The sequence below is a fragment of the Parasphingorhabdus halotolerans genome (assembly GCF_012516475.1).
GTDB classification, from domain to species: Bacteria; Pseudomonadota; Alphaproteobacteria; order Sphingomonadales; family Sphingomonadaceae; genus Parasphingorhabdus; species Parasphingorhabdus halotolerans.
This window is the reverse complement of sequence record NZ_CP051217.1, coordinates 1,717,128-1,830,639: the sequence shown is the minus strand read 5'-3', so window position 1 is coordinate 1,830,639 and position 113,512 is coordinate 1,717,128. Positions and strand designations below refer to the sequence as shown.

121 protein-coding genes and 1 pseudogene (2 of these 122 only partly in view) are annotated in these 113,512 nt (G+C 54.1%); 70 read left to right on the top strand and 52 right to left on the bottom strand.

Going from position 1 to position 113,512, the window contains the following annotated elements:
- Both HF685_RS08940 and HF685_RS08935 read right to left on the bottom strand, forming a co-directional pair.
- Positions 1 to 141: the 5' portion of a YqaA family protein gene (locus HF685_RS08940; RefSeq protein WP_168819405.1), read on the bottom strand. 441 nt of this gene lie to the left of the window's left edge; only the first 141 of its 582 coding nucleotides appear in the window; its start codon is at positions 139 to 141; its stop codon lies beyond the left edge, outside the window.
- Positions 142 to 408: 267 nt separating this feature from the next.
- Entirely contained in the window at positions 409 to 1,965 is a 1,557-nt protein-coding gene (locus HF685_RS08935) for an alanine/glycine:cation symporter family protein (RefSeq protein WP_168819403.1), read from the bottom strand.
- Between the two features lie 111 nt (positions 1,966 to 2,076).
- Here HF685_RS08935 and HF685_RS08930 point away from each other — a divergent pair, with 111 nt between their 5' ends.
- The 12 genes and pseudogenes from HF685_RS08930 (at position 2,077) to HF685_RS08875 (ending at position 13,775) form a co-directional block, all read left to right on the top strand.
- Positions 2,077 to 3,186: a DUF2855 family protein gene (locus tag HF685_RS08930; RefSeq protein ID WP_246218558.1), complete on the top strand. Its 1,110-nt coding sequence runs from the start codon at positions 2,077 to 2,079 to the stop codon at positions 3,184 to 3,186.
- A 104-nt stretch (positions 3,187 to 3,290) separates the two neighbouring features.
- Positions 3,291 to 5,084 (top strand): patatin-like phospholipase family protein, encoded by a 1,794-nt coding sequence (locus HF685_RS08925; RefSeq protein ID WP_168819401.1) that lies wholly within the window; start codon positions 3,291 to 3,293, stop codon positions 5,082 to 5,084.
- Positions 5,085 to 5,259: 175 nt separating this feature from the next.
- Positions 5,260 to 5,808, top strand: a complete 549-nt coding sequence (locus HF685_RS08920; RefSeq protein WP_168819399.1) for a hypothetical protein — start codon at positions 5,260 to 5,262, stop codon at positions 5,806 to 5,808.
- Positions 5,801 to 7,162: a DNA-packaging protein gene (locus tag HF685_RS08915; protein ID WP_168819397.1), complete on the top strand. Its 1,362-nt coding sequence runs from the start codon at positions 5,801 to 5,803 to the stop codon at positions 7,160 to 7,162. The genes HF685_RS08920 and HF685_RS08915 overlap by 8 nt, the downstream gene beginning before the upstream one ends.
- A gap of 8 nt (positions 7,163 to 7,170) precedes the next feature.
- A complete protein-coding gene (locus tag HF685_RS08910; protein ID WP_168819395.1) occupies positions 7,171 to 8,322 on the top strand; it encodes a phage portal protein in 1,152 nt (383 codons plus the stop codon).
- Positions 8,323 to 8,328: 6 nt separating this feature from the next.
- Positions 8,329 to 8,637 (top strand): DUF6127 family protein, encoded by a 309-nt coding sequence (locus HF685_RS08905; protein ID WP_168819393.1) that lies wholly within the window; start codon positions 8,329 to 8,331, stop codon positions 8,635 to 8,637.
- A complete protein-coding gene (locus tag HF685_RS08900) occupies positions 8,634 to 9,032 on the top strand; it encodes an HK97 family phage prohead protease (protein WP_168819390.1) in 399 nt (132 codons plus the stop codon). Before HF685_RS08905 ends, HF685_RS08900 begins: the two co-directional genes overlap by 4 nt.
- Before the next feature lie 106 nt (positions 9,033 to 9,138).
- Positions 9,139 to 9,966: pseudogene (locus HF685_RS08895) on the top strand (phage major capsid protein); the annotation flags it as partial.
- The gene (locus tag HF685_RS08890; protein ID WP_425500155.1) at positions 9,875 to 11,323 is read left to right on the top strand and encodes a GTA baseplate fiber-binding domain-containing protein; all 1,449 of its coding nucleotides are present in this window, start codon (positions 9,875 to 9,877) and stop codon (positions 11,321 to 11,323) included. The pseudogene HF685_RS08895 and the gene HF685_RS08890, both read left to right, overlap by 92 nt.
- A gap of 24 nt (positions 11,324 to 11,347) precedes the next feature.
- Positions 11,348 to 11,800, top strand: a complete 453-nt coding sequence (locus HF685_RS08885) for a DUF2793 domain-containing protein (RefSeq protein ID WP_168819384.1) — start codon at positions 11,348 to 11,350, stop codon at positions 11,798 to 11,800.
- Positions 11,801 to 11,990: 190 nt separating this feature from the next.
- Entirely contained in the window at positions 11,991 to 13,097 is a 1,107-nt protein-coding gene (locus tag HF685_RS08880; RefSeq protein WP_211051084.1) for an OmpA family protein, read from the top strand.
- 165 nt (positions 13,098 to 13,262) lie between these two features.
- Positions 13,263 to 13,775: an AHH domain-containing protein gene (locus HF685_RS08875; RefSeq protein WP_168819382.1), complete on the top strand. Its 513-nt coding sequence runs from the start codon at positions 13,263 to 13,265 to the stop codon at positions 13,773 to 13,775.
- Here the strand turns inward: HF685_RS08875 and purQ are convergent.
- The 7 genes from purQ to HF685_RS08840 all read right to left on the bottom strand — a co-directional run bounded on the left by purQ (position 13,763) and on the right by HF685_RS08840 (position 19,827).
- Positions 13,763 to 14,431: a phosphoribosylformylglycinamidine synthase subunit PurQ gene (purQ, locus tag HF685_RS08870; protein ID WP_168819380.1), complete on the bottom strand. Its 669-nt coding sequence runs from the start codon at positions 14,429 to 14,431 to the stop codon at positions 13,763 to 13,765. The genes HF685_RS08875 and purQ overlap by 13 nt on opposite strands.
- Before the next feature lie 2 nt (positions 14,432 to 14,433).
- Positions 14,434 to 14,664 carry a phosphoribosylformylglycinamidine synthase subunit PurS gene (purS, locus tag HF685_RS08865; RefSeq protein WP_168819378.1) on the bottom strand — a complete coding sequence of 77 codons (231 nt, stop codon included), beginning with the start codon at positions 14,662 to 14,664 and terminating at the stop codon, positions 14,434 to 14,436.
- 138 nt (positions 14,665 to 14,802) lie between these two features.
- Positions 14,803 to 16,245 (bottom strand): surface lipoprotein assembly modifier, encoded by a 1,443-nt coding sequence (locus tag HF685_RS08860; RefSeq protein WP_168819376.1) that lies wholly within the window; start codon positions 16,243 to 16,245, stop codon positions 14,803 to 14,805.
- Positions 16,246 to 16,258: 13 nt separating this feature from the next.
- Positions 16,259 to 17,470, bottom strand: coding sequence for a HupA family protein (locus HF685_RS08855; protein WP_168819375.1), 1,212 nt, complete (start codon positions 17,468 to 17,470; stop codon positions 16,259 to 16,261).
- A gap of 178 nt (positions 17,471 to 17,648) precedes the next feature.
- On the bottom strand, positions 17,649 to 18,428 hold the full coding sequence (purC, locus tag HF685_RS08850) for a phosphoribosylaminoimidazolesuccinocarboxamide synthase (RefSeq protein ID WP_168819373.1): 780 nt from the start codon (positions 18,426 to 18,428) through the stop codon (positions 17,649 to 17,651).
- 121 nt (positions 18,429 to 18,549) lie between these two features.
- The gene (locus tag HF685_RS08845; protein WP_168819371.1) at positions 18,550 to 19,506 is read right to left on the bottom strand and encodes a DUF4349 domain-containing protein; all 957 of its coding nucleotides are present in this window, start codon (positions 19,504 to 19,506) and stop codon (positions 18,550 to 18,552) included.
- Positions 19,507 to 19,596: 90 nt separating this feature from the next.
- Positions 19,597 to 19,827 (bottom strand): hypothetical protein, encoded by a 231-nt coding sequence (locus HF685_RS08840; protein WP_168819369.1) that lies wholly within the window; start codon positions 19,825 to 19,827, stop codon positions 19,597 to 19,599.
- Between the two features lie 267 nt (positions 19,828 to 20,094).
- Here HF685_RS08840 and HF685_RS08835 point away from each other — a divergent pair, with 267 nt between their 5' ends.
- Both HF685_RS08835 and HF685_RS08830 read left to right on the top strand, forming a co-directional pair.
- Complete coding sequence (locus HF685_RS08835) at positions 20,095 to 20,559, top strand: hypothetical protein (RefSeq protein ID WP_168819368.1); 465 nt, start codon at positions 20,095 to 20,097, stop codon at positions 20,557 to 20,559.
- Positions 20,556 to 21,344, top strand: a complete 789-nt coding sequence (locus HF685_RS08830) for a ceramidase domain-containing protein (protein WP_168819367.1) — start codon at positions 20,556 to 20,558, stop codon at positions 21,342 to 21,344. Before HF685_RS08835 ends, HF685_RS08830 begins: the two co-directional genes overlap by 4 nt.
- A gap of 2 nt (positions 21,345 to 21,346) precedes the next feature.
- Here the strand turns inward: HF685_RS08830 and HF685_RS08825 are convergent, their stop codons facing one another.
- The gene (locus tag HF685_RS08825; RefSeq protein ID WP_168819366.1) at positions 21,347 to 22,060 is read right to left on the bottom strand and encodes a CPBP family intramembrane glutamic endopeptidase, BDIM_20840 family; all 714 of its coding nucleotides are present in this window, start codon (positions 22,058 to 22,060) and stop codon (positions 21,347 to 21,349) included.
- Between the two features lie 144 nt (positions 22,061 to 22,204).
- Here HF685_RS08825 and parC point away from each other — a divergent pair, with 144 nt between their 5' ends.
- Positions 22,205 to 24,478: a DNA topoisomerase IV subunit A gene (gene parC / locus HF685_RS08820; protein ID WP_168819365.1), complete on the top strand. Its 2,274-nt coding sequence runs from the start codon at positions 22,205 to 22,207 to the stop codon at positions 24,476 to 24,478.
- A 9-nt stretch (positions 24,479 to 24,487) separates the two neighbouring features.
- Positions 24,488 to 25,045 (top strand): chloramphenicol phosphotransferase CPT family protein, encoded by a 558-nt coding sequence (locus HF685_RS08815; RefSeq protein ID WP_168819364.1) that lies wholly within the window; start codon positions 24,488 to 24,490, stop codon positions 25,043 to 25,045.
- Between the two features lie 207 nt (positions 25,046 to 25,252).
- On the opposite strand, the gene HF685_RS08810 is transcribed toward HF685_RS08815, so the two are convergent.
- The 4 genes from HF685_RS08810 to HF685_RS08795 all read right to left on the bottom strand — a co-directional run bounded on the left by HF685_RS08810 (position 25,253) and on the right by HF685_RS08795 (position 28,386).
- Entirely contained in the window at positions 25,253 to 26,575 is a 1,323-nt protein-coding gene (locus tag HF685_RS08810) for a CCA tRNA nucleotidyltransferase (RefSeq protein ID WP_168819363.1), read from the bottom strand.
- On the bottom strand, positions 26,572 to 27,171 hold the full coding sequence (locus tag HF685_RS08805; RefSeq protein ID WP_168821434.1) for a CoA pyrophosphatase: 600 nt from the start codon (positions 27,169 to 27,171) through the stop codon (positions 26,572 to 26,574). The genes HF685_RS08810 and HF685_RS08805 overlap by 4 nt, the downstream gene beginning before the upstream one ends.
- An 11-nt stretch (positions 27,172 to 27,182) precedes the next feature.
- On the bottom strand, positions 27,183 to 27,749 hold the full coding sequence (locus HF685_RS08800) for a DUF1285 domain-containing protein (RefSeq protein WP_168819362.1): 567 nt from the start codon (positions 27,747 to 27,749) through the stop codon (positions 27,183 to 27,185).
- A 121-nt stretch (positions 27,750 to 27,870) separates the two neighbouring features.
- Positions 27,871 to 28,386, bottom strand: coding sequence for a GNAT family N-acetyltransferase (locus HF685_RS08795; protein ID WP_168819361.1), 516 nt, complete (start codon positions 28,384 to 28,386; stop codon positions 27,871 to 27,873).
- A gap of 165 nt (positions 28,387 to 28,551) precedes the next feature.
- Here HF685_RS08795 and HF685_RS08790 point away from each other — a divergent pair, with 165 nt between their 5' ends.
- A complete protein-coding gene (locus HF685_RS08790) occupies positions 28,552 to 29,427 on the top strand; it encodes a DUF1499 domain-containing protein (RefSeq protein WP_168819359.1) in 876 nt (291 codons plus the stop codon).
- 60 nt (positions 29,428 to 29,487) lie between these two features.
- Positions 29,488 to 30,210 (top strand): extensin-like domain-containing protein, encoded by a 723-nt coding sequence (locus HF685_RS08785; protein ID WP_425500185.1) that lies wholly within the window; start codon positions 29,488 to 29,490, stop codon positions 30,208 to 30,210.
- A 17-nt stretch (positions 30,211 to 30,227) separates the two neighbouring features.
- Here HF685_RS08785 and HF685_RS08780 read toward each other — a convergent pair whose 3' ends face one another.
- Positions 30,228 to 31,409: a PQQ-dependent sugar dehydrogenase gene (locus HF685_RS08780; protein ID WP_246218557.1), complete on the bottom strand. Its 1,182-nt coding sequence runs from the start codon at positions 31,407 to 31,409 to the stop codon at positions 30,228 to 30,230.
- Between the two features lie 156 nt (positions 31,410 to 31,565).
- On the opposite strand from HF685_RS08780, the gene HF685_RS08775 reads away from it, so the two are divergent.
- Together HF685_RS08775 and HF685_RS08770 are read left to right on the top strand one after the other, a co-directional pair.
- Positions 31,566 to 32,918 carry a methyltransferase family protein gene (locus HF685_RS08775; protein ID WP_168819352.1) on the top strand — a complete coding sequence of 451 codons (1,353 nt, stop codon included), beginning with the start codon at positions 31,566 to 31,568 and terminating at the stop codon, positions 32,916 to 32,918.
- Between the two features lie 129 nt (positions 32,919 to 33,047).
- A complete protein-coding gene (locus HF685_RS08770; protein ID WP_168819350.1) occupies positions 33,048 to 33,623 on the top strand; it encodes a DNA-3-methyladenine glycosylase I in 576 nt (191 codons plus the stop codon).
- Between the two features lie 36 nt (positions 33,624 to 33,659).
- On the opposite strand, the gene HF685_RS08765 is transcribed toward HF685_RS08770, so the two are convergent.
- Positions 33,660 to 34,907, bottom strand: a complete 1,248-nt coding sequence (locus HF685_RS08765; protein WP_168819348.1) for an acyl-CoA dehydrogenase family protein — start codon at positions 34,905 to 34,907, stop codon at positions 33,660 to 33,662.
- A 128-nt stretch (positions 34,908 to 35,035) separates the two neighbouring features.
- On the opposite strand from HF685_RS08765, the gene HF685_RS08760 reads away from it, so the two are divergent.
- Together HF685_RS08760 and HF685_RS08755 are read left to right on the top strand one after the other, a co-directional pair.
- Positions 35,036 to 35,215 (top strand): hypothetical protein, encoded by a 180-nt coding sequence (locus HF685_RS08760; protein ID WP_168821432.1) that lies wholly within the window; start codon positions 35,036 to 35,038, stop codon positions 35,213 to 35,215.
- A 141-nt stretch (positions 35,216 to 35,356) separates the two neighbouring features.
- Positions 35,357 to 36,601 (top strand): alpha/beta hydrolase, encoded by a 1,245-nt coding sequence (locus HF685_RS08755; protein ID WP_211051081.1) that lies wholly within the window; start codon positions 35,357 to 35,359, stop codon positions 36,599 to 36,601.
- A 23-nt stretch (positions 36,602 to 36,624) separates the two neighbouring features.
- On the opposite strand, the gene HF685_RS08750 is transcribed toward HF685_RS08755, so the two are convergent.
- Together HF685_RS08750 and gyrB are read right to left on the bottom strand one after the other, a co-directional pair.
- Entirely contained in the window at positions 36,625 to 37,425 is an 801-nt protein-coding gene (locus HF685_RS08750) for a DUF4238 domain-containing protein (protein ID WP_168819346.1), read from the bottom strand.
- A gap of 49 nt (positions 37,426 to 37,474) precedes the next feature.
- Positions 37,475 to 40,018 carry a DNA topoisomerase (ATP-hydrolyzing) subunit B gene (gene gyrB / locus HF685_RS08745; RefSeq protein ID WP_168819344.1) on the bottom strand — a complete coding sequence of 848 codons (2,544 nt, stop codon included), beginning with the start codon at positions 40,016 to 40,018 and terminating at the stop codon, positions 37,475 to 37,477.
- Positions 40,019 to 40,058: 40 nt separating this feature from the next.
- Between gyrB and HF685_RS08740 the strand changes: the two genes are divergently transcribed.
- The 9 genes from HF685_RS08740 (at position 40,059) to HF685_RS08700 (ending at position 47,597) form a co-directional block, all read left to right on the top strand.
- Positions 40,059 to 40,595 (top strand): GxxExxY protein, encoded by a 537-nt coding sequence (locus HF685_RS08740; RefSeq protein WP_343040039.1) that lies wholly within the window; start codon positions 40,059 to 40,061, stop codon positions 40,593 to 40,595.
- A gap of 25 nt (positions 40,596 to 40,620) precedes the next feature.
- Entirely contained in the window at positions 40,621 to 41,022 is a 402-nt protein-coding gene (locus HF685_RS08735) for a PaaI family thioesterase (RefSeq protein WP_168819342.1), read from the top strand.
- Between the two features lie 70 nt (positions 41,023 to 41,092).
- On the top strand, positions 41,093 to 41,620 hold the full coding sequence (locus HF685_RS08730; protein WP_168819340.1) for a hypothetical protein: 528 nt from the start codon (positions 41,093 to 41,095) through the stop codon (positions 41,618 to 41,620).
- A 162-nt stretch (positions 41,621 to 41,782) separates the two neighbouring features.
- A complete protein-coding gene (locus HF685_RS08725; protein WP_168819338.1) occupies positions 41,783 to 43,195 on the top strand; it encodes a circularly permuted type 2 ATP-grasp protein in 1,413 nt (470 codons plus the stop codon).
- 3 nt (positions 43,196 to 43,198) lie between these two features.
- A complete protein-coding gene (locus HF685_RS08720; protein ID WP_168819337.1) occupies positions 43,199 to 44,140 on the top strand; it encodes an alpha-E domain-containing protein in 942 nt (313 codons plus the stop codon).
- A gap of 2 nt (positions 44,141 to 44,142) precedes the next feature.
- Positions 44,143 to 44,943 (top strand): transglutaminase family protein, encoded by an 801-nt coding sequence (locus HF685_RS08715; protein ID WP_168819335.1) that lies wholly within the window; start codon positions 44,143 to 44,145, stop codon positions 44,941 to 44,943.
- Positions 44,944 to 44,983: 40 nt separating this feature from the next.
- Complete coding sequence (locus HF685_RS08710; protein WP_168819333.1) at positions 44,984 to 45,721, top strand: proteasome-type protease; 738 nt, start codon at positions 44,984 to 44,986, stop codon at positions 45,719 to 45,721.
- A 101-nt stretch (positions 45,722 to 45,822) separates the two neighbouring features.
- Positions 45,823 to 46,005: a hypothetical protein gene (locus HF685_RS08705; protein ID WP_168819331.1), complete on the top strand. Its 183-nt coding sequence runs from the start codon at positions 45,823 to 45,825 to the stop codon at positions 46,003 to 46,005.
- Positions 46,006 to 46,043: 38 nt separating this feature from the next.
- The gene (locus tag HF685_RS08700; protein ID WP_343040038.1) at positions 46,044 to 47,597 is read left to right on the top strand and encodes a class I adenylate-forming enzyme family protein; all 1,554 of its coding nucleotides are present in this window, start codon (positions 46,044 to 46,046) and stop codon (positions 47,595 to 47,597) included.
- A gap of 37 nt (positions 47,598 to 47,634) precedes the next feature.
- On the opposite strand, the gene HF685_RS08695 is transcribed toward HF685_RS08700, so the two are convergent.
- Positions 47,635 to 49,179, bottom strand: a complete 1,545-nt coding sequence (locus HF685_RS08695; protein WP_168819329.1) for an amidohydrolase family protein — start codon at positions 49,177 to 49,179, stop codon at positions 47,635 to 47,637.
- Positions 49,180 to 49,310: 131 nt separating this feature from the next.
- A complete protein-coding gene (locus tag HF685_RS08690) occupies positions 49,311 to 49,847 on the bottom strand; it encodes a PEP-CTERM sorting domain-containing protein (protein WP_168819327.1) in 537 nt (178 codons plus the stop codon).
- 336 nt (positions 49,848 to 50,183) lie between these two features.
- Here HF685_RS08690 and HF685_RS08685 point away from each other — a divergent pair, with 336 nt between their 5' ends.
- Positions 50,184 to 51,749 carry a tetratricopeptide repeat protein gene (locus HF685_RS08685; RefSeq protein WP_168819325.1) on the top strand — a complete coding sequence of 522 codons (1,566 nt, stop codon included), beginning with the start codon at positions 50,184 to 50,186 and terminating at the stop codon, positions 51,747 to 51,749.
- A gap of 41 nt (positions 51,750 to 51,790) precedes the next feature.
- Positions 51,791 to 53,350: a glutamine-hydrolyzing GMP synthase gene (gene guaA, locus HF685_RS08680; protein ID WP_168819323.1), complete on the top strand. Its 1,560-nt coding sequence runs from the start codon at positions 51,791 to 51,793 to the stop codon at positions 53,348 to 53,350.
- A 252-nt stretch (positions 53,351 to 53,602) separates the two neighbouring features.
- Here the strand turns inward: guaA and HF685_RS08675 are convergent, their stop codons facing one another.
- Complete coding sequence (locus HF685_RS08675; protein WP_211051078.1) at positions 53,603 to 54,235, bottom strand: ATPase; 633 nt, start codon at positions 54,233 to 54,235, stop codon at positions 53,603 to 53,605.
- On the bottom strand, positions 54,198 to 54,548 hold the full coding sequence (locus tag HF685_RS08670) for a TA system antitoxin ParD family protein (RefSeq protein WP_168819321.1): 351 nt from the start codon (positions 54,546 to 54,548) through the stop codon (positions 54,198 to 54,200). Before HF685_RS08670 ends, HF685_RS08675 begins: the two co-directional genes overlap by 38 nt.
- Before the next feature lie 160 nt (positions 54,549 to 54,708).
- Here HF685_RS08670 and HF685_RS08665 point away from each other — a divergent pair, with 160 nt between their 5' ends.
- From HF685_RS08665 to HF685_RS08630, 8 genes are all read left to right on the top strand, one after another.
- A complete protein-coding gene (locus HF685_RS08665) occupies positions 54,709 to 55,716 on the top strand; it encodes a zinc-dependent alcohol dehydrogenase family protein (protein ID WP_168819320.1) in 1,008 nt (335 codons plus the stop codon).
- A gap of 3 nt (positions 55,717 to 55,719) precedes the next feature.
- Positions 55,720 to 56,163, top strand: coding sequence for a GNAT family acetyltransferase (locus HF685_RS08660; protein ID WP_168819319.1), 444 nt, complete (start codon positions 55,720 to 55,722; stop codon positions 56,161 to 56,163).
- Positions 56,163 to 56,564 carry a GFA family protein gene (locus tag HF685_RS08655; RefSeq protein ID WP_168819318.1) on the top strand — a complete coding sequence of 134 codons (402 nt, stop codon included), beginning with the start codon at positions 56,163 to 56,165 and terminating at the stop codon, positions 56,562 to 56,564. Before HF685_RS08660 ends, HF685_RS08655 begins: the two co-directional genes overlap by 1 nt.
- Positions 56,565 to 56,738: 174 nt before the next feature.
- A complete protein-coding gene (locus HF685_RS08650; RefSeq protein ID WP_168819317.1) occupies positions 56,739 to 57,137 on the top strand; it encodes a hypothetical protein in 399 nt (132 codons plus the stop codon).
- Between the two features lie 27 nt (positions 57,138 to 57,164).
- The gene (locus HF685_RS08645; RefSeq protein WP_246218556.1) at positions 57,165 to 57,533 is read left to right on the top strand and encodes an ArsC family reductase; all 369 of its coding nucleotides are present in this window, start codon (positions 57,165 to 57,167) and stop codon (positions 57,531 to 57,533) included.
- A gap of 11 nt (positions 57,534 to 57,544) precedes the next feature.
- Positions 57,545 to 58,084 carry a metal-dependent hydrolase gene (locus HF685_RS08640; protein ID WP_211051076.1) on the top strand — a complete coding sequence of 180 codons (540 nt, stop codon included), beginning with the start codon at positions 57,545 to 57,547 and terminating at the stop codon, positions 58,082 to 58,084.
- A complete protein-coding gene (locus tag HF685_RS08635; protein ID WP_168819315.1) occupies positions 58,054 to 58,338 on the top strand; it encodes a DUF427 domain-containing protein in 285 nt (94 codons plus the stop codon). Before HF685_RS08640 ends, HF685_RS08635 begins: the two co-directional genes overlap by 31 nt.
- Complete coding sequence (locus tag HF685_RS08630) at positions 58,335 to 59,417, top strand: glycerophosphodiester phosphodiesterase (RefSeq protein ID WP_168819313.1); 1,083 nt, start codon at positions 58,335 to 58,337, stop codon at positions 59,415 to 59,417. Before HF685_RS08635 ends, HF685_RS08630 begins: the two co-directional genes overlap by 4 nt.
- Here HF685_RS08630 and HF685_RS08625 read toward each other — a convergent pair.
- A complete protein-coding gene (locus tag HF685_RS08625) occupies positions 59,414 to 60,664 on the bottom strand; it encodes a TCR/Tet family MFS transporter (RefSeq protein WP_168819311.1) in 1,251 nt (416 codons plus the stop codon). The genes HF685_RS08630 and HF685_RS08625 overlap by 4 nt on opposite strands.
- A gap of 119 nt (positions 60,665 to 60,783) precedes the next feature.
- Between HF685_RS08625 and panB the strand changes: the two genes are divergently transcribed.
- The 5 genes from panB (at position 60,784) to HF685_RS08600 (ending at position 65,927) form a co-directional block, all read left to right on the top strand.
- The gene (gene panB / locus HF685_RS08620) at positions 60,784 to 61,656 is read left to right on the top strand and encodes a 3-methyl-2-oxobutanoate hydroxymethyltransferase (protein ID WP_168819309.1); all 873 of its coding nucleotides are present in this window, start codon (positions 60,784 to 60,786) and stop codon (positions 61,654 to 61,656) included.
- A gap of 159 nt (positions 61,657 to 61,815) precedes the next feature.
- Entirely contained in the window at positions 61,816 to 62,604 is a 789-nt protein-coding gene (locus HF685_RS08615) for a tetratricopeptide repeat protein (protein ID WP_246218555.1), read from the top strand.
- Positions 62,604 to 63,962 carry an outer membrane protein assembly factor BamB family protein gene (locus tag HF685_RS08610; protein WP_168819307.1) on the top strand — a complete coding sequence of 453 codons (1,359 nt, stop codon included), beginning with the start codon at positions 62,604 to 62,606 and terminating at the stop codon, positions 63,960 to 63,962. The genes HF685_RS08615 and HF685_RS08610 overlap by 1 nt, the downstream gene beginning before the upstream one ends.
- 32 nt (positions 63,963 to 63,994) lie before the next feature.
- The gene (der, locus tag HF685_RS08605) at positions 63,995 to 65,386 is read left to right on the top strand and encodes a ribosome biogenesis GTPase Der (protein ID WP_168819305.1); all 1,392 of its coding nucleotides are present in this window, start codon (positions 63,995 to 63,997) and stop codon (positions 65,384 to 65,386) included.
- A gap of 124 nt (positions 65,387 to 65,510) precedes the next feature.
- Positions 65,511 to 65,927, top strand: coding sequence for an Hpt domain-containing protein (locus HF685_RS08600; RefSeq protein WP_168819303.1), 417 nt, complete (start codon positions 65,511 to 65,513; stop codon positions 65,925 to 65,927).
- A 24-nt stretch (positions 65,928 to 65,951) separates the two neighbouring features.
- Here HF685_RS08600 and bfr read toward each other — a convergent pair whose 3' ends face one another.
- The 4 genes from bfr to HF685_RS08580 form a co-directional block, all read right to left on the bottom strand.
- Complete coding sequence (gene bfr / locus HF685_RS08595) at positions 65,952 to 66,428, bottom strand: bacterioferritin (protein ID WP_168819301.1); 477 nt, start codon at positions 66,426 to 66,428, stop codon at positions 65,952 to 65,954.
- A 119-nt stretch (positions 66,429 to 66,547) separates the two neighbouring features.
- Positions 66,548 to 66,718 (bottom strand): (2Fe-2S)-binding protein, encoded by a 171-nt coding sequence (locus HF685_RS08590; protein ID WP_168819299.1) that lies wholly within the window; start codon positions 66,716 to 66,718, stop codon positions 66,548 to 66,550.
- Between the two features lie 85 nt (positions 66,719 to 66,803).
- The gene (locus HF685_RS08585) at positions 66,804 to 68,048 is read right to left on the bottom strand and encodes a DUF418 domain-containing protein (RefSeq protein ID WP_168819297.1); all 1,245 of its coding nucleotides are present in this window, start codon (positions 68,046 to 68,048) and stop codon (positions 66,804 to 66,806) included.
- A gap of 115 nt (positions 68,049 to 68,163) precedes the next feature.
- Positions 68,164 to 68,838: a nitroreductase family protein gene (locus HF685_RS08580; RefSeq protein WP_168821420.1), complete on the bottom strand. Its 675-nt coding sequence runs from the start codon at positions 68,836 to 68,838 to the stop codon at positions 68,164 to 68,166.
- 163 nt (positions 68,839 to 69,001) lie between these two features.
- Between HF685_RS08580 and HF685_RS08575 the strand changes: the two genes are divergently transcribed.
- Positions 69,002 to 69,799: a Coq4 family protein gene (locus HF685_RS08575; RefSeq protein ID WP_246218554.1), complete on the top strand. Its 798-nt coding sequence runs from the start codon at positions 69,002 to 69,004 to the stop codon at positions 69,797 to 69,799.
- A gap of 90 nt (positions 69,800 to 69,889) precedes the next feature.
- Here HF685_RS08575 and HF685_RS08570 read toward each other — a convergent pair whose 3' ends face one another.
- Together HF685_RS08570 and purL are read right to left on the bottom strand one after the other, a co-directional pair.
- Complete coding sequence (locus tag HF685_RS08570; RefSeq protein ID WP_168819296.1) at positions 69,890 to 70,327, bottom strand: DUF3052 family protein; 438 nt, start codon at positions 70,325 to 70,327, stop codon at positions 69,890 to 69,892.
- 120 nt (positions 70,328 to 70,447) lie between these two features.
- Complete coding sequence (gene purL, locus HF685_RS08565) at positions 70,448 to 72,655, bottom strand: phosphoribosylformylglycinamidine synthase subunit PurL (RefSeq protein WP_168819295.1); 2,208 nt, start codon at positions 72,653 to 72,655, stop codon at positions 70,448 to 70,450.
- Between the two features lie 109 nt (positions 72,656 to 72,764).
- On the opposite strand from purL, the gene HF685_RS08560 reads away from it, so the two are divergent.
- On the top strand, positions 72,765 to 73,487 hold the full coding sequence (locus HF685_RS08560) for an SDR family NAD(P)-dependent oxidoreductase (protein ID WP_168819294.1): 723 nt from the start codon (positions 72,765 to 72,767) through the stop codon (positions 73,485 to 73,487).
- 23 nt (positions 73,488 to 73,510) lie between these two features.
- Complete coding sequence (locus HF685_RS08555; protein WP_168819293.1) at positions 73,511 to 74,110, top strand: 2-hydroxychromene-2-carboxylate isomerase; 600 nt, start codon at positions 73,511 to 73,513, stop codon at positions 74,108 to 74,110.
- A gap of 89 nt (positions 74,111 to 74,199) precedes the next feature.
- Here the strand turns inward: HF685_RS08555 and HF685_RS08550 are convergent, their stop codons facing one another.
- Both HF685_RS08550 and HF685_RS08545 read right to left on the bottom strand, forming a co-directional pair.
- Positions 74,200 to 74,604, bottom strand: a complete 405-nt coding sequence (locus tag HF685_RS08550) for a DUF2177 family protein (protein ID WP_168819292.1) — start codon at positions 74,602 to 74,604, stop codon at positions 74,200 to 74,202.
- A 3-nt stretch (positions 74,605 to 74,607) separates the two neighbouring features.
- Positions 74,608 to 75,267, bottom strand: a complete 660-nt coding sequence (locus HF685_RS08545; RefSeq protein ID WP_168819291.1) for a metal-dependent hydrolase — start codon at positions 75,265 to 75,267, stop codon at positions 74,608 to 74,610.
- A gap of 445 nt (positions 75,268 to 75,712) precedes the next feature.
- On the opposite strand from HF685_RS08545, the gene HF685_RS08540 reads away from it, so the two are divergent.
- The 5 genes from HF685_RS08540 (at position 75,713) to queA (ending at position 79,262) form a co-directional block, all read left to right on the top strand.
- The gene (locus HF685_RS08540) at positions 75,713 to 75,961 is read left to right on the top strand and encodes an exodeoxyribonuclease VII small subunit (RefSeq protein ID WP_168819290.1); all 249 of its coding nucleotides are present in this window, start codon (positions 75,713 to 75,715) and stop codon (positions 75,959 to 75,961) included.
- A gap of 50 nt (positions 75,962 to 76,011) precedes the next feature.
- A complete protein-coding gene (locus HF685_RS08535; RefSeq protein ID WP_168821416.1) occupies positions 76,012 to 76,878 on the top strand; it encodes a polyprenyl synthetase family protein in 867 nt (288 codons plus the stop codon).
- A 51-nt stretch (positions 76,879 to 76,929) separates the two neighbouring features.
- Positions 76,930 to 77,433, top strand: coding sequence for a pantetheine-phosphate adenylyltransferase (gene coaD / locus HF685_RS08530; RefSeq protein ID WP_168819289.1), 504 nt, complete (start codon positions 76,930 to 76,932; stop codon positions 77,431 to 77,433).
- 115 nt (positions 77,434 to 77,548) lie between these two features.
- Positions 77,549 to 78,229, top strand: a complete 681-nt coding sequence (locus HF685_RS08525; protein ID WP_168819287.1) for a peptidylprolyl isomerase — start codon at positions 77,549 to 77,551, stop codon at positions 78,227 to 78,229.
- Positions 78,230 to 78,236: 7 nt separating this feature from the next.
- A complete protein-coding gene (gene queA, locus HF685_RS08520; RefSeq protein WP_168819285.1) occupies positions 78,237 to 79,262 on the top strand; it encodes a tRNA preQ1(34) S-adenosylmethionine ribosyltransferase-isomerase QueA in 1,026 nt (341 codons plus the stop codon).
- Positions 79,263 to 79,275: 13 nt separating this feature from the next.
- On the opposite strand, the gene HF685_RS08515 is transcribed toward queA, so the two are convergent.
- On the bottom strand, positions 79,276 to 79,776 hold the full coding sequence (locus tag HF685_RS08515; RefSeq protein ID WP_168819283.1) for a hypothetical protein: 501 nt from the start codon (positions 79,774 to 79,776) through the stop codon (positions 79,276 to 79,278).
- Between the two features lie 124 nt (positions 79,777 to 79,900).
- The gene (locus HF685_RS08510) at positions 79,901 to 80,257 is read right to left on the bottom strand and encodes a BufA1 family periplasmic bufferin-type metallophore (RefSeq protein ID WP_168819281.1); all 357 of its coding nucleotides are present in this window, start codon (positions 80,255 to 80,257) and stop codon (positions 79,901 to 79,903) included.
- Between the two features lie 179 nt (positions 80,258 to 80,436).
- Here HF685_RS08510 and tgt point away from each other — a divergent pair, with 179 nt between their 5' ends.
- The 10 genes from tgt to HF685_RS08460 all read left to right on the top strand — a co-directional run bounded on the left by tgt (position 80,437) and on the right by HF685_RS08460 (position 88,978).
- Positions 80,437 to 81,576, top strand: coding sequence for a tRNA guanosine(34) transglycosylase Tgt (tgt, locus tag HF685_RS08505; RefSeq protein ID WP_168819279.1), 1,140 nt, complete (start codon positions 80,437 to 80,439; stop codon positions 81,574 to 81,576).
- Positions 81,577 to 81,609: 33 nt separating this feature from the next.
- Positions 81,610 to 81,915: a YdeI/OmpD-associated family protein gene (locus HF685_RS08500; protein WP_168819277.1), complete on the top strand. Its 306-nt coding sequence runs from the start codon at positions 81,610 to 81,612 to the stop codon at positions 81,913 to 81,915.
- Between the two features lie 84 nt (positions 81,916 to 81,999).
- Entirely contained in the window at positions 82,000 to 84,732 is a 2,733-nt protein-coding gene (gene glnE / locus HF685_RS08495) for a bifunctional [glutamate--ammonia ligase]-adenylyl-L-tyrosine phosphorylase/[glutamate--ammonia-ligase] adenylyltransferase (protein WP_211051486.1), read from the top strand.
- Positions 84,729 to 85,190: a peroxiredoxin gene (locus tag HF685_RS08490; RefSeq protein ID WP_168819276.1), complete on the top strand. Its 462-nt coding sequence runs from the start codon at positions 84,729 to 84,731 to the stop codon at positions 85,188 to 85,190. The genes glnE and HF685_RS08490 overlap by 4 nt, the downstream gene beginning before the upstream one ends.
- 89 nt (positions 85,191 to 85,279) lie before the next feature.
- Entirely contained in the window at positions 85,280 to 86,005 is a 726-nt protein-coding gene (locus HF685_RS08485) for a ferritin-like domain-containing protein (RefSeq protein WP_168821412.1), read from the top strand.
- 112 nt (positions 86,006 to 86,117) lie between these two features.
- On the top strand, positions 86,118 to 86,825 hold the full coding sequence (locus HF685_RS08480) for a M23 family metallopeptidase (protein WP_168819275.1): 708 nt from the start codon (positions 86,118 to 86,120) through the stop codon (positions 86,823 to 86,825).
- Positions 86,826 to 86,929: 104 nt separating this feature from the next.
- Positions 86,930 to 87,280: an iron-sulfur cluster insertion protein ErpA gene (gene erpA, locus HF685_RS08475; protein ID WP_168819274.1), complete on the top strand. Its 351-nt coding sequence runs from the start codon at positions 86,930 to 86,932 to the stop codon at positions 87,278 to 87,280.
- Between the two features lie 98 nt (positions 87,281 to 87,378).
- A complete protein-coding gene (gene xth / locus HF685_RS08470) occupies positions 87,379 to 88,167 on the top strand; it encodes an exodeoxyribonuclease III (protein WP_168819273.1) in 789 nt (262 codons plus the stop codon).
- Positions 88,164 to 88,541 carry an alpha/beta hydrolase family protein gene (locus HF685_RS08465; protein WP_168819272.1) on the top strand — a complete coding sequence of 126 codons (378 nt, stop codon included), beginning with the start codon at positions 88,164 to 88,166 and terminating at the stop codon, positions 88,539 to 88,541. The genes xth and HF685_RS08465 overlap by 4 nt, the downstream gene beginning before the upstream one ends.
- 26 nt (positions 88,542 to 88,567) lie before the next feature.
- Positions 88,568 to 88,978: an alpha/beta hydrolase gene (locus HF685_RS08460; RefSeq protein WP_168819271.1), complete on the top strand. Its 411-nt coding sequence runs from the start codon at positions 88,568 to 88,570 to the stop codon at positions 88,976 to 88,978.
- Here HF685_RS08460 and HF685_RS08455 read toward each other — a convergent pair.
- Positions 88,944 to 90,146, bottom strand: coding sequence for an N-acetyltransferase (locus HF685_RS08455; RefSeq protein ID WP_168819270.1), 1,203 nt, complete (start codon positions 90,144 to 90,146; stop codon positions 88,944 to 88,946). The genes HF685_RS08460 and HF685_RS08455 overlap by 35 nt on opposite strands.
- Positions 90,147 to 90,303: 157 nt before the next feature.
- On the opposite strand from HF685_RS08455, the gene HF685_RS08450 reads away from it, so the two are divergent.
- Entirely contained in the window at positions 90,304 to 91,407 is a 1,104-nt protein-coding gene (locus tag HF685_RS08450; protein ID WP_168819269.1) for a fatty acid desaturase family protein, read from the top strand.
- A 132-nt stretch (positions 91,408 to 91,539) separates the two neighbouring features.
- Here the strand turns inward: HF685_RS08450 and lptG are convergent, their stop codons facing one another.
- Both lptG and lptF read right to left on the bottom strand, forming a co-directional pair.
- A complete protein-coding gene (gene lptG, locus HF685_RS08445; RefSeq protein ID WP_168819267.1) occupies positions 91,540 to 92,628 on the bottom strand; it encodes an LPS export ABC transporter permease LptG in 1,089 nt (362 codons plus the stop codon).
- 36 nt (positions 92,629 to 92,664) lie between these two features.
- Positions 92,665 to 93,876, bottom strand: coding sequence for an LPS export ABC transporter permease LptF (gene lptF, locus HF685_RS08440; RefSeq protein ID WP_168819265.1), 1,212 nt, complete (start codon positions 93,874 to 93,876; stop codon positions 92,665 to 92,667).
- A gap of 123 nt (positions 93,877 to 93,999) precedes the next feature.
- Here lptF and HF685_RS08435 point away from each other — a divergent pair, with 123 nt between their 5' ends.
- The 4 genes from HF685_RS08435 to HF685_RS08420 are packed head-to-tail and all read left to right on the top strand — an operon-like array spanning position 94,000 to position 96,847.
- The gene (locus tag HF685_RS08435) at positions 94,000 to 94,482 is read left to right on the top strand and encodes a DUF2141 domain-containing protein (RefSeq protein ID WP_168819263.1); all 483 of its coding nucleotides are present in this window, start codon (positions 94,000 to 94,002) and stop codon (positions 94,480 to 94,482) included.
- Between the two features lie 34 nt (positions 94,483 to 94,516).
- Positions 94,517 to 95,491: a diacylglycerol/lipid kinase family protein gene (locus HF685_RS08430; RefSeq protein WP_168819261.1), complete on the top strand. Its 975-nt coding sequence runs from the start codon at positions 94,517 to 94,519 to the stop codon at positions 95,489 to 95,491.
- Positions 95,492 to 95,506: 15 nt separating this feature from the next.
- Positions 95,507 to 96,424 carry a hypothetical protein gene (locus tag HF685_RS08425; RefSeq protein WP_168819260.1) on the top strand — a complete coding sequence of 306 codons (918 nt, stop codon included), beginning with the start codon at positions 95,507 to 95,509 and terminating at the stop codon, positions 96,422 to 96,424.
- 27 nt (positions 96,425 to 96,451) lie between these two features.
- Complete coding sequence (locus HF685_RS08420; protein ID WP_168819259.1) at positions 96,452 to 96,847, top strand: cupin; 396 nt, start codon at positions 96,452 to 96,454, stop codon at positions 96,845 to 96,847.
- A 94-nt stretch (positions 96,848 to 96,941) separates the two neighbouring features.
- Here the strand turns inward: HF685_RS08420 and HF685_RS08415 are convergent, their stop codons facing one another.
- The 4 genes from HF685_RS08415 to HF685_RS08400 all read right to left on the bottom strand — a co-directional run bounded on the left by HF685_RS08415 (position 96,942) and on the right by HF685_RS08400 (position 100,086).
- Positions 96,942 to 97,736, bottom strand: coding sequence for an enoyl-CoA hydratase/isomerase family protein (locus HF685_RS08415; protein WP_168819258.1), 795 nt, complete (start codon positions 97,734 to 97,736; stop codon positions 96,942 to 96,944).
- Positions 97,737 to 97,740: 4 nt separating this feature from the next.
- Entirely contained in the window at positions 97,741 to 98,502 is a 762-nt protein-coding gene (locus HF685_RS08410; protein WP_168819257.1) for a hypothetical protein, read from the bottom strand.
- A complete protein-coding gene (spt, locus tag HF685_RS08405; protein ID WP_168819256.1) occupies positions 98,503 to 99,702 on the bottom strand; it encodes a serine palmitoyltransferase in 1,200 nt (399 codons plus the stop codon). It lies immediately after the preceding gene.
- Positions 99,703 to 99,840: 138 nt separating this feature from the next.
- Entirely contained in the window at positions 99,841 to 100,086 is a 246-nt protein-coding gene (locus HF685_RS08400) for an acyl carrier protein (RefSeq protein ID WP_168819255.1), read from the bottom strand.
- A 43-nt stretch (positions 100,087 to 100,129) separates the two neighbouring features.
- Here HF685_RS08400 and HF685_RS08395 point away from each other — a divergent pair, with 43 nt between their 5' ends.
- A complete protein-coding gene (locus HF685_RS08395) occupies positions 100,130 to 100,744 on the top strand; it encodes a Pycsar system effector family protein (RefSeq protein ID WP_246218553.1) in 615 nt (204 codons plus the stop codon).
- A gap of 3 nt (positions 100,745 to 100,747) precedes the next feature.
- On the opposite strand, the gene HF685_RS08390 is transcribed toward HF685_RS08395, so the two are convergent.
- The 12 genes from HF685_RS08390 to HF685_RS08335 form a co-directional block, all read right to left on the bottom strand.
- Positions 100,748 to 101,932 carry a cytochrome P450 gene (locus HF685_RS08390; protein ID WP_168819254.1) on the bottom strand — a complete coding sequence of 395 codons (1,185 nt, stop codon included), beginning with the start codon at positions 101,930 to 101,932 and terminating at the stop codon, positions 100,748 to 100,750.
- Positions 101,933 to 102,014: 82 nt separating this feature from the next.
- Positions 102,015 to 102,947: an NAD-dependent epimerase/dehydratase family protein gene (locus tag HF685_RS08385; protein WP_168819253.1), complete on the bottom strand. Its 933-nt coding sequence runs from the start codon at positions 102,945 to 102,947 to the stop codon at positions 102,015 to 102,017.
- 6 nt (positions 102,948 to 102,953) lie between these two features.
- Positions 102,954 to 104,057 carry a glutamate 5-kinase gene (gene proB / locus HF685_RS08380; RefSeq protein ID WP_168819251.1) on the bottom strand — a complete coding sequence of 368 codons (1,104 nt, stop codon included), beginning with the start codon at positions 104,055 to 104,057 and terminating at the stop codon, positions 102,954 to 102,956.
- Positions 104,054 to 105,127, bottom strand: a complete 1,074-nt coding sequence (obgE, locus tag HF685_RS08375) for a GTPase ObgE (protein WP_168819249.1) — start codon at positions 105,125 to 105,127, stop codon at positions 104,054 to 104,056. Before obgE ends, proB begins: the two co-directional genes overlap by 4 nt.
- Positions 105,128 to 105,207: 80 nt before the next feature.
- On the bottom strand, positions 105,208 to 105,963 hold the full coding sequence (locus tag HF685_RS08370; RefSeq protein ID WP_168819247.1) for a glucose 1-dehydrogenase: 756 nt from the start codon (positions 105,961 to 105,963) through the stop codon (positions 105,208 to 105,210).
- Between the two features lie 51 nt (positions 105,964 to 106,014).
- Entirely contained in the window at positions 106,015 to 107,316 is a 1,302-nt protein-coding gene (locus tag HF685_RS08365) for an aromatic ring-hydroxylating oxygenase subunit alpha (protein WP_246218552.1), read from the bottom strand.
- 114 nt (positions 107,317 to 107,430) lie between these two features.
- Entirely contained in the window at positions 107,431 to 107,739 is a 309-nt protein-coding gene (locus HF685_RS08360; RefSeq protein ID WP_168819245.1) for a CcdB family protein, read from the bottom strand.
- Complete coding sequence (locus HF685_RS08355) at positions 107,739 to 108,002, bottom strand: type II toxin-antitoxin system CcdA family antitoxin (protein WP_168819243.1); 264 nt, start codon at positions 108,000 to 108,002, stop codon at positions 107,739 to 107,741. The genes HF685_RS08360 and HF685_RS08355 overlap by 1 nt, the downstream gene beginning before the upstream one ends.
- A gap of 58 nt (positions 108,003 to 108,060) precedes the next feature.
- The gene (locus HF685_RS08350) at positions 108,061 to 109,194 is read right to left on the bottom strand and encodes a serine hydrolase domain-containing protein (protein ID WP_168819241.1); all 1,134 of its coding nucleotides are present in this window, start codon (positions 109,192 to 109,194) and stop codon (positions 108,061 to 108,063) included.
- Positions 109,195 to 109,203: 9 nt separating this feature from the next.
- Positions 109,204 to 111,354 (bottom strand): molybdopterin-containing oxidoreductase family protein, encoded by a 2,151-nt coding sequence (locus tag HF685_RS08345; RefSeq protein WP_168819239.1) that lies wholly within the window; start codon positions 111,352 to 111,354, stop codon positions 109,204 to 109,206.
- Between the two features lie 232 nt (positions 111,355 to 111,586).
- Positions 111,587 to 112,960, bottom strand: coding sequence for a transposase (locus HF685_RS08340; protein ID WP_168819237.1), 1,374 nt, complete (start codon positions 112,958 to 112,960; stop codon positions 111,587 to 111,589).
- A 360-nt stretch (positions 112,961 to 113,320) separates the two neighbouring features.
- Positions 113,321 to 113,512 carry the 3' portion of a DUF2461 domain-containing protein gene (locus HF685_RS08335; protein ID WP_211051073.1) on the bottom strand. Its footprint extends 495 nt past the window's final position, so the window shows 192 of its 687 coding nt (coding positions 496-687); its start codon lies off the right edge, out of view; it ends in the stop codon at positions 113,321 to 113,323.

Genomic DNA, 113,512 nt, shown 5'->3' with positions numbered 1-113,512 from the left:
TGCCAGACACATGGGCGCAAGCATGACGTCCGGCGGGATCGGGAAAAAGCTGGATTCAGCGAAGCTGATACCCGCCAACCATTTGGTTGCCTGGGGATGGCCGGCTTTTTCCAACATCCATTCGTACAGTTTTTTGAGCATTTTTTTTAAACCTCAAGCGCCGGGCGCGGACATCCGTCCGCTTGGCTATCCTCGCATAAGCTCGGGCGGCCAGTCAGCCTTGCCTCGCTTCGCTCGGAATAACATTTCACGATGGCAGAAGGTTTCAGACCGAGTGAATAATCGCGAGGCAAGCGCGACTGCGCGCCGGGCGAGAGCCCGCCCCGTCGGAGGCGTTTGCGCAGCAAACTGCCGCGAGACAAGATAACACCCTGCCCGGCGCTTGAGGTTAAAACAAATAACACCAAATCAATGCCCCGGCGTACCGGCCACCTCTTCCAGCAACTCTTTTGGTGTTTCCCGTCCGTGATCGGTGCCTGCGGCGCGATTGCCCTTCGCCAGTGCGAAGACCACACCGGAGAGCGCGAGCAGCGCGACAATATTGGGCAGCGTCATCACCGCGTTGGAAATATCACCGAGACGCCAGACCAGTTCCAGCGGCGCGAAGCTGCCGAGGAAGATCACCACGCACCACAAGACACGCCAGCCCACATGCAGCGCTTTTTCGCCTTTCAGGGTGGAGCCGGGCAGCAAATCATAGAGATAGGTGATTGCCCGTTCGCCGTAATAGCTCCAGGTCAGCAGGGTGGTGAATACGAACAATATCAGCGCAACCGATGCCACTAATGTTCCAGCCGGAATACCGAATATCTGATAGGGAAATGCTGCGGCATAGGCACCGGATGTCATCGCAAAGCCGGTCAGGTCTGACTGCCAGGCGTGCTTGACAGCCTGCACTGTCCCGTCTGCCGCTGTATGGCTGAAGCTGCCTTCAACCGTGAGCATCACCAGCGCTGTCATGGTGCAGATTACAATGGTATCAATGAACGTGCCCATCATGGCAAAGCGGCCCTGCGCGGCAGGATCGTTGGTTTGCGCAACCGCGTGGGCGATTGGCGTGGAACCCTGGCCTGCCTCATTGGAGAAAAGCCCGCGCGCGACACCGGCGCGGATCGCGATGATGATCGCAGCGCCAAGGAAGCCGCCGCTGGCTGATTGGGCGTTAAATGCGCCGCCAAAAATGCGCGAGAATGTTTCGGGCAGGTCCGGAAAGTTAATCACCAGCGCGATCAACGCCATCAGCAAATAGGCGCCCGCCATCCATGGGACGATGGTTTCTGCCACCCGGCCGATTGATTTAACGCCGCCGATAATGACGATAAACACCGCAAGCGCAGCGACGATGCCGCCGACCCATGCTTCAACTCCAAAGAGTTCGTTCGCGCTATCGCCCAGACTATTGGCCTGAATTCCGTTGCCGGTTACGAGCGCGGAAAACAATGTGCCGAGACAGAACAAGACCGCCAGCCACTTCCATTTCGGGCCAAGACCAATAGTTATGTAGCTCATCGGTCCACCCCGATAGGTGCCGTCTTCGGCTTGTTCGCGGAACCGCACGGCAAGCGAACCCTCGGCAAATGCGAGCGCCATGCCAAACAGCGCGGTTATCCACATCCAGAAAATCGCACCGGGGCCGCCAAGGGTGATTGCGGTCGCAACACCAGCGAGATTACCGGTGCCGACTTGGCCCGATAACGCCGTGGAAAGCGCTGCAAAAGGTGAAATTTCACCCGCGCCTTCGTTTTTGGATTTTTTAAACAATCCTGCCAGTGCTGGAAAAAGGCGCCGCAGCGGATAGGCTTTCAGACCAATCATGAAATAGAGCCCGGCACCTAAAAGAATGATGACCATCGGTGGCAGCGGCAGAACCTCTGCCCCGTCCCAAGTACCTGCCCAGATAAAATCCGATACATTGGTGACGCGGGCAATCGCTGCCTCTGCGCCGGTCATTGGTGCTGTACTCATATTCTACTCCCCGATCACGCATGTTTGGCGCGCTTTTCCCGATTTATGGCGCAAGGATTAGCAGCAGCAAGATTTTTGGCAAATGCTTTTGCTATATTGCCTTGATCGGCTATGTTCGAACTATCGCAATTACCGATTTTATGGAGCCAATGGATGCAAAGCTTGTGGGTCAATAAGACCAATCTTTCCAAAGCCGAATGGCACGAAACGGCACTGCCCGAGCTCGGCGATGGCCAAGTCCTCCTTGAAATCGAGAAATATGCGCTGACCGCCAATAACATCACTTATGCCGTTGTTGGCGATGGCTTTGGTTACTGGAATTTCTTCCCGACCGGCGATGATGCGCACGGCATTGTTCCGGTCTGGGGTTTTGCGAAAGTCGTGCAATCGCGATGCGCCGACATATCGGAAGGCGAGCGGGTTTATGGCTATTTACCGATGGCGAGCCATTTGGTGGTGACGCCCGGCGGTCTCTCGAGCGGGAGTTTCGTGGATGGCGCCGAGCACCGTGCTGGCCTGGCTTTGGTCTATAATCAATATCACCGGCTCGGCACTGATGCTGGTAAGCATGAAGAAGAGCGCGCATTGTTCCAGCCGCTATTCACCACCAGCTTTTTGATCGAAGATATGATGCGGCAGGCTGACTGGTTTGGTGCTGATGCTCTGGTTCTCACCAGCGCATCATCCAAAACCGCGCTTGGTCTGGCTCTGGTGGCGAAAAATCTGAGCCCCGGTATCAAGCGTATCGGTCTCACATCTCCGGGCAATATCGCATTTGTCGAGCAGACAGGGCTTTATGATCAGGTGTTGGCTTATGATGATTTGGGGCAAGCGGAAAGCGGTCAACCCACTGTATCGGTCGATTTTGCAGGCAATAGCAAATTGCTTTCGGCAATCCATTCGCATTGGGGAGATAATCTCAAATATAGCTGTTTGGTTGGTGTTACCCATATCGATGAACGTTCCGGCGCTGGCGACTTGGAAGGGCCAAAGCCTATCATGTTCTTCGCGCCTACTGCCGCGCAAACGCTGATCGAGCAAGTGGGACCAGATCAGTTTCGCGCCAGTGTCGACAAGGAATTTGCCGCGTTTATTGGCGCGATGAAAGACCATCTCGGCGTGGAACATCATTCCGGCACAGGCGCGATTGCAAGTTCCTATCTTGAGATGTTGGGCGGCAAAGTCGCACCAAGTCGCGGAATGATTTGCGCGTTTGCCTGACCATGCTGTTGGTTAACTGCTGGGATTATCAGGGAATAACTTGATTCCTGCGGGAAAGTCTCAATAATGCGCCGAACAGGGTCGCACCTGTTGGGGATATATTTGTGACGGACATACCGCCGAAACCAGATCTTGCGCGCCATGCCCTGTTTGACGGCGTGTCGAGCGCGGCTCTGGATGCGCTTGCGGCGGCCTCGGAGGTGAAACCGGTTTCCGGCGGAGACGCGCTGGTCTCGCAGGGCGATGATGCGGACGCGCTATATTTTGTTGAATCGGGCCGATTTCGGGTCGTCGTCAACAAGGTCCATGTCGTAGCGCATATCGAAGCCGGAGAAGCGGTGGGCGAGCTCGCATTTTTTGCCGGCGGCAAAAGAACTGCAGATGTAATCGCCACTCGCGATTCCAAAGTGTTGAAAGTTTCCCGTTCGGTTTTTGACGCCATCGCTGAGCGCCATCCCGCGCTCACCCAGGCCATGCTCAAGCTGGTTTCGGAGCGGCTGGCTGTTGCAACGGCCAGGACATCTTCCATGTCCACCGACGTTCCTCGCGTCATCGCACTGCTTCCGGCTGGCACAAGCCAGCTTCCCGATGGTTTTCTCGCCCGGTTAGCGACGGCGTTTGAAGAGGTTGTCCGTTCCGATACGCCCGTTATCGCGCTGGATCGGAGCACCAGCGAACATAGTGATGAGGCTTCCTACCAAAGCTGGCTTGCGGAACAGGAGGCAAAGGGCGCCTATATATTGATTGATGGCAGTGGCTCTGAAGAATGGGGGCAACTGGTTTGCCGGAATGCCGATGGACTCGTGATGGTCGGGAGGCCCGGACGTGCGGAACCGGGTGTCAATCCGATGGAGGAAGCTGCAATGCGCTGGATAGATGGCGGCCAGCGCACGGTATTATTGGTGAGAAGCAAATCGGAAAAACCGATCAGCAAAAGTGCAGCCTGGATTGATCCGCGACAATCAAAGCTGCATCATCATATTGCTCTGGATAATGATGCGGACTTTGCCAAAGTCGCGCGCTTTCTGACCGGACGCGCGGTGGGGCTTGTACTGGCTGGCGGTGGCGCTTTGGGCTGCGCGCATCTGGGCGTTATCAAAGCCCTGCGGCAAGCTGAGATTCCGATTGATTTTATTGGCGGCGCGAGCGCGGGTGCAGCAATGGGCGGCGCGATTGCGCGCGGCATGACGGTGGATGAAACTCTCGATCAGATGGAAGCGATGTTCATCAAGGCCAAAGCAATGCGGCGACTTACTCTCCCGTTCTTCTCGCTGCTGGACCCGACGGTGTTTGATCGTGAATTGCGCACCCGTTACGGTGGCAAGGATATTGTCGACCAGCCGATTAACTTCTTCGGCGTGTCGACCAATCTCTCGACCAACGGGCTGCACGTCCACCGGCGCGGGCCTCTTTGGGAATGTGTGCGGGCTTCGGGTTCGCTGCCAACTATCTTGCCGCCCTTTATCGACAGCGACCGCAATATATTGGTCGATGGCGGCGTGCTTGATAATGTGCCGGTTAAAGTCATGCATAATCTTAAAACCGGGCCCAATATCGTAGTCTCGCTCGGCGACCCGAACGAAGTCTGGCGCACGGATGCTGTCTATGATGACATCCGAGGCCGATGGTCGCTGCTCCGCGATTTTATTTTCCGGCGCAAACAAGAGCGGAAATTTCCCTCGATTGTCGAGATTATGTCGCGATCAATGGTTGTCGCCAGCCGGATGGCGTCAAAAGAGATGCTGGAAGACGGCGATATATTGGTCAATCCCCCGATTATCGAAGGTATGCAGATCCTCGACTGGCATCTGGGCCGGGAACTGGCGGAGATTGCCGCAGAATATTTCACCGAGAAGGTGCTGATTAGCAGTGATTTCAAGGACAGTATAACCAATTAGGTTATTATGCTTGACATCGTCACGCTGTTTAGGTACATATAAGGAACATCGAGAAAAAGTGATTCGGGCCGACGGCTTCTGAAACACGGATTGGCGCAAGCGAGCGCCGACCATGGTTCAGTGCTGCGGCCTTTTTTGTGTCTCGCGCCATTGTGGCGCCAGCTCTGGAGACAATATGTCCAGTATAAAACAGTCGCAATCAAATGAGTCCAGTGCTGAAATGCGGCAACAGCATTATCTAAAGCAAAAGGCCGCGTTTCTGGAGCATCTAGCCACCACATCCCATGTTGCAAATTCTGCAAAGGCTGCTGGTATACCGGATTCCACGTTATATAACTGGCGGAAAAATGATCCGGAATTTTGCGGGGCATGGATGGAAGCGCTGGCTGCGGGATATGAGCTACTTGAGCTTGAGCTGTTGCAGCGCGCTCGCGGTGGTGTGAAGAAAAAGATTTTCTACGGCGGCAAAGTCGTTGGCACGGCGCGGGAATATAACGACGGCATGGCCTTCCGGTTGCTGATGGCCCATAAGGAGTCTGTTGCGATGACAAGAGCGGCACAAGCCAGCCTGACTGGCGGAAAAAGCACCAGCGCTCTGCGCGCGGAACTGGACCAGAAGCTGGCTATGATGCGTGAACGGTTGCTGGCGCGCCGTAATGATGAGGCGGCTGTTGGTAACAATGCCCAATCTGAAACAGGACCGCCATGGAACAACAATGCCTAATGTCGCGCTGGCGCAGCGCTACGCGACAATGGAGCCTCACGAGCTAGGCTATTATTTCGATAATCTCAGCGACAAAGAGCTCGAGACGTTCATGCGCCACTGGCCTATCTGGGCGCGACCAGACCAGCTCGCACCAAATGGCAAGTGGCCGGTCTGGCTCATATTGGCGGGGCGCGGCTTTGGCAAAACACGGGCCGGGGCCGAATGGGTGCGCAATATTGCCGAAGATAATGGCGACGCCCGTTTTGCGCTGGTTGGCGCGAATTTTGCCGAAGCTCGGACGGTGATGGTAGAAGGCGAAAGCGGGTTGCTTTCGATCTCCACCGCCGAAAAGCGCCCGACATGGGAACCCTCATTGAAGCGTCTGCGCTGGGACAATGGCGCTGAAGCGCGGCTTTATTCGGCTGCAGAACCGGAAGGATTGCGCGGTCCACAGCACAGCCACGCCTGGTGCGATGAAATCGCCAAATGGATGAACAATGCAGGACAGGCAAAAGCGACATGGGACAATTTGAAGATGGGACTTCGGCTAGGCGAATGCCCGCAAATCGTTGCCACGACCACGCCGCGCCCGGTGCCGCTGGTACGTGCATTGGTCAAGGACAAAGCGGTGGTGATCACCAAAGGGCGGACGCAGGATAATGATCTTAATCTGCCTGTGATTTTCCTGACCGCGATGAAGGCAGACTATGGCGGCACGCGGCTGGGGCGTCAGGAACTGGACGGCGAGCTGATCGAACAACCGGAAGGCGCGCTGTGGACGCGGGATATGATTGAGGTTTGCAGGATTGAGCCAAGTACCGCTGATCCTGAGCCTGTCGAAGGATCGTGTCCGGTCACAGAATACAACAGAATAGTAATCGGCGTAGACCCGCCAGCTTCGGCAACCGGAGACGCATGCGGTATCATCGTTGCGGGGCTGGGCGCGGACGATAAAGCGACCATCCTCGCCGATTGCAGCGTGGAAAAAGCCAGCCCCGAAAAATGGGCTCGCGCTGTGGCGGATGCTGCAGACATCTGGAACGCCGACAAGGTGATTGCCGAGGCCAATCAAGGCGGCGCGATGGTGAAATCCGTGTTGCAGGCGGCAAAAATATCGCTGCCGGTAAAACTGGTCCACGCCTCACGCGGCAAAGTCGCAAGGGCAGAGCCAGTCGCTGCGCTTTATGAAAACAACCGCGTCCACCACGCAGGAACCTTTCCGCGCCTGGAAGACGAACTCTGCGGGCTTCTGATTGGTCGCGCCTATGATGGCCCGGGAAGATCACCGGACCGTGCGGATGCGCTGGTTTACGCGCTGACGGAATTGATGCTGGGCAAAGTAAAGAGGCCCAATGTTCGAAATTTGATTTAGGAAAAAAAATGACATTTTGGGAAAACATCTCGCTCGCCTTCAAGGGCGGGGCGGGGCAAACTCGGCCGCCTTTAGGGCGCAGCTACATCGGCTCATATGGGGGCGCTTCATTTTCGGGTGAGGCGCCTTTTTCTTATGAGGCTAATGTCCGCGAGGCCTATGTCGAGAATGCGATTGCCCAGCGGGCGGTGCGGATTGTCGCCGAGGCGGTGGGCGATGTGCCGCTGGCGCCGGTGGACGAGAGTGTTGCCACCCTCGTCAACACAAGCAGCGCCGCGCAATCGCTGCTGGAAACTGTCGCAGCGCATCTGTTGCTCCACGGCAATGCCTATGTGCAGATTATCTGCGGCGCGGATGATCAGCCGGCAGAACTCTTTGCGTTACGTCCTGACCGGATCACCATTGAACCGGATGCCAAGGGCTGGCCGGTGGCTTATGTCTATCAGGCCGGCGAGCATAAAACCCGCTTTGCCGCGCTCGATGAAATGGCCATGGATGGGCAACGCGATGCGGTGATCCATCTGAAAGCCTTTCACCCGACCGATGATCATTATGGACTGGGTTGTCTCGGTGCGGCGGGCAAGGCGGTGGCTGTTCACAACGCCGCGGCAAAATGGAACAAGGCTTTGCTCGACAATGCGGCGCGGCCGTCTGGCGCGCTGGTTTATGATCCTGGCACAGATGGTTCGGCGCTGTCGGCGGACCAGTTTGATCGGCTGAAAGCAGAAATGGAAGCAAGTTTTGCCGGCTCCGGCAACGCAGGCCGACCAATGTTGCTGGAAGGAGGCCTGAAATGGCAATCGATGAGCATGACCCCAGCGGACATGGATTTTGTCGCGCTGAAAGAAGGAGCGGCGCGGGAGATCGCGCTGGCCTTTGGCGTGCCGCCGATGCTGCTCGGGCTGCCGGGCGACAATAGCTACGCCAATTACCGCGAGGCCAATCGCGCATTGTGGCGGCTGACGATTTTGCCGCTGGCGGGCAAGATACTGGATGGCTTGTCGGTGCCGCTGCGTTCTTGGTGGCCGGAGCTGAAACTGGCGGTGGATCGAGACCAAATCCCCGCCCTGTCGGAAGACCGCGAGCGATTGTGGAAGCAGGTTTGTGAAGCGGATTTTCTGTCGCCGCAAGAGAAACGCACGATGTTGGGTTTGGAGTAAATGATCATGCATAATAACGAAATGCTCGCCCGCCTGATGGCGCAGGCCGAAAGTGATGGCGCGGACCTGAATACGCTCCGCGCGATTGTCGAGGAGGCGACCGATGGCGGCGCGGTGCGCGTGCTGGAGCGGCTTGGTCTGGCCGACCCAAAGGCGCAAAATGATCTTGATGAACTGCGCGAGCTGCTCCGTGCCTGGCGCGATGCCAAGGCGAGCGCGTCGAAAGCGGCCATTTCCTGGCTGGTGCGCGGCACATTGGCGCTGTTGCTGATCGGCATCGCAATGCGGCTGGGCCTCGGGCATTTGGTATCATGAGCGAGCTGCGCTTTGCGGGATATGCCGCGATCTTCAACCGCATCGACAAGGGCGGCGACATTATCCGCCCCGGCGCGTTTGGCGAGTTTCCCGAAGGAAAAGTGCTGACGCTGTTATGGCAACACCGACCCGACCAGCGCATCGGCAGCATCGAATACGCCCGCGAAGACCGGCGCGGCTTGAGGGTTATCGGGAATGTCTCGACTGCAACCAGCGCGGGCCGCGATGCCGCAGCGATGCTGTCTGGCGGAGGAGTCAAAGGCCTAAGCTTTGGTTATCGGGTGAAGCAATCTGCCGGGCACAAACCACGGCAATTGCTGGATCTGGATGTCGCCGAGATTTCGCTGGTGACCTACCCGATGCAGGGACTGGCGACAGTGCATCTTGTCACCTGAATTTAGTCACGCGAAGCCGCGAAGCCGCAAAGAAGAGGAAGCTGTTCGCTTCTCATTCTTCCCGTCTTCGCGTGAAAATATCTAACTTCCACAAGAAAGGAAAAACATGGAACTCTCCCACAAAATTGAAAATCTCGAAACCAAGGATGACCCGCCAAAAAGCGAACTGGAGGCGTCTTTTGACGCTGTCCTTGTGGCAGAAGATACCGCCAGTCAAGGCAAGGCGATTGCCGAATTGCGCACTGATGTTGACGGTCTCAAAAGCCAGATGACGGACATCTCGAAGGCTTCCGCGCGCCCTGCTTTGGCCGGAAATCTCGATGGCGCGAAAGGGATGGTGTCGTCCGCCGCTTCGGAGGATTTTGTCTCCAGATATCTCCGGCGCGGCGATCATAGCGGGATTGAGCTGAAGAGTTTCTCCGGCGCGTCCGGCCCCGAAGGCGGGTTTGCGGTGCCTCGCGAAATTGATGCACTGATTGGCTCGACGCTCAAATCCATTTCGCCGATCCGCGCCATCGCCACGATCGTGCAAACCGGCAGCGCGGGTTATCGCAAGCTTGTGACTGATGGCGGCACGCCCGCTGGCTGGGTTTCCGAAACCGCCAGCCGCCCGGAAACCGACACGCCGAATTTCAACGAAATCGCTCCGCCGACCGGAGAGCTTTATGCTAATCCCGCCGCCTCTCAAGCCATGCTTGATGATGCCGCCTTTGATGTCGAGGCCTGGCTCGCCGATGAAATCGCCCGGGAATTTGCCCAAGCGGAAGGTGCGGCCTTTGTTGGCGGCTCTGGCGTCAATCAGCCGCGTGGCTTTTTGAATGCGGCGGTGACGGACGAGGCCGATGATGTGCGAGCCTTTGGTTCGTTGCAATATGTCCCTTCCGGTTCAAGCGGCAGCTTTGCCAGTGAAGATGCTCTGGTTGATCTCGTTCAACCGAATTCCATCATTGACCTTCGAGGTGATCGCAGATGATGGTTCTGTAACCATCGGGCAGACCATTGCGGACGTTTCAGATATGCAAAATGCTTTTCGCTCCGGTCTTGGGCGCGCGATTATCAATCGCGATTTTCCGGCGGCAATCTCCACCATTCAAGCCAAGTCTATCGCGCACAATATGCTGTTCTCTATTTATCAAGAACGAACCACGGCGCGGCTGGAGGTGATGCAAGCCAGTCAAAATTTGCAGCCCGGTGCTTTGGTCCGGATAGCCGATAGCGCCGGTTTGTGGCGGGTGCGATCAAGTGAAATCAAAAATGGCGTGATTGCGCTCCAGCTGGTTAAGGCAATCCATACAACGACTGACATTAGTGAGGACACTGATCAAGGCCGCGCTGTGTCGCAAGTCGATGCGCTGGCTGGTCCTACCCGATTGATACTGGTTGATTTGCCGTTTGCTATTAATGCGCCCTTTCAGGCGTCCGAGCTTCCCCGCCTATATGCCGTTGCTGCCGGTGGGGCCGGTTGGCGCAAAGCGCAGCTTTTCAACAGCGATGCAAATGGCAACGCTGATCAGCCAATAGCCGAAATATTACCGCCCGCGACCATTGGGACTGCGACGCAAGTTTTGGAACTGGCGAGCGCCAATCTTGTCGATGATAAAAATAGCATTGAGATCAGCCTGCACCATCCGGGAATGCAATTATATGATGCGGACGATGGCCGTCTGTTTGCCGGAGCTAATGCGGCATTGCTGGGACCAGAGCTTATCCAGTTCGGCAGAGCCACACCGCTGGGCAACGGGCGTTACCGTCTTTCCCGTTTGCTCAGAGGGCTAGGGGGAACGGAAAACCAAATGGCCGCCCATGCTATTGGCGAAAATTTTATACTGCTTAATGCCACAGAGATGACCGCAATTGATCCACTTCATTTTTCGCCGTTTATGCCTGCCAGATTCTGGGCATTGGGGCGGGGTGATGAGCAACCGGTACTGGCAAGCCACGCGAGACCGGGCGTTGCGTTAAGGCCGCTTTCGCCAGTGCATCCAAGGGTTTTCTGGCAGATCGACGGTTCTATGGAAATCGGCTGGACCCGCCGGTCGCGCGCGGGCGGTTTATGGCGAGACAATGTCGAAGTGCCGCTGGCCGAAGAATCGGAATTATACCGTCTTAATATTGCCTCTGATGCGGGTGGCGCAGTTACTCCTGTTGATACGGCCAATCCTTATCACGTTGTGGCGTTCACAAATCTGCAAGACTTCCGATCAAACGGGGTTTCCAATTTGCAGGTAGAAATACGGCAAATCGGATCTCATGCCATATCATCTCCGCTTGGCTTCCATATTCCAATCTAGTTTTTAAACCCGAAAGGTTGCATCATGTCATCACTACAAACCGCGCGGTTTTCCCTTCCATTACTGTCTCCGGGGCAGGCCAGCAAAGAGGTCTTTCATAACGAGGCGTTGAGCCTGATCGATTTCTTGCTGCACCCCGTGGTCGAAAATATCGCTAATGATCCGCAGTTGCTATCTCCTGGCGAGGGACAAAGCTGGCTTGTCGGAACATCGCCGCTTGGCGAGTGGCAAGAGCATAGCGGACATATTGCCGGTTGGACTGCTGGTGGGTGGAGATACATCCGCCCACAGGAGAATATGCGGATTGTGGTTTCCGATGAGCGCAAGACCTTGATTTATCGTGATAACTTATGGGTATCAGTGGGTGCGATCCTCCCGCCGGCTGGAGGATCAAATATTGACCCAGAAGCGAGGGTCGCAATCGATTCGATTCTTGATATTTTACAACTCCTTAGAATCGCCCCTGACGGGCTCTGATTGTCCGAGTCATCGGGTCATTTCTGCAATCTGCTGGTATAATGCACCTGTATTCGCGTAACTTTTTTCGCTAAATCACGTAAATGGCGACATTTTCGCAACAGTTATTCTATTTGGCGGCTTGCACTGTTTAAATCGAAAGGTTACAAAGCGCCGTGAAATTAGAACCTAAAAGAGAAGGGGAATTTAAATGCGTAAGCTTGCCATAGGATTGGCGCTTGCCTCCACGGCGCTTGCTTCACCAGCCTTGGCCCGTGATGGCCAATGGTATATTGGTGTTGAAGGCGGCGCGATGCTCGTCGAAGATATTACATCAGATATCGCTGGAATCGCCGGTGCTAGTGAAGTTGACCATAAAGTCGGTTACGATTTTGACGGTATTGTAGGCTATGATTTCGGCGGATTTCGTCTGGAATCAGAAGTTGCCTACAAATCGGCAGCAGCAGAGCGCTTGCAAATTGGCGCGCCTGGTGTTCCACAGACTGTATCCGGTGCAGGACCGAATTTCTTCGGTGTTACGCCAATTAACGGCGAAGTAAATGCATTGAGCTTCATGCTCAATGGTATGCTTGATTTTGGCGACGATGACGGCGTTCAAGCTTTTGCTGGCGGCGGCGTCGGCGTGGCACGGACGGAAATTACCAACGTGTTCGCGGGACCGTATCTTAATGATTCGGATACCGGATTTGCCTGGCAGCTTTTGGCAGGCATTCGCGCTCCGCTGAGCGACAGCTGGGATGTTGGCGTTAAATATCGTTTCTTCAATGCAGACAAAATTGATCTTGTCGATCAAGTTGGCCGTAATGTTTCTACGCGCCTGCGGACCCACTCAATTCTGGGTAGCTTGATTTACAACTTCGGCGGCGAGCCAGATGCTCCACCACCACCAGTGGCGCCTCCACCGCCTCCACCACCACCGCCACCACCACCGCCACCTGCTCAAGTATGTGCGCCTGGACCTTACATCGTATTCTTCGATTGGGATCAGTCTGACATTACACCAGAAGCAGCAACGGTTCTGGACAATGCTGTAACGGCATATGGTGATTGTGGTTCGGCACAGGTTATGCTTGCTGGTCACGCTGATAAATCTGGTTCGGCCAGCTACAACGTCGGCTTGTCACAACGTCGTAACGCTTCGGTTCGGGCTTATCTCGAATCACGCGGTATCGGCGGCGGCTCGATTTCCAGCGAAGCGTTTGGTGAATCGCGCCCTCGCGTTGAAACCGCAGACGGTGTTCGCGAACCTCAAAACCGTCGTGTGGAAATCATGTACGGTCCTGGTTCAGGAATGTAATTGGTTTAGAAATCAATCAGAAATTGGGCTGGTCTTCGGACCGGCCCTTTTTTTTGCGCAATTACTATTTTTGCAATCAACGACGGTTGTTTCATTTTGGACGAAGTTCAAATGGACATTTGAAGGGTTTGACTAACAATTGTCTCCTTTGTGAAAGGGGGCCCGGTGATTCGATTTTCAGATATCAACAGAATTGGTACTTCGGATTATCGTCCTTATTTTCAGCGCCATCACCTAATACCGCTGCAAGTTTCTTCAATTGGACGCCTCTCCCGAACATTGCATCATGCCCACAGTGGCAGCTTTGGATTTAATGACTTTCGGACCAACGGTATCTTGCTTCCATGCGAAGAGAAATGGGCGGTAGCAACAGGATTTCCACTGCATCGTGGCCCACACCGCGAATATAACGAGCTGGTAATTGAGCGATTATCGCGTTTTTTTGCATTGAGCAAAAAAATCAAAGGTTCTCGTGATCAAAGGACGTTTGTTCGTGATCGGGTTGCTCTTCTACAAAACGGGCTGCGAAGAGGCTTAACACATCAAGGCTTTGATAAACTTAGGCTTAACAAGCGCGATCCCGTTCGGTCTCATAGCGATTTTCAAAAACTGGACGACAAGATTGATACATTGTTCTCTGAAACAACAAAAAGCACTGCGTTGGCTTACGCAAACTGATTACTAAAAAGGCTCTCAAAAATTCTGACGCCATCGGTGCCACCATGTTTTTTGTCGATAGCTCTTTCGGGATGCGGCATCATTCCCAGTATATTTCCATCGTCATTGAAGAGTCCTGCAATATTATTCGCAGAGCCGTTTACATTTTCGACATATCGGAATGCAATCCGACCGTCATTTTCAAGCGATTTCAGTGTTTCCGGATCAGCGAAATAGTTACCATCATGATGCGCTACCGGAAGTTTGATGCGTTCATCAGTTGCAAAGCCCGCCGTAAAAGCAGTCGAGGTTTGCTGAACTGTCAGGCTAACATCTCTGCAAATGAAATTCATTCTTTCATTTCGCATCAACGCGCCGGGCAAAAGACCGATCTCTGTCAAAATCTGAAAACCATTGCAGACGCCCAGGATTTTCACTCCGCGCTGAGCCGCTGAAAAAATCGATGGGATTATTTTCGAACGTGAGGCCATTGCTCCGCAGCGCAAATAGTCCCCGTAAGAAAAGCCTCCCGGGATCGCAATTACATCCAGGCCTTCAGGCAGGTCGGTATCGTCATGCCAGACCATATGAGGTTTTTTGCCGGATACAGTTTCCAGTGCAACGGCCATATCTCGATCACAGTTTGAACCGGGAAAAACAATGACTGCTGATTTCATGTTCAGGCTTTTTCTATTTCGTAATTTTCGATCACGGTATTGGCGAGCAGTTTATCGCACATCTTTTCAAGATCAGCATCCGTAACATCATCATCGACGTCGAGCTCGATCAATTTTCCTGCACGCACATCATTTACACCAGAAAACTGCATATTTTCCAAGGCGTGGTGAATGGCTTTGCCTTGTGGATCAAGGACACCATTTTTAAGCGTCACAAAAATTTTTATCTTCATAGAACTCGCTTCTCGAATGCGCTCTTGCGTGCGTTTATCCCTATAGCGCGATGGTCAAACGGAGCAAGTCCGGCTTTTATATTCCGTAGATTTCGGAACCCGTGAAACGCCACGGAAACAGTCGGGAGACGTCATTTTTCAAAAATATTTGGCAAGCCTGAAATTCACCCGATGGCGACTCATTTCATAGAGCTCATAATTGCTGTCGACGCGCGAATAATTGTAATCCACCGAAGGTGAGAAACCCAGAAATTTGATTTGGCGACTTCCGATGTAGGCTCGGCCATAGCTGCGCCAATCGTTTCGTTTATCCAGTGAATATAGCGCTATGGCTTCATCAAACTGGGCTCGGCTTATGCTCCCGGATACGCCCGCGTTAAGACCGAACGGCAGCTCACCGCCAATTCCGAGATTGATACCATAGTTGAGGCTGGAATATCCTTTTGATTCCAGTAGATCGCGTCTTGCGAACAAACTGGCCGAAGCGATGAGCGACTTTCCAATCAATTGCTCATAGGTGGCATTTGCACCCAGCTGCCATCCGCTAAATGAATCACTCAGTTTTGATTCGGTGCGCCTGGCATCAAGTTCGACGCCGATTCGCTGGCCTTCATTCAAAGCCGATTGCATGCCGATTTTGGCTCCATATTCGCGCGTTGTCAGTTTACCGCCATACCAGCGCTGCAAACCGACCGCCTGTATCGAAACGCTAGCGTACTGAGCCACCCGTAACTCTGGTCCTGCGGCAATCTGTGTGACGATATCGTCCGCAGCCTTGCCCTGATAATTTATGATCTTGCTGTCAGCATCAAACAGAAATGCGATTTTGTCTGTCGCTTTCAACCGAACACCGCCAGAAAACCCGGCAGTCTGGCCAATGCCCGATTTCTGTCGGGCATTCTCATCAAGTGTTAACTCGCCCTTCGCGTCGCCAAATAGCGGGTGAATGGCACCAAAATTAATGTCGATGGCTTCCGCATTGGTTGCGCCGTTAATATTGGTATCAGGGGCGAAGCCGAAATCGAAGCTGAAGCGCCAAACCCTCTGATCGCGTAAAATACTGCGGGTGTTTCGGATGGTTTGGGCTATTTCATCCGGCAAATCTTCGTCATTTTGGGCAAGCCGGAAATGATAGTCCGCGCTGGCTTCCTTGCCGCTGAGTAAATAGGCGCGAGCCAGTTCCAGTCTCACGCGGGTCTGACCCGGATTATCGTCCAATATAGAACGGAATTTCTTGATTGCGATTTTGAGATCGCCGGTCTCTGCCGCTATAAACCCGGCAAGAAACTGTTGTTGTAGCTTGAGTTCAGGAACTTGGCCCAAGGCCTCTACCATTGGTAACGCGGCAGCATAGTTTTTTTCCTGTACCAAAGCTTCTGCCCTGGCAAGCAATTGCTGCGGTGTAATCTGAAAACGACATTGGCCGGCGGCATCGCATTTGGCTACCCCCGGCGGCGCGATTGATTCACTAAAACCGGTTTTCGCAGATCCGGCGTCAGCCAAAGCAGCGCCCGACATGCAGGTCAATATGAGACTGCTGGAAATCAGTTCCAATCGTCGGAGACGGGCCTTCCCGTTCATCGCTTATATCCGCTTATTTTTTCTTGCCGACAAAAGTACCTAAAATATCAATCCGTTCGTCTGGGGTGCCACCGACGATGCGGTATCCGCCTCCCACCTCTTGACCATTGGGACCGTAGAATGCGCCGTCAATGCTTGAGCCTGCAATGACCAGATCAAGGCGATTTCCGCCAGGATTAACAAACCACGCCTCGTTAAACTGCCCGAAAAATCCGCCTGCTTTTACAAGGTCAATCTGTCCGCTACCATTCGCCCGGAAAACTGCGTTTTCGAGCACGCTATGCTGGCGGCTGGTGCCGTCAAACAGTGGCGCACCCACTTTGCCATCAAGAGACAGTGAGAAGGTATTGGTGCCGAAGTTAACACTCGTATTTGCGCGGCCAACGATCCACTGAAAATAGGTGTCCGCGTTGCCGTTGGTATCGACCTGGTCGTTGAATACCATAGAAGCAAGCGTAGTACCCTCGAATGATCCCGTACCAGTCGTCGGCACTTTATCATTTGCTGTTAGTTCGCCATAAGCGAAGGCGCCGCGTTCAAAATTATTCGTCTGTTTCAGATATTCCGTTGTAGCGCCGCCACCATTGACAATTTCTACCTTAATCACGTTCGCCACATTGCGCAAATAACCGGCGAAAGTTACATACTGGGTTTCCGTACCCGGTGTTTGATAGAAAAATGTACTGACATCATAACTACCGGGCAACTCCCGATCACGCAGACCAAAAACAAATTCGCCGGGAATAGGACGAAAAACATTGTCCGAGCTACCCGATTCGAGATAGTTTATGCCTGCGACATTCCATTGTGCATTTCCAAGATCAGGCGTTCCAAACTGCGGTCCAACTGCGCCTCCGAAATCGGTCCTGTGCAGAGGATCCTGAAATCGGTTCGTCGCGGTTGTGCCAGCGAGATTATTGACGAAGCTAACGTCGAAAATAGCGTCCCGCGGATTATAATCTATCGAGATATTGGAGTTTCGGACTGTAGTAGCATCCCCTTGATAGAGTTGAGAACCTTGCCCAGCACCTGGTTCTCCTGCCTCTTCGACAGAATATTGGTAACTATGTGTGCTGCCAGTACCTTTATAAACTTTTTGTTCGGTGGGTTTGACAAATGTGTGGGTGCTTGTGCTGCCGGTGGTACCCCCGCCGGTCGTCGCACCGGATGGAGCGGCAACGCTGCCTGCTGATTGCGGGCCTGCGCCGCCGCAAGCTGCTAACATGGTTGTGCTGGCTAACAATATCAAAACGCGCATCGGAAAAATACCTCACATGAGTTCCACATGAGGACTGTGCTATATTTTAATGGTTAAATTCGCGTAAACCATCCTAAACAAAAATAGCAGCCCCCGAAACCTGCTGTAGGTTATCGGGTCTTAACCATTGGTCGAAGAAATATGGTTATTTTCCGCGCTTCTTTCGTTCACTATCCAGATCAGCGACTTCGCTAGGTCCGCCCTCGGGAAACAGGCCCAAACGCCGCGCGACTTCCTGATAGGCTTCTGCTTCCCCGCCCAGATCGCGGCGGAACCGGTCTTTATCCAGCTTCTCGTTGGTTTCTATGTCCCACAGACGGCAGCCGTCGGGGCTGATTTCGTCAGCCAAAATAATTCGCGAGAAATCTCCGTCAAACAGACGTCCGAATTCCAGTTTAAAATCGATCAGCTTGATTCCGATTCCTGCAAACATGCCAGCCATAAAGTCATTTATGCGGATCGCCATAGCGGAAATATCCTGCATTTCTTCCTGCGTGGCCCAGCCGAAACAGGCGATATGTTCTTCTGCAACCAGCGGGTCGCCAAGCGCATCATCCTTGTAGCAATATTCCAGCAGTGTATGCGGCAGCGGCGTACCTTCCTCAATGCCCAATCGTTTGGACAGCGATCCTGCCGCGACGTTGCGCACGATTACTTCAATCGGCACAATCTCGACTTGTTTCACCAATTGCTCGCGCATATTCAGCCGGCGGATGAAATGGCTGGGGATGCCGATAAGTTCAAGCCGCGTGAAAATATGCTCGCTGATTTTGTTATTGATCACACCTTTGCCGTTGATCGTACCCTTTTTCTCCGCATTAAACGCGGTGGCGTCATCCTTGAAATATTGGATGATCGTGCCAGGCTCCGGGCCCTCATAGAGAATCTTGGCCTTGCCTTCATAAATTTGGCGACGACGGGACATGGGCTTTTCCTACTCGCAAAGGGTGCGACAAAAAATCATGCCCCGAACAGTCGAATCGTTGTGACTCGGACCAATCGGGGCAACGAATATATGCTATAGTCAAAAGCTTCGTGGCGCGCAATCAATCCTCTGTTGCAGTGGCTTCTTCATAACTTTCAATTTCACGACCCCAGAACGAGCGGTTTTTTGCTTTGAACCGGCGGCGGAGATATATCCCGAGAGCGAGGATGAATATCCAGGGCAACAGCGCCGCTGCGATAGTGACGACGGCGGCGATGGATGTGCCGAGCATGGACGCTATGCCACCAAAGGCCTCTCGAATTGGCCGCAAAAACCCGCCAGAGCCGGGCGCGCCGGACTGATAATTGACGATAATTTTGCTGAATGCGACGCGACCGCGCATTTCCTTGAGCCAGCTGCGTGCCTGGTCAATTTCCTCGTTGACCTGAGTGACAGCGCGTTCGGCCTCGACCAGTTCGGCAACGGTTCCGTTTTTCGTGCGGAGTAACTCGGTCAGTCTCTGGGACAATAAAACCCGGCTGCGCAGGCGCGCTTCGGTATCGACAATGAGCTTTGACAGATCCTCGCCACTGATTGAGGCGGCGATCTGACTCCCGCCATATTCATCGATTGATGTCGCCAGTTGCCCGCCAAAATTTCGGGCTTCTTTGGCTGCTACTTCGAGGTGGAGCATGCCGTTCGCATAATCGCCTTCACCGCCGCTATTTTCCATATTGAGCACGCGACAGGTTTTCGGACCGCGTTTCTCGCAGAGAGTAACATGCGCTTGCTGGGCTTTCGGGATTTCGGCGGCTGGCAGGCGAAAGCCATATTGATAGCTATAAGCGATCTGGGGAATGGAGACCGGAATTTCGCTGGGGGAATTTGCACTTTCTTCAGCATCGCCACTTTGTTTTTGGTTTAGCATTGCCGGTTCCGCAGTAATGTCCGCCGCCGGAACCGCCGCCGTTTCCATAACCTCGGATTCCGCCATGTCATATTCGACTGAATTCTCGCTGCCACTGCTGCAAGCTGCCAAGGCGAACAAAGACGCTGTAATTATTAAATGTCTGGTCATGAAGATATGCTCCGTTCGTTGAGGGAGGATATAGTGTGAAAGCGCCGGGCGCCATCTATTGTGCGACAACGCCCGGCTCCTGTTCAGGGTCTATTCGGCGGTAGTTTGACCTTCTGAAGACTTGTCCGCTTCAGTAGCACCCTCTTCAGCAACTGCACCTTCATCAGCAGCGCTGTCCTCGATTACGCCGTCTTCAGGCGGCATCGCAGGTTCTTCAATTACCTGCTGCATGGGATCGGCTTCAGGCGGAGCCGGTTCTTCGGTTCCACAGGCCGCCAATGGCAAAGCCATGACCGATAATGCTATTACAAGTTTACGCATTTTGCTTCCTCTCCTTAGTTGGGGGAATTTCAGAAGTAATGAGATAACATATCGCAGTCAACGATGAATCGTTTTATATGAGCGACGAATTGAGTTTTGACGCTGTTTTCTGCCTGATACCGGGTGGATTTATTTTCGCTCCGGCTTGAAATTTTCTTGATTTTGGTTCGTCCTGAGCTTTTCGAAGGGCGGATTCACGCATACCGTCGTTAAGCCAGGCTTGCCCTTCGGGTCGACAAGCCCAGAACGAACGGTATTGATAAGCTGATGACAAAATATGCGACCATCGACGAAGTTTTGAAGACCCTTTACGATTGCATATCAGGACCGCCGGGCGGGCAGGACTGGGAGCGGGATCGTGAAATATATCATCCGCGCTGCGTGCTGGTCCGTACCCGGATAGAGGATGGCAAACCATTCGCCTACCCGTTCAGCTATGAAGAGTTTGTCGAAGCCACCATCCCGTTGCTCGAAGGCAAATCCTTTTACGAGATCGAGATTGGCCGCAAAGTCGAAATATTTGGTCAAATCGCTCATGTCTATTCTGCTTACGAAGCGCGCGAGACGCCCGACAATCCGGAGATTCAATTTCGCGGTGTGAATATGATCCATTTATGGAATGATGGGATGGGCGATGATGGCAAACCGGATGGAAGGTGGTGGATCATGGGGATAATCTGGGACAACGAACGCGAGGGTTTGAATTTGCCGTCGGAGTGGTTGAAGCCATGACCAACCTCTCCAATAAGCTATTGATTGCCCTCGCACTAACGGGGATCGCTGCGGCTATAACCATCGGCTTGCTCATGCTTTTCGGCCCCGATTGGTCACTCTACGCACCGGCAAGCTGCACCGCGACACGCTGCTTTTGTGAACTGCCGCGCACTGGTGATTTAATCCTTCAGCCGTCCAACAGCTGGTCAGCCTTTGGCTATGTCTTCGCCGGTTTCCTGATGATCACGCTGGCGCGAACCCGCGATTGGGCTTCGGCCTTCCCACCGCTCGCCGCGCAAGTGTTCGCGATATCCGCGATCACGGTCGGCATTGGCTCGGTTCTGCTCCACGGAACGCTTACATTATGGGGTCAGTTTTTTGATGTGCTCGGCATGTATCTGGTGAGCGGATTCCTGCTGGTCAGCGCTCTCGCGAAATGGCTCCGCATAACGGATCGCCGCGCCGCACTATATTATGTGCTGCTCTGCGCGGTACTGGTCGCCGTGCTTATCGCGCTTCCCGAGGTGCGCCGCTGGCTTTACGGCGTTGTGTTGATTGCCGCGATAATTCTGGAGCTTACATTCGCGAGACCGCTCCGCCTCCAGGTGAAAACACGCTATTATTTCTATGGCATCATCGCCAAGGCGGTTGCCTTTGGTATCTGGAATCTCGATCAGCATGGCAAGGTTTGTGCGCCTGAAAGCCTTTTGCAGGGGCATGCGATCTGGCATTTGCTCGGCGCTTCGGCGCTGTGGTTCACGTTCCTCTATTATCGCAGTGAAGCTGCTAGTGAACCGGAGTAACGTCAGATAATTGTGAAAATGCCATTGGCGAAATTATGCCCGATGATCGGGAGCAATATGCTGCCAGTTTTTTCTCTGATCCATAACAGTATCAATGACGGAATTCCCGTTATGGCGAAGGTCATCATGTCGAAGTCATAGCCACCATTTTCAAATGACATGGCATGTGCCAATCCGAATAATATAGCCGTCAGCAAGCCGCCATATCCTATCGAAGCACCCAAAATATTCCAGCGTTTACGGAAGGCTTCGTTCATCGCGAGAAGCAGAACACCGCGGTAAAATAATTCTTCATCCAGACCCGGCATCGTCCACTGGAACGCGATTGTTTCCGGGTCACTCGGACCCTGACCATCGCTTATCGCAAAATATGACAAGACAGCGCAAAGAGCAAACAGCACCGCATACGCAGATCGGGATCCTGACTTTTGCCGAAACGTTATGCCCGACCGTTCAAAACCGAAAACGTGCCAAGCGGCAATGCCAAGCATCCCAGAGATTGACAATAATTTGCCGAACCAGTTCCAGTCTAAATTGGATATTGGGTTTGGAAAAAAGTAAAATCCGCCGGTAAGCAGGAAATCATAGAACAGGTAGAGCAGCAGCGCGCCGACAAACCATTTCCATTGGAAGTCCTTACGAAATAATATTCCCCCAATGCCACCGAGTATCGCAACGACACCCAAATGACCCAAGGCGACCATTAGTTCGACCACTATCGTACTCCTTGAATATTGTATTGCTGTGGTAGTTCAGTAATGCACTTTCGTCAATCTGATGGAGTCCAGAATTGTTTAACAGGCCACTTCCCGATACTTTCCCACTACCATCGCTGAATCCACCCTGCTATCGCTTCCCGCATGAGTGATGTAACCGAAGCCCCGCCAGAAGAACCCGAAGATGAATTTGACGCGATAGTGGACGCGCCTTTCGATGCGGCGCTCAGCGAACGCTATCTGATTTACGCCATGTCGACAATCACTGCACGGTCGCTGCCCGATCTGCGCGATGGCCTTAAACCTGTGCACCGTCGCTTGCTCTGGGCGATGCGGCTGCTCAAGCTGGATCCATCGCAAGGCTATAAGAAATGCGCCCGCGTGGTCGGCGATGTTATCGGTAAATATCACCCGCATGGCGACCAGTCGGTCTATGACGCCATGGTCCGCCTCGCACAGACATTTTCGCTGCGCTACCCTCTGGTCGACGGGCAGGGAAATTTTGGCAATATCGACGGCGATAATGCGGCGGCCTATCGTTATACGGAGGCGCGCCTGACCCGCACAGCGATTGAACTGATGAGCGGGCTCGACGAAAATGCAACGGACCTCAAGCCCACCTATAACGGCGAGGATGAAGAGCCCGAGGTTATGCCAGGGCTCTTTCCCAATCTATTGGCAAACGGAGCCAGCGGGATTGCCGTTGGCATGGCGACCAATATCCCGTCCCATAATGTCCACGAGATTATCGATGCGGCGATTTTGTTGATTGAATCGCCCAAGGCGGAACATGCCGAAATTATGGAGATTGTGCGCGGCCCTGATCTGCCAACCGGCGGGACATTGGTCGATCCGAAAGAAGTTATCGATGCCGCCTATGAGAGCGGCAAGGGCGCAATGCGCGTGCGCTGCAAATGGGAGAAGGAAGACGCCGAGGGGCGCGGTGCGTGGCAGATTGTCGTCACCGAAATTCCCTATCAGGTGCAAAAGGGCAAGCTGATCGAACAGATTGCCCAGATTATCGCCGACAAGAAATTGCCGATCCTCGCCGACATTCGTGATGAATCTGATGAAAATGTCCGCATTGTGCTGGAACCCAAAAGCCGGGCGGTTGATCCCGAAGATTTGATGAACGCGCTATTCCGGATGAGCGATCTGGAAAATCGCTTCTCGCTCAATATGAACGTGCTCGACAAGGATCGGGTGCCCAAGGTGATGGGCATCAAGGAGGTTTTGCAGCACTGGATTGTCCACCAGATCGAAGTGCTGGTCCGGCGCTCCCAGCACCGGCTCGATAAAATCGACGCACGGCTGGAGTTGCTCGAAGGCTATATCATCGCATACCTTAATCTCGATCGCGTGATCGAGATTATCCGCCAGAATGATGAGCCCAAGCCGCTGCTGATGGAAGAGTTCAAGCTCACCGACCGTCAGGCCGAGGCGATTTTGAATATGCGCCTGCGGTCTTTGCGCAAGCTGGAGGAAATGGAGCTCAAGTCCGAGCGCGACAAGTTGAAAGAAGAGCGCGAAGGCCTCGAAAAGCTGATCGAAAGTCCGGCGCGGCAAAAGACGCGGCTGAAAAAAGATCTGGCCGCAATGCGCAAACTTTACGCCGAGGACACCGAACTTGGTGCGCGGCGCACGATGCTCATTGAAGCGGCCCCGGCGAAAGAAATTTCGCTCGAAGCGTTTATCGAGAAAGAGCCGGTCACCGTCATCATGTCCCAGCGTGGCTGGATCAAGGCGATGAAGGGCCATGCAGACCTTAGCGCGCCCGACAGCTTCAAATTCAAGGAAGGTGATGGACCGAAATTTGCCTTCCATGCGCAGACCACCGACAAGCTGCTGATGTGCTGCGACAATGGGCGGTTCTACACCATTGGTGCGGACAAGTTACCCGGCGCGCGCGGCTTTGGCGAGCCGGTGGGATCGATGGTTGATCTGGAAAATGGCGCGGAGCCGGTGGCGCTGATGGTTGCGGACATGAAGGCCAAGCTGCTGCTCGCCTCAACATGGGGTCGCGGTTTTATCTGCAATATCGCCGATGTTGTCGCCGAGACCAAGAAGGGCCGTCAGGTCGTAAACCTGAAAGGCGATGCGCGGCTAATGGTCGTGCGTCTCGTTCCCGCAGAGGCCGATCATGTCGCCGCGATAGGCGAGAACCGTAAATTGGTAGTGTTTGCCCTCGCGGAAATGCCGGAAATGGCCAAGGGGCAGGGCGTGATGCTGCAGCGCTACAAGGACGGCGGACTATCCGACGCGGCAGTGTTCAAACTGGAAGAAGGGTTGAGCTGGGCCATGGGCGGCGACACCGGCCGCACCCGAACCGAGAATGATATGACCATGTGGCGCGTCGCGCGCGGCGCGGCTGGCAGACTGCCGCCGACGGGGTTTCCTAAGAACGGGAAGTTTGATTAGGATATAGAAATGAGCGCCAAAGTTATCACTGTAAACGGAACGAGTAGTGTCGGCAAAAGTTCTACAATCAAAGCGCTCCAATCAATCACATCAGATCCGTTCATGCATGTGAAATTTGACGCGTTTCTTGAAATGCTGCCGACATCCATGTTTGGGCATCCCGACGGGATTGATTTTGAGACCGTTCAGATCGATGGCAAACCCAGCGTCACAATCGAAATGGGGAAAAACATGCTAAATGCGTTGCGCGGTATGCGCAGTGCAGTCGCGGCTTTGGCAAGCGAAGGCAATAATCAGATCGTCGATGATGTGATGCTGGGTGCCACGAATCAGCAGCATTATCGCAAGGTGATGAGCGATGCCGAGATACAATTTGTGGGTCTGTTTGCTCCGCTTGAAATACTGGAACAGCGAGAAAAGAGTCGCGGAGATCGGCAAATCGGGCTTGCCCGATGGCAATATGATCGTGTCCATGCCGGAGTGGATTATGATCTTGAAATTGATACTAGTGCCTTTTCGCCCAACGAGTGCGCCCGGAAAATTGCCGAGTATTTTGGGCTTGGATAATTTCTTAAGCCCCACCTTCAGGGGAGGGGTTTTTGTTCCCCCTTCTCCCTTGAGGGAGAAGGATGTGCAGACTTACGAACTTGTTCGTTAGTCGTAGCTGGATGAGGGCGCACCAGACCGGAATATTTTGCGCACCGTCAACCGCAGACCACCCTCATCCAACTGCGCCTAGCTCGCCGCGCTCACAAGGCTCCGTATCCTTCTCCCTCAAGGGAGAAGGGGTAAGGCTTCTCTCGCCAACTCCCGCACCCTATCGTCATCCGGAAACCTCTCCTTAACCCAAACTTGTTCCAATTGCGCCAACTTCTTGGCGACAATCGGCCCCGGCTCCATACCCATAGCAATTAAATCGCCGCCGCTGAGGGGGAAGGTGGGGGGCTGCCAGTCTTTTAGTTTGGCGAGCATCGCCGCGATATCCTCTTCCGCGCCGAATAGCAGCGCCCGGTCGCGGGCGGCTTCGGGGGTGGTGTAATAGGCGAGGGCGCGGATGGTTTCCGGGGTAGGTGCATCGCCCGCATTTTCGTCATCCCCGCGCAGGCGGGGATCCAGTTGAGAAGAAGAGTCTTTTTTGGACTGGGTTCCCGCCTGCGCGGGAATGACAGAAATGGAAGCGGGAATGACGTTGGTGGATAATCGCGCCGTAACCGCCTTCTGCAGTTTCTTCGACATCCGCAGGCTCTTCGCAATCGTATCGGCCTTTTCAGCATCTTTCGGTAACAGCGCCACCAGCCGCCGGATTTGATCGGGCGCAATCCAATGCTCCTTTTCGCGCAACATCAGCACGGCCAACACTTGCACAGCATCTGCATCAATCTCGTCAACTATATGCACAAATACATCCGCCGCGATCATCTCTTGTACCGCATAGACCGGATCAGCAGCAGCGAGCAGTTTCAGCAATTCATCAGCAATGCGTTCGCGCGATAGTTTGGACAACTCCCGCGCCGCCGTCCGGCAGGCCTCGAATGTATGATGGTCCACCTCATGCTGACCAAATCTTGCCAGAAACCGGAAATAGCGCATGATCCGCAGGTGATCTTCGGCAATCCGGTCTTTGGCCGACCCGATAAAGCGGATGCGGTGTTTTTTCAGATCATCCAGCCCATCGAAATAATCAAAAATCTCCAGCGTGTCCGGATCAGCAAATAGCGCGTTGATGGTAAAATCCCGCCGCGCCGCATCTTCCTGCCAGTCATCGCTAAACGCGACCGTCGCGCGCCGCCCATCAGTCGACACGTCGCGCCGCAAGGTGGTGATCTCCACCGGCCCATCGGGCAGAACAGCGGTGACGGTGCCATGGTCTATGCCGGTCGGGATGACTTTGATATCCGCAGTTTTCAAACGCTCCATCACGTCACCCGGCAGCAGCGGCGTCGCGATATCGATATCTTTTACCTCCAGCCCCAGCAAAGTATCGCGCACCGCGCCGCCGACATAGCGTGGCCCTTCATTTTGATTTTGGCCACCGAGCGCATCTAGCAGCGCAGAAAGCCCTCGCCGTTTCTGCCAGTCGGCTGCCGGAAGCTTCATGATCCCCACCGCAAACGGGTCGAAAGATTGACCAAAATCCCGGCGGTAATGCCCCAGATCCGGCGGCCCTGCCAAGGCATTTCGTAATACTCACGCCGTATCCCCCGCCACTCACCGACATGCGCGGTGGCGTTTTCAGGGTTCATCACGAAATCGAGCGGAACTTCAAACCACTCACGAACTTCTTCAGGGCAAGCGACCAGCGGCAGATCGGGCGGGATAACCGCCAATATCGGCTGGATGTTAAAACCGCTTCCCGAATGATAGCGGTCGGTCGGTCCGATCACATCGACATGGGCGGGGTCAAGCGCGACCTCTTCGTTTGCCTCGCGCAGCGCTGCGGCCACCGCGTCTTCATCGCCCGGATCGATTTTTCCACCGGGGAAGGCAATTTGCCCCGGATGATTGCGCATATAGTCAGGGCGCTGGACAAGGATTACGCCGGGTTCCGGCCGGTCGGTGATCGCGATAAGCACCGCAGCGTCTCTCAACCGGTCGATATCTTGCACAATATCGCGCTCGTCGGCCATTACATGGTCCATATCACTGGCATGGCCGTCTTTTAGCGCCCGCGCCAATTTGTCCCGAAGAGCGATGGTTCCCGTTTTCATTCTGGCCTGTCTATAGGGAAGAATGCGCCGTGGCTCCATATGCCGAAAGGTGATAAATCATCCGCCAGCGCCATTTCGGCCAGTTCATAATAGACGTTGCGGGCCAGCACCGCTTCCAACCCGCCGCGCACATGCAGATAAGGGCGTGGGTTATCATGATCCGATGAAAAACGCAGCTTGTGCGTTTCATCGGCAATCACCAGATGGTCGGTATTGAGCCGGAAAGCGAGCTTGCGGTTCTCGCCGCTGCCTTCATTCTCCATTTCGACCGCGACAAACGGCGCATCTTCGACTTCTATACTCAGCTTCTGATAGGGCGTGACGAGCGCATAGCTATTGTCTGCCTCTTGCCGCAAAATGGTCGAGAACGCGCGCACCATGGCGCGGCGCTTGATCGGTTCCCCCTGATGATACCAGGTGCCATCGGTCGCGATCCGCATCTCGCTATTGCCGGTTTCCTGGGGGTCCCATTGATCCACTGGCGGCAATTTTTGCGCTTCCACCAGCTCGGCTATTTCGGTGAGCGAGAGCGAGGCAAGTTCAGGGGGCGGTGTATAGGGCATGGCTATGGCCTATTATGTGGTGATCGTCCTGTAAAGTGAAGTGAGTGGTTGTCCCGTTCGCCCTGAGCTTGCGATCGGTTTTGCTGAGATGCTTCGACAAGCTCAGCATGAGCGGGATTGTTCAGGTCCCCGGCGACCAAGGTCCCAGCTTACCCTTCATCGGCAATTCCGCATCCGCTGTTGCGCGTACGAGCAAACGCTCGGGTTCCCAAGGCCCCGGCAGCGTCCAGCCGCCTGTCCGTTCAGGCGAGAAACCGAAGAAGCGATCATAATAGGCCGGGTCGCCGATCATCACCAGCGGCAGGCTATCATCCTGCAATTCCGCCAGCAGCGCGGTCAGCATCGCCTGACCGATGCCCTGCTTCTGCAAATCGGGATAAACCGCAACCGGACCAACCATGATCATGGGATGTTTTTTGCCATTCTCATCGGTCAGCGCGACCGGCCAGCATTGCAGGGAGCCAAGCAGTTCGTGTTCCATCGCATCAACCGCAGCGATGCTCAGCCCTTCGAGCATATCCATGCCTTCGCGCACTTTATAGGCTGTCCGCTGATGGCGATCCTTGCCGAAAGCGACATCGAGCAAAGCTTCGACCAAAGCAGGCTCGATTTCAGCCAGAGGGATGATAGTGGGCAATGTCGGTTCCAAGCGTTCGCGTCATATTGATGAAGAGCGGCGCTGTACCGGCAAATTTGCACGCTGTCGAGCAACCAAAATGGCGAAACATACCAAGCGGCAGCGAGTTGATTGCACAATGGGACCGCAGCGGCTAAAAGATTTGGAATTAAGGGAGTTATGCGCGTGAGCGATCAGAATATCAACGAACCTGCTGTCGAACCCGCAGTTGAAAATCGAACCGGTGGAGTGACGGCGAAGCCGGCAAGGAAATTCGCTACGCTCCGTAATGATCCCAAAGGCTGGATTGTTCTGATTCTGGCAATTGCTGCGATTATCGCATTTTTTGGCGCAGCTTTTGGCAGCGGCATTGGTCTGTGGGGCTGGCAGCAAGGTCTGGGCTTTCTGGGATGGACATTGGTTGTTGCGGTACTCGCGATCATCATCGGAATAATCGGTATCATTTTGGACAAGCGCAAAGGGCGCAAAACGCGCTGGCCCAAATTGGGTCTCGGCATGATCGCGGCGGTCGGATTTATCGGCTATGTTCTGAGCTACATCATAACGGCGCAAAGCCTGCCCGCCATTCATGACATAACAACCGATCTGGCTGATCCACCCGAGTTTTCGGCGCTTACGATTCGCGCTGACAATTGGGATCAAATCCCGGGCGCCGATGATAGTGATATGCGCGGGATGAACCCGCGCCAGCGTTGGGCGACACTTCACCAGCAAGCTTTTCCTGATATCCGGTCTGTACGGATTGATCAGCCAGTCGCGGAAGTTATCGAGAAAGCCAAGCGCCTTGCAGAAGACCGCGGCTGGGAAATCGTCAGTATTGATCCTGCAGCAGGCCATCTGGAAGCCACCGATACTGTATCGCTTTTCCGGTTCAAGGACGATGTTGTCATCCGTGCCCGCGCTGCTGATAATGGCGCAGCCAGCATCATTGACATGCGTTCGGTGAGCCGCGTTGGCGTGCATGATCTCGGGGTCAACTCCAAGCGTGTCCGGCAGTTTTTAAGTGACCTTTCCGGCACGACCACAACGGCTTCCCAATAGATTTCGCTAAATAACTAGCGTGACATAAAAATGGCGAGACGCCTAAAGCGCAGACATTATCTGCGGACGATCAGGTCTGCGCTCAAAACTTTGGTTATTCTGGCGGTTATTGCAGGCTGTGCGTTGGTCGCGCTTGCTTACATCCGGGAACGCCCGCAGGATTTGCCATGGACGCAGCTGCAGCTGGACAAACCTATCGGGATGTTCACTGGCCAGAAACTGGCCGCGCTTTCGGGTGACTATGTCTTCTGCCAAAACCTCCTCGACCGGGCAGGGGTGGCCTTCAGTCCGCTGCCGCCCGTTGGTGATGGGGAGTGTCGTCGCGACGAGAATATTCGCTTGCTCGAACCAACAGCCGGGAACACTAGCTTCACGCCATCCGGCCTCGCGCCATCATGTCCTGTTGCGGCAGCTCTGGAGATTTGGGAGACCCAGATTGTCCAGCCAGCAGCGCTGGAGCATTTTGGCCAGCGGGTTTCCTTCATTCGCCACTTGGGAACTTATAATTGTCGCCAGATTGGCGGATCTACCCGTTGGAGCGAGCATGCAACGGGCAACGCGATCGATATCGCTGCATTTACGCTGGAGAATGGCCAGATAATCTCGCTTAGTCGCGACTGGAACGATACAGACCCGGAGGCGGAATTTCTCAGGGTGATACGCGACGGGTCCTGCGACCTTTTCGCAACGGTTCTGTCGCCTGATTACAACGCCGCCCATGCCGATCATTTCCATCTCGACCAGGCAGAACGTGGCCAGCTAGGCTATAGTCTTTGTCGCTAGCGCGTTGGTCGAAGAATCTATTTGGCCGGGGTAATCTTGAGCAGCTTCCCGCCTTTGCCATCCTGAAGCAACCACAATGCGCCATCCGGGCCCTGCTCCACCTCGCGGATGCGGCTTCCCATTTTAAAGCGCTCGACTTCCTCAGCCTCATCACCATCAATGACAACACGGATTAAAGCCTCACTGGCAAGGCCGCCGATAAATGCATTGCCTTGCCACTCGGGGAACAACTTGCCGGAGTAAAAGATCAATCCAGCAGGCGCAATTGTCGGCACCCAGGCGACTTTCGGGGCGGCAAATTCGGGGCGGGTATCATGATTGGGAATTTTCTTTCCGTCATAATGATCGCCTTCCGATACAATCGGATAGCCATAGTTTGAACCGCGCTGGACGAGATTTAGCTCGTCGCCGTCTTTTGGACCCATTTCCTGATTCCACAGACGGCCCTTGCTATCAAAGGCCATGCCCAAAATGTTGCGATGGCCCAATGACCAGATCTCCGGAAGCGCTTTTTCGTCATCCAGAAATGGATTGTCGCTTGGAATGCTGCCATCCGGATTAAGCCGCACGATTTTGCCAAGATTGCCGGTCATATCCTGCGCGGGATCAAACTTCTGCCGCTCGCCGGAGCCAATGAACAGATATTTCCCGTCAGGAGAAAAGACCATACGGTGGGAATAATGGCCGCGGCCTTTCACTTTCGGGTTCTGTTTCCAGATGATTTTGAGATTGGATAACGCAGGTGCTTCCGCTTCCACGCCCGGAGGGGCCAGCGACAAATTGGCATGGGCGACGACAGCGCCTCGGGTTCCATCATCCCCTGCTTCCACCCAGCTCAGATAGATGCGGCCAGACTTCGCAAAATCAGGCGCCAATATGACATCGCCCAAGCCCCCTTGTCCGCCATAATCAACGTCAGGAATATTGGAAATCGCGGTTTGTTCGCCCGCTTGGGTCACAAGAAAGAGTTCGCCGGGCTTTGTCGTAACGAGCATCCGGCCATCAGGCAAAAACGTCATCGCCCATGGCTCGTTAAATTCGGTGATTTCCTGTGTCATAAAAGGTTCGCGATCAACCGGAGAAATATCGGCAAATGATTGCGCGTCTTCTGACGCACCTTGGGTGGCCTCTGCATTCCCGCCGTTTGTGCATGCCAGAAGGGCAACCGACAGTGCTGACGCTATAGTGAGGTTTTTCATGGGCATTCCTGAGGTCGTTGATTGTGACATGGGGGTATCTGATCCAATATGATATTTATCTGAAATATAGAGCCTATTTCGCCAAATTCATAGGTTTTTCGGCGCTATTTGCGCCTGTTCACGGGTTGCTTACTATTTTTGGTTAAAGCGACGGCTATGTTCGGACGAAAATCAAACGCCGCTGACCCGCGCCCGCAATCTGCGGTTTCATCCGGTGTCGGCATCGCTGGCCTTGTCGGGTTGGCTTCGTGGATATTGATCGCGCGGCAATATGGCATGGATGGGCCCTATTCGGCACTTGCAGCCTGCGCTGCCTGTGGCCTGCCGATGGTGATATGGTCGCTGCTCAGTGACAAAGTGCATCTGCGCGCCTCGACCGGCATCGACTGGAAAAATCCCAATCCGCTGAAAGAAACTTTCGATATCAGCGTGGTGAAACTCGCGGGTCTTTGGGCGACATGGGGTATGATTGCCTGCGTCTATTGCATCGGGCGATGGTATTGGACCGGGCAATATCAGTTTTCAATGGAGATGATGGAAACCATCGCGCCCTGGTTGCTGCTGGTTTCCGTGCCTTATGTGCTGATGATGGACCGCTATTTCATCGAACCGCGCGACGGTGCCTGGCATTTGGGCCAGTTTCTGATTGGGGCAGGTGACAAGAAACGCGGCGGCGAATATGATCGCGAACAGATTTTCCATCATTTGCGCGCATGGGCCGTGAAGGGCTTTTTCCTCGCCTTCATGATCTCGATTGTGCCGGGCGGCTTCGGCGATTTGATCCGGCTCGATATTGCCGAGCTTGCGAATAATCCGGCGGCGATTGCGTTCTGGTTGATTATCGCGATGTTCGTCGTCGACGTGCAGTTTGCTACGGTCGGATATTTGCTGACCATGAAACCGCTGGACGCGCATATCCGCACCGCTAACCCTTATCTGGGTGGATGGGTCGCCGCGCTGCTTTGTTACCCGCCCTTTGCGATGATGTACCCCGGCGGTCCGCTGCACTATGAAGTCGATATCGCCAAGTGGGATTACTGGCTGCAAGGCCATGAAACCTTGCTGTGGATTTGGGGCGGCATATTGGTTGCTCTGACAGCCATTTATGCCTGGGCGACGGTTGCCTTTGGCTTGCGCTTCTCGAACCTCACCCATCGTGGGATATTAACACACGGACCTTATGCGTGGACCAAGCACCCCGCTTATGTTGCCAAGAACACCTACTGGTGGCTCTCGGCGATGCCCTTCCTCACGGTCTCGGGCAATTATGTCGATATGATTCGCAACGCTGCGCTTTTGGCGGCGGTGAGCGGAATCTACTACTGGCGGGCAAAGACTGAAGAAAAGCATTTGCTCAGCGATCCCGTTTACAAGGAATATGCCGAGTGGATGGATCGCAACGCGCCGATTCCGCGCGCTATCAACTGGGCCAAGCGCAAGATTGGCTGGTGGACGCCGGAGCAGGGCCGTGAGCATGAATTGGGCCCCGAGTTGGAGCCCGCTGAGTAACGCCCGGTTCGTGGTGAGTTTGTCGAGCCACCTTTCTGATCCTGTACGGTCCTACTACAGGCTCAGGATGAACGGCTATTAGTCGCTTTTCGATTTCAAAAAAACGGATAACCTTATACGGATTGGTTCATGACAATTCTTGGCACAGATGGAAAACATCGCTGCTTTGGCGGTCAGGCGGGTAAGGAATTTTACGGGCGCTATCATGACGAGGAATGGGGTCTTCCTGTTCATGAGGATCGCCTGCTATTTGAAAACCTGATTCTCGAAGGCGCGCAGGCAGGGCTAAGCTGGGAAACGGTTTTGCGCAAACGCGAAGGCTATCGGCGGGCTTTTCATGGCTTTGATATCGAACATGTGGCCGCGATGAGTGATAATGAACTGGAAGCGCTGCGGGAGGACGCAGCCATTATCCGCAACAAGCTGAAAATCTATTCCACCCGCAAAAACGCTCTGGTCTTTCTCGAGATGCAGAAGGAGTTTGGCAGTTTCAACCAATGGCTTTGGGGCCACCTCGATGGCTCGCCGCCGGTCAATCGCCCGGAAAGCTTCCTCGATTTGGCAGCGACATCGCCCATCAGCGATGCCATCTCCAAGGCGCTAAAAAAGCGCGGAATGAGTTTTGTCGGTAGTACAATTATCTACGCCTATATGCAGGCGGTCGGGATGACCGATGACCATCTGGCCGGGTGCTGGAAAGCATGATCCCGGCCAAATGGCTTGTTCGACTAACTTAAAGCCCTACCAAAGGCCGTGTTTTTGAATTTCCGCGCGGCCGACCACCATGTGGTGCACCTCATCAGGCCCGTCGGCAAACCGCAAGTGCCGCATATCGGCGTACATATCGGCCAGCGGGAACCATTGCGACATTCCCGCTGCGCCGTGCATCTGGATCGCCTGGTCGATGATTGTGCAGACTTTTTCTGGCACCATTGCTTTGACTGCGCTGACATAGACCCGTGCTTCCTTGTTGCCGAGCACATCCATCGCCTTGGCTGCCTGCAAAACGGATAGCTGCATCGCGTTAATCTCGATTCTTGCGCGCGAGATAAGCTCTACATTCTTGCCAAGCTTCACCAGTGTCTTGCCGAAAGCCTCCCGCGATCCGCCGCGCTGGATCATCAGTTCGAGCGCCTTTTCCGCCTTGCCCAATGAGCGCATGCAGTGATGAATGCGGCCTGGGCCAAGGCGCAATTGGGAAATCTCAAACCCGCGCCCCTCGCCAAGCAGAATATTCTCTTTCGGCACGCGAACATTGTCAAACCGCATATGCATATGGCCCTGCGGAGCATGATCTTCACCAAAGACGTGCATCGGTCCCAATATCTCGACGCCGGGCGTATCTTTGGGCACCAGTATCTGGGATTGCTGCTGGTGCGGCGCGGCGTCCGGGCTGGTTTTGACCATCACGATCAGGATTTTGCAACGCGGATCACCAGCGCCCGAAATATAGAATTTCTCGCCGTTAATCACCCATTCGTCGCCTTCGAGCACCGCGGTCGTACTGACGTTTTTGGCATCGGATGAGGCGACACCCGGCTCGGTCATCACATAAGCCGAGCGAATTTCTCCGTTGAGCAGCGGTTCCAGCCATTCCTTCTTTTGCGCTTCAGTGCCAACACGTTCCAGTACTTCCATATTGCCGGTGTCGGGCGCGGAGCAATTGAGCGATTCCGATCCTAGCGGATATTTGCCAAGCTCGGCAGCGATATAGGCATAATCGAGATTGTTCAGGCCATTTCCGGTTTCATCATCAGGCAGAAAGAAATTCCAAAGGCCCGATGCCTTGGCTTTGTCCTTTGCGCCCTGCAGCAGCTCCAGTTGCCGGGGATGCCAGGTCCAGCGATCTTCTTTTTCCTTGTTCAACGCGAAAAACTCTTCGGTAATCGGCGCGACATTCTCTTCGAGATGCTTTTTCACCGCCGCCATCAGAGGTTGCGCCTTGTCAGACATGCGAAGGTCAAAAAGTTCCGGGTTGAGTTCTGTCATGGGATATCTTTCGTATTGGAGTATGATGCGGCTATAGATCGCGGTGTTCCAATTGCCAAATGCATATAGCGCTGGCAAAATGCGCAACGCGATGGACGGCGGCTAATGACACGCTTAGAGCTATTCACATGAAAGACCATTTTGAACGCCACAAACAACCGTGGAACAGCGAAGAAATCCAGAAGCTGCACGCCTTTGCGAAAAAGGGCATGACCCTGAAGGCGATGGCCAAAGCGCTGACCCGCAGCGAAGAATCGATCAGAACGCGGGCCAAGCAGGACAAGTTGAAGATTGCCAAGAAGCGGTAGATCAGTCTCCCGATAGGTGCAGAATAACTTCTCGCAGGTGCGCAGCGCGGCGATGGTCATTATGCGGGTTTTGTGTGTCATAATGTCTGTGTAGACCAGCGGGTGATGAACCAAAAGGCCGAGGAACCAAAAGGAATGCCGATGAAATTTGCGCCAATGCTCGCGATGTTCGCTGCTCTGACGATCAACGCTTGCGCTCCGACAGGGGTTGCTACTCAAACCCCAGCGTCTGCGCCACCGTCGGCCAGCAAGACATTAGGTGACACTTATTTGTCGGATTTCTATGTTTATGAGGCCGCATTGGACGCCCCCGGAAAGTTACTTCGTCAAGAGCCTTTGAACGAACAGCAATCCAATCCAGGTGCGGGACAAAATGTCCGGCTTCTTTATTCATCCACCGATGGTTTGGACGGAGAAAAAATACTTCCTGTTTCCGGGGTGCTGTTTCTTCCTGAAGGGCGCGCTCCAAAAGGTGGTTGGCCGCTTATGGCCTGGACGCACGGCACGGTTGGTATTGCCGATATCTGTGCGCCATCGTGGAATGGCAGGCAGCAGCAGGATCGCGATCATCTCGAATTCTGGCTGAAAAACGGATATGCAGTGGTGGCATCGGATTATCAGGGCTTGGGAACCGCCGGAACGCATCCATATCTCGCAACGCGGCCGGAAGCCTATAGCAATCTGGATATTATCCGGGCGGTTCAGTCAGCTGATTTTCCGGTTTCCGACGAGGTTGTCCTTTTCGGTCAGTCACAAGGCGCAGGCGCGGCGGTGGCGACTGCGGCCTATGCCCCGGAATATGCGCCTGATGTAAAGGTGATCGGCGCGGTCGCAACGGGCGTACCATTTTTCTCTCCCAAGGCGTTGAGCATTTTGCAGGAAGCCCGCCCGCGTGATCGGGTGGATCCATTGCTCGGCTATAACATGCTGGCTTTGACACTGGTGCAGCGAACCAATCCGGAATTTGAGCTGACCGACTATGTGTCGGATGCAGTGCTTCCGATTGCGCGTTCGGTTGAAAATAGCTGTCACAAGGATGTGAAGGCGAAAGTAGTGGCCGAAAAACTTACCTATAATCGCACTTTCAAAAAATCACCGTCCGAGCATCTGATTGCTGCGTTCGGTATGATGGGTTTCCCGACGCTAAAATTCCCCGTGCCGTTTTTTGTTGGTACGGGCGGCAAGGACAAAGACACCCCGCCACGCATGCAGGCCGCCTTTGTGAAGCGGGCGTGTGAGGCGGGGTCAGTGATTATTTCGACGCTCTATCCCGATCTGGATCACCGCGCGGTAGTGCCGGGATCGACGGGCGATACATTGCCGTTTGTAAAGGCGCTGTTTGCGGGTACGGATGTAAAGGGCAATTGTGGGGACTTGCTGTTTTGACAGGCGGCCAAATTGCTATTTTCCTAACATCTCATCGCAATAGATTGTGTTAGCTTTAACGAGGCGCTGGCAAAGGAGGTGCTGTTTCTAGCAATTGCTTCGTTTAGATATCGCATGCCGGAATGATTTTCTAAGTCTAGTATCTTCTCTTTTTCCCACATTGTGCCGACGCCTATGGCAAGGTTACTTGCAATTGGTAGCCACATTTCACTGTAGCTATCATGTAGCGTTCTACCATTTTTCATGTTCATTTGAATTACCGGCCGACTACCGATCACAAACTTCTTATTTCTTGCTGATCGAAGTAAAATAATACCTCTTCGATTGAGTACCTTCTCGGGTTCCCCTGGGGGTAAATCTAGCATATTTACATAAGCGTTGTTGACCATTCGAATCTTCTCTTCGTCAGATTCGAAAGCCTCAATTTCTTCTACCCTGTGTGGAAATTCCTTCTTCAATCGGCTTGTAATTTGAGCGTATTCTTCAAGAGCATTTTTCCAGCTATCGTCATCTCTGAGGTCAGGGACTCGACGATACTGTAGTAAGAAAAACTTATCCCAAAGGCTTTTCTGATGCCGGGACAAGTCGGGCAGCTTGTTGGCTTCAGCTGCGGCCATGAATTTGGCTAAAATCGGCGATATTTCGCTTTCTAGCTGCGATAAGCGCAGTTCCATCCTGCTGTTTTTCGAGCCGTCACTATCAACTTCAGTGTAGTATTCCTTGCGAACAAAAAGTTGATTTGGCTTGCATCGGAATGGAACAGCTTTGGTATTTGATCGGTTCACAGCATATAACCAACCGTTCTCATCGGTAAATCGGCGCAATATTATCTGGGGGACGAAGTGATGCCGTTTAGGTCGATTCAATTAATCCTCAAACATCCAGATTGGCGACATTCAAAGCATTGTCCACAATAAATTCCCGCCGCGGTTCGACCACGTCACCCATCAGTTTGGTGAAAATTTCGTCGGTCACATCAGCTTGTTCGACGGTGACCTGTAACAATGACCGGACTTCGGGATCGAGCGTGGTTTCCCACAGCTGCTCGGCGTTCATTTCGCCAAGGCCTTTGTAGCGGGAGATGGCTATGCCCTTGCGGCCAGCGGCGAGCACGGTGTCGAGCAGTTCCGACGGGCGGGTTATCAAAGTGCCCTCGGTGCCGATACCGTCATCATCATCGCTCGCATCGGCTTCGCTAGATGCGATTTTCACCAGGCGGCTGCCGCTGGTGTAGGTCGCGGTTTCTTCGCTGGCGAGCTTGTGGAGTTTGCGGCCCTCGGCGCTTTCAAGGAATTTCTGTTCGATAATATGATGGTCCGTCACGCCGCGCCATAGCCGCTCGAACAGATAGCCGCCTTCTTCGGAGACGCTGCCGGACCATTTGCCTTCTTCATCAACCTTGTCCATCCACGCTGCCGTTGCGTCGACGGCTGCCTGCCGTTCGGCCAGTCCATGATCGGGATTGAGCGCGCCGGTGAGTGCCATGCCTTCCACAATCGTGCTGTCATAGCGGCGCGGCACATAGGCCATAAGCGAGCGCATCCGCCGCGCGTGTTCGATCAACCCGCGCAGGTCTTCGCCGGAGCGCGCACCTTCGATGGTTTGCAGCACCATGTTTGCGAGGCCCATATCGACAAGATAATGATCGAGCGCGTTATCGTCTTTGAGATAAACTTCGCTCTTGCCTTTGCCGACTTTGTAGAGCGGCGGCTGGGCGATATACAAATGCCCGCCCAAGATGATTTCGGGCATCTGGCGATAGAAAAAGGTCAGCAGCAACGTGCGGATGTGCGCGCCGTCGACATCAGCATCGGTCATGATGACAATCTTGTGATAGCGCAGTTTTTCAAGATTGAAATCCTCGCGGCCAATGCCGGTGCCCATGGCCTGTATCAGCGTGCCCACTTCCTTGCTCGAAAGCATCCGGTCAAAACGCGCGCGCTCGACGTTGAGGATTTTGCCTTTGAGCGGCAGGATCGCCTGATAATTGCTATCGCGGCCCTGTTTCGCAGAACCGCCAGCGGAGTCTCCTTCCACCAGAAAAAGTTCGCATTTGCTCGCATCTTTCTCGCGGCAATCAGATAGCTTGCCGGGTAGCGAGGCGATATCCATTGCGCCTTTGCGCCGAGTCAGTTCGCGCGCCTTTTTCGCCGCTTCACGGGCAGCAGCAGCATCAATAACTTTCTGTACAACCATGCTGGCATTGGCGGGGTTTTCTTCCAGCCATTCGGCAAGCTTGTCGGCCATCAGGCTTTCCAGCGGCTGACGCACCTCGGAGGAGACGAGCTTGTCTTTTGTCTGTGAGCTGAACTTCGGATCAGGCAGCTTCACCGAGACAATCGCGGTCAGGCCTTCGCGCATATCATCACCGGTGAGTTTGACTTTTTCTTTCTTGAGCGCGCCGGAGCTTTCGGCATAATTGTTAAGCGTGCGGGTTAGCGCCGAGCGGAAAGCTGCCAGATGGGTGCCGCCATCGCGCTGCGGGATGTTGTTGGTAAAGCAGAGGACGTTCTCATAGTATGAATCATTCCACTCCAGTGCGACGTCGATAATCACATCATCGCGATCGCCGTGGATTGCGATAGGATCGGGAACCAGAGGCGTCTTGTTGCGATCCAGATACTGTACAAAAGCTGCAATGCCGCCTTCATAATAGAGATCGATTTCTTTCGTCTCTTCATGCCGCGCGTCACGCAGCAGGATATGGACGCCACTATTGAGAAACGCGAGTTCGCGGTAGCGGTGTTCGAGTTTTTCAAAGTCGAATTCAGTGATCTTGAACGTAGCAGGCGACGGAAAGAACGTAACCTTCGTTCCCTTTTTGAAACCGCTTTCATTGTCCGCAGGCGGCGCGTCACCAATCACTTCCAGCGGCCGCACGGCATCGCCAAATTCAAAGCGCATATTATGCTCTTTGCCGTCCCGCCAAATGTTGAGTTCCAGCCATTCCGACAGCGCATTCACAACGGACACGCCGACACCGTGAAGACCGCCGGAGACTTTGTAAGCATTGTCGTCGCTGGTATTCTCGAATTTACCGCCTGCATGGAGCTGGGTCATGATAACCTCGGCTGCCGATACACCTTCCTCGGTGTGCATGCCGGTGGGGATGCCACGGCCATTATCTTCGACCGACACACTGCCGTCAGGGTTGAGCGTGATCAGGATAAGGTCGCAATGGCCGGCCAGCGCTTCATCAATCGCATTGTCGGACACTTCAAACACCATGTGGTGCAGTCCGCTGCCATCGTCCGTGTCGCCAATATACATGCCAGGCCGTTTGCGAACAGCGTCCAGGCCCTTGAGAACCTTGATGGAATCGGCGCCATATTCGTTTTGATTTGCCTGATCGGGAGTCTTGTCGGTGGAAGGGATGGAAGCTTGTTCCGGGGTTTCATTTTCGGTGTTTTCAATCATCCGCGCAAGATAGTCGCTGGCACCGATAAACCCAAGGAAAATGTTGGATTTCCTGATATTATTATGTCATCGTTTCAATGACTTAACAGTTGAGGCCAATGGAAAAAAGTTTCTCGCGCGAAGTCGCGAAGAATGCGAAGAAGATGCCATGAAAAATTCGATTGAAGCGCTATCCGAAATCGCTGTGGATTGCGGTTACAAACTTCACGTCAATCTTGGACCTGGCTTGCTGGAGAGTGTTTATGAGGCGCTCATGGCCAATGCTCTCAGACAACGAGGTTTGCCAGTGGATAGGCAAGTACCGATCAAGATAGAATATGATGATATCGTGCTTGAGGAAGGGTTTCGAGCAAACCTCCTGGTCGACAAGCAATTGCTAATTGAACTAAAATCAACAGAACGGTTTGCGCCGGTTCATGCCAAGCAAGTGCTGACATACCTGCGTTTAATGAAGCTTCCGCTAGACCTCTTGATGAACTTTGGCGCGCCTACGTTTAAGGACGGTTGCAAACGTATCGTCAACCAACATAAAGACTTTGCGTCTTCGCGCTTTCGCGTGAACCAAGTTAAGCTGTGAACCAATGTGAACAAGGCCTGTGAACATGACCAACCCCGCCGATATGGTGCCATTTGCCAAGACTATGGGCATCAAGATTACGGAAATGACCAAAGAGATTGTGCGCGGTGAGATGTTGGTGCGACCGGAGATTTGTACCGCTGGCAATGGTCGCGGGACGCCTAGCATACACGGTGGCGCAGTGATGACATTTGCCGATGTGCTGGGAGCCTTCGGCGGCTTTGCCAATCTGCCCGAAGGCGCAAACGGCACCACAACGTCTGAAAGCAAAACCAATTTTCTCAACGCGGCGCCAGAAGGCGAGACCGTTTACGGAGAGGCGACACCATTTAAGGTCGGCAGGCGGCAGTCCGTCTGGCAGACGCGGATTTCGCTGAAAGACGGCACATTGGTTGCCGTGGTTACACAAACGCAGATTGTGCTGTGATGCGTAGCGCTTTGGCGGGTTATCATTGATCTCTTCCCAAAGCAGCCGTTTGTGCGCTAGGATGCTGGCCATGATCAGAACCCTGTTTGCCGCCTCCCTGTTATGTGTCACTACTGCTGCCTGCCAGCAGACGACGAAGGTGGAAGACGCGTTAGCTGAACGCGAAACCGATAGCGCGAACGCGACGGAACGGACCGAGCGGGTCGGCTCCCATCCCGGTGAACGTGCGATACGGATTGGTGAAGGCGGGCCTCGGTTTGATGCGTGCCAGTCTGTAGGGGAAGTGGCCGGGTTGCGCAGCGGCGAGCTCGATGTCCTGATCGCACCGTTTGACAGTGCGGACAAGAAAGACAGCCTCATGGCCGGCCAAATGGTCTATATCTGCACCCGCAGCCATGATCAGCAATGGTTCGGGATTGTCTATGCCGAAGCCTCTCCTGTTGAAGCTGTCGGAGAGGGCAATGAACTGGCAGCCCCGCCAGCAATGGAACTGGGTGATTGCGGCGTATCATCACCCGTGCGTTCCAAGCGCAATTATGATGGCCCGTGCAAAAGCGGCTGGGTGGAGAGTAATTTCGTGAAGCTGGTGGCCGGTTGATTTATCTGCAGCTACGGCAGCACATTGGACTTTCTATTGCAGTTAATATCAGATAATGTCCTGACGTTGTATTATTTCGCATAAGATAAACAACTTGAGATCGCAGGATGAACAGCCGTTTCAATATTTTCAAGGGGGTTTGCGATCGAATTTTTTGACGAGATGCTAGTTGCCGCTGCGGCGGCTGGAGAGGGTTCGGTTCGAGAACCCTATTCAGGATATGGAAAATGGCTGGACGGCGAAGATCCCAAGCGGATTCGCAAGAAGGCTGCGCAAGCCGAAGCTTTTTTTCGCACCACGGGTATCACATTCAACGTTTATGGCGAAGAAGATGCCGATGAACGGCTGATCCCGTTTGACGTTATTCCCCGGGTCATTTCGGCTTCCGAGTGGCGCAAGCTTTCTCGCGGTATCGAACAGCGCGTACGTGCTATCAACGCATTCCTGCATGATATTTACCATCGTCAGGAGATATTGCGGGCTGGCCGCGTCCCGTTTGAGCTGATCGCCAATAATAAAGCGTTCTTGCCGCAAATGGTCGGCGTCGACCCACCTGGTGGTATCTACACGCATATTGTTGGTACGGATATCGTGCGCACCGGACCGGACGAGTTTTTTGTGCTGGAAGACAATGCCCGAACGCCATCGGGCGTTTCCTATATGTTGGAAAACCGCGAAACCATGCTGCAAATGTTCCCTGAACTATTCTCGCGCATCCCGGTGCAACAGGTCAGCGATTATCCTTCCAATTTGCGCCGGTCGCTTGCTGCTTCCGCGCCTGAAGCCTGCACGGCCAAACCGGTGGTCGCGGTGTTGACGCCCGGTATCCATAACTCGGCCTATTTTGAACATAGCTATCTCGCCGATCAAATGGGCGCGGAGCTGGTTGAAGGCCATGATCTGCGCGTTGTTGATGGCCGTATCGCGATGCGTACGACAGAGGGTTATACACCAATCGACGTCATCTACCGCCGCGTCGATGATGAATATCTTGATCCGATGAATTTCAATCCAGACTCTATGCTGGGCGTACCCGGGATATTCGACGTATATCGTTCGGGTGGCATCACTATCGCTAACGCGCCCGGCACCGGGATCGCTGACGACAAAGCGCTGTACAGCTACATGCCCGATATTGTGGAGTTTTACACAGGAGAGAAGCCGCTGCTCAATAATGTCCAGACTTGGCGGTGCAGCGAGCCCGATCAACTGCAATATGTGCTCGATAACCTGGCTGATCTGGTCGTAAAAGAAGTTCACGGGTCGGGAGGTTATGGTATGCTGGTCGGACCAGCGGCGAGCAGGAAGGAAGTTGAGGATTTCCGGGTGAAGCTGATCGAAAACGCTTCCAACTATATAGCCCAACCAACACTGGCGCTTTCGACGGTGCCGATCTTCACCAAGAAAGGCTTGTCACCGCGCCATGTCGATTTGCGGCCCTTTGTATTGGTGTCGCCCGAAAGGATCGACATTACGCCAGGCGGTCTGACGCGCGTCGCGATGACCGAAGGATCACTCGTGGTCAATAGCAGTCAGGGAGGCGGCACCAAGGATACCTGGGTGCTGGAGGAATAGACGATGCTAGGAAAAACAGCAGGCGGCTTATTCTGGATGTTCCGTTATCTGGAACGCGCCGAAAATAACGCGCGGTTACTCGATGCCGGCTTTCGCATTGCATTGACGCGCTCTTCTACGGCGGAGGCGGAATGGAAATCAATCCTGACTACTGCGGGATCGATAGATCAATATGATGCCCAGAATGATGGATATGAATCGATGAATGTGGTCGATTTCATGTTGCGCGACCCTGGCAATCCATCGAGCGTGATTTCCACCATGAAACAGGCGCGGGACAATGCCCGGCTGGTGCGTACCGCGCTGACCCGTGAAGTTTGGGAATCGACTAATGAAAGTTGGATGACGCTTAAAAAACTTCTTTCTGCCCCGATTCTTGAGCAGGATTTACCGGACGTTCTGGCCACTATCCGCCAGCAAAGCGCGCAAGTGCGCGGTGCCACTTTGGGTACCTTGCTCCGCGACGACGGATATAACTTTATCCGCCTGGGTACGTTTGTGGAACGCGCCGACTATACGGCGCGCATATTGGACGTGAAATATTATCTGCTGCTGCCATCCATCGCCCAAATCGGATCCGCGCTTGATGTCATGCAATGGGAGACCATATTGCGATCTGTCTCTGCCCAGCGTGCCTATCGCTGGCTCAATGGCGCAGAGATTAGCCCGCTCAACATTGCAGAATTTCTGATCCTGCATCAGCAAATGCCGCGTTCCCTCATTTTTTGCAGCCAAAAGATCAGTGACAATCTGGGCTACCTTGAGCGCGGTTATGGTGTTAGCAACGAATCTTGCGGCAAAGCCAAAGCGTCAATCGAGCGCCTTCAAAACTGCACTATCGATCAAATATTTGATCAGGGGCTGCACGAATTCATTGAGGATTTCACCACGCAAAACGGCGAACTCGCAGTTCAAATTGAACAAGATTACCGGTTCCAAGGATAGATATGCGGCTTACAGTCAATCATACCACCACTTACAAATATGACGCGCCGGTTGATTATGGCCTGCAACAGGTGCGCCTGACGCCCAAGGAACGCGCCGGGCAAAAAACCATCGAGTGGAATTTGACAGTCGAAGGCGGCAAGAAGGAATTGTCCTTCACCGACCAGCATAGCAACTGTGTCGATTTGGTCAGCATTGATCCGGGCGGCGACCAGATCACCATTCACTGCAACGGCGAAATTGAAGTAAGTGAGACCACTGGTGTCCTCGGTCAGCACCAAGGTTTTATGGCGCTGTGGAACTTTCAACAGGAAACGGCACTGACAAGGGGTGGCGCAAAGATTACCGCGTTGATCGAAGAGCTAGGCAATGACTACACAGATGATATTGCAAAAGCCCACGCTCTTTCTGCGCTAATCGTTAAGCATGTTCCCTATCTGATCGGCAAGACGGATGCGGAAACGACGACTGAGGGCGCGCTAAAAGTCGCGGGCGGCGTTTGTCAGGATCATGCGCATATCTTCATCACTGCTATGCGGTTGCTCGGCTATCCGGCTCGCTATGTGTCGGGCTATCTCATGATGAACGACCGGATTGACCAAGATGCCACCCATGCATGGGCCGAAGCGCATTTCGATGGCATTGGCTGGGTCGGTTTTGATGTCTCCAATGGGTACTCTCCTGACGAGCGCTATATCCGCGTCGCGACCGGGCTGGATTATAGCGATGCATCGCCGGTTTCCGGCATGCGTTACGGCGACACCAAAGAAAATATGGTTGTGCAATTGCAGGTGCAGCAGTAACAGGTGCAGGCGCTGATTACCGCGCATAAAAGGTAACCACATGACTTATTGTATAGGACTACGGCTCAACAAGGGCCTTGTGTTCATGTCCGATACGCGCACCAACGCTGGCGTTGACGATATTGCGCAGGTGCGGAAAATGAAGAGCTGGGAGAAACCGGGCGAGCGGGTGATCACACTGCTGTCAGCAGGCAATCTGGCGACGACGCAAGCGGTTGTCAGCTTGCTTGATGAACGCACCAAGGCGCCGGTCGACCGAAGCCCTTCGATTCTGGAGGCGCCTTCGATGTTCCAGATCGCGACGATTGTGGGAGAAACACTGCGTGAGGTGGTAAAAACATATGCCCATAAAGGCCAGGAAGCGGAATCCCCGTTTGGCGCGACATTGATATTGGGCGGCCAGGTCAAAGGCAGCGAACCGCGCCTGTTTCTGATTTATCCCGAAGGCAATTTTATCGAGGCAAGCGATGACTCGCCCTACTTCCAGAGCGGCGAAACCAAATATGGCCGCCCGATTTTGGTGCGCGCCTATAATCCGGACATGTCATTTGAAGATGCAATCAAGCTTATGATGGTGTCCTTTGATTCTACGATCAGGGCCAATTTGGCGGTCGACCTGCCTCTGGATGTGCAAGCCTATGAAACGGACAGCTATGCAATAAAGGCGCAGCTACGCGTCGAACGCGATGATCCCTATTTCCATTCTATCTCAGTCGGTTGGGGAGATGCTTTGCGCAACGCCTTTCAGTCTCTCCCGGACTTTACCTTCGACCGTTAGAATCCGCAGCAGTTGTTCCATTTGAACAAACATCGATTTGTTACATTGATCTCTGACGGTTTGCTTGGCGCTCAAGAAGGTTCGCGTGTGCAAATCTGCGCGTGATCGCCATGGTTCCGAAATCGGGCCGTGCCCGCGCTGACCGCGCGATGCGGCATGAATGTTTGCAGCGACTGGCAGCGCCGTTGGCGGAGGCGCAATCTGTCCTATCACAAGAAATGCTTGCGCAACTGCTTCCGCTGCTCAAAGAAGCAAGAGAAAAATTGGATCACTTGCGGGATTGAAACTTCAGCGCTTCCGCCTTTGACCAGAGGAGAAGTCATTGACCCTGGACCCGGTAAAATATCTCGAACAGCCCTTTGGCCATCTCGCTGATCTCATCAACGCCCATGCCGTCAATCAGCCAGAGCGCATCGCTTTGGACGACGGCGAAGAGAGACTCACCTGGGGCGAAACGGCCGCGCAAGTGAACCGGATTGCCGCGCAGTTGCAAGCGGATGGCTTGGCCAAAGGTCAGGCAGTTGCCATTCTCGGAACCACCACGATACGCTACGCGCTGGCCTATTTGGGCGCTATTGTTGCGGGCGGTTGTGCCGCGCCGCTGACCACTTCTGCGACGCCAAAACAGCTCGCCAATATGATGGCTGATAGCGGCGCGATGCACCTGTTTGTAGATACCGCCAAACGCGCCGAACTATTTGAAAGCGGTGTCGCGCTACCCACGCTCAAGCATATCATGATGGATGCGGCGGGCGATGACGCTCCGCTGATGTTTGACTGGATGGCGGATAGTGGCGCTACGCCTGCCGACCCCAAGGTTGGCCCGAAAGACCCTTTCAATATCATCTATTCCAGCGGCACCACCGGCACACCCAAGGGCATCGTTCATTCACGGCAGATGCGCTGGTATCAGATGGCGGTCGGCGAAAATTCCGGCTACGGCAAACCAGGTCAGGTATCCCTGTTTTCCACGCCGCTTTATAGCAACACTACGCTTGGCATTTTTGTCGCGACCATCGCATATGGCGGCACAAGCATATTGATGCGCAAATTTGATTGCCAGCGCTGGCTGGAACTCGCGCAGGAGAACCGCGCAACCCATACCATGCTGGTGCCGGTGCAATATCAGCGCTTGATGGATTTCGAGGGCTTTGATGACTACGACCTCTCCACCTTCACCCATAAATATTGTACGAGCGCGCCGTTTTCAGCAGAACTCAAGGCAGAGGTTATCAAACGGATGCCCGGCGGACTGATCGAGGTTTATTCGATGACCGAGGGCGGCGTGGTCTGCATATTGCTTGCCCACGCGCATCCTGACAAGCTGCATACGGTGGGTATTGCGTGGGGCGGCAGCGAGGTGATTACGGTTGACGAAGAACTCAACCGCCTGCCGCATGGTGAAATGGGCGAGCTGGTCGGGCGTTCGCAAACGATGATGTCGGGCTATCAAAACCAGCCCAAAAAAACCGAAGAAGCCAGTTGGTACGATGAAAACGGCGACCGCTGGCAGCGCATGGGTGATATTGGCCGGGTTGATGAGGATGGTTTCATTACGCTTATGGGGCGGTCAAAGGATATGATTATCTCCGGCGGCTTCAACATCTATCCTCGCGATCTCGAAGAGGCGCTGATGGCGCAGCCGGGCGTTGCCGACGCGGCGGTAATTGGTGTTGCGTCAAGACAATGGGGCGAAATGCCGCTGGGCTTTGTGGTCGCGGAGCAGGGCGTGACGTTGGATATGGAAGCGCTAAAAGCCGCAGCCAACGCGGACTTGGGCAAAACTCAACGCCTCTCCGAACTCCGTCTGATCGACGAACTGCCGCGCAGTCATATCGGGAAGATATTGAAGACGGAACTCAGGGATATGGTCTAGACCCTGATTCTGGTTCCTGACGCTGGGAAGCGAGAGTCTAATCCGCAGTGTGTTGTTGCGCTTTTCGCGGCGTAGCAAACAAATGCTGGCCCGGGAAAACATCGGGGACAATGGTGCCATCCTCAATCACAATCTCCCCACCCACCAGCAAATAGCGCACGCCGGTCGAAGCCTGATGCGGATTCTCATAGGTGGTATTGGCGCGAATGGTTTTCGGATTGAAGACCGTAATATCGGCATCCATCCCGATCTGCAGGCGGCCTTTCAGGCGGAAAACCGGAGCGGTCTTTTCGAGCAACTGGGCCGGTTGTAGCGTCATTTTTGAAAGCGCAGTCATCATGTCGAGAGCCTGTTCATCACGGACATATTTGCCAAGAATTTTGGAGAAGCTGCCAACACCCTGTGGCGGTACTTTTTGCGCTGTGCTGATGATTGGCAGGCCGTCACTGGCGATGATGACGTCCGGGGCTTTTACCAGCGCCCGCGTCCATTCTTCTTTGAGATAATGGTGGATGATGGCGGCACCCGGCTTTTCACGACGGGTTTGTTCGAAGCTTTTCCTGGTAAAATATTCGCCGGTGGATGCGAGCTGGACATCTTTATAATCTATATCAAATATCGTTCGCCAGTCCCGGCCAAATACCGCTGCTCCAATGCTGGTCGATCCTGCATTATAGGGCAGAACCTCGGTAGTTACATCAACGCCGTTCGCCCGTGCGGCGCGGATTTTGTCCAGAAACAGCCCTACATTTTTCATGGCATTGTGCGACAGGTGGCAAATATGAAGTTTCGTGCCGGTAGACTTGGCCATCTTCAGTACCTCGTCAAGACCCGCCGGGTCGCCAGCAATTCCGCGACGAATATGCACAAATACAGGCGTTTCATATTCGGTCGCCAGTTCAAATATGGCGTGGAGCTCATCCTGATCGACAGCATCACTGATATAGTCGAGCAGCAGCCCGATGCCGATGCCACCGTTTTTCAGTCCCGTCTCCAATTCGGCTCTGATGCTTGCGCGCTCGCCGGGATTGGCAGGCGAAAACCTTGTCTGCGCCTCGCCATTGTCTTTCCCGATGTTTCCGCGCTTCGCGCCCAGAATATTTGTAGCTCCCGCCGGTTTTCCGCCGGTCAGGGCGGAGAATCTCGCCTGCGTATGGCTGGTGGACGCACCATAGTTGATCAAAGCCTTGCCGCGAATATAGGCACCATGGGCAGAAACCGGATAGACTCCGCCTTCAAGCTCCAGTGTCGTCGTGACCCCGTCACGCGCCTGATAAGATAAGCCAAGCGGCGTCGGGCTGTGATTGTGAATATCGATAAACCCCGGCGCGACGATGAAATTCTGCGCTGTGATCACCTGCTTGCCGGGGATTGCATCCGTGGTGACCGCGGTGATCGTGCCATCGGTAATGCCGATATTGCGAATACCGTCCAGGCCGGTTTCCGGGTCCATCGTGCGGCCGCCGATGATCACTATGTCATAAGTGATCTCATCAGCTATTTGCGCCTGTGCGGACATTGGCAAAGGCAACAGCAAAGTGACAAAAAGCAGCGCGCCAAATAATGTCCGTGAAAATATCATTGCATCCTGTCTCCCCTGGAAATCCGGAGACTAGGTAGCGATGCCGATTATGGCAAGCGGGCGAGCGGAGATTGGGACAAAAAGCGGCAGCGTTTCCGCTGCCACTTTTTGTCCGCATAGATTGAGTGAATTTATGCGAAAGACAGTTTTCCGTTGACCGGATTGACCTTCGTCTCTTTGCGACGGCGGCCAAATGCCAGAGCCGCAAGTCCCAAGCCAAAGAGGCCAAGAATGCCGGGAGCCGGAACTGGCGTTGGCGGCGTGTAACTACCGATCGTGGTGATATAATCTCCGGCAACGACCGGGTTGCCCCAATAAGACCAGAGATTCACTCTGCCTTTGCGTTCGAACAGCAATTTTTGTGTGTGTGAAGGGTTGTCGGTGTAAGCAACGCCTCCGACGGTACGTGTGCCGTCCAAAGTTGCGAGAATGAACATCAGGCCAGATGGTTTTGCACCGCCTTGGAATGATTTAAAGTCGTTGCTGGTGAACGTGGCATCGATTTTTGCACCCTTGAGCGTGCCGATGCCGCTCTGGTTATCAATGGTCAATACGTCCCCGTTGGTTTGGTTATATGTGAACAAAGCTGCAGATGCAGGGTTGCTCAAAGTGACGGCTGCGACTGCTGCTGCTGCAAACAAAACCGGCTTGCCCCAAAAATTATTCATGCGTTACTCCTTGGTCTCACTGGACCCCGTTTGAAATTATGCCGTTAACACCCTGTTCGGCATTTCCAGTGACCCACAATCCGCAATAGCCATGCCAGATTTAAAAAAATGTTTAAATTCAACTCACTAAACGTTAACTACAGGTGAAAATCATTCATTATGGAAAATTTCCCGACAGTTTTTTGGAGACCATATGGTTAATATTCGCCCGATATAGAGAAAGTTGCGTAACGCTCTGATTTGTAAAGATTTGTAAAGTGACGGTATTTGTCTGAACCGGTGGGTGGAGTGGGAACTGTTAACAGCTCTTCAAACATTTTTGACTAAAGAATGGGCATGACAAAGCCATCTTATGCCCGCCCGTTAACCAGCTTGATTGCCAGTGCTGCATTGGCACTCAGCGTTGCCGGATGTTCTGTGGGTTCAGGCGACCCGATTTCCGAAGCGAAAGCGGCTTTCGACGCCCATCAATATGGCGCGGCGCGCATTCATATCCTGTCTGCACTGAAAGAAAATTCCGCTGATCCGGCAGCAAACCTGGTCTTTGGCAAAACTTTGCTGGCAATGGGAGATGGCGAGGGCGCGGGCGCAGCGTTTGAAAAAGCGATGCGTGATCCGGCTTATAAAGACAAAGTAAAGCCGCTATATGCGCATGCGTTATTGCTGGCAGGCGCATCGGACAAAGCGCTTGCGCTGGTGGATGATTTGGGCGGCAGTTCAACCGCAGCGGACATAGTGGCTAAATCCTATTGGGTGAAAGCATGCGCTTTGCTCGAAATGGGACGAACGGAAGAGGCACTTGCCGTGCTCGATGCGGGCCTCGCCAAAATGCCATCCGATGTTGATCTGCTTGTGCTCAAGGCCAGATACGCATTGTCGAGTGGCGATACGCAAACAGCCAGTCGCTTCGCGGCCAGCGCGCTGAAACATGGCCCCGATGATCTTGAAGCCTTGCAAATGTCCGGGCGGCTGGCAATGCTCCGGCAGGATCTCAAAACGGCAGAAGCGCGCTTTTTGAAAGCGGCGAAAATCTATCCCGAAAGCGTGCCGCCGCTTTTCTCGCTCGCCGCCATTTATGCCGATATGGGTGACGAAAAAAAATCGCGTGATTATTTCGGGCGCATTTTGAAGTCTGCACCGAAACATCCGCTGGCCTTGTTCATGCTCGCCAAGCTGGAGTTTGACAAAGGCAATGTTGCAGAAGCACACGAGATGTTGCAAGTGGCAGGAGACAGTGTTTCCGATGTTCCACAGGCGATCTTGCTGAGCGGAAAAATCGCCAATGCGCGCGGCAACTACGAAATCGCGATTGCCCGGCTCCAGCGCTTTCTCGCCATGTCGCCCGGCAATATCGAGGGCATAACCGCGCTCGGCAAAGCTCTGGCTGCAACCGGCAATGGCGCGCAGGCTTATAATCTGGTGAAACCGGCGGCCATGCAAGCCAGTGCGACGCCTGATCTTTTGGTGCTCGCTGGTAAACTGGGGCAGCAGCAAGGGGATCCACTGGCCAGCAAATTTACCTCGCGCGCCGCAGCCTCCGCCAAGGGCGATATCGGCAGGCAGATGAAAAATGCCGATGCGGCGATCAAGGCGGGTAACTGGCAGCGGGCAGAGGAAATTTATGCCGAGCTGCGCAACGCGGGCCATGCGAATAACCCGATGATATTGAACAACAGCGCGCTGGTCGCTCTGGAAACCGGGGACAAGGCCGGTGCCCAGAAATTCGCGCGGGAAGCCCATGCGCTGGCTCCTGATGATGCGTTTATCATGGATACACTCGGCTGGGTCTTGCACAAGACCGGCGGCGATAAAGGTGAGGCTTTGGCGCTGATCCGCAAGGCGGCGGCCAAGGCACCCGGCAATCGCGAAATCAAGGAACATTTGGCGGCGGCGGAGCTTTAAAAATATAGACTCTTTGTGCGCTCACCATTAAGCGCTCACCCATGTCCATAGCTCATGAAGAAACCATCCTGATCGTCGATTTCGGCTCTCAGGTGACGCAACTTATCGCCCGCCGTGTGCGCGAGGCTGGTGTCTATTCGGAGATTGCTCCGTTCAATACCGCGGAAGAGGCGTTTCATCGTCTGAAACCCATGGGAATTATACTCTCCGGTTCGCCTGCTGGAGTGCCCGAAGAGGGTAGCCCACGCGCGCCGGAAGTGATCTTTGAATCCGGTCTGCCGATCCTTGGCATTTGTTACGGCCAGCAAGTGATGAACCATCAATTGGGCGGCACCGTGGAAACCGGTATTGATGGAGAATTCGGCCGCGCCTTTCTGACCGTCACGAAACCATGCGCACTGTTCGAGGGCCTCTGGGAGGTTGATGACAAGCATCAGGTGTGGATGAGCCACGGCGATAAAGTTACCAATTTCGCGCCGGGCTTTGAAATTGTCGCCACCAGCGAAGGCGCGCCTTTTGCGGTTATCGCCGATGAAAGCCGAAAATATTACGGCACGCAATTTCACCCCGAAGTTGTCCATACGCCCGATGGCGGCAAGCTGATTGCTAACTTCATCCATCATGTTTGCGGTTGTGCCGGTGACTGGACGATGGCGGAATATAAAGCCGCCAAAATCGCCGATATCCGCGAGCAGGTGGGAGACGGGAAAGTCATTTGCGGTCTGTCCGGCGGCGTCGATAGTTCGGTCGCGGCGATCCTGATCCATGAAGCGATTGGCGACCAGCTGATGTGTGTATTCGTCGATCATGGCTTGCTGCGTCTCAATGAACGCGAGCAGGTCGAAACTTTGTTTCGCGACCATTATAATATTCCGCTGGTCGTGGTCGATGCCGAGGAACGTTTTATGGCGGGGCTTGATGGTGTCAGCGATCCGGAGAAGAAACGCAAATTTATCGGCGGCGAATTTATCGAAGTGTTCGACGAGGAAGCCGCGCGGATTGGCGGCGCGGACTTTCTCGCGCAGGGGACGCTTTACCCCGATGTTATCGAGAGTGTTTCTTTCACTGGTGGACCCAGTGTGACGATCAAATCGCACCATAATGTCGGTGGCCTTCCAGAGCGCATGAATATGCAGCTGGTCGAGCCGCTGCGCGAACTGTTCAAGGATGAAGTGCGCGATCTGGGGCGTGAACTGGGGCTCAATGACCAATTTGTTGGGCGGCATCCGTTCCCCGGACCGGGATTGGCTATTCGTATCCCGGGCGAAGTGACTAAAGAGCGTTGTGATATCCTTCGTAAGGCGGATGCGATCTATCTGGAGGAAATCCGAAATGCCGGTTTGTACGACGCGATCTGGCAGGCTTTCGCTGTGCTGCTCCCTGTAAAAACCGTCGGCGTGATGGGCGACAGCCGCACGTACGACAATGTTTGCGGCCTGCGCGCGGTGACCAGCACCGACGGCATGACCGCTGATGTCTATCCCTTTGACGCGAGCTTCCTGACGCGGGTGTCCACGCGGATTGTCAATGAAGTGAAGGGGATTAACCGGGTGGTTTATGATTATACCAGCAAACCGCCGGGGACTATTGAGTGGGAGTGACGCGGTTAACAGTGAATGCGCGGGGCGCATTCGCCCGCGTCGCTCGGCATCGTACGATGCCGTATGGTGGAGAGCGTGTATCCGGGGACATTCGCCCGAATTATTCGGCGAGGTAAGGAGGCGCTCTGATTTCCCACTAAACTCGTCATGCTGAACTTGTTTCAGCATCCATCGTGACCCAGTCACAGCCTGTGAGGCCGGAGAAATGGACCCTGAAACGAGTTCAGGGTGACTATTTCGTTTAAAAAAACCTCACCCCAAATCCCTATAAAGCCCATCAAACCACTCCGGGACCTTATCAGCCCGCCGCACAATTTGCCCGCTGGCCAGTTCCACTGGCATCACCGGCGCTTCGTTGAGCGCCGAGGCGTCGAAGATCATCGCCCGGTCGGCGAGCATTGCGGCTTTGCGGATCAATGGTCCGTTGCGGTCGAAACGCGTGCGGATTTTTTCTTCGGGGACGGGATGCCCACCTTCGCTGATACGCTCTGCCACGCGCGCGACGGCCAGAGCGGGGGAGGCTAGCATCAGGTGAAAAACAATGATGCGATAGCCCGCCGCGCGTGCGTCGTTCAGCAAATCAAGTTTGGACGGATGCGAGAATACCGTTTCCATAACGAACGATCGCCCGTCGGCCATAAATTCGCGCCGCCGCTCTGCTGCGATTTCGGCGGCATGGTAAGAGGCTTTGGGCGAGGGGTCGCGCAGTTCATCACGCTGGATAATATCTGCATTGATAAATGGCGCGGCCACACGCGGGCCAGAACCGTGTCGTAAAACGTGGATTTGCCCGCACCATTGGGCCCGGCGATCAGGAACAGTGTCGGGCGACCCGCGGTTATTGCCATCAGGCAGCAGTATCACTTTCGCGGGTGATTTTCCCATCACGCAGCCCTGCGCCTAGGCCATCTGCACGCCGTTTTGCAAAAAACTTTTCCTGCTCGCGCGTGCCGGAACGGGCGGCGTCGAACAGACCATCTATATAGGCTTCCTGTTCCTCGGCGGTCAGCGCATCGGGCGGCAGTTTTCCGCTGAGCGCCTCGACAATGCGGGACTGATCGAAAAAGCGGGATTTTTCGATACTCATCCCGATCCGCACCCAGTGCTTGACCTGCCCGGCAAGCGAGCGGCTCATCAGCTCCGCCTCGCGGCCGATGACTTCCATAAGTTCGTCGTCAATTTTGATTGTTTTTGCCATAACTGTCTCTTTAGTGAGGTGTCAAAATGACACCAAAGTGTCTTTTTGTCAAGATGCTTGGCCTTTAGTGGCTTATCGGAGCGTGACTCAAGACGTTGACCCATGCAGAGCCGGTCGATACACAGTGTTTAATTGTTCAATTAAACAAGGCGAAAACCTTATGAAAGCCATCCAACTCCAATCCCCCGCATCGCTCGATAATCTCAAACTGGTTGACCTGCCCGATCCCGCCGCGCCCGGAGCGGGTGAAATCACGGTCCGGCTGCGCGCATCCAGCCTCAACTATCACGACTATGCGGTGGTCAAGGGCATGTTGCCAACCGCCGAAAACCGCATCCCGATGTCCGATGGCGCGGGCGAAGTGACGGCGGTGGGCGAGGGCGTGACCGAATTTAAGGTCGGCGATGCCGTGGTCTCCACCTTTTTCCCCGACTGGATTGATGGCGACCCACCGGTGGGCGGTTTTGCCCGCGTGCCGGGTGACGGGATTGACGGATATGCGGTCGAGCAAGCCGTTGGGCCCACCACGTCATGGACCAAGTCACCCGAAGGCTACACCGCCGCCGAAGCGGCGACGTTGACTTGCGCTGGCCTCACCGCATGGCGCGCGCTTTTTGTTGATGGCACGGTAAAGCCGGGTGACACGGTGCTGGTGCAAGGCACGGGCGGGGTTTCGATCTTCGCGCTGCAATTTGCCAAGGCGTCGGGCGCGACGGTTATTGCGACCTCCTCTTCCAACGACAAATTAATGCGTTTGAAGGAACTCGGCGCGGATCATCTGATCAACTATAAGGAAGTCGAAGCCTGGGGACCAAAAGTGCTCGAACTCACCGGCGGTAAAGGCGTCGATTGTGTGGTTGAAATTGGCGGCGCGGGGACGCTCGACCAGTCGATGATGGCGACGCGGATTGGCGGCCATGTGGCCTTGATCGGTGTGCTGACCGGATTTGCCGGACCGGTGCAGACCGCGATGTTGATGGCGAAAAACCTTCGCGTCCAGGGGCTAACCGTGGGCAGTCGCGCGCAGCAGCAGGACATGATCGCGGCGATTAACGCCAATGGCATCAAGCCGATCCTCGACAAGCATTTTCCGCTGGCTGATCTGGGTGATGCGTTCCGCCATCAGGAATCCGGCGCGCATTTCGGGAAGATTATCGTCGATATTTGATCGATGAGCGAACTTGGTCATGATATCCTCGTTGCTACTCCCAAGGATAGCGATGCAATCATTCTGCTATGGGAAGCTTGCGGCTTAACGCGGCCATGGAACGACGCCTCTGCAGATTTCCGGTTGGCGGTGGCGGGCGCGAAATCGGATATTTTAATCCTGAAACAGGGCGGTCAAATCGCTGCTGCCGTCATGGTTGGTTTCGATGGCCATCGCGGCTGGGCCTATTATCTGGCGGTTGATCCGGACAATCGGCTCGCAGGTTTGGGCCGGAAAATGATGAAGGCTGCCGAACAGTGGCTCGAGCAACACAGCGCCCCGAAAATCCAGTTGATGGTGCGGGAAGATAATGAGCAGGCTATCGGTTTTTACAAAGCGTTGGGTTATGAGGTACAGCCGGTCGTGACGATCGGTCGCCGACTGGATCAGGGTTTAGGAGCTGGATAATGTTAAACGGAAGCTGTTTGTGTGGGTCGGTAGAATATGAAGCAGACTGCGATCCGAGCATCATCATTCACTGCCATTGCCAAACCTGCCGGAAAGCCCATAGCGCTGCCTTTTCCAGTGTCATGCCAATCACGCATAAGGCCTTCAGGTGGACCAGCGGCGTCGAGTTTCTCAATAGTTTTGAGTCATCGCCGGGCAAAAACCGGTATTTCTGCAGCAAATGCGGATCGCAACTGATTGCCGAACGGAAAGAGGCGAACATGGTGCTGTTACGCATGGGTTGCATGGATACAGTGATTACGCAAAAGCCAGACGCCCATATCTGGCGATCGGATGCCGCGCCGTGGTTTGATCCCGATCATGAGGTTCGACAACTGGCCGAAGGGTATGAGAAGGCCTAGCGGCGGATTGGATCCGGGTATTCTCTTAAAAAATGTCCAACAACACTGTCCTACACAAGCGAGAATCGGTACAACCTGCCTCATGTTCCAGCCTTCCCCTTCTTCTGCTTTTTCCTCTCGGCTCCGCTGGGGAAATCGGTTGACGCTGAACAATAAAAACGGAATTAGCGCCTCATGAAATTGCTTTCACTTCCCCACGGTTACCGCCCGCCGATCCTTAATGTCATTGGCGCGCATTTATTTGGCCTTTTATTGGGCGGCTATGTGCTGGCGCTGTCAGAGCTGGATCCGCCATTATCGATCCTGCTGCTGTTTCTGGTCTGGAATTTGGGTGCCGGTCTGGTGTCCCATTCTACCGAAGCAACCCGCGCGGCGTGGCGGACCAATAGTGGCAAGATTGGCAAGCTGCTTTTTGTGATAGCTAATCTCACGATATTTCCCTATCTCGCGCTCTGGTTGATTCCGGAGGATGTAACATTACTTATCTTCCTGCATGCCACTTTGCTGGCAAAGATCATCATGTTTCTGGGCGGTCAATTCGGCAAAGGCGCCACAGGCAATTTGAGGCTCTAAACAGAGCCATTTAACAGGACGGGTATCATGAGTAACGAAACCAAAATGTACGGTATCTCCAATTGCGATACGATAAAAAAAGCGCGCAACTGGATGGAACGCAACGGTATAAACTATGTATTCCATGACTATAAAAAATCTGGAATTACCAAGGAAAAACTGGAAATGTGGGTGCTTCAGGTCGGCTGGGAAACCCTGCTCAACAAGCGCGGCACAACGTTCAAAAAATTGCCCGATATGGTGAAGCAAAATGTCAGTGATGACACAGCGGTGATGCTGATGGCGGAAAACCCCAGCATGATTAAGCGCCCGGTGCTCGAGCATGGCGACGAGCTGGTCGTCGGGTTCAAGGCTTCGGACTATGAAGCGGCAGGGCTGGCAGCGCGTAACAGCTAATGCCCACCATCATGTCCCATGCAGCGGTGCCGATAGCGGGCGCGTTGATGCTGGGTCGCGGCCGGATATCGGTGCCGGTTCTTGTAACAGGAATAGCTTTTGCAATGCTGCCCGACGCCGATGTGATCGGGTTTCGTTTTGGAGTGGATTATGCCGACAGTTGGGGCCATCGCGGCGCAACGCATAGCTTTGTTTTTGCCGCCGCCGCTGCGCTTCTCGCCATAGCCGTCTGGCGTCCCCGGAAATATTGGATCGCCGCAGCTTATCTCTTCATCGCAATGGCTTCCCACGGCCTACTAGACATGCTGACCAACGGCGGGCTAGGTGCCGCACTGTTCTGGCCATTTGATCACAATCGCTATTTTGCGTCGATTACCCCGATTGCCGTATCGCCAATCGGGATCGACAATTTTATCTCTGAACGCGGTTTTCGGGTACTTGTGTCCGAAGTAATCTGGATTTGGACTCCGCTGTCGGTTTTGACAGGCGCGGTCCTCATCGTTCAGGGAAGGAAAAGAAATTGGCGACAGCAAAATGGAATGGCGCAGTGATTGCCGAGAGTGATGACACGGTGGTGGTCGAGGGCAATCATTATTTCCCGCGTGATGCGGTCTGGTCGAAATATCTGACCAGCAGCGAGACGACTTCTCACTGTCCGTGGAAGGGTGACGCGTCTTATCACACACTGGTCGTCAATGGCGAAACCAATGAGGACGCAGCCTGGTTTTATCCGACACCGAAAGAGAAAGCGGCAGAGATCAAGGATCGCATCGCGTTCTGGAAAGGTGTAGAAGTCACTACATGATATTCACTCGCCTGCTTTGTGCTTTTGCAATTTTGCTGTTGGCAGCATGTGCGGGAGAATCAGGGCAGGGAGCAGCAAAAGTGCCGACTTTATCCGGTGAGCCGCCAATCATAATCGCGCATCGCGGTGCTAGTGGAGAACGGCCCGAGCATACATTGGCGGCCTATCAACTGGCGATTGAGCAGGGTGCGGATTTTATCGAACCCGATCTGGTGCTGACCAAAGACGATGTGCTGGTTGCGCGCCATGAGAACGAGATTAGCGGGACGACCGACGTCGCGGATAAGCCCGAATTTGCGGACCGCAAAACCACCAAGATCATCGATGGTCAGGAAATATCGGGCTGGTTCACCGAAGATTTCACGCTTGCTGAACTCAAGACATTGCGAGCCAAAGAACGTCTGCCGGATTTGCGCGCGGCCAACACGCAATATGATGGCCGGTATGAGATTCCAACCTTTGCGGAAGTGCTGGATCTGTTGAAGGCGCATGAAGCGAACACCGGCCAGCGGATCGGCGTCTATCCGGAGACCAAGCATCCGGGCTATTTTGCGTCGATTGGGCTCGCGCATGAGGAGCCATTGCTCAAATTGCTTGCGCAATATGGTTTTGAAGATGGCGATGATCCTGTGTTTATCCAGTCTTTCGAGGTAGGCAATCTCAAGGTGCTCAATGCAAAAACCGAAATACGCCTTGTGCAGCTGGTCGCTAGTGAAGGTGGACCGCCGGATGTCGACGGACAGACTTATGCATCGATGATCACTCCTGATGGCCTGAAAGAAATAGCGACCTATGCTGATGGACTGGGGCCGCCCAAGGAAATGGTGATCGGCCGCAACGCACTTGGCCAGCTAACCGAACCAACAAGACTGGTGCAAGCGGCTCATAAGGCGGGGTTGGTCGTGCATCCCTGGACCTTCCGGCGGGAAAATTATTTTCTGCCCACGGATTTCAAGAGCGGCATTGACCCGGCCGGAACGGGCGATCTGGAAGGCGAAATTCTGCGTTTCATTGCTGCCGGTGTAGATGGTATTTTCAGCGATAATCCGGCGCAGGCCGTCTCTGTCGCGAAGCGCTAGGCGCTGTAATGCCGCCGCGCGGTGGCAGCATAGACCAGGATTGAAACCAGCATCAGACCAGCCCCGACCAGAAACGGCGCGCCGGGAAAATACAATCCCTGTTGATCGGCATAAGCGCCGAATACTGCGGTCATCATGACCGGGCCAACAATCGACGTCAGGCTTACCGTGCTGGCGATTGCGCCCTGCAACTCACCCTGGGCATCTTCGCTGATCCGGTTGCTCATCATCTGCTGCATTGCGGGGAAAGCAAAGCCGCTGGCCGCGCCAACAACAATGCCGACATAGACGAACCAGTCATTCGGCGCGAAGGCAAAGGTGAGGTAAGCGGGAATACCGAACATCAGGCCGAAATAGGCGGTGCGCCGTTCGCCGATGCGACCGATGAGCCTGCCGACCAGCCCGCCCTGTACCAATGCCAGCAAGATTCCGAACAGGACAACGCTGAACCCGATTTGCGTTTTGCTCCAGTCAAAGCGTTCGATAAGCCAATAGGCCCAAACCGCGATTTGCGCCTGCGCGGCGAGTTGCAGGATGAATATTGCCGCCAGAAAACCGATGACCAGTGGCGTTTTTGACATCTGGAGCAGGCTGCCGAGCGGATTGGCGCGCACAATAGTGAAGGCCCGGCGCTTTTCCTGTGGCAAGGTCTCCTTCAGGATCAAAATACCTACTGCGGTTCCGACGAGCGCAAGAACGGCGGCTGCAATGAACGGCAGCCGGTCATTATATTCGCCTAATATGCCACCAATACCCGGGCCAATAACAAAGCCCATCGCGCCTGCTCCGCCCAAAATGCCGAAAAACTTGCCGCGCTCTTCTGGCTTGGCGACATCGGCAACACAACTGTTAGCTGCCGCCCAGCTCGCGCCCATCACCCCGGATATGATACGCCCGACAAAAAGCCAAACGAGCGCAGGTGCCCATGCCATAATCACATAGTCGAGGCCGAGCAAAAACAAGGTGGTCAGCAACACTGGTCTCCGCCCGAACCGGTCGCTCAGTCCGCCGATAATTGGCGCAAACAGGAATTGCATGGTGGCATAGGCAAACAGCAACCAGCCGCCAATTTCTGCTGCCCGGTCGATGCTCGCACCGGTGATGCCCTCAATCAATGAAGGCATGACCGGCAATATGAGGCCGATGCCCATCATATCGATGAACACGATAAAAGCGACAAACAGCAATATGGATTGCTGACCCGCAGGAGCAGAACCCGCAGAGTCGGGGCGCGCAGCCGTTGGCATAAGATATTCCATTATTCTGGAAGGTGATTTCGGGTGAGTCGTGAGACCGCTATTTTGTGGCGCAATTGAAAGCGAAAGGCAATGCTGGTCTTATTATTCTTGGCTGCTATTATCACATCATGTCTACTACATATAAACTTGATACGTCCACCAGCCGGGCGCATCCGAACCCACAGCCGATGCGGCGACTGTCCGTGCCCAAAATTCAGAGCCGCAAGGTCGATGGCGTTACTGCGGAACCTGTCGTGATGCTTACGGCATACACGGCGCGCACAGCGCAACTGCTAGATGCGCATTGCGATATATTGCTGGTGGGCGATAGTCTGGCGCAGGTGATTTACGGACTGGATTCAACTATCCCGGTCACTCTGGAGATGATGTGCAACCACGGCGCTGCGGTGGTGCGCGGCAGCTATCATAGCGTGGTTGTAGTTGACATGCCCTTTGGTTCTTATGAAGCTTCACCGCAACAGGCCTATGAAAGCGCCGCGCGGATATTAAAGGAAACCGGCGCGGCGGCAGTGAAGCTGGAGGGCGGCGAAGTTATGGCTGAAACCGTAGCATTCATGGTCCAGCGCGGTATCCCGGTTGTCGGCCACGTGGGGTTGACCCCGCAAGCGATTAACGTGCTCGGCGGCTATGCTGCGCGCGGGCGCAGCGATGCCGAGGCCAAGAAAATCGTTGGCGATGCCGTCGCGCTGGACAGGGCCGGCGCCTTTGCCATTGTGCTGGAAGGCGTGCTGGAACCGATTGCGATTGAAGCAACCAAGGCGGTCGATGCGATTACCATTGGCATCGGTGCCTCGGCGCAATGTGACGGGCAAGTGCTGGTAACAGAAGACATGCTTGGCATGTTCGAACGCACGGCGCGCTTTGTGAAGCGTTATCACAATATTGCGGAAAATATCGAGGGCGCGGCGATAAAATATGCCGAGGATGTAAGGAACCGCAGCTTCCCGGGACCGGACCAGCTCTATCAACCCAAAAAATAACCAAATTCCAGCATAATCATGAAAACACGTTCAGCATATTGAAATGGACGATAGACTTTTACATTTGGCCAAGCGGGCGCTAAAGAGCAGCCGGTAAATTATAGCCGTGTTTTGCGGTCAATAGAATATATGAACCAGGATTAGTTTAAGGAGGCCAGTTTGGCCAAGCCACCGATTAAAGATACTCCCAAAGACGAAACGAGCCGTAGCGAAGATGTTTTTCTCCGCGAAGTTGATGATGCCGTTCGGGAAGACAATTTCAAGGAATTCGCCCAGCGCTATGGTCTGGTGATCGCGGTCGCATTGGTGATCGGCCTTGCTTCGCTTGCAGGGTGGATTTTCTACGGTAACAGCCAGGATGAAGCCTCCGGATTGCGCAGCGAAGAATATGTCAGTGCGATTGATAGTCTCAAGCAGAATAATCTGGACGGGGCATCCAAGGCACTCGAGTCTTTGGAGACTGCGGATCAGGATGGCTACCGTGCTGCAGCCCAGATGATGCAAGCCAATATCGCGCTGGAAAAACAGGATGTGAAAAAGGCCGTTGCAGCCTATGCCAAGATCAAGGCTGACAAGACATTGCCCGGACCTTTCCGTGATCTGGCCTTGATCCGCCAGACGGCAGCGGAATTTGACAGCCTGAAGCCCCAGCAAGTGGTGGACCGGTTGAAGCCGATGGCGGTGCCTGGGAATCCTTGGTTTGGTAGCGCCGGTGAGATGGTTGCAATTGCTTATCTGGACATGGGCAAGGCCAATCTGGCTGGCCCGTTATTTGCCCAGCTCGCAAAAGACAAGACAGTCCCGCCGACAATCCGATCACGGGCTCTGCAAATGGCAGGTGTTCAGGGTATTGATGCGGTGGAAACTGAAGAAGATAAAACAGACGGTGAAACCGGCGGTGTTGCGCAAATCGCACCGGTATCAGCGGATGAGGGGAAAACCGAATAATGAACACTGAAACAACAAGCCGATTTCGTCAATTTCCGGCCAAAGTTCTTGCGGCTCTGGTAGCGGTCACACTGGTTTCTGGCTGCGCATTGCTTGGTGGCGGTGGCGACGACGAGAAAAAGACGCCGACGATCGGCAATCGCACCAGCATATTGTCAGGTGAAAGTGGCGCAGAAGTTGATCCGGCACTTGCTGGTATTTCGGTTATATTGCCGACGGCTATTTCCAATGCAGACTGGGCACAATCAGGCGGCAATGCTGGTAAATCCATGGGCCATCTTGCTCTGGGCGCATCGCCTCAGCGCGTCTGGACGGCCAATATCAGTGGTACGACAAAACGGGCGCGACTGGCGGCATCGCCAGTTGTTTCCAATGGCCGGCTTTATGCTGTAGATACCGAAGCGATGGTCCACGCCTTTGACGCGGCGTCCGGAGCAAAAATCTGGTCGACCCGGATCGATGTGAAAGGCGATGGAAAAGACTCCCTGTTTGGCGGCGGTGTCAGCGCAGAGGGCACGATGGTCTATGCCACCAATGGTGTCGGTGATGTGGTGGCCTTGAATGCCGCCGATGGCAGCCAATTGTGGAAAGTACGCCCGGCAGGCCCGCTGCGCGGCGCACCAACGGTGTCGAACGGGAATGTCTACGTCATGACACAGGACAACCAGATTTATGCGCTGAGCCAGACTGATGGTTCTGTGCAATGGAATGAGGCGGGTACACTGGGTCTGGCGGGTATCTTTGGCGTAGCTGCACCCGCAGCGGCGCAAGGCACGGTGATTGCCGGTTATTCCTCTGGCGAGCTGACGGCTTATCGCTATGAAAATGGTCGTAATCTCTGGAGCGATGCACTGGCGCGGACCAGCATTTCGACCTCGGTTTCGACACTTTCTGATATTGATGCTGACCCGGTAATTGACCGGGGGCGGGTATTTGCGCTCGGCCAGGGCGGACGGATGGCGTCCTATGAACTGGTAACCGGTCAACGGATCTGGGAATTGAATATCGCTGGTATTGCAACGCCTGTCGTTTCTGGCGAATGGGTTTTTGTGCTGACTGACGATGCAAAATTGCTTTGCATTGCCCGGCCAACCGGTAAAGTGCGCTGGATCAGCCAATTGGCAGCTTTCCGCAATATCGAGAAGAAGAAAAATCCGGTCAACTGGACGGGCCCGGTGCTCGCAGGCAATCGTTTGATCGTTGCCAGCACCGAGGGTGAAGTTGTTTCCATCTCACCCGGGGAAGGCTCTGCATCGACCATGTTTGAGCTGAACGACGGCGTCTCGCTACCACCGATAGTGGCCGGCGGCATGCTTTATATTCTCGACAGTAGTGGCCGCATTTCGGCTTTCCGGTAAGGTTTTTTGTAAAAGGAACGGGACCTAGCAACATGCTGCCCAATATCGCGATTATCGGGCGGCCCAATGTCGGCAAGTCCACTCTGTTCAACCGTCTGGTTGGCAAGAAACTGGCGCTGGTTGATGACCGGCCGGGAGTGACGCGTGACCGGCGGGAAGGCGCGGCCAATTTACTAGGTCTTGAATTTAACGCCATCGATACCGCAGGATACGAAGATGAAGATGCCAAAAGCCTGCCAGGCCGGATGCGCAAGCAGACCGAGATGGCGGTTGCCGGGGCCGAACTCGCGATATTCGTGATAGATGGCCGCGCTGGCCTAACGCCCTTGGACGAGGAAATCGCGCGCTGGCTGCGAAGCGCAAAAACGCCGGTGATACTGCTGGTCAACAAGGCAGAGGGCAATGCGGCCCAATCGGGCATATTGGAAAGCTATGCTCTGGGTTTTGGCGATCCGATTCCGTTCAGCGCCGAGCATGGTGATGGTATGGCCGATCTGTTTCAGGCCATCCAGCCTTATGTCGAGGGCTTCAAGGTGGCTGCTGCCGATGAGCCGACGGATGAACGTGCACCGCTCAAAATGGCCATTGTCGGTCGCCCCAATGCCGGCAAGTCGACGCTTATAAACAAGATGCTCGGCGAGGATCGTCTGATTACCGGCCCGGAAGCGGGTATCACGCGGGATAGTATAACCGTGGACTGGTCTTGGCATGATAATGCGCTGACCGAAGAAGATTTACTGGACGGTATCGAACCGGATCGCAGAGTAAGGCTAATTGATACCGCCGGCATGCGCAAACGGGCGAAGGTCAATGACAAGCTAGAGAAATTATCGGTTGCGGATGCGAAACGCTCGATTGATTTTGCCGAAGTCGTTGTCTTGCTGCTTGATGCCACCAAGGGGCTTGAGGCACAGGATCTGCGGATCGCTGACCAGACTATCCAGGAAGGACGCTGCTTAGTGATCGCGATCAACAAATGGGATGTTGCCGAAGGGCCCAGCAAATTGTTCAACGGCATCCGCGCAGCATTGGACGACGGGCTGGCGCAGGTTCGTGATGTGCCGCTAATTACCATTTCTGCCTTTACCGGTAAGGGTATAGATCAGCTGCTGAAAGCGGCCTTCAACTCCCGCCGGGTCTGGTCGCAGCGTGTCTCGACAGGCAAACTCAACCGCTGGTTTGAGGATGCGATCACAGATAATCCGCCACCAGCGCCGGGCGGCAAACGCATTAAATTGCGCTATATTACCCAGGCGAAAACCCGTCCGCCGAGCTTCGTCATCTTCGGGACGCGGGTTGATGATCTGCCGGAAAGTTATCGGCGGTATCTGATTAACGGTATCCGGCGGGAGCTTGGGTTTGGCGGCGTTCCCGTGCGCTTGATTATTCGCGCTCCGAAAAATCCCTATCACGACAAAGAGTAGAGCCATCGTTATTCAAAGATGATCATGGTTAATTTTTTTTGAATTGGTAACTAAGTTTTTACAATTACCGTCGTAAACCTATGAGCATGACCCGAATTCTTATTGCTTGAACCAGGATGTGACCGTGGCACAGATAGATGAAAATCTCATTGATTGGTCGATCTACAACCAGACCAGTGCCGCGCTCGGTCCGAATTTTGTCCGGATATTGGGCTATTTTCGAGAGGATGGTACCCGGTCGGTCGCTGAAATTGAAGATGCGATGCGGACCAAAGACGCGATCCGCATTGTCATGCCGGCCCACACGCTCAAAGGAGAGGCTGGGCAGTTTGGCGCAACCCGGCTTTGCGAGCTGGCGGAGCGGATTGAGTTTATCGCCCGCAAATCCATTGAACACCGTGAAGCGCCCGATGAGATCATGGAACTGATTGTCGGATTGCGTCCGCTGTTTGAGCAAACTCTGGCTTTACTCGATCAGGCATCCAGCCCCGTTGTCCATCGCCAGACATCCGGATTCGGACGCCGCGCGGCGGGACACTAATTGGCCGCTAGGGCCAGCAGCAGCTTACTCGGCTGATTCCGATTGCAGCTGGATGTAGTTTTCAATCCCCATACGCTCAATCATGTCAAACTGCTTTTCCAGCGTATCGACATGCTCTTCTTCATTTTCGAGAATTTCGGCGAAAAGATCACGGCTGACATAGTCGCGCACAGACTCGCTATGCTCAATGGCATTTTTCAGCTGCGGTAGCGCCTCATGCTCCAGCTCAAGATCAGCCTTGAGGATTTCTTCCACCGTTTCGCCAATTTTTATCCGTCCGAGCAGCTGGAAATTGGGTAGACCATCGAGAAACAGGATGCGTTCGGCTAGTTTGTCCGCATGTTTCATCTCGTCGATCGATTCTTCATATTCAAACTTCGCGAGCTTGCTGACGCCCCAGTTGTCCAACATCTTGCTGTGGAGAAAATATTGATTGATCGCGGTGAGCTCATTCTTGAGCGCCTCGTTGAGAAATTCGATGACTTTTGCGTCGCCCTTCATGGCGTGGTCCTTCCAGTATCTGAAGCTGAGTTACGGATTGTATAAAGCAAATACACCGCTGACGAAAGAGGCGTCTTCCGAGAAAATTTAATTATTTCAGTAAGTTGCTAAAGCGAATGCTAAGCGGTCGCAAGTTCGGACTGAATAATCGTTTTTGCGAATGAGAGGCATTGACCGCATTTGGGTTTGCGACCGAGCTGCGCATAGACTTCGCAAGGCTTTTCAGAACCGCTGCGAACCGCGGCACGCAGGTCTTTTTCCCTAATCGCATTGCAAATACAAACAACCATTACTATGCCTCTAATGCCTTCGTTGCGACTCGTATATAGCTAATGAGAATAGATCGCAATAGCAAAAGCACTAAAAGAACGATAATCAGTCGATCCGCATTTTTTGCACTTCCAGCCGTGCCAGCGAACGCCAGAGCCATTCGAGCGGGCCGTAGCGATATCGCATCAGCCACGGTTTGGACCAGAGCAGCATGTTGATCCATGTGCCCAGCACGAGAAGATAAAGCGTGGCGCGGTTGATCTGTCCGAAATAGCCCAGACCCCAGCCATAGAAGATGAACGTCATTGCGATGCTGGTGCCAAGATAGTTCGAGAAAGCCACACGGCCGGCAGCCGCGACCCGGTGCAACCAGCTTGCGTTGGAATATTTTCGGATCAGCAAGATCAGCAAGCATGCATAGCCAATAGTCATCAGCAGCAACGACGGACCGGTCCAAGAGAAATTGACATTCAGCACCCGCAAGATTTCAAAATCGCTGCGTATCTGGAATATCACCATCGGAACCAGCAGCAATATGCCGATCAGTGTGAACTTTGTCCCCCAGTTTTTGTACCGGGCACGCTCCCAGCTGCCGCTAAAAAATCCGTCCTTATAAAGCGCCATGCCAATCATCATCAGCGGCAGGGTTTCCATGAAGCTGAAGGCAATGCCGGAAAGTGGCTGAAACAGGGAATTGGCGATTTTATCCATGAAGATCGAGCTGAAGCCCGATTGGTATAACGACACTTCTGCCGCAATCGCCGCATCGTCGACACGAAAATCTGCGATAGCATCTTGATATTGCGCAATGACGAACGCACTCGCGCCGGGCTGGCCAGCCTGATATTGCAAATAGAGCAGGCTTCCCATCATCGCGCCAAAAGCGACTATGCCGATAACATAGAGCAGCAGCGCCCGGCGGAACAAGGTTTCTGAGGGGAGGCCCACCATGAAATAGGCAACACAGCCAACCACTGCGTAAAGAAATAATATGTCGCCAAACCAGAGAAAGAAAAAATGAGCAAGGCCAAATAGTGCGAGCCAGAACATGCGTGAAAAATGCACTTTAGCGGGATTTTGGCTATTAGCCTCCGCGCGCTCGACAACTAGCATCATGCTGGCGCCAAACAGCAATGTGAAAAGCCCGCGCATCTTGCCATCGACGAAAATGAAAGACAGCGCCCAGACGATAATATCCGGCGTGTCGGTGCCGCCGTAAACCGCTGGCGAGAAATAGGCCATTTCGGGCATGGCGAAACCGACGATGTTCATGAGTAATATGCCCATGACCGCGAAACCGCGCATCGCATCGAGCTCGAGGTAGCGGGGGGTGGCGGTCGTTGTTGTCACACCAGTTCCGTTCGTCCCGAGCCTGTCGCAGGCCAGTTTCCGTTGGAGCAGTGTCCGGTCGATGCGGGTGCTTCGACAAGCTCAGCACGAACGGAGGTCAAGGAGTTTAGGCTAATCACAACCAACTCGAAATCTGATCAAGCGGTTTCTTGATCGTGGCGTGCATCGGAATAGTCGCATCCGGCGCAGGCTTGCCGACCACGAGCACCATCATCGGCTTTTCGTTGCTGGGTCGGTCACACACCTCGTTCAGGAATTTCATCGGGTTCGGCGTGTGGGTAAGCGTTGCGAGGCCCGCATCATGCATCGCCGTGATCAGCATGCCGGTGGCGATACCGACGCTCTCGCCCACATAATAATTTTGCTTCATCTCGCCGGGGTTCATGCCGCCTTTGCGCTGACCGAATATCACAATCAGATAGGGCGCGGTTTCCAGAAACGGCTTGTCCGCATCGGTGCCGAGCGGTCCCAATGCCTCCAGCCATTCCGCGCTTGCCTTGGTCTCATAAAATTCGCGCTCTTCGGCCTCCGCCGCCTCACGCAAGGCCTTCTTCTTATCCGCCGATTCGATCACCGCAAAATGCCACGGCTGGTGATTGGCGCCATTGGGAGCGGTTCCGGCGGCGAGAATAGCATTCTCGATCACGGCGCGAGGAATCGGTTCATCGGTGAAATAGCGACAGGTGCGGCGGGTTTTGATCGCCTCGTAGAATGCAGCAGAACGGGTCACCCGTTCGTCATCGGAATATTTGGGCAGCTCAGTATAGGGCAGGGTGTCATGTGGTTTCATCGGATGCGTCGCAATTCTCTTTTCAAAGTTGACCAAATTGACTGCAAGGAACGCCGAATTTCCGCCAATTGTCGAATGACGGGCTTTGTAAGCAACCGCAGCCATATAGGAAAGGATGATTTTCTGTATTGACATTAATGTCAGTAGTGGCCAAATGCGAACCATGGAAATGAATCATGATTTTGCTGGCGGAACAGAACCCGCCTTTATTCACCCTGATCGCCCGGAAGCGCGTTTTCGTCCGCTCAAGGCGCTGCATCACTTTCGCGAGTTGATCAAGGACAAGGAAGATACCGCTCAGGTTTTCCATATTTTTGAAAGCCTGCCGCGTCCCGGTTTTCGCACGGATGCTGAAGCTTTTGTCTATAGCGATAAGGGTAAAGGACTACGGGTCAGCGAACCGCATCTGCCGAACTTGCTCGACGATCATGAGCGATTGCGGAAACTGCCTGCGGGTAGCCTGGCGCATGCCTATTGTGACTTCATGGAGAAAGAAGGCCTCAGCGCCGCCGGCCTGGTGGAAGAATTCGACCGATTTGCGCCCAAGCAATATGGCGATCTGATAGAATGGTATGGCCATCGCCAGCGTGACACCCATGATCTGCTCCATATTCTCACCGGCTATGGCCGCGATGCACTGGGTGAACAATGTGTGCTGGCATTCACCTTTGGCCAGAACCCGGCGATTGCCAATATCTTCATCGCTTATGCCGGTGGCCTCAACATGAAGAAGCAGGTGAAAAGCGACGCGCCGGTGTTCAAGGCTATTCGCGAGGCGCAAAAAATGGGCAAGGCCTGTCCGCGGATCAGCGAAGAGAATATCACAGAATTGCTGGCCCAGCCGTTGGATGAGCTGCGCAAGAAGCTGAACATGACGCCGCCGAAATTTTATCGGCAAGCCCACGAGCAATATCGCGCCGACGGCATTGATCCTTATGATATGCTGGCGCAGGCGTCTTAAATAGAGTCGTTAAAAAGACTGTCATGCTGAACTTGTTTCAGGCTCTCCTTTGGCAATCGTACTTTCTCCATATGAAATACTGAAACAAGCTCAGGATGAACGGTGAGGGGACATGGGCGAATACCGCAATTTCTTGCGGATAACCAGCTTCAGCCCCGACCAGACGCCATCAACTGCGCACACCTTGATATCTACAAAACCCATCGGCAGGGCAACTTCGCGGATGGTGTCTTCGGTGATATCGGTGGGAACCTTCGACGCCCTTTTTGGCCAGCTAACCCAGACCTGACCTGCGGAGTCTATCAGCGTGCGCAAGGCGGTGAGATGCTGTTCCATCGCGGAGCGTTCGGTGGTAAAGATATGGGCGGCATTCAGGCCTTTGGACGGCGCGGGTTGTTCTATCAATGTCAGGCCAAAGTCCTCAATTTCAGCGCGAACGCTATCCGGCATGTCAGAAAACCAGACCCGCATCCCGTCTTTCAACGAAAGTTTTTTGGCGAGCGGGGTTCCGGAATATCCTGTTGGCATCTTACCATTCCCCCATTTATCGTCATCCTGAACTTGTTTCAGGATCTCCGTCGACCGAACGCAATTTTCCTCATGAGATGCTGAAACAAGTTCAGCATGACGATAGGCCATGTTAGACTCTTAGTCTTCCATCCAGTCACGGAAGAAGCTTTCATGCGCTTCGCGGAGGTCGGCAAGTGCAATCGGCTTCTCATTCAAAACCAACGCATCGCCTTTGACCCGGCCTATATTGGTAAACGGCACTTGTTCGGGATCCAGATCGCGTTCGTTGCGATAAGTCACAACATAACGCCCCTGCGCTTCGCTAAACGCAAATGCGCTGGTCATTTTTTGAATGTCTGCGCCCTTGTTCCCAGCGAGCGCCATTTCGGCGAGAGCAACCGCAAGGCCGCCATCGCCAATATCGTGAACTGCCGTCACTTTGCCTTCGGCGATTAATTTCCTGACGACTGTGCCGGTCAAGCTTTCGTCTTTCAGATCAACCAATGGTGGCGCGCCATCCTGTACGCCGTGAATTTCACGCATCCACAGCGACTGGCCTAGTTCCTCATGGTGCCATCCAATAGTGGCGACATAATCCCCCTCATTCTTAAACCCAATCGTCATCATCTTGTCGAGATCGTCAATCAAGCCCACCGCACCAATCGCTGGTGTCGGTAAAATCGCATGGCTCACGCCGTCCGCGCCGGTGGTTTCGTTATACAGGCTGACATTGCCCGACACGATGGGCATATCCAGCGCCTTACAGGCTTCGGCCATGCCCTCAATGCTGTGCACGAATTGCGCCATGATATGCGGTTTTTCGGGGTTACCGAAATTCATGCAATCGGTGGTCGCCAGTGGTTTCGCGCCGACCGCGCAGAGGTTGCGATAGGCTTCGGCGATTGCCTGCTTACCGCCTTCATAGGGATCGGCCTTGCAATAACGCGGCGTGCAGTCGGTGGTGATCGCAAGGCCCTTGTTGGTGCCATGAACCCGCACAACTGCGGCATCGCCGCCGGAGCGTTGGGCGGTATCCGCACCAACCTGGCTGTCATATTGCTCCCAGATCCAGCGGCGTGAGGCGAGGGCGGGAGTGGCCATCATCTTGAGCAAGTCCGCGCCGATATCGTTGCTTTCGGGAATATCACCCAGCGGTTGCACATTAATATGCGCGGCATATTCCTCGCGGCTCATATAGGGCCGGTCATAGAGCGGCGCATCATCGGCCAATGGCCCCAGCGGAATATCGCAGACCGTCTCGCCCTTGTGGGTAAGGACCATCCTCCGGGTATCGGTCACTTCGCCAATCACCGCGAAGTCCAGTTCCCACTTGGTGAAAATCGCCTCAGCCATTTCCTCACGGCCGGGTTTCAATACCATCAGCATGCGTTCCTGCGACTCGCTGAGCATCATCTCGTAAGCCGTCATTTCAGTCTCGCGGCATGGCACTTTGTCCATGTCGAGGATGATGCCAACCTCGCCATTGGTCGCCATTTCGACCGAAGAGCTGGTCAGTCCTGCCGCGCCCATATCCTGAATGGCGACAATCGCATCGCTTGCCATCAACTCCAGGCAAGCCTCGATCAGCAGCTTTTCGGTAAACGGATCACCGACTTGGACCGTGGGGCGCTTCTCGTCGCTATCATCATCAAATTCGGCGCTCGCCATGGTCGCACCGTGGATACCATCGCGGCCCGTTTTCGAGCCGACATAGACAATGGGATTCCCAACGCCGCTGGCCGCCGAATAGAAAATCTTGTCCGCATCGGCCACGCCGACCGTCATCGCGTTGACGATGATATTGCCGTCATAAGCGGGATCAAAATTGGTCTCGCCGCCTACTGTCGGCACGCCAACGCAGTTACCATAGCCGCCAATGCCAGCGACCACGCCTTTAACCAGATGCTTCATCTTGGGATGGTCAGGCCGACCAAAACGCAGTGCGTTCAAGTTAGCAACAGGCCTTGCACCCATTGTAAACACATCGCGGAGAATACCGCCAACGCCAGTTGCTGCACCCTGATAGGGTTCGATGTAAGACGGATGGTTGTGCGACTCCATCTTGAAGATCGCTGCTTGGTTGTCTCCAATGTCAATTACACCCGCATTCTCGCCGGGGCCGCAAATAACCTGCGGGCCGGTTGTGGGGAGTTTCTTCAGATGCAGACGAGATGATTTATAAGAACAATGTTCCGACCACATGACCGAGAAAATCCCCAGTTCGGTAATATTCGGTTCGCGTCCCAGCGCGTTTAATATGCGCTGATATTCCTCCTCGTTCAGGCCGTGCTCTTTGACGGTTTCGGGTGAGATTTGGGGCTCGTTTATCAGCGTGTCTGTTGTCATGATGATCCTTTAGCGAGGCGCGTCAAATTCGCCTAGAGGGAATTCTTGCATTGCCATCACCGGGCAAACATGGTTTCGTAATGCAACTGGTTGATGGAAGGCGCGCCGCATGGAAAAAACAGTCTTGGTCATGGGTGCCGGCGATGCGATTGGCAGTGCGATCATGCGCGCCTTTGCTGGTGTCGGCTACACCGTCGTGGGTGCGCGGCGCAATGGCGAGAAGCTGCAGCCAGTGGTTGATGAGATTGTCAGAACCGGCGGCAAGGCACATGGCTTTTCCTGTGATGCGCGCAACGAAGAACAAGTCACGGAGCTTTTTGCAAAAATTGAAAATGACATCGGCCCACTGGATAGCGTGGTATTCAATGTCGGGGCGAATGTGCCGATGACGATGCTCGATACCGACACGCGCAAGTTCACCAAAATATGGGAAATGGCGACACTGGCGGGTTTCCTCACCGGACAGGCGGCGGCGCGCCTTATGAGCGAACGCGGGCAGGGATCGATCATCTTCACCGGCGCAACCGCCAGTATGCGCGGCGCGGCGGGTTTTGGTGCCTTTGCGAGCGCGAAAGGTGCCTTGCGCAATATGGTGCAATCGCTGGCGCGCGAGATGGGGCCGCAAAATGTTCATGTCGCTCATGTGGTGATTGACGCGGCTGTCGATACTGAGTGGATCAAGGGGATGCTACCTGATTATGAAGCGCGCAAGGCCAATGACGGGGTCGTGAACCCCGATGATCTGGCGCAGAATTATGTCTGGTTGCACGAGCAGCCGCGCAACAGCTGGACGTTTGAATTGGATATCCGGCCCTGGAATGAAAAATGGTAACGAGAAATGGTGAGAATAGAAAAATGACCAAGACCATCGAACTAATCTACGATTTCGTCAGTCCCAATGCGTACCTAGCATGGTACCCGCTCAAGGCGCTGGCGGAAAAACATGACGCGAATATTGAAATCATCCCAGCCTTTCTCGGCGGGATGCACAAGCTGACGGGCAATGCGCCACCCTTCATCCGCGACGCCGAAGTGAAGGGCAAGAATGAATATGCCATGCTGGAGATGACGCGCTTCATCACGAAACACGGTTTGACGAAATTCCAGATGAACCCGCATTTTCCGTTCAACACGATCACACTCCAACGGATGCTGATAGCGGTGGGCGCAGACAAGCGTTCGGATTTCATTGATGCGTTGCTGCCCGCGATCTGGGAGCAGCAACTTGATGCAAGCGATGCGGAAGCTGTTGGGAAAATCCTGCAAGATGGCGGCTTCGATGCGCAGGCTTTGTTCGCGCAAACACAGGACGCGGCGATCAAACAGGAACTGATCGACAATACCGAAAAAGCCGTCGAGCGCGGCGCTTTTGGCATCCCGACATTTTTTGTGGAAGGCGAGATGTATTTTGGCAAAGAGCGGTTAGATCAGATTGAGGCGCAGTTGGCGGGGTAAAAGTTTCGTGCTCCGCACCTGATGCAGAGCTGGTTTTTGGCCTAAGCACTCATTGCCGCATGGCGTGCGGAGCACATTGCTGTCAAATGCTATCTAACAAACCGCAGCACCAGAAACGCAGTCAGTGCAGCCGTCGTGCCAGTCGCAAAAGTACCCCAGATAATATCAATCACAGACAGCTTGGTGGTCCAAACTTTCATCACCGCCTGATTGGTCAAATCATAGGTCGCGTAGCAGAAAAAGCCCAGTAATGCACCATTGAGCAGTGCGGTCGTCCACTGCCCGTCCTGCAACGCCGGTCGCAACGCAAACCACATGATGCCAGCGAGATAAAGCGCGTAAAAAACCAGTGCCGGAGCCAGACGAAATTGATCTGCCATTAGGTCACCGATGATCGGGCGATAGAGTTTTTCCGCCGCGTTGCTCAGCCAGATGGCATCCAATATGCCGAAAATTACGGCTGCGATGATATAAGCGATTAGATATTGTGCCATGCTTCAGGCCCCTTTGAGCGTTCTCGTTTTCCCTAGCCACCATGCTGCCAGCGCAGCGGCTGCAAAGGAAACCAGCGCGGTGACTTTCATTTCCATATTCGCAGCTTCCGGTGGCGGTCCAAACCAGTTAATCGCCTGAAACAGCGTCAGCAACACGGCCAAGAGGGCAATCGCATATTTGGATTTCTCCGAAATGGCGCGGGTTTTCATGATATAAAACGCCAGCGCGCCAAAGGTGATGAGGATTTCCAGCGGCATTTCGATGAGGGGATAATTCCATAGTCCGAATCCCAGTTTTGGCGGTGATCCAGCCAGCGTAAGATCAGGTGCATGGACCAGGAGGTCAAGAAACCAGTGCGACACCACCACCGCCCCGCCGATCATTGCGCCAGCGCGGTTTTTTGTGAACAGCCAGATCAGCAGCGCAAAACCCAGCGCCCAAACCGTGCTCCCGAGCAAACTGTGGGTGTACGGCATATTGTAAAGATCGAGCGGCACCATTTTGGTGATGCCCGGGGTGATCCGGAAGTTCTCAATCCCCGCGATGGCGAAGGCGAAAAAGCCAAAATCCACAAGCTGTCCGGCGACGAATAATGTGCCAAGGCCGGGTGCCTTGGGATGGGCTGCGGCGACCATTGCGGGCGCGAAATGACCGATGAACATTGTGCTCTCCCTGCTTTTTGTTTTCCTATGGGGGAGTCTTTTTCAAACCTCAAGCGCCGGGCGCGGGTATTGTTTTGTCTCGCGCTAGTTCGCTTCGCTCACGCTCCGACGGGGCGGCCTGACCGGCCCACGCGCGCTATCTGACTTTGGCGCGCTTGCCTCGCGATCATTCGCTCGGTGTTCCAACTGGTAATGAGCTGAAGTGATACCGACGCGAAACGGAGGCAAGCGCGACTGCGCGCCCGAGCTTATGCGAGCATAGCCAAGGGAGCGGATGCGACCGCCCGGCGCTTGAGGTCAAAATAAAAACTCCCGCCCGAGACAAAGTAACATTGCCTGACGTCAAACAAAACACCTCCCATCCCACCTCTCTACCACCAAAAAAACCACACCATCCTTGGCTCTCCACTTGACCGAAACCTAAACCGGCGTCATTGAAACCGGCATGAGCGAAACCACTGAAACCCCGTCAGACCTGAACTTTGAAGATGCGCTCAAGCGCCTTGAAGATATTGTCCGAAAGCTGGAAAGCGGCGATGTGCCGCTCGATCAATCAATTGCGCTTTACGAGCAGGGTGAAAAGTTGCGCGGACTTTGCCAGAAACGGCTGGAAGCGGCGCAGGCGAAGATCGAAAAGATCACTCTGGACCGCGAGGGCAAGCCCGCTGGGACCGCCCCGTTTGATGCGGAGTAGCAGCATTGGCAGACAATAGCGCCAATAATAATCTGGATTTGCAGGCCGAAATGGCGCGCGTCGCCGCTGCGGTCGACAAGCAGTTTGATCTGTTGCTGAGCGTGCCCGATGATCCGCGCGCCGAACTATTTGAAGCGATGCGCCATTCTGCGATTGGCGGCGGTAAGCGGTTGCGGCCTTTGCTGGTGATGGCGACGGCACGGCTTTTTAATGTGAACGAGAATTGCGCCATTCGCGCGGCGACGGCGGTCGAAGCGTTGCATGTCTATTCGCTGATCCATGATGATCTGCCCTGCATGGACGATGATGCCATGCGCCGCGGCAAACCGACAACACATGTTGCTTTTGGCGAATCTCAGGCAGTTCTGGCTGGCGATGCGCTGCATGCCCTTGCGTTTGAACTCCTGGCTGATGAACAGACCCACAGCGATCCTTTTGTGCGGTCCGAAATGGTGGCTTGTCTGGCTAGGGCCGCCGGACCTTCGGGCATGGCAGGCGGCCAGATGATGGATCTGGTGGCTGAGACAACAACCTTCGATTTGCAAACCGTGACACGCCTGCAGCAGCTCAAGACTGGCGCTTTGATCGCCGCTTGCGTGGAAATTGGCGCGATCCTAGGGCATGTAGCGATTGAAGGCAGAAAAGGCCTGCGCGGTTATGCCCATGATCTCGGCCTTGCGTTCCAGATTGCGGACGACATATTGGATGTCGAAGGCGATGAAGAACTGGCCGGCAAAGCGCTGCATAAAGACCAGCAGGCGGGGAAGCAGACCTTCCTCAGTTTAATGGGATTGGAGCGCGCCAGGGAGCAGGCCCAGATGCTTGTGAATCAAGCCAAATCACATTTGAGCATCTATGGCGAAGAAGCAGATGTATTACGCGCTATTGCAGAATTTACCGTCCATCGGGACCGCTGAGTTGGACTGGTCCGAACAGAAGTAAACCGGACACGAACAGGGAAAGATTTTATGAGGATTGGCATTTATCCGGGCACTTTTGACCCGATCACCTTGGGTCATATGGATATAATCAAGCGCGGAACGGCGCTGGTTGACAAGCTGGTTATCGGTGTCACCACCAATCCTTCCAAATCTCCGATGTTTTCTGACGAGGAACGTCTCGATATGGTGCGCCGGGAAACCGCGCATCTGGGCGATGCCGTGGAGGTGGTCGGGTTTAACTCGCTGCTGATGAAATTTGCCGAAAAACAGCGCGCCAGCGTTATCGTGCGCGGCCTGCGTGCTGTTGCCGATTTTGAATATGAATACCAGATGGCAGGCATGAACCAGCAACTGAATGATGATATCGAGACGGTGTTCCTGATGGCAGATGTGTCGCTGCAACCGATTGCCTCGCGGCTGGTGAAAGAAATCGCGATGTTCGGCGGTGAAGTTAAAAAATTCGTGACCCCCAAAGTGGCCGAAGAAATTGTCACACGCGTTAACGAGATTGGTTTGAAGGGCGATCAATAGCGCTTTTTTTGTCAAAGCAATTCATTGCAGCGAAAGGCTGTTTCGTTCAAAGGCGTTCGACATTGATGATCAATGTTATCCAGGCACCATTGAGTGTGAACAGGTGAGTTCGAATATGCTGCGTAAAATATCCCTCTTTTTTGCTGCCGTGCTGCTGGCCTCCAGCCCGTCGCTCGCCCAGGGCGTTTCTGAACAGGCAACTGTTGAACAAGAGACTGCTGAACAGGCGCCTGCTCCGGCCGCAGTCGCGCCGGAAGAGAATATTCTTTACCTTGATCTTTCGACCGGTGGCCGGGTTGCCATTCAGCTTTTTCCAGCCGTTGCGCCCAATCATGTCGAGCGGATCAAAACCCTCGCGCGCCAAGGCTTTTACAACGGAGTGATTTTCCATCGTGTGATCGATGGCTTTATGGCGCAAACCGGTGATCCCACCGGTACCGGAACGGGAGGGTCCGATTTGCCGGACCTGAAAGCCGAGTTTCATCCGTTTCCGCATTTGCGTGGTGTGGTCTCAATGGCCCGGGCGCAGGGCGAAGACAGCGCCAATAGCCAGTTCTTCATTGTTTTCTATCCGCGTTTCGCGCTGGACAATAAATATACTGTTTTCGGGCGGGTGACGGCTGGTATGGAATATGTGGATGCGATCAATCGCGGTGAACCGCCGGCAAGTCCGAGCCGGATTTTGCAGGCTTCTGTCGCGGCAGACAACAAGGCGCCGCCACCGCCTGGTTCTTATGCAGCCCCGGCACAAAAAGAGATTACGGTCGATGATCTCAACGCGCCCCTAAATCCCTGATTTAAGCGTGCGCGTTGATCTTTTTGATTTTGCGCTGCCGCAGGAAAATATTGCGCTGAGGCCTGCTGTCCCGAGGGACAGTGCCAAACTGCTGCTTGCTGCGGATGATATGCTGTCAGATCATCGGGTGAGCGATTTACCCCGCCTGCTCTCCGACAAAGACATATTGGTGTTTAATGACACCAAAGTGATTCCGGCGCAGCTCCAGGGGCGGCGCGGTGAAGCGACCATTGGTGCGACATTGCACAAGCGCATCGATTTGCGCCGCTGGCAGGCATTTATCCGCAATGCCAAACGCTTGAAACCCGGGCAGGAAATTGACTTCGGTCAGGATGTTTTCGCCATCGCGGAAGCGCGACTGGCAGACGGCAGTTTCGTGCTCCACTTTCAGGGTGAGGAGCCGGTGGAAGTGCTGCTGGGCCGGGCAGGCACTATGCCGCTGCCGCCTTATATCGCAAGCAAGCGCGATATCGACGAACGCGATGCGGCCGATTATCAGACAATGTTCGCAAAGGAAGAAGGTGCGGTCGCGGCGCCGACCGCTGCGCTGCATTTTACGGATGGACTGATCGCTGCCCTCGACGCTGCCGGAATTGGCCGTGAGACGCTGACATTGCATGTTGGCGCGGGAACCTTCCTACCGGTAAAGGTTGATGAAACCGATGATCACCAGATGCACAGCGAATGGGGGCGGATAGAACAGCAAATGGCGGATCGTCTCAATGCCGCGCGCGCCAGTGGCGGACGGATCATCGCGGTTGGCACGACCAGCCTGCGTTTACTGGAGAGCGCGACGGGAGAGGATGGTATCATCACGCCGTTTGAAGGTGATACGGATATTTTCATTACGCCCGGGTATAAGTTCTGCGCGATAGATGGTTTGATGACCAATTTCCATTTACCGAAATCCACGCTGTTCATGCTGGTGAGCGCGCTGATGGGGCTTGAGACTATGCAGGCGGCCTATGCCCATGCGATTGCAGAGGATTACCGGTTTTACAGCTATGGTGATTCCAGTTTGTTGCTGCCTTGATTTTTAGGGTCGATCAATAGGGTTTGCCATCAACCATCGTTGTGCCGCCCAATTCGATGGTATCTACATTGACCCATCGGGAATTTCGTTCTTCCCAGCGCTCCTTGTGTTTCTGTGTCGTCACTACATTAAATTCTGAGTTGCCATCACGGCCGAGCATCTGGCGATCCCATTTCTGATCGGTCCAGACGGTGGCGCAGTGGCCATCGCAGCCAATTTCAATACCGGTAATTGTCATTTCAAGGACATTGGTTTTGGGAATGATCGCCCATTCCTTGAGCTTGATTTCTTTGAGTTGGTCGCGGCCGGTGATCGAGCCATCTTCCTCTACTATGCGCGTGTCTGCAGGAACGCCTTCCATATAGCGTTCGATATCTTGGTTTCTTGAAGCCTCCAGACCATATTCGATTTCATCCTTAATGGCCTCAAAAACGGCTTGGTCAATCGCCGGTTTATCGGGTGCGGCATTTGCGGGTAGAATGCTGGCGGCGAGGATCGCGGGCAATAACATCACAAAATTCTCCTATCGACTACAATTGTAGTTAACAGATAGAAAACGTGATGTCCATCGGTTACTATGTTCAAATAAAAAAGGCGGATCAATCGAACCGCCCTTTTTAAAATTATGTTCGAAGGGCCTAGCCTTCTGCAGCCGCAGCCACTGGAACCGGTGGATCATTATCCGCCACTTCGGTGAGTGATCCGCCCATTGGTTCGCATTCTCCAGCGCCGGTATATTTCCACGCGTTGCCCTGATAATCGACTATCGAGGTGCCAGCACAGCTTGTGCCTTCGCCAGCAGCACAATCATTTTCGCCTGCTTTTGCGATGCCGAAGCATTTTTCTTTTTCGGCTGCGGCGACTTCAGTCACTTCCGCGTCGGTTGCTTCCGCAGTTTCGCTTGTGGCTTCACTTGTGCCGCCGCCACAGGCGGAAAGGGTTGCTGCAGCAATAAGCGCGGTTGCGGTTGATGCTAATCTGTTTGTTTTGGTCATAATATACTCCTGATGTTGGTCCTGAAATAGTCTGTCACCATCATGCGCAGATGTTGAAGGATTCGCGCAAAACGATCCTTTGGTTACACTATTGGTCGCAAAACACAAATCGTCTCCGATATTCCGTTGGCAATATCGTGGCTTTCCATCCCCATAGTCTGTCACTAGGAACACTCGATATGACCGATCGTTTTACCTTTTCGATAGACGCAACGGAAGGCAAGGCCCGCACGGGCAAAATCTCCATGATGCGTGGCGATATCCGCACACCAGCGTTCATGCCGGTGGGCACTGCGGCGACGGTGAAGGCAATGAAGCCAGAGACCGTGCGGTCAGCCGGCGCGGATATCATATTGGGCAATACCTATCACCTGATGCTGCGGCCCGGCGCGGAACGTATGGCGCGGCTGGGCGGCTTGCATAAATTCATGAATTGGGACCGGCCTATTCTCACCGACAGTGGCGGCTATCAGGTGATGAGCCTCTCCGAGCTGGCCAAGCTGACCGAGGATGGCGTCGAGTTTAAAAGCCATTTGGATGGCTCGCGCCATATGTTGACGCCGGAACGCTCGATGGAAATCCAGCGCCTGCTTGGCAGCGATATTGTGATGGCCTTTGATGAGTGCACCAAAAATGGCGCAACGCGCGATGAGGCGATGGCTTCCATGGAGCGTTCAATGCGCTGGGCCAAACGCTCGCGTAGCGGCTTTGATAGTGGGGAGGAACACGCATCGCGGGCGGCGTTATTTGGCATTCAGCAGGGTTCGCTGGATAAAGAGATTCGCAAAGCTTCTGCCGAGGCGCTGATCGATATCGGCTTTGATGGCTATGCAATTGGCGGGCTGGCGGTCGGCGAAGGACAGGAGGCGATGTTTGATGTGCTTGATTGTGCGCCGGGTCAATTACCCGAGGACAAACCGCGCTATCTCATGGGCGTTGGCAAGCCGGATGATTTGGTGGGTGCAGTCGAGCGCGGGGTGGATATGTTTGATTGCGTGTTGCCGAGCCGTTCGGGACGTAATGGGCAGGCGTTTACGGCCTATGGCCCGATCAACATCCGCAATGCCAAATTTGCCGAGGATCTCGAACCGCTTGATGCCAGTTGCGCTTGCGCGGTCTGCCAGACGTATAGCCGTGCCTATTTGCATCACCTCATACGCGCCAAAGAAATTCTCGGCGCGATGCTGATGACGGAACATAATATCGCGTGTTATCAAGCGCTGATGGCGGGGATGCGGCAGGCGATTTCTGAGGGAAGGTTTTCCCAATTTGCCAGCGGTTTTCGCACGCGCTATTTAGCCAATGCTGAGTCCGATTGATCTGAAACTGCCTGGGTTGTAATATCCGCTGCGATGCGTGAGACTTTTCTTGAAGGAACCGTCCACAAGACGGCGGAGGATATGCGCACTGCCATTACGGCGGACGCCGAGGTTTTCGCCCTGTGGCAGAGCCTGACCCCGCTGGGCCGCAACGAGTTTATCTGCTGGGTGGAAGATGCCAAACAGGCGAAAACCCGAGAAAGACGCATCAGGCGGACAATCGAGGAAATGCAGGAAGGCAAGCGGCGTCCCTGCTGCTGGTCCGGATGCATCCACCGGACGGACAAGGCTCCGAGTAAGTGGCAACAGGCTGTGCTGATCGACAAGAAGAAACCATAGTCATTTCGAGTGCTGCTCGCTGTATCGTTCAGGGCGTCGTCGTCAGGCGTGACAAATGCGGATGAGGCCGTAAAAGCATTTGTGATGAATGCGCCCCAGCCTCCTTCGCCAACCTTGCTCGCCGACGCCATGACCCGCGCCCGGGAAAATGCGCCCTATCTCGCAATGGCAATGGAAGTGCAGCCAGAGCTTACCGCATTGCTGGCGGATGAAAATCTCGAAGCGGCAATGGACTTTACCGCTCAGGCTGGCGCGCGTGCCGAAAACGTCCGTCAAAAACTGCGCCTTGAAAAACGCGCTCTGGCGCTCACGCTAGCAATCGGCGATCTGGCGGGGCAGCTTACTCTCACCGACGTTATAACGAAGCTCTCAGATTTCGCTGACCGTACGCTGGATGAAGCGCTTGCGGATATCTACGCCGACCGTTATCCCGATGCGACGCCCGCACAGGGTTTTGCGGTCATTGGCCTTGGCAAACATGGCAGCCGCGAGTTGAATTACTCTTCGGATATTGATCCGATTTTTATCTATGATCCCGAAACTATCCCGACACGCGGAAAGGAAGAGCCGAGCGATGCGGCGCGTCGGATCGGGCAGGGGCTGGTTGATGCGCTGAACACTCGCGATGCCAATGGCTACGTTTTCCGCGTCGATATGCGGCTTCGGCCTTCTCCGGAAGTGAGTCCGATAGCGCTGCCGGTGGAGGCGGCGATCAGTTATTATGAATCCAGCGCACTGGCCTGGGAGCAGGCGGCGTTTATCCGCTCCCGTGTCGCTGCTGGCGACACTAAGCTTGGCGAATATTTTCTTGAAACAATCAATCCGTTTATCTGGCGGCGCTCACTGGATTACGGGGCGATCAAGAATATCGGCGACGTCTCTGTGCAAATTCGCGATCACTATGCAGCGGGACAAAAATTTGGCCCTGGCTATGATCTCAAGCGCGGGCGCGGTGGGATTCGCGAGGCTGAGTTCTATGCGCAGATGCACCAGCTGATATTTGGCGGTCGCGAACCGGAATTGCGGGTTGCGGCAACCCGCGATGCGCTCGATGCTTTAGTAGAGGCCGGACGGATTGACGGTGCGAAAGCCCGGACGCTGAGCGCAGCATATGAGCAATACCGGATCATTGAGCACCGGCTGCAGATGATAAATGACCAGCAAACCCATAGCCTGCCCGATGACGATGCAGGCATGGACCGGGTGGCGCGGTTGCATGGCATGAAAAGCGGCAAAGAACTGCTCGCGCTGCTTGAGCCGAAGGTTGAAGCGGTCGGGTCTATTTATGACGAGCTGATTGATGACGAGGACAACGCCGCGCTGCCAAAAGATAGCCAGAAACTGGAACAGGCCATTGCCGATATGGGCGTGGATGATCCGGAATTTTTCGCGACCAAGATTAATCGTTGGCGCAGCGGCAAGATTACTGCGCTGCGGAGTACTGCGGCAATCGAGTCTTTTGAAGCCGTTCTGCCCGAACTAATAGAATCACTTGCCAGCTCGCCTAATCCGCAGCAAGCCATCACCCGGCTGGATAGTTTGATCGAACGCCTGCCTACGGCGATTAACTTTTTCCGGATGCTCGAAGCGCGGCCTGGATTGCGCGATATGCTTGGGCGGATATTGAGTCATGCCCCGGTTTTGGCCGATGCGCTGGCGCGGCGTACCGAGTTTTTCGAGGGGTTGATTGATACCACCGCGCTCGATTTGCCGCCAGATATTGTGACGTTGGCCGAAGAGTTTTCGCAAGCCGAACCTGGCGATGATTATCAGATGCTGCTCGACCGAGTGCGCGCGCGGGTCGGTGAAAAACGCTTTGCGCTGGGCACACAGCTTATTGAAGGCCGCCATGATGCGCTGGCGATTGCCGAGGGATATGCGCGAGTGGCCGAGGCTGCTATTCAGGTTTTGACGGCTGCGACCATTACCGAATTTGAAGCCGTGCATGGAACCGTTGCCGACAGCGAACTGCTCATTCTGGCTTTGGGCCGTCTCGGCGGCGAGGCGCTGACCCACGCCTCTGATCTCGATTTGATATTTCTCTTCACCGGCGATCACAGTGCTGAATCGGATGGCAGCCGTCCATTGGGTGGCACACAATATTTTAATCGGCTGGCGACACGCATTGTTACCGCTTTATCGGTGCCGACAGCAGCGGGGCCGTTATATGAGGTCGATACCCGCCTTCGGCCTTCGGGCGCGCAGGGGCCGATGGCGGTTTCGATGGAGAGTTTCCGGAAATATCAGCAGGAAAGCGCCTGGACGTGGGAGCACATGGCACTGACCCGGGCACGGCCGGTTTATGGCAGTGCGGCGGCGCGACAGCTACTGCAGCATGATATTTACGCCGTATTGCAAAAAGACCGCGAACCGGAAAAGCTGCGCAAGGAAGTACGCAAGATGCGGCTGGATATTGTCGCGCATAAACCCCCAAAAGGACCGCTCGACACCAAGCTTATGGAGGGCGGACTGATCGACTGGGAGTTTATCATCCACTTCCTGCAGCTCAAAACCGGCGAGGCTTTGCATCCGCAATTGGACAAGGCGGCGCTGGCGTTGGCAAATGCTGGCCATTTAGACGGGCAGATGGTGCAAGCGCATGAACTAATGACACGTCTTTTGGTGGCCCTTCGACTGATGTCGCCCGATTGTGATTATCCGCCCGAAACAAGTCGCGAACTTATTGCGCACGCGGCTGGGCAAGCCAATTGGGATGCCCTTCTGGCGGAGTATGATGCGGCAAGACAATGCGTTATTGAAGAATGGAACCGGCATTTGCGACCGGATCCCGATGAAATTCTAGGAGATATAATATGATAGATGTTGGCGATACACTTCCGGACATGGACCTGACCGCGCCGGATGGCAGCATAGTCACACTGTCCGACTACCGTGGCAAAAAACTGGTGCTGTTCTTTTATCCCAAGGCCAGCACGCCGGGCTGCACGACCGAATCGAAAGATTTTTCTGCGCTTTTGCCGGAATTTGAAAAAGCGGGCGCCGCCGTTCTGGGTATGTCCGCCGATTCGCCAAAAAAACAGCAGAATTTCATCAACAAGCAGGAATTAACCGTCGATATTGCTTCGGATGAAAGCACGGAATTTCTGGAGAAAATCGGCGTCTGGGCGGAAAAAAAGATGTATGGCAAAACCTATATGGGGATTATCCGGTCTACCTTCCTGATCGGACCTGATGGTAAGGTTTTGCAAGCTTGGCCCAAAGTGAAGGTCAAAGGCCATGCCGAGGACGTGCTCGCGGCTGTGCAGGCTGCTTGAGCGGCTTGAATAAGCAGGCAAAATTTGCTCATACTGCAGGGGAAGCGGTTTTGCATGTGCTGCAAACCCGGCAACCGGCTACCAAAGTCATGGCTGCGCGCTATGCTGCCCGCCAATGGCGTTTGGGAAGGCTAGAGCATGATTTCAGCATCTCCATGCCCGATCAGCCAGCACGCCCGGAAAAGCCCGAATTATTATTTCCGCGCGATATGCCGCGCAGGGGAAAGGGTACATCACTCACAAAACGCATCGCCCTGATCCACGCGCTGGCACATATTGAATTTGTCGCGATTGATCTCGCGTTTGACATGATTGGCCGGTTTGCCGGGCAGTTTCCTCGTGAATTCGCCGATGACTGGTTTCGGGTCGGCGCCGAAGAAGCGATGCATTTCGTTTTGCTGGACCGCCGTCTTCGGGAAATGGGCAGTTTCTATGGCGCGCATCCTGCTCATGATGGGCTTTGGGGCGCAGCAAAAGAAACCGCCCATGATGCTTCAGCGCGGCTGGCGATTGTACCGATGGTTTTGGAAGCGCGGGGGCTCGACATCACTCTGGATACGGTTGAGCGGTTTAAAGCGCAGGGTGATAACGTCACCGCAAAAGTGCTCAAACGGATATATGAAGACGAAATTAACCATGTTTCTTATGGAACCAAATGGTTCGAATTTGCCTGCGCGAATCTAAATAAATCGCCTCATCGACACTGGAAAAATCTTGTAAAAACCCACTTCAGAGGCGGGTTAAAGCCGCCATTTAACGACTCAGCGCGCCATGCAGCCGGTTTAACGCGGGAATATTATTATGGTATTGAATAATTAACCAATATGAATTTACACCTGTGGTCAGACAACGGGGGGCAGAGTATCTGCCAAAAACCAAAGAACCGAGAGGCTGCTCGGGTCGCAAGAAACAGGAGTCGATCACTTGATGACCGACAATGTAGTAAGTTTGTTTAAAAATACTGTGACAAAACTCACAGCAATCGCAATTTTCGGATCCGCGCTAACATTTTCTTCAACGGCTATGGCCGAAGAAAGTTCCGCAAGTATCCCTGTAGATAGCTTGAAAAGTTCATCTTCGGATAATTCTCTGGGCGAATCAGATCCCGCTTTCCGGATGATTTTTAATAACTGGTCCGGCCAGGGAAAAGTCCAGCCGGTCAAGCTGACCATCCCGTCGCGCAAACCGGTTGAAAATTTTGCGCTCACCAGCTCCTACGGTTTCCGGTCCGATCCGTTTAAAGGCCGTCGCGCTCGTCACAAAGGCATTGATATGGCGGGTCCGATTGGTACACCGATTTATGCCACAGCAGACGGCATCGTAGGACGAGCCCAATGGGTTAGCGGATACGGCAAATATATTGAAATCAACCACGGCAATGAAATCCAGACCCGCTACGGGCATATGTCACGTCTTAACGTAGAGCCAAATGCGCGCGTGAAAAGCGGCGATTTAATCGGTTTCATGGGTTCAACAGGACGGTCAACCGGAAGCCACCTCCATTATGAAGTGCGTATCGCCGGCGAAGCGGTTAACCCCATTCCATTCATGCAATCCAATGATTTTCTGATAGCTCAGAAACTGGCACCCGGTGCGAAAGGCAACATCGCTTTGGGCGGCCCGGACGAGAAATAAGCCGAGAAACAAAATATTGCTAACACCTTTGGGAGAGGGTGCAATAAGGGGGCGGCGCAAGTTATAGGCTTGCCGCCCCTTTTGATAATCCCTATCTTAAAGATATGACCCAGGCACTCGACACATCCGAACAGGAAATATTCCTGACTCCCAGCGCGGCAAAACGCGTGGCGGCCATTGCGGAAAAGCAAGGTAAGCCAGCTATGCTGCGACTCGCGGTAGAAGGTGGCGGCTGTTCGGGTTTTCAATATAAATTTGAACTGGCCGAGGCAGTGGAATCGGACGATGTGACTGCGGTTGAATCGGGCGTGACGCTGGTTGTTGACGAGATCAGCCTTGATCTGGTGCGCGGCAGTGCTGTTGATTTTGTTGAATCGCTAGGTGGCAGCGCGTTTCAGGTAACTAATCCCAATGCTGCATCCGGTTGTGGCTGCGGTTCGAGCTTCTCCGTTTGAACGATTGGCAGCACTCCGTTAGCACTGAGCTTGTAGAAGTGCGCTTATGGTCTTGAAACGTCCTTCGACAGGCTCAGGACCAACGGAAAGACGCTGATATGCGCATCGCCAGCTTCAACATCAACGGAATAAAAGCACGTTTGCCGCGTCTGCTGGAATGGCTGGAAGAAACCAAGCCTGACGTCGCCTGCCTGCAGGAAATCAAGACACAGGATGAAGGCTTTCCAGCCGCAGAATTTGAGAAAATCGGCTATGGCGCAATCTGGCATGGGCAGAAAAGTTTTAACGGTGTCGCGATATTGACGCGCGATCAGCAGCCGGGAGAGACCAAGCGCGGCCTCAATGGTGAACCGGAAGATGAGCATAGTCGTTATCTCGAAGCCAACGTTAAAGGCGCAGGCGGCAGGAGCGTGCGGATTGCGAGCATCTATCTGCCCAACGGAAATCCGCATCCCGGTCCCAAATTTGACTTCAAGCTGCGCTGGATGAAGCGGCTGCGCGATCGTGCCGCAGAAATCTGGGAAGAAGAAATTCCCGCAGTGTTAGCTGGTGATTATAACGTCATCCCGCGCGATAATGATGTTTTCTCGGTGAAAGCGATGCAGAATGATGCGCTGATGCAGCCTGAAAGCCGGGCGGGCTATCAGCGCATGTTGAACGATGGCTGGACCGATCCGCTGGGCCTTACCTATCCGCAGGGCAATATCTGGACCTACTGGGATTATCGCAGCGGCGGCTGGCAGCGCGACCAGGGTTTCCGCATCGATCACTTGCTGCTTAGTCCTCTAGCAGCGGATCGCCTAAAAAGCTGTGGCGTCGATAAAGAGCATCGCGGACGCGAAAAAGCCAGCGACCATGCGCCGACATGGGTGGAACTGGATTATTGAAAAAAGTGCTGTGGAATGGATTGCTGTTCGTGGCCAGCCTTTATTTGGGTATGCTTGTCATAGTCTATCTGTTTCAGAACAGCTTTCTCTATATCCCCGATCAAGAAGTTCCGAGCAGCGCTCAGCTTGCCAGAACCGATTTCACCGCTGTTACCATCACCAGCGAAGGCGAAAGTAAAACAACTTCATTGTGGAAGCCGCCAACGGATCAAACCCGGCCTGTTTTCATGCATCTTCATGGAAATGCCGGATCGCATTATCATCGCATTCCGCTTTATCGCGCGCTGGCGCAAAATGGTTCGGGAGTGCTTGGCGTGGGTTATCCGGGCTATGGGGGAACGTTGGCAGCCCCAGCGAAGAAGGATTATATTTAACCGCGCAGGCGAACTATGATTGGCTATTGGCTAAAGGTATCGCAGCAGAGCGCATAATTATCGTTGGACAATCTCTTGGTACTGGCCCCGCTGTTTGGTTGGCATCGAAGAATTCGGCCGCCGGATTGATATTAGAGGCAGCCTATACCGGGATCGACGATATGGCGCAAAAGCAGTTCCCTTTTTTGCCCGCGAAGATGCTCTCGAAAAACAAGTATCCGTCAATTGACCGGATCAGGCAGATTAATATGCCTCTGGTCTGGATTCATGGCACTGCAGACGAACTTATTCCTTTCTCAATGGGACAGAAGCTGTTCGATGCAGCGGATCAACCCAAAACCGCTGTTCCGATGAGAAACGGTGGCCATAACGATTTATGGGAGCGGGGGATTGATGAGATTATCAGGGCAGAATCGGCGAAGTTTTTTCTTCGCTAACGGCATCGCCATAGAGCGCCTTTTCATACATTGTATATTCGCGATTTAGCTCCGCATTCAGCGCCTTGGCGATGGCGATCATTCCCTTGTTATCTTCCAGTATCCAGCCGATTTCGCCGCGTTCCGTGCCAAATTTCTCAATGGCGTTGCGACGGATATATTCGATCATCATGAACGCCATCTGGCTGGCAAGGCGACTGTTTTGCAGCTCCTTTTTTACGCCCATCAGCGGGACGCGCATGGTTTTTGCTTTGGGGCGTTTTAGCCACCAAAGGAGTTTCGCCCAATTAAACGGGAGAAGCTTGCCGTTCATGTCTTTGATAACTTCGTTGAGGTCAGGCAACGTCATCATGAAGGCTACCGGTTCGCCTTCAATCTCGGCGATCATATTAATCTCTTCATAGACGATCTTGCCGAGATTTTTGCCGGCATGTTCGATCTCGCGGTCGGTGAACGGCACAAAACCCCAGTTGCTTGACCAAGCATCATTGAGCAGGCCCATGATGATCTCGGCATCCCGGTCAAAATGCTTCTTGTCCACTTTCCGGATCACCAGCTTTCTGTTGCGTTCACCCGACGCAACGATGCGGTTGATGAGTTCGGGAAAGCCTTCTGTGACCGGTACGGCATAGGTTTGCAGTTTTTTGACCGATCGGTAACCGCTCGATTCGATCCAGCCCTCATAGGCCGCATTGTGGTGCCCCATCATGATCGTTGGTCGCTGGTCATGACCGAATGTCAGAAGGCCCGGTTCCTCCCACACCGACATGCTGAGCGGAGCCAGCACGCGGCGCATGCCTTGGTCCCGCAGCCAGTTTTCTGCTGTATTGATGAGGATGCGGGAAACATCTTCGTCTGCCGCCTCGAGCAATCCCCAATTGCCCGTGCCCGGCCCCATTCCTTGTTCCGGCGGCTGTTCCAGCGCGAGATGATCGATATGAGCGCTAATCCGTCCGACTGGCGCACCACCTTGCAATGCCAGAAAAAACTGCACAGTGGCATGCTCGAAAAAGGGATTTTTCGTAGGGCTAAGGAGTGCGTAAACCTCTGATTTGAGTGGCGGTATCCATGCCGGATCATTGGCATTGAGCCGATAGGCAAGCTCGACGAAAGCTTTTTTCTGGCCCTTGGTTGTGACCGGTTGAATGACTATATCCGTTTTCGCCACAGCAATTAATCTTTCTAGAAAACTTGCGTGGCTGTGGCGTTAATCGCGCTGAAATGTCAAGGCCAGCATGAGGATTAGCGCCGGACTGCAATCACGGCCTTGCCATTATCTTGCCACGAAATACTGCTTAAGGCAGCCAAACAACAAACGGATACTTATGGATTCCACGGCATTTACTGCAAACGAACCACCGGCTGGAAAACTGGCCAAGGGTTCTGCACGCGTTACGTCTTCGAGAACTGGCGAAGACAATGAGCTGATCCGCACAGCAGCTAAAGTGACGCGGGACCTTAACGCGCCGCGCCCCGCCATTTATTGGGCAGACTTTCTGGCGTCGATCATTGTCGGCTATGGCGCGCTGTTGGGGGCGATAGGTAGCGCCAAGATTGGACTGGCCGTTGCATTTGGAATTATCGCCATATTGGCGCTGTATCGCGCTGGAAGCTTCATCCATGAACTGACCCATGTACGGCGCAATGCCCTGCCATGGTTTCACTTCGCCTGGAATGCGCTATTTGGCGTGCCGATGCTAATCCCCTCGTTCATGTACGAAGGCGTGCACAGCATGCATCATCGTACCAAGAAATACGGCACGAAAGAAGATCCCGAATATCTGCCCCTGGCTTTGATGAAGCCTTGGAGCGTACCGCTATTTGTGGTTGCCGCCTCGCTCGCGCCGATTGCGCTGTTAGTTCGCTATGCTGTGCTGTCGCCACTGTCGGCGATCATTCCGCCGTTGCGCAAGATTGTGGTTGAGCGCTATTCAGGGCTTGTGATCAATCCAGACTTCCGTCGCAAACCGCCGGAAGGGGATTTGAAGCGGCAATGGCTGGCCTGCGAAATCGCTGCAAGCATCTGGGCCGTAAGTCTCCTGGCGATGATCGCGATGAACGTCATTCCTTTGCGTGCGTTTTTGATTTTCCTTGCCGTTATGTCTGGCAGCGTTGTGCTCAACCAAATCCGCACTCTTGTTGCGCATCTTTGGGAAAATGACGGCGAAGAAATGAGTGTCACTGCGCAATATCTCGATAGTGTGAATGTTCCTCCACCGGGCACCTTGCCAGCGCTTTGGGCACCGGTGGGCCTGCGTTATCATGGGCTCCACCATCTGCTTCCCGGTGTGCCATACCATTCGCTGGGGGAAGCGCATCGGCGCATTTCCAATGCACTCCCTAAAGAGTCCAATTTTTACCGCTCCAACCATGGCAGCCTGTCGCGGCTAGTGATTGGATTGGTGCGCGGGAGCGCCGGCAGGGCTTAGTTTCCAGGCACGATAGCGCAGTTGACATTCCGTTCGCGCTGAGCTTGTCGAAGAACAGCTTTAGGCTAATTCGCAGACCGGAGAATCCGTCGACAGGCTCTGGACGAATGGTGACCTTAAGCGGTGTGGCCCTTATTCTTCGGTGCGAACAAGCACAGTCTCGCCGATCAGAAAGAACAAAATAAACGGTGCCCATGCTGCGAGAAACGGTGGGTAAGCGCCGATATTACCCATCGCCAGCGAGAAATTGTCTGCAACAAAAAAGGCAAAGCCAAGCGCCATACCGATCACGGCGCGAAGAAATAGCTGGCCGGAGCGAGCCAATCCGAATGCCGCGACCGCGCCGAGGAGCGGCATGAGCATCGCTGATAGCGGGCCAGATATTTTATGCCACATGCTGGCTTCCAGGCTCATCGTAGGCCGGCCAGCCGCTTTCAGATCATCAATAGCGGTTTTCAGCTGCGGCAATGTCAGACCTTCCGCATTTACACTGGACAGCGTGAATTGGTCGGGACGAAGGGTCTCGCCAATAGTGAGTTGATCCTGTTTTTGTTCGGTGCCAGTGGCGACATCAAATCGGGTTACGCCTGTAATCGTCCATGATTGGCCGGTATATCGGCCTTCGTCGGCATGCAACAGGCTGCGCAGATCGTTTTCCGAGCGACTGAATACAGTGATATCCCGAAGAACAACATTTTTGCCGCGCCCTGCAACGACCTTGGCGTTGACCAGATTATTGCCATCTTTGACCCACACGTTGGTTTTGACATTGCTTTCCCTGGGAATGGGGCCGAATTCCACCTTCTCCCAAGCGGAGAGCGTAGCGGTCGCCGGTGCCACAACCGTTTCGTTGAACAGGAACGAACTAATCGCAACAAGCAAGCTGGTGACGATAAGTGGTGCAAGAATCTGGTGAGCAGAAAGGCCGCCCGCTTTCATCGAAACAACTTCGCTATTCTGGTTCAATGTTGCGAGCGTGATTAATGTGCCAAGCAGCACGGAAAAGGGCAAAGCAAAGGCAATAATCTGCGGTGCTCTTAGCGATACATAGGTCCACAGCTCGGCTTCGCCGTTGCCTTGAAAGGCTAGGATTTTACCGCTTTGACCAAGCAGGTCCAGCGACATCAGCACCAGCACGAGCAAGGCTACGACGCTGAAAATGCGGATCAGGAACATCTTGGCCATGTAAAAGGCAAGCGTGCGGGAAGGAAAAAAATCCATAGCTAAAGTCGTTCTCTACTGGCTTGCTTCAATTCATCAATCCGTGACATTGGCGCGCTTTCGATTGAAATTGAGCAAGCCCTTGAAGACCCCTCCAAATTTCGAGAATCCTTTTTCGAGGGCACCAATCGGTTGCCCGCCTGGAACATGTGCGACGATATAGTACATCCAGATAATCAGCCCTGCAAATAGCAGAAACGGAAGCCATAGAGCGATGATCGGATCGACAATCCCGAGCGAACCAATATCCTCGCCATATTCATTGAGTTTGTGATAGGTCACAATCATCACGATTGAGAGGAACACGCCAAGCGCTGATGTCGAGCGTTTGGGCGGTATCGCAAGTGCGAGCGCCAATAGCGGCATGAGCATCATCATAACCACCTCCACCATCCGGAAGTGAAAATTTGCGCGGCTTTCATTGCGTTCGGTTTCCGGTCTTCGTTCATCGGATCCAACCCGGACCAGTTCGGGAATAGTATATTCCAGATCCTTGCCACCGCGAGATCGAAAAGAGGCGATATCCGGCAGAGCAATCGGCAGATCATGACTGCTAAAACTTAATATTCTCGGCTTTTCATAATTGGGCGCATCGTGGATGAGTACACCGTTGGACAGGCGCAGGATGATCGTGTCCGGATCATCGGTTGCCAGAAACTGGCCGTTTTTTGCGGTTACCGAAACGGTCTGTCCCTTGGAATTCTCAGCCCGGACAAACATTCCGCTCAATTTGGTGCCATTGTCGCGGCTTTCCTCAATCCGCATCGTCATTTTTTTGCCCAGACTGGTGAATTCACCGACCTTGATCGAAGCGCCAAGCGCACCGGATCGCAGTTCAAACCGCAATTCTTCGTAATAATAGCGCGATAGCGGCTGGACGAAACCGACCAGCAGCAGGTTGACCATCATCAGCGCGACGGCATACATATAGGGCACCCGCAAAAGCCGCCCATATCCTTGACCAACTGCCCGAAAAACATCGAGCTCCGAGCTCAGCGCCAGTTTTCTGAATGCGAGCAATATTCCGAGTAACAGCCCGATCGGGATGCCAAGCGAGAGATATTCGGGGATGAGGTTGGCCAGCATCCGCCAGACCACGCTTACCGGGCCGCCTTCTGCTGCGACGAAATCAAATAGCCGCAGCATTTTTTCCAGCACCAGCAACATCGCCGAGATCACCAGTGTCCCGATAAGGGGCAAAGCAATCAATTTGGCGATGTAACGATCAGTAGAAGTCAGGAATTTCAACTTGTTGTCGCCCTCTCACCATGTTTCTGCCGCAAATCGAATCCATATCGATAAGCATTCAGGGGGCTGATTCTCTTACCCGCCGGAGTTGACGTGGGTATAACGACTAGGAGTATATTCGTCATGTTGAAATTTGCGGCACCAATAGCCCTTTCAACCGCCCTTCTTGTAGCGCCTGTTACAGCGCTTTCTGCAGGTCAAACAATTTCCAATAATATGAACCAGTGCCGATCCGGAAATGGACCTGCTGTGCTGGTGAACGTGAGTGGTATCAAGGAATCATCCGGAAAATTACGGGTGCAGAGCTATCGTGGAACCAAGGAAGAATGGTTGAAAAGCGGCGCCTGGCTGCACCGCATTGAAGTTCCTGCCAAAGCGGGTTCGATGACGTTTTGTATGCCGATAAACAACGCGGGCACTTATGGTATTGCTATCCGCCACGACGTGAATGGTAATGGCAAGACCGATATTTCGTCCGATGGCGGTGGCATGTCGAACAATCCGAGCATCAATATCTTTAATCTTGGCAAGCCGAGTTACAAGAAAACAGCCTTTTCCGTCGGCAACGGCGTCAAATCTATCAATATCACAATGAAATATATGTGACGGGCATATATTACCGGGGAACGGGCACGAAATAATGGCCAATGTAGCGTTACTATCCAATCCAAATTCGACCGGGAACCGGTCAATCTTGCCGGAAGTGCGCTCATATTGTGTCAAAAATAGTGACGTGTTCCACTACGAGGTGGATGATGTTGATGAAATTGCCAAGGCTCTGGAGACCATCGCGCGGGTGAAACCCAAAGTGCTGGTTATCAACGGCGGCGATGGAACCGTCCAGGCAGCTTTAACCGAGCTATACCACGGCGGGCATTTTGGTGATAACCCGCCGCCAGTGGCTGTTTTGCCCAACGGCAAAACCAACCTCATCGCGCTTGATCTGGGTGCGGAGGGCAATCCGCTAAAAGCGCTGGAACGCATTGTCGAAATGGCAAAACATGATTTGCATGAGCATCTGGTCGACCGCGAACTTATCGCTCTTTCCGATGGGGAGGAGGGCAGCAAGGTCGTATTGGGGATGTTCCTGGGCGGCGCAGGTCTGTCGGAATTTATTCTCTATTGCCGCCACAAAATCTATCCTTTGGGTCTTCCCAATACTGCGGCACATATACTGACAGCATTTGCCGCCCTGGCGTCCGTACTATTTGGATTGCGGGCTAAATTCCTCCCGAACAGACCTTCCCCGATTAAAATTTCGCTGATCCGCGATGGCCAATATTCCGGAAACTTCGCGGTTTTGATTGTAACAACGCTTGAAAAACTGCTGCTGATGAAGCGATTTGTGCGCAGTAAGCAGGGCAAGGGGCGGATGCAGTTCATGGCCATTGACCAGCAAACCGGCGCGATATTGCGGTTTATCTGGGCGGTAGTGTCCGGCCGACTTGGCAAGACAGCGCAAAAGGGCATCCATTTTGAGCATGGCGATATGATCCGGATTGAAGGCAAGAATAGCAATGTCCTGATGGATGGCGAACTGTTTCAGGCACAGGAAGGTCACCCGATCGTGCTCAAAACAACCAAGCCAGTGTCCTTCCTTCGCCTCGCTGCATAAGCTAAAGCCCTTCGCGTGAGCGAATTGATTCAATTGATAAAGACAGAATTGGCGCAGCCGGTTGATCCGCGTGTGGTAGATTTTGCCGCGTCCATTGCCGCGCAATATGGAGAAGCATCGCGGGCAGTGCTGTTTTACGGCTCTTGTTTAAGAACGACCGAACTCGATGGCCAAATGCTGGATTTCTATCTAATCGTATCGAGCTATGAAGTCGCTTATGGCAAGAGTTGGCTGGTGCGGGCCAACAAGCTGCTGCCGCCCAATGTATTTCCGGCCGAGCACGATGGATTGGTCGCGAAAATCGCGGTGCTTAGCGAGGAAGATTTTGCACGGCTTTGTTCGGTTAAGGCAGGAGATGTGTCGGTTTGGGCGCGATTTGCGCAACCTTCTAGATTGGTGTGGTTGGCAACCAATTTGGCCCCGGAGACTATTGTCGAAGCAATCGCCGAAGCGCCGGTAACGCTGTTTCAAAGGACCTTGCCGGTAATGGGTGCCGAATATACGTCTTTGAGTGATATTTGGCGCGAAGGATTTTCCCGGACCTATGATTGCGAACTTCGCGCAGAACGAGCGGGGCGATCAAGCTCCGTCGTTGATTGTGAGCCGGAAAGGTACGAACGACTGGGTATGGCTACGACTGCAACTATTGCCAAGCGAATGGGTGTCGGTCCTAACGGTGAAGTCCCAAATTTCGCAAGTCCCGACGCGACCGAACAATTTTGGCGTAAAATGAAAAGACGAGGGAAACTTCTAACCTTGGCCCGCCTTGCCAAAGCCTCTGGCACTTATGCTGGCGGGATCGATTATCTCGCTTGGAAAATAAACCGCCACGCCGGGACAGGTTATGTGATCAAGCCATGGCAGCGCAAATGGCCGATTTTGGGGGCGTTGACGATGTTGCCGAGATTGATTGCTGGTGGAGCTATAAAATAGTATCGCTTTTCCAAAGTGAGGGAGAATATGGCGCACAATCTTAACAAAAATCCGATACACTTGGGCCTAGGCGCAACCGCAGAGGTTGAACCGGAAATGACCGGTGATATGGAATGGTATGCAGGTTACGGCGCGCGCCATGGCGACGATGGGGCTGAAGGCCGGCTGGTTTCCATGTATACGTTCACGGAAGATTGGAATGTTTGGGAGATGCACCCCAAAGGCGCAGAGGTGGTGTTATGCACGGCTGGAGTAATGACTCTGGTCCAGGAAATGCCGGATGGAAGCCATCAGAGCACCGCTTTAAAAGCGGGAGAATATGCGGTGAATGCTCCGGGTGTTTGGCATACGGCTGATGTCAATGGGGAAGCGACTGCGGTGTTTATTACCGCTGGTGAGGGGACCGAGCATCGGGAGAGGTGACTAAATTTCGTCATTGCGAGGAGCGTAGCGACGCGGCAATCCAGAGTGGTTAGTGCGGCCCTGGATTGCTTCGCTTCGCTCGCAATGACGGAAATCACCGATCTTTATAGTCCGGTTTGCGTTTGGCAAAAAAAGCTCTCGCTGCCTCGCGGCTGTCATCGGTCATGGAAAGCATCACCTGCTGGCGGTCTTCAATGGCGAGCGCCGCTTCAAAGCTCTGCGCATCAATATTCCGGTTCAGCGCGTCCTTGGATAACCGCAATCCCATCGGGGCAGTATCGAGCATTTCTTCAGCGAGCGCTAGGCCGGTTGCGAGGAGCTCTTTCTCTTCCACCACCTCGCTGATGAGCCCATATTGCGCCGCGCGCTTGGCGTGAATAAAACGCCCGGTGAGGATCAGCTCTGCGGCGATGGACGAGCCAACCATGCGCGGCAGGAAATAGCTCGATCCCATGTCACAGCCGCCAAGGCCGATTTTTATGTAAGCTGCATTCATTTTCAGGGATGGCGCGCCAAAACGAACATCGCTGGCAAGCAATAGCGAGAAACCGCCGCCGCAAGCCGCACCCTGGCCCAGCGCGATAATCGGCTGAGGGCATTGCCGCATCAATTGCATCACGGTCGCGATAGCACGCTGGGTCCGCCAGACGTGCTGCACCTTTCCGAGCGAGCCATCATCTTTCCATGCGCCGATATCCAGTCCCGCGCAAAACGCCCGGCCCTCGGCGCGGAACAACACCACCCGCACATCAAGCCGTTTTTGCAGGCCGCGAAAATAGTCCTGCAACGCGAAGATCATATCCTCGTTCATGGTGTTGAGTTTGTCCGGCCGGTTGAGCGAGAGTATCTCGATGGGTCCGCGCTGTTCAATGAGGATGGGGTTGGTCATATTTTCACAATTCAGAGAGATCTATTTCTCGATATTCGAAGGCTTTCCCTTTCGAAATATGCTGTTGAGATAATCTTCGTCCGTCAAGATAGATTGTGTGTAGTGTTTCAGCATATTGCTTTTGGTCTCCGGCACGATAGCTGGGCTTGTTGGTGTGCCAATTCGCGCAATTAATGTACAACTTCGAACGATCATTTGCCTTCTTCGACAGCAGCGACCGTTTGGCGTTTAGCGTGCCCGGGTTCCCCATCCGATCATGGTTCGGGTTTATCACAATGTCTGCTAGTCTCACGAAATTTTTGACCTTATCCGAATTGAAGACTGGCTTATCTCGGCCCTTAATTACGTTAATTTCGCCGCAAACCATCAGATACGCTTTGAAATCCAATATCGAATGAAAGCGGTTCTTTGAATTCTCTAGTTTAGAGACTTTGCCTTCTGCAAAATCCTCCTGCGTGGCAAATTTTTGTGTGCCAAACTTAAGGGGTTTCTTGAAATTTCCGCCAACAAGAAAATATTGGTTCCCATCTACCTTCTTGCCTCCATTCGCTGCTTCTACATAGCAGTAGCTCGCTAGACTCTTTTGATGAAGCCATCGAATATCTTTAACTGTATCGACAGAAAAGCCGGCACAAACGAGAATGTCAGGAGCATGTTTTTCAGCTACTTTCCGAATGATCTTGCGTCGTACTTTTGATGAAAGGACCATTGTCCGATCATCAAGTTGAAACGACAAGGTGCCAATTCTAAGGCGTGAAAGATCCATCTAAATCGCCCCAACCGCTTTACCCGCTGCTTCAAACATACCCAAAATCTGGTCCACCTGTTCGCCGGTATGTTCCGCGCAAAGCGAACAGCGCAGCAGTGTCATATTCGCCGGTGTGGCAGGCGGGCGGGCGAGGTTCACATAAAGCCCTTCCTCCAGCAAAGCCTGCCACATCATCGCGCCGCGCTCGAGATCGGGCATGATCACCGCGATAATCGCGCTTTGGGCTTCGGGCGTGCCGAGCGTGAAGCCTAGATCGCGCAGGCCCTTGTGCAGCTTCTTGCTATTCTCCCAAAGGTGCGCCCGCTTATTGCCGCTGTGCATCAGCTTGCGGATGCTGGTCGCGGCGGTCGCCATCACGCTGGGCGGCAGGCTCGCGGTGAACACATAGGGGCGGCACACCAGCCGCATGATTTCAAACTTCGGGTGGTTGGAAACGCAGAAACCGCCGACGGTGCCGACGCTTTTCGAGAACGTCCCGATGATGAAATCAACATCGTCGATTACGCCTTGCTCTTCACAAACACCGCGGCCATTTTCACCGATAAAGCCCATCGAGTGCGCCTCATCAACCAGCACCATCGCGCCATTTTCCTTGCACACGCGCACCATCTCGACCAGTGGTGCGACATCGCCGAGCATCGAATAGACGCCCTCGAGAACAACGAGCTTGCCTGCTTCAGCGGGAAGCCGTTTCAAGCGTTTTTCCAGCGCTTCAACATCATTATGCTTGAACGCAACAATCTCGGCATTTCCCATCGCGCAGCCATCGTAAATCGAGGCATGGCTGTCGATATCGAGAATGATGTAATCGCCTTTTCCGGCCAGCGTCGAAATAACGCCCAGATTGGCCTGATAACCGGTTGAAAAGACCATTGCATGGTCCATGTCGTAAAATTCTTTCAGTGCATCCTCACAATCGCGATGCAGGCTGTAAGTCCCGTTAAGCAATCGACTGCCGGTGGTTCCAGAACCGAATTCCTTCAGCGCTTTCAGCCCCGCTTGACACACATCATCATCAAAGGTCATGCCCATGTAATTATAGGTGCCGAGCAGGATGGTTTCCTTGCCGTTACAGATAGCAACAGTGGGAGATTTTACCTCTTCCATCACCAGCGCATAAGGGTCTTTTACGCCCGTTGCGAGTAGCGTCTCACGCTCCTTAATGAGCGGATCAAATTTACTAAGTAGGTCGGTCATTGCGATTCCCGTTTTCTTATCAACAATCGTCATCCTGAACTTGTTTACCTTTCGGGGGCCTTCGGCTCAGGATCTCCATAAACTGAGAAAAATTTCATGAGATGCTGAAGCAAGTTCAGCATGACGAAAATCAAAAAATCAGCTCTCCATCAACTTGGCAACAGCGTCTGCCAACTGGCCGACCGTTTCAATCTCTGCCTGCATGTTCATCGTGATGATGATATCAAACTCGTCTTCCACCGCCGCGACAAAATCCATCACCGTCAGGCTGTCCCACTCCAGATCGCCAGCAAAGGTCGTGGCATCTTTCAGCTCCACGCCCTTGTTGTTAAAGGGCCCGATAAGCGCCTCAACTTTGCCCATGATTTCTTCGCGACTTGGCATAAAAATTTCCTTCAAATCTCGTTTGCTGGCCTATTGCCAACCCATGCGCCCCATTGGCAAGCGAATAAGGCGCAATAGCGGCATTAGCTTGCCCAAAAGCGACGAATATGCCAATTTCCAGATTCTTGAGGGAGAGTCTATGGCAGAAGATCGAATATGGCCGGATGATGCGATTTATGCGCTGCGCACAACGCAGCAGCATCATGTCCAGCTTAGTATGATGGCCGATAATAAAGCAAATATGCTAATTGGTGCGACTTTTGTGGTTTTCACCCTGGCAATTGGTCAAAGCCGGGCGGGTAATCTTTCCTTGCCCTTGCTGATTTTGGCTATATCTGCCTTCGCCGCTGCCTTGCTAGCGGCGCTGGCGGTGATGCCTGCTACCGCGAGGCGCGGGGATACACCGCGCAATATGCTGTTTTTCGGATCGTTCGGCAATATGACCGAAGAGGATTATATCGACCATCTGCTGGAAAATGAATTTGTCAGTCAGGAGACAGTCTATCGCACCATGTTGCGGGATATCTATCAGATGGGCGCTATTTTGCAGCGCAAGAAATATCGTTTTCTGGGCTGGGCCTATCGGGTTTTTCTCACCGGATTGACGTTGACGCTGGCCACATTTTGCATCGAGCAAGTCGCGGGTCCCATTTTGTAGCCTTTATTCCCACTCAAGCCACAACTCTTCAATCGCCCACACGACGCCGCCGCGCATGGCTCCCGGTTTTTTATCCGGATGTAGCCGGAATTTTCCGATCTCCCGGAACCAGGTTGCAAAAAAGATATGCAGCTCCATCCGCGCAAGATGCAGTCCGATGCAGGTATGGATGCCGGACCCAAATGCGCCGTGGCGATAGACTTTGCGATCAACCGAGACCTCCAGCGGATTGTCATTGAGCTTCTCCTCCCAGCCGATTATCGCCAGCGGGCAGATTATTTTTTCGCCCTTGCGCAGTTGCTGACCGCCAAGTTCGGTATCTTCCGCGATCATTCGGGGTAGATTGACGAAACTGTATCGGCGCAGCAGTTCTTCGGTGGCATCCGGGATGCAGGCGGGATCATCCATAATCCGCCTTTGCAGCACCTCATCGCCAGCAAGATGTTTCATCGCAAAACTGAGGGCGTTCACCACCGTATCCAGTCCGGCAAGAAACAGGAGATGCGCGATGGAGAGGAGTTCCTCGAATGACAACGCGCGACCGTCAATATCGGACTGAATGATCTGGCTCATCATGTCATCTTTGGGTTCAGCTTGCCGTTCCTTCACGAATGCCGCTAGAATCGCGACAATCCGCATCTGCACATCCATCGCATCAGGCGTACCCGCCTTGGCGAAATTCTCCTGCACGAGCCCGCGAAATTCATCGAACCGGTCCATAGACAGCCCCAGCATTTCCATGAATACCGAGACCGGGAAGCGCGAACCCACGGCATCGACAAATTCACACTCACCTTGGTCTTTGACCGCGCAGATCAGCCGATCAGCCCACTCTTGAATGCGGGCATTCAGCGGAGCGATGGCTTTTTTCTCAAAAAACGGACGCAGCATCTGGCGGTAAGGCCGATGCTCTGGCGGATCGAGCGACAGTGGAATGGTTTTGGGTGTATCGGGTTGATGCGGGATCGAAAAATTCTGGTTGGAGAAAATATTGGGCTTGCGCAGAAGATCGATCATCATATCGCCATCGGTGACGATCCAGTGGCCGCCATTTTCTGGTGTCCAGAAAAGCGGAGGCGCGTTTTCTTTCAGGTCGAGAAATGCATCATGCACATCCACTTTGATCGACGGTTGGTGATAGATATCAAAGCTGTGGGTTGGTCTATCCGGTGTCGCGGCGTCCTGCATATCTCTCTCCCAAGATGAGAGTTTATGACGTGTTTTACGCGCCTCCGCAGCTAGCGAATTTGATCAGCGCGGGGCCATTAGCCTAAAGCCAGTCGTTGCGGCGATACCAGTCGGCGGTGCCTTTTAACCCCTGACGCGTCTGGACTTCCGGTTTCCAGATTTGCGATGGCAACCGCTTGGCCGGATCTATCGTCCAGTCATCATGACAGAAATAGCTCACCCGGTCAGCGGTCAGCTTGGCGTTGCCGCGTCGGAACAGCCGGTCAATTTTTACCCCCAAATGCAGTAATGGCTTTGGCGTGGCGACGGGCGTGATCCGCTTGCCAATAGCCCAGCCAATGGCTTTGGCAAAACTGCTCTGCGTCCAGCCGCCATCTTTGCCATCATCCACTTCGAAAATTTGCGCGGTCAGGTCATCATGAGCCGGAACGATTGCAAGCAAAGCCTTTGCCAGATCATCAACATGGATGGCGGAAAGCTTGCCATTGGCATCGGGCGGCAACGGGATGAAGCCCAGCCGGGCCGATTTGAACATATCCAGCGTATCGGTGTCTCCGGGACCAAAAACCCAGGGCGGGCGGATGATGGTCCAGTCAAGCCCGCTGGCTGAGACAATTTTCTCCGCTTTAGCCTTGGTATCGCCATAGATGGACAGATCCGGGCGGTTGGCAGCGAGCGACGAAACATGGATGAAGCGGCTGGCGTCCGATTGCTTGGCGGCCTCGACCATGTTGAGCGTACCCTGTACGTTGCCCTTTTCAAAGCCATCGCGGGTTGGCGCATTCACCACTCCGGCAATATGGATTACCGTATCAGCGCCGTCGCACAGTTTTTTGAGACTTCCCAGATCATCCAGAGCGCCGGGAACCCAGATCACGCGGGGGCGGTCATCCTGTTTTTTTCGGGTCAGCGCTCGGACGGTAAAGCCCTGTTTAACGGCGATATTGAGAAGATGTCCGCCGACAAAACCGGTTGCTCCGGTTATCGCTATCGTCTGTTTCCGTGCCCCAGCCATCGCGCGTTAAAGCAATACCATCTGATTGCGATGGACCACGGCGCTCCGAGGCGAATAGCCAAGCAGTGCTTCCAGCTCCGAGCTATGACGACCGATTATTTTCGCGCAATCCATGGCGTCATATTCCACCAGACCTTTGGCGATCACTGTCTCGTCCGGTCCGATAATATCGACCACATCGCTACGGGCAAATTGGCCGTCGAGAGTAATGATGCCCTTGGCGAGCAGGCTGTTGCCGTCTTTGAGAGCAGTGGCTGCGCCTTCATCCACGGTAATCCTGCCCGCTGATGTCAACCGCCCGCCAAGCCAGCTTTTGCGGGCGTTTTCCGAGCGATTGGCTTTGAATAATGTCCCGACATTGGTTAGCTCGTAGCGTTGCAGTGGGTGATCTTCCTGGCCGGAGATAATCGACAGTTCAATGCCCGCCAGATTGGCGATGCGCGCGGCTTCCAGTTTGGAAACCATGCCGCCAGACCCAAGGCCCGAAGAGGATTCTGTCTGCGCCATCGCCATGACGCGGTCATCAACTGTTTCCACCAACCCGATAAACTGACCCTCGGTTTCGCTGCCAGGTTTGCGGTCATACAGGCCATCGACGTCTGAAAGGAGCAACACCCGGTCAGCTGAAGCCGCCTGCGCAACCCGGGCGGCGAGTCGGTCGTTATCACCAAAGCGGATTTCGTCTGTCGCGACGCTGTCATTCTCGTTTATGACCGGAATAGCCCGGTTTTCCAGCAATTTCTCCAACGTCGCCGTGGCGTTAAGATAGCGTTTGCGATCTTCCATATCATCTAGCGTCAGCAACATCTGTGCGGCCGTGATATTCTGGGCCGCGAGTAATTCGGACCACAGGCTGCTGAGCGCAATCTGACCCACCGAGGCTGCCGCTTGCGCATCGGCGAGGCTGGCCCGGCCGCCTTTTTCAAGACCTAGTTTCCGCGCGCCCAATGCAATGGAACCCGACGATACGATGATGATTGCATTGCCGTCTTGATGGAGTCCGGCAATGTCCGAAACCAGCGTTTCAAGCCATTTCGTGCGGGGGGTTCCATCTTCGCCGATCAGTAGCGAAGAACCGATTTTGACCACGATTTTTTCCGTTTTGGTCATATCGGAGACCAGTTCTTAGCTTCCTCCGCGCCATCACTTTGATCATCGGCACCGGCTGTCTGGTCTTTCCGCTCGATCGAGCTGTTCTCGCCCACCGCCTCAATGATTTTATCAAGCGCGGCTTCCATGCCCTCACCTGTCGCTCCGGATAGGGGAAGAACATGCTCCGCTCCGGCATCGCGCAATTGACTGGCAATATCTTCCATCAGTTCGTCATCGAGCAGATCGGCTTTGTTGAGCGCCAATATTTGGGGTTTATCAACCAACCCGCCGCCATATTGTTCGAGTTCCTTGCTCACGGTCTGCCATGCCGCGACCGGATCATCACCGGTTGCATCGACCAGATGCAGCAAGATCTTGCAACGCTCGATATGGCCAAGAAAGCGGTCGCCAATGCCTGCGCCTTCTGCCGCCCCTTCGATTAGTCCGGGAATATCGGCGAGCACGAACTCCCGCCCTTTATGCGAAACAACGCCAAGCTGCGGATGGATGGTAGTGAAGGGGTAAGCGCCAACTTTGGCATTGGCGTTGGTCACCTGATTGATCAGTGTCGATTTGCCCGCATTGGGCAACCCGACGAGTCCGGCATCCGCGATCAACTTGAGCCGCAACCAGACCGCCGTTTCTTCGCCGGGTTCGCCGGGTTGATGCTGGCGTGGTGCGCGGTTGGTTGAACTTTTGTAGCTCGCATTGCCGCGACCACCAATTCCGCCTTCGAGGAAAAGCATTTCCTGGCCCTCGGCGGTAAAGTCGAGCAGCACATGCTCTTTGTCTTCCGACAGAATTTGCGTACCGACTGGCACTTTGACCACCAGATCTTCGCCGCCCGCCCCGGTGCGATTGCGGCCCGCGCCACCCTTGCCGCGCGGTGCTTTGAAATGCTGGGCATAGCGAAAGTCGATCAGCGTGTTAAGTCCTTCAACCGCCTTGAAAATAATATCGCCACCTTTGCCGCCATTGCCGCCGTCAGGACCGCCATATTGAATATACTTCTCGCGCCGGAAACTGACAGCACCCGGGCCACCCTGACCGGACGTTACGTATATTTTGGCTTGATCTAAGAAATGCATGTTGGTGCATTTAGGGATATAGGCGTGGAAAGGCTAGGCTTTGCTGCAATTTGTCGCAAACAGTCTTCGGCGCGACCTAGCTAAATACTCAATCCGCCGTCCACGGCAAAGGCCGCGCCGGTGGCGAACTTGCTCTCGTCCGATGCCAGATAAACCACCAGATGCGCGATATCATCCGGCTCGCCCATGTGGCCTACCGGCTGCGCGAGCGCAAACAGCTCTTCGGTTTCTGCAGGATTGGGCGTGCCGTCGATTACGCTCCGGACGTTGGGTGTCATGATCGTACCGGGTAGGACGGCATTGACCCGCACGCCGTTTTTCTCGCGCGCGCAATAGAGCGCAATCGATTTAGTCAGCATCGGGATTGCCGCTTTGGCGCTGTTATAGGCCACCAGATCCGCACTGGCGTTAATTGCTGCTGCAGAAGAAAAGTTGATGATGGATCCTCCGGTTTTACTCATGAGTGGCAGCGCCGCCTTGCAACCCAGAAAGATGGAGTCGACATCGACAGTGTAGCATCGGCGGAAATCTTCATAGCTGACATCGGCGATGGAACCGAACACGGTGACCGCCGCGTTATTGACCAGCACATCCAGCCGGCCATATTCCTTTTCGATATGGGTGATAACTTCGGTCCAGCGGTCCGGATTGGTCACATCCTGCTGAAGAAAATGGACATTTTCACCCAGTTCATCGGCGGTCGTCTGTCCGGCATCCACATCATGGTCGGTAATTACCACCTGTGCGCCTTCTTCTATCAGCCGCGTGGTCGCCGCTTTGCCAAGTCCCATGGCACCGCCAGTCAATAATATGATCTTGCCTTCAACCCGTCCCATGTTTGTTCCTCTGTTTGAAATATACTGGATGTAAATCCGGATGTTGCGCTGCTATTCAGCCGCTTCGAGCTGTCCCATTTCGGCGACACGCGGATCATTGGGGTAGACCCAATCATCGCCAATCACCTGTTCCACCGCCAGATGTTCAGGCACCCGGTTGAGGCCGATCATCTTGTCGCAATTCTGGTGAAAGCTATAGATCCGCGCTTCCTGATAGCTGAGCGGCACGCTCTTGAAACCATCGCTTTCCATCGATTTCTGGATCATCTCGCCAAATTGCGTGTCCTCGAGGATGATCGGCGACATATTGCGGCCATTGGGCTTGCTCTCGTCCGGTACGGTCCACAAATCCGGTGCAGGCGCATCGCCCCAATCGAGTGCCATGGTCACCAGTTCCAGCCGGGTGGTGTTGAGCGACGTTGGCCAGAAGATCAGCGGCGGTACGAAATAGTTACTCAGCGGCGACACCCAGTTAGGGAACATGGTGTAGCTCTGGGTGCAGGTGCGGCCAAACTCACCCACTGTATCCATCGACTGCCATCCCGGCGGGCTATCAATGGCACGGACATGCTCACGGTCAGTCTGCTGCGGTGCGGGGGCCAGCATCCGGGCATGGCCGTTTGGATAAATCGTATTCACATTGCGCTTGCTATCGACCAGTGGTGCCACGGTGTCGGGATGGATGAACGGTACATGGTAGACTTCCATGTTAGCCTCCATCGCGACCTTCCAGTTGCAGTTGAGATCAAATGAATAGCGCGCGGCGAGCTTGATTTTATCAAACTGGAATTCTTCCCACTCATCCCAGACCGGCCCCAGCCATTGTTTGAGCGGCATGGCCTCGGCATCAAAATTCACAAAAATCAGATTGCCGAGCCTTTCGCAACGCACCGGGATCAGATTGCGGCAAGACATATCGAAATCCGGCGGAAAATCCTGCTTTTCGGTCACGCCAACTAATGTGCCGTCGGTTTTATAAGTCCAGTTGTGATAACCGCAGATCAGTCGGGGAGCCTTGCCTTTTTCTTCAGTCACAACCGGCGCACCGCGATGGCGGCAAGTGTTGTAAAATGCGCGAACGTCGCCATCCATTCCATGCACAATGATGATCGGATCGCCGACCTGCTCCCACTTCATAAAGCATCCCGGTTCGGGCACCTCATCGGTATGCGCCGCGAACAGCCAGCTTTTTTTCCAGAGATACTGCTGTTCGAGGTCGTAATATTCCTGGCTGGTATATCGCCCCGCCGGCATATCGGGCAGCTTGGGGAAGGCTTTGGGCGGCGCAGTCCGGCCCGCTTCCCAATCCATCAGGCGCTTCATCTGGTTGATATAAGCGGGGTCCATTGGCATTGATGCTCTCCCTTAACTCCCGTGAGATGGCATGGGAAGAGGACTGCCGTCGATTGGTAAATATGATAGACCGGACTTGGGGGCAGACGATCAGCGACAAAATTGAAATCTCTGTCAAAATCCCTGAAACAGAAAATCGAGCGCATCGACGATTACATCCCGATATTGTTCTTCAACATTGGCAATCGGTTTGCCGAGCGAACTGCGCCGTAAAACACCGATATCCGTCGTTATCATGCGATAGGATTTTCCATTGACAATAATCTCGGGTTTTAACTTGCGCATGGCTTCGGCCTTGGCGACTGCCGATGGCATCAAAGGAATCACGGCTACGCTTGCCAGATCGGAAAGCAGGTCCGCCTGAATCTCCAGAACAAATGGGACGTCATCTCTGCCCAGAGCATAAACATCAAACCGAGCCATTAATTTAAGCCAATATTGTCTGCCCATTCGGGTACAAGCAAAGGGCCGCTCTCCTCAACACGTTGGTTATGTGCGGCAATAGATTTTTGATTTTCCGCCAGCCATTGCTTTTCCCGCTCTTCTATGATGGCTGCTTTTATGCCCGCTTCCGCTGCTTTGGAGGTATTTAGCTTCAGTGCTCTGGCATCGCTCAAGATATCTTCACGGATGGTCAGGTTGACCGGGCGCCGTTTTGCGTTTCGATTATGAGCGATGCTAGCCATATTTATATCCTATGAAATATAAGCATATAATATACGCATAAATGATGGAAATCAACTTCTAGCCCAAAACAGCTCGCACCATACCGATCAAATCCGCCGAGCGCATGTCACCGAGTAACCCGTCACCCATCTTGTTCATCACGTAACAACAGGTCATGCGGTTTTCCATGTCGATGATGATTTGCGATCCACCGTAACCGCCCCAGAACATGCTGTTTTCGTTGGGCAATTGGACGACTTCTCCGGTCAGGCCAAATCCCAGCCCGAATTTTAACGGCAAGCCGAGCAGCACCAGATCATTACCTTCGGATTGCAATTCCAGTGCTTTGCGGCAGCCGGCTTCCGATAGAAACCGTTTGCCTTTTGCCACGCCGCCATTGGCGAGCATGACATGGATTTCGGAAACGGATCTGGCATTGCCTGTTCCGCCCGCCGCCGGAATTTCCGCGCCGCGCCATTCGCGGGTGCGGGTGTCCAGTGGATTGATTGGCGGGTTGGTAAAAGTCTTGCGCTGGATATCATTGGCTGCGGCCTGTGCGGCTCCCACAACCGGCGGAATTAGGTCGGCGACGCGGTGATCATGTTCGGGTGCCAGGCCGATATGAAAGTCAGCATCCAGCGGCTCAGCGATTTCTTCGCGGAAGACCGTGCCAAGCGACTTGCCGGTAATCCGGCGAACAACTTCACCCACCAGATAACCTTGCGTAACAGCATGGTAGCCCGGCTGGCTTCCCGGTTCCCACCAGGGTGCTTGTGCGGCGAGCAATGATGTTACCTTCTCCCAGTCATAAAGATCAGCGACCGAAATTTTTTCTTCCCAGCCGGAAAGACCGGAAGAATGACTCATCAACTGGGCAGTGGTGATATTGTCTTTGCCGTTCTGCGCAAATTCGGGCCAATATTTCGCCACCGGGGCGTTGAAATCCAGTTCGCCGCGATCGGCCAACAACAACGCCGTCAGCGCAGTCATCGTCTTGGTTGTCGAATAGACATTGACGATGGTGTCCGCTTCCCATGGGCGGGTTTTGGCTTCGTCCGCCCAGCCGCCCCAGATATCTATAACCGTCTCGCCGTCTATCGTGGCGCAAAACGAAGCGCCGAGATCAGCGCTGCTTTCAAGGCTTGCAGCCATTATATCGCGGACAGGCGCAAAGCGGTCCTGCGTCGTCCCGTGGACAATATTATCGGTCATGTGGTCCCTTTAGGCTGCAGAAACCCTGACCGGTATAGCACTTTGCAGTGCTTGCCCAGTGATCGGATCAAGATTGGTGTCATCGGATAGTAGCCGGTTGGTGGAGCCGCCTTTGGTCATGACATCATCCTTGCCGGCTTCGGAATCGCCGAAAGCATGGCTCATCGAAATAACACCCGGCCGAACTTTGGCATCAGCCTTAGCCATGCCGAAAATGGAGGCCGTAGGCGACGTGATTTCTATGATCGCGCCGTCTTTGAGGCCTGCCGCTGTCAGATCATCAGGATTAAAAAAGGCCGGATTGGTTGGCATTTTCTCGACCAGCTTTGGGAAGGTATGGCCGTTGCTGTTGTAGCGATGCTTGGAGCGTCTTGAAATCAGGCGGAAGTCGAAGCCATCATCAACTGGATCATTCTCCGCATAGTCAAGCAATTCGCGCGGCATTGCGCCGGCATTGAGATCGAATTTCTCCGTCGCATCGGGATCAGCAGGCCCGACAACCGGATGCCGGTCATCATAAGTGATCGCTGCGCCCTTGCGTTCCAGTGCAGCTGCATCAGCCTTGGCCTCGCTCGGTTTTACCAGTGAACCCTCCGAAATCAGGTCAAGCACAGTCGCCTTGTCCGGGCATTCCTCCATCGAGACCGACCCGCCGGGATAGTTTAATTCAACGCCCATATGCTTGGCGAGCCACCACAGCATTTCATATTCGTCCATTGTATCGCCGGGCGGCGGGACCATCGCTTCGGTATAATGGGCATAAGCCTCTTCGGTGAAGGCGTCCGAGACATTGTTGATGTCTTCGCGTTCCAGACACATGCTCGGCGCGAGAATGATATCCGCGCGCTTGGCACTGGCCGACATCCAGGGATCGACCTGGATAAATAATTCACATTCTTCTAATGCGCGGCGCACCTTCTGCTGATCAGGAAATGCAATTTCAGGGTTTCCGCCGATGGAGATCAGCGCCTTGATCTGGCCTTCACCGGGCGTGAGGATTTCGTCCGCCAGCACATTGCAGGGCATTTCCTTGCCAAGCAAACCAAGGCCGCGAATCCGCGATTTGGCAAACCCTTCACCAAACGTCGGCATTTTGGGCGCAACCTGAGCCTTTTTGGGGCCGCCCATTAGCGGGTTGAATACCATCGGAGCGGAGACTTTCTCGCCCTCCTGATTAAACCGTGCGCAGAGGATGTTGAGCGAAGCCACGAGATACTCGGTCAGCGTCCCGTTGCCAGCCATCTCTGGACCAGTGCCGGTCACCACGCGGCCTTTATTGGCTCCGGCAAACATGCGGGCAGCGGCGATCAATTGATCCTTGTCTACGCCGGCGCGCTTGGCCGCGACATCGGGGGTCATCGGTTTGACCGCTGCTTCGAGTTCGGCGACGCCATCCACATGGGCGGCGACAAAATTCTGGTCGTAAAGCTTCTCTTCGAAAATCACGTGGAGCATGCCGGCAAGCAGGGCGGGGTCCTCGCCCGGTTTGACCGGCAGATAAATGTCCGCCAATTTGCCCATCTCGCTCACCCGTGGGTCGGCAACGATAACCTTCAGGCCACGCTCCTTGGCATCGCGCAGTCCGCGCGACGGGGATGAAGTCGGCATGCCGCCGGAATAATGGGAAACAATCGGGTTATTGCCAACAAACATTGCGACATCGGATTCAGTGAACGCATTACCGCCGCCCATCCATATCCCGTAGCGCGCGGTGGTGAAAACCTTGGCGGGCTGATCGACGGTCACGCTGGTGTACCAGTTGCGCGAGCCAATCGCCTGGGCGAAGGCATAAGAGGTTCCAAGCACCGCGCTATTCTGGAAAGCATTGGTGCCGTTATAGACAGCGATGCTATGGGGGCCGTGTTTCTCGACCATCTGTTTCATCCGCTCACCGGCGAGTTTCAGGGCATCGGCGGTCGCAATATCCTTGAAGCTACCATCGGGCTGACGGATTTTGCTGGTGATCATGCGGGTGTCGAGATTATGCATATCCGGCATCTGGCGACCCTTTATGCAAGTATAACCGTGGAACAGATGATCGTCAGGATCGCCTTTGACCGATTTTATCTTGTCATTCTCAACCTCGACAATCATCGCGCAGCTGGCGTGGCAAAAGCGGCAAAATGTGCGTTTTGTTTCGGTTCCGGTTTCAGCAGCCATTATATCTTCTCCTAATGGGAAGGGAATATGCGCTGCGGTCAACCTGCGCGACTGGCAAAAATGCTTGGGCGGTGAATATTTTGCGGTACGTGCTTGCGTAATATCCCAGGAGTGAACTCCAGACTTAGGCGGGTTGAACGACCGCAATTGTGACTATTCTGTTGAAAAAGTCGCTTTTTGGAGCCGATGGTAGACAGTTCCTGAGAGCGGACGAGCGCTCCCATTGTTCTTCTCATGCGGTTGCGAGTTCCGGGCTCGGTTTCATTTTAGCCAGTTTCCGTATGTTTTGAGCTGCGGCGGCGAGGTGGAACTCATCTTTTGCTCCGTTGGGACCGCGTAGGCGCAAACGGTCGAGCTTCAATATTCGCTTGAGATGCGCGAACAGCATTTCCACCTTCTTTCGCTGACGGCGTGAGACGAGATAGGCATCTGTGGTGGCGATATCGCGCGCCATGTCGCGTGCGCCTTCATGGATCGAGCGCATGATCTTGCGGGCTGTCATATTGGGCGTACAGCGCTGCTTGAGATGGCAGCTCTGACAGTCCTTCTGGCTTGCGCGATAGCGGATGAAGCCATCGGCATTGGCGCGCGGACGCGGTGTTTTGAAGTTGCGATTGGATGGTCTCAGCCGATTGCCGCCGGGGCAGATGTAGCTGTCGTCGTCATGGACAAAGGTGAAGTCTGATCGCTCGAAGGTATCGTCTTTGCGAGCAGACTTGTCGAACACAGGGATGTGTGGCTCGATCCCTTGATCCTCGACAAGCCATCCCAGGTTCGGTGCTGAGCCATATGCTGCATCCGCCACCAGCTTCTCAGGCCACAGGCCGAAGCGTTCCAGTGTTCGCTCGATCATCCGGCGCTGCGCCAGCACCTCCGCCTGCCGGATTGAGGTTGTCGCCTCCACATCAACGATCACGGCGTGATCAAGGTCGATCAGATAATTGGTGCTGTAAGAATAGAAGGCACGTTCCCGGCTTGCCGCAGTCCAGCGTGCTGCAGGATCTGTAATGTTGAGCCGTTTGGGCGTGACCGGTGTTGCGCCGCCGAAGGCGGCATCGTCGAGCACCTCAAGATACTCCGTGACTGCCCGTCCTGCTGCGTCGGGTGGTAAGCCTTCTGCGCCTGGAACCGAGCGCTGCCTATGGACATCGGCACGGATCAGGCTCGCATCGACTGCGAAGCCCTCTGCACCAACCAGCCCTTCGGCCATACAACGCTCGACAGTCATCTCGAACAGCTTGCGCAAAAGATCACAATCGCGGAACGGGCCATGACGGTTCTTCGAGAAGGTCGAGTGATCAGGAACTGAGCCATCAAGATCAAGGCGGCAGAACCAGCGATAGGCAAGGTTAAGATGCACTTCCTCACACAGTCGCCGTTCCGAGCGAATGCCCATGCAGTATCCGATGATCAGCATCCGGATCATCAACTCGGGATCGATCGATGGTCGCCCAGTTGAGCTGTAAAACGGCTTCAGATACTCGCGAATACCGTCGAGATCGACGAACCGGTCAATGACCCGCAGCAGGTGATCCTCAGGCACATGATCCTCAATACGGAAGCTGTAAAACAACGCCTCCTGCATCACCGTCCGATCACCTATCATCCTTCAATCTCCTGCCACCACAGGAAAACTGAATCACCAATCCAGCCATCAATCAAAAGAGTTTTTCAACAGAATAGGGGCGGAAGCGGAAATAGAGTCGTCGATGTCTATTGTCCTGCCTGTAGTCTCCATTATTATGCACAGCAGTATTACGCAAAGCAGCCGTCAAAATTTCACGCCAAAGGCCTTGGAATTCTCTTGCCCTTGGTGCGGCTGGTTAAGTGAAATTGCTGGCAGCGCTCACAGCGATAGGGAAATAGCCTAAGACCTGTGCGCTGGGCAAATACAATGGCATCTTGTGCAGACGCGTAACGGGCCTTCTTTTTGCATATGCTCAGCCTTGTGCGCATTTGCCATGCCTCAAAATTCAACACCCAAAGCATCGGCGACGAAACTCATCAGCGGCGCGACTTTCTCGAATTGCTTCTCCACCGCGTCCTCAAACTTGGCCGACGTTGCCAGTTTCTTGTCCGCATCCTGCATTGAAAAAAAGCTTTTGCGGCGCAGGTCTTCGATCAGCGGATGTTCGGGGTCAAAACCTTTGGGTGCGCG

Coding starts and splice junctions, on each gene's coding strand:
- HF685_RS08570 (WP_168819296.1), bottom strand. CDS start 70,327: ATGCCAACAGGATATTCCGGAACCCCGCTCGCCAAAAAACTTTCGTTG.
- HF685_RS08765 (WP_168819348.1), bottom strand. CDS start 34,907: ATGACAGAACTCAACCCGGAACTTTTTGACCTTCGCATGTCTGACAAG.
- der (WP_168819305.1), top strand. CDS start 63,995: ATGCTGCCCAATATCGCGATTATCGGGCGGCCCAATGTCGGCAAGTCC.
- HF685_RS08855 (WP_168819375.1), bottom strand. CDS start 17,470: ATGTTAGCAGCTTGCGGCGGCGCAGGCCCGCAATCAGCAGGCAGCGTT.
- HF685_RS08450 (WP_168819269.1), top strand. CDS start 90,304: ATGGATTCCACGGCATTTACTGCAAACGAACCACCGGCTGGAAAACTG.
- HF685_RS08430 (WP_168819261.1), top strand. CDS start 94,517: ATGGCCAATGTAGCGTTACTATCCAATCCAAATTCGACCGGGAACCGG.
- coaD (WP_168819289.1), top strand. CDS start 76,930: ATGAGGATTGGCATTTATCCGGGCACTTTTGACCCGATCACCTTGGGT.
- proB (WP_168819251.1), bottom strand. CDS start 104,057: ATGACCAAAACGGAAAAAATCGTGGTCAAAATCGGTTCTTCGCTACTG.
- bfr (WP_168819301.1), bottom strand. CDS start 66,428: ATGAAGGGCGACGCAAAAGTCATCGAATTTCTCAACGAGGCGCTCAAG.
- HF685_RS08355 (WP_168819243.1), bottom strand. CDS start 108,002: ATGGCTAGCATCGCTCATAATCGAAACGCAAAACGGCGCCCGGTCAAC.
- HF685_RS08340 (WP_168819237.1), bottom strand. CDS start 112,960: ATGATAGGTGATCGGACGGTGATGCAGGAGGCGTTGTTTTACAGCTTC.
- HF685_RS08685 (WP_168819325.1), top strand. CDS start 50,184: ATGACAAAGCCATCTTATGCCCGCCCGTTAACCAGCTTGATTGCCAGT.
- guaA (WP_168819323.1), top strand. CDS start 51,791: ATGTCCATAGCTCATGAAGAAACCATCCTGATCGTCGATTTCGGCTCT.
- HF685_RS08435 (WP_168819263.1), top strand. CDS start 94,000: ATGTTGAAATTTGCGGCACCAATAGCCCTTTCAACCGCCCTTCTTGTA.
- HF685_RS08670 (WP_168819321.1), bottom strand. CDS start 54,548: ATGGCAAAAACAATCAAAATTGACGACGAACTTATGGAAGTCATCGGC.
- HF685_RS08840 (WP_168819369.1), bottom strand. CDS start 19,827: ATGCGTAAACTTGTAATAGCATTATCGGTCATGGCTTTGCCATTGGCG.
- HF685_RS08770 (WP_168819350.1), top strand. CDS start 33,048: ATGACAATTCTTGGCACAGATGGAAAACATCGCTGCTTTGGCGGTCAG.
- HF685_RS08890 (WP_425500155.1), top strand. CDS start 9,875: ATGATGTGCGAGCCTTTGGTTCGTTGCAATATGTCCCTTCCGGTTCAA.
- HF685_RS08420 (WP_168819259.1), top strand. CDS start 96,452: ATGGCGCACAATCTTAACAAAAATCCGATACACTTGGGCCTAGGCGCA.
- HF685_RS08645 (WP_246218556.1), top strand. CDS start 57,165: ATGAGTAACGAAACCAAAATGTACGGTATCTCCAATTGCGATACGATA.
- tgt (WP_168819279.1), top strand. CDS start 80,437: ATGACCGATCGTTTTACCTTTTCGATAGACGCAACGGAAGGCAAGGCC.
- HF685_RS08915 (WP_168819397.1), top strand. CDS start 5,801: ATGCCTAATGTCGCGCTGGCGCAGCGCTACGCGACAATGGAGCCTCAC.
- HF685_RS08560 (WP_168819294.1), top strand. CDS start 72,765: ATGGAAAAAACAGTCTTGGTCATGGGTGCCGGCGATGCGATTGGCAGT.
- HF685_RS08815 (WP_168819364.1), top strand. CDS start 24,488: ATGAGCGCCAAAGTTATCACTGTAAACGGAACGAGTAGTGTCGGCAAA.
- HF685_RS08690 (WP_168819327.1), bottom strand. CDS start 49,847: ATGAATAATTTTTGGGGCAAGCCGGTTTTGTTTGCAGCAGCAGCAGTC.
- HF685_RS08350 (WP_168819241.1), bottom strand. CDS start 109,194: ATGACCGATAATATTGTCCACGGGACGACGCAGGACCGCTTTGCGCCT.
- HF685_RS08485 (WP_168821412.1), top strand. CDS start 85,280: ATGGCTGCGCGCTATGCTGCCCGCCAATGGCGTTTGGGAAGGCTAGAG.
- HF685_RS08510 (WP_168819281.1), bottom strand. CDS start 80,257: ATGACCAAAACAAACAGATTAGCATCAACCGCAACCGCGCTTATTGCT.
- HF685_RS08410 (WP_168819257.1), bottom strand. CDS start 98,502: ATGGATCTTTCACGCCTTAGAATTGGCACCTTGTCGTTTCAACTTGAT.
- HF685_RS08535 (WP_168821416.1), top strand. CDS start 76,012: ATGGCGCGCGTCGCCGCTGCGGTCGACAAGCAGTTTGATCTGTTGCTG.
- HF685_RS08710 (WP_168819333.1), top strand. CDS start 44,984: ATGACTTATTGTATAGGACTACGGCTCAACAAGGGCCTTGTGTTCATG.
- HF685_RS08810 (WP_168819363.1), bottom strand. CDS start 26,575: ATGAAGCTTCCGGCAGCCGACTGGCAGAAACGGCGAGGGCTTTCTGCG.
- HF685_RS08395 (WP_246218553.1), top strand. CDS start 100,130: ATGCGCCCCATTGGCAAGCGAATAAGGCGCAATAGCGGCATTAGCTTG.
- purL (WP_168819295.1), bottom strand. CDS start 72,655: ATGACAACAGACACGCTGATAAACGAGCCCCAAATCTCACCCGAAACC.
- HF685_RS08660 (WP_168819319.1), top strand. CDS start 55,720: ATGAGCGAACTTGGTCATGATATCCTCGTTGCTACTCCCAAGGATAGC.
- HF685_RS08610 (WP_168819307.1), top strand. CDS start 62,604: ATGAACACTGAAACAACAAGCCGATTTCGTCAATTTCCGGCCAAAGTT.
- HF685_RS08760 (WP_168821432.1), top strand. CDS start 35,036: ATGAAAGACCATTTTGAACGCCACAAACAACCGTGGAACAGCGAAGAA.
- HF685_RS08545 (WP_168819291.1), bottom strand. CDS start 75,267: ATGTTCATCGGTCATTTCGCGCCCGCAATGGTCGCCGCAGCCCATCCC.
- HF685_RS08730 (WP_168819340.1), top strand. CDS start 41,093: ATGATCAGAACCCTGTTTGCCGCCTCCCTGTTATGTGTCACTACTGCT.
- HF685_RS08345 (WP_168819239.1), bottom strand. CDS start 111,354: ATGGCTGCTGAAACCGGAACCGAAACAAAACGCACATTTTGCCGCTTT.
- HF685_RS08630 (WP_168819313.1), top strand. CDS start 58,335: ATGATATTCACTCGCCTGCTTTGTGCTTTTGCAATTTTGCTGTTGGCA.
- HF685_RS08640 (WP_211051076.1), top strand. CDS start 57,545: ATGTCCCATGCAGCGGTGCCGATAGCGGGCGCGTTGATGCTGGGTCGC.
- parC (WP_168819365.1), top strand. CDS start 22,205: ATGAGTGATGTAACCGAAGCCCCGCCAGAAGAACCCGAAGATGAATTT.
- panB (WP_168819309.1), top strand. CDS start 60,784: ATGTCTACTACATATAAACTTGATACGTCCACCAGCCGGGCGCATCCG.
- lptG (WP_168819267.1), bottom strand. CDS start 92,628: ATGGATTTTTTTCCTTCCCGCACGCTTGCCTTTTACATGGCCAAGATG.
- HF685_RS08500 (WP_168819277.1), top strand. CDS start 81,610: ATGCGTGAGACTTTTCTTGAAGGAACCGTCCACAAGACGGCGGAGGAT.
- HF685_RS08650 (WP_168819317.1), top strand. CDS start 56,739: ATGAAATTGCTTTCACTTCCCCACGGTTACCGCCCGCCGATCCTTAAT.
- purS (WP_168819378.1), bottom strand. CDS start 14,664: ATGAAGATAAAAATTTTTGTGACGCTTAAAAATGGTGTCCTTGATCCA.
- HF685_RS08930 (WP_246218558.1), top strand. CDS start 2,077: ATGTTCGAACTATCGCAATTACCGATTTTATGGAGCCAATGGATGCAA.
- obgE (WP_168819249.1), bottom strand. CDS start 105,127: ATGCATTTCTTAGATCAAGCCAAAATATACGTAACGTCCGGTCAGGGT.
- gyrB (WP_168819344.1), bottom strand. CDS start 40,018: ATGATTGAAAACACCGAAAATGAAACCCCGGAACAAGCTTCCATCCCT.
- HF685_RS08905 (WP_168819393.1), top strand. CDS start 8,329: ATGCATAATAACGAAATGCTCGCCCGCCTGATGGCGCAGGCCGAAAGT.
- HF685_RS08910 (WP_168819395.1), top strand. CDS start 7,171: ATGACATTTTGGGAAAACATCTCGCTCGCCTTCAAGGGCGGGGCGGGG.
- erpA (WP_168819274.1), top strand. CDS start 86,930: ATGACCCAGGCACTCGACACATCCGAACAGGAAATATTCCTGACTCCC.
- HF685_RS08675 (WP_211051078.1), bottom strand. CDS start 54,235: ATGGGAAAATCACCCGCGAAAGTGATACTGCTGCCTGATGGCAATAAC.
- HF685_RS08845 (WP_168819371.1), bottom strand. CDS start 19,506: ATGACCAGACATTTAATAATTACAGCGTCTTTGTTCGCCTTGGCAGCT.
- HF685_RS08555 (WP_168819293.1), top strand. CDS start 73,511: ATGACCAAGACCATCGAACTAATCTACGATTTCGTCAGTCCCAATGCG.
- spt (WP_168819256.1), bottom strand. CDS start 99,702: ATGACCGACCTACTTAGTAAATTTGATCCGCTCATTAAGGAGCGTGAG.
- HF685_RS08525 (WP_168819287.1), top strand. CDS start 77,549: ATGCTGCGTAAAATATCCCTCTTTTTTGCTGCCGTGCTGCTGGCCTCC.
- HF685_RS08415 (WP_168819258.1), bottom strand. CDS start 97,736: ATGACCAACCCCATCCTCATTGAACAGCGCGGACCCATCGAGATACTC.
- HF685_RS08625 (WP_168819311.1), bottom strand. CDS start 60,664: ATGCCAACGGCTGCGCGCCCCGACTCTGCGGGTTCTGCTCCTGCGGGT.
- HF685_RS08575 (WP_246218554.1), top strand. CDS start 69,002: ATGGAAATGAATCATGATTTTGCTGGCGGAACAGAACCCGCCTTTATT.
- HF685_RS08830 (WP_168819367.1), top strand. CDS start 20,556: ATGACCAACCTCTCCAATAAGCTATTGATTGCCCTCGCACTAACGGGG.
- HF685_RS08390 (WP_168819254.1), bottom strand. CDS start 101,932: ATGCAGGACGCCGCGACACCGGATAGACCAACCCACAGCTTTGATATC.
- HF685_RS08370 (WP_168819247.1), bottom strand. CDS start 105,963: ATGGGACGGGTTGAAGGCAAGATCATATTATTGACTGGCGGTGCCATG.
- HF685_RS08775 (WP_168819352.1), top strand. CDS start 31,566: ATGTTCGGACGAAAATCAAACGCCGCTGACCCGCGCCCGCAATCTGCG.
- HF685_RS08400 (WP_168819255.1), bottom strand. CDS start 100,086: ATGCCAAGTCGCGAAGAAATCATGGGCAAAGTTGAGGCGCTTATCGGG.
- glnE (WP_211051486.1), top strand. CDS start 82,000: ATGAATGCGCCCCAGCCTCCTTCGCCAACCTTGCTCGCCGACGCCATG.
- HF685_RS08550 (WP_168819292.1), bottom strand. CDS start 74,604: ATGGCACAATATCTAATCGCTTATATCATCGCAGCCGTAATTTTCGGC.
- HF685_RS08385 (WP_168819253.1), bottom strand. CDS start 102,947: ATGGCTGGGGCACGGAAACAGACGATAGCGATAACCGGAGCAACCGGT.
- HF685_RS08835 (WP_168819368.1), top strand. CDS start 20,095: ATGACAAAATATGCGACCATCGACGAAGTTTTGAAGACCCTTTACGAT.
- HF685_RS08365 (WP_246218552.1), bottom strand. CDS start 107,316: ATGCCAATGGACCCCGCTTATATCAACCAGATGAAGCGCCTGATGGAT.
- HF685_RS08885 (WP_168819384.1), top strand. CDS start 11,348: ATGTCATCACTACAAACCGCGCGGTTTTCCCTTCCATTACTGTCTCCG.
- HF685_RS08935 (WP_168819403.1), bottom strand. CDS start 1,965: ATGAGTACAGCACCAATGACCGGCGCAGAGGCAGCGATTGCCCGCGTC.
- HF685_RS08715 (WP_168819335.1), top strand. CDS start 44,143: ATGCGGCTTACAGTCAATCATACCACCACTTACAAATATGACGCGCCG.
- HF685_RS08655 (WP_168819318.1), top strand. CDS start 56,163: ATGTTAAACGGAAGCTGTTTGTGTGGGTCGGTAGAATATGAAGCAGAC.
- HF685_RS08480 (WP_168819275.1), top strand. CDS start 86,118: ATGACCGACAATGTAGTAAGTTTGTTTAAAAATACTGTGACAAAACTC.
- HF685_RS08860 (WP_168819376.1), bottom strand. CDS start 16,245: ATGAACGGGAAGGCCCGTCTCCGACGATTGGAACTGATTTCCAGCAGT.
- HF685_RS08725 (WP_168819338.1), top strand. CDS start 41,783: ATGCTAGTTGCCGCTGCGGCGGCTGGAGAGGGTTCGGTTCGAGAACCC.
- HF685_RS08800 (WP_168819362.1), bottom strand. CDS start 27,749: ATGCCCTATACACCGCCCCCTGAACTTGCCTCGCTCTCGCTCACCGAA.
- HF685_RS08720 (WP_168819337.1), top strand. CDS start 43,199: ATGCTAGGAAAAACAGCAGGCGGCTTATTCTGGATGTTCCGTTATCTG.
- HF685_RS08780 (WP_246218557.1), bottom strand. CDS start 31,409: ATGAAAAACCTCACTATAGCGTCAGCACTGTCGGTTGCCCTTCTGGCA.
- HF685_RS08540 (WP_168819290.1), top strand. CDS start 75,713: ATGAGCGAAACCACTGAAACCCCGTCAGACCTGAACTTTGAAGATGCG.
- HF685_RS08580 (WP_168821420.1), bottom strand. CDS start 68,838: ATGAAACCACATGACACCCTGCCCTATACTGAGCTGCCCAAATATTCC.
- HF685_RS08665 (WP_168819320.1), top strand. CDS start 54,709: ATGAAAGCCATCCAACTCCAATCCCCCGCATCGCTCGATAATCTCAAA.
- HF685_RS08920 (WP_168819399.1), top strand. CDS start 5,260: ATGTCCAGTATAAAACAGTCGCAATCAAATGAGTCCAGTGCTGAAATG.
- HF685_RS08490 (WP_168819276.1), top strand. CDS start 84,729: ATGATAGATGTTGGCGATACACTTCCGGACATGGACCTGACCGCGCCG.
- HF685_RS08735 (WP_168819342.1), top strand. CDS start 40,621: ATGACCAACCCCGCCGATATGGTGCCATTTGCCAAGACTATGGGCATC.
- HF685_RS08755 (WP_211051081.1), top strand. CDS start 35,357: ATGAAATTTGCGCCAATGCTCGCGATGTTCGCTGCTCTGACGATCAAC.
- HF685_RS08360 (WP_168819245.1), bottom strand. CDS start 107,739: ATGGCTCGGTTTGATGTTTATGCTCTGGGCAGAGATGACGTCCCATTT.
- HF685_RS08740 (WP_343040039.1), top strand. CDS start 40,059: ATGTTGGATTTCCTGATATTATTATGTCATCGTTTCAATGACTTAACA.
- HF685_RS08590 (WP_168819299.1), bottom strand. CDS start 66,718: ATGGTTGTTTGTATTTGCAATGCGATTAGGGAAAAAGACCTGCGTGCC.
- HF685_RS08695 (WP_168819329.1), bottom strand. CDS start 49,179: ATGATATTTTCACGGACATTATTTGGCGCGCTGCTTTTTGTCACTTTG.
- HF685_RS08880 (WP_211051084.1), top strand. CDS start 11,991: ATGCGTAAGCTTGCCATAGGATTGGCGCTTGCCTCCACGGCGCTTGCT.
- xth (WP_168819273.1), top strand. CDS start 87,379: ATGCGCATCGCCAGCTTCAACATCAACGGAATAAAAGCACGTTTGCCG.
- HF685_RS08900 (WP_168819390.1), top strand. CDS start 8,634: ATGAGCGAGCTGCGCTTTGCGGGATATGCCGCGATCTTCAACCGCATC.
- purC (WP_168819373.1), bottom strand. CDS start 18,428: ATGTCCCGTCGTCGCCAAATTTATGAAGGCAAGGCCAAGATTCTCTAT.
- purQ (WP_168819380.1), bottom strand. CDS start 14,431: ATGAAATCAGCAGTCATTGTTTTTCCCGGTTCAAACTGTGATCGAGAT.